This is a genomic window from Bradyrhizobium sp. UFLA06-24 (genome assembly GCF_054967145.1).
Genome location: NZ_JADFUE010000014.1, coordinates 56,337 through 149,818, shown reverse-complemented (window position 1 = coordinate 149,818; position 93,482 = coordinate 56,337). Strand labels below are relative to the sequence as shown.

The window sequence follows — 93,482 nt, the reverse complement described above, 5'->3', positions numbered from 1 at the left end:
AATGAACAGCAATTTTTGAAATCCGAGCTGCAATTACGCGCACTACCAGAAACTCCCGAATATTCCGCCGAAGATCGCAAGAGTACAGAGTGGACAATTTTGAAGGAAATCCAGCGCGATGAACGTGAGCAGTTCTTCGCGGACGGCAAAATCAAATTTAAAGAGTTGCGTTCATCGATTTATCGAGAAGTCCGCGAAGAATTTCGCGAACGCTGGGCCGATTATTATCAGGCCGACAAAAAGACAGTCGGCGAAGACCGCCGGTTTCTCGCCGGCGTCAAAGCCCAGATCCTCGCCGACCAGAAGGCAGCGCTTGAACCACGGCGCGATGCTGCCTGCGCCGACCTGCTCGACGCTCGAAAGCTTGAGTATCGCGGCATTCTCGATAGCCAGCGCGAGGCTAGGGCCGAATTCCGCTCGCGGCTAGAAGTCGGGATAGATAATTCCGACTTCTTCCACGAGCTAACGGCAAAGAGGCAGCGCCAGCACGAAGCCACTCTTGGCTTCCGCGATGCGGCTGCCGAACTGACGCGCAATGGGCAGGCCGAGCAGTCCCGGTCTTCAGAATGGGCGGAAGTCGAACATGGTCACGATCATGGTCATCTATCGCGCCGTGGCCTCGTTCAGGCCGCCGATTTAGGTCCGCAAAGGGCTATAGACACCCTTGGGGCTTTCGCGGACAGCATCTTCACCAGCCTCACAAACCTGGGCTCGGCCAGCCCAGAGCCTATTTCAGCTGAGGAGAGAGCTGATCAATTCCGGGAGGCCGCGGAAAACGTTCTTAAGCAGCAGCAACAGCAGGGCCGCGAGGAAGATGATGCTGCCTGGCGCATGCGCGACCGGGAGATTTCCCGAGAATGACCATGGGGCCGGTCCAGCCACGACCGAGCCCCCAGCGTCTTTGGCGAAAGAAGAGACGGAAAGTTTATCGATCAGCGAACCAGATGCGGAAAGCGATGCTTCGGAACTCGCCATCGAAATCGAATTCCGCCATAAGCTCGCGGCTGTTCGCTGGCTGCCACCCCGTGCACGACCAGGCGCGAGGCGAGAAATCTGCGACTGGCGAAGGACCGCCCTAAAGGCTTTGCGTGAACAAAAAGCTGCCGAGCGCCACGCGCGTTTTCATTCTGCGCGACGGCTTGCGCGATCAAGACATGACCGTTTGAGACTGAATTGTAATCGCTCGTAATGTTTCGGATTACACAAAGTTTACGAAAGCAATCGCATCGCAGCTGCGGCTTAATGGTGCCTGAAAGGGTACACGCAATGGCTCGCAAGCGCGATCATCAGACTCTTAGAACAAGGGCAGCAACTGCAAGCCGCGGTGCTGCCGGTCCGAGCCGCGACCTGATCGATGAGACCATTTCAATCTGGCAGAAGCATTCCAAGCGGCCGCTTACGCGCGAAGATGGTCGCGAAATCATCGAGAACATGACCGGTTTCTTTCGGGTGCTCAAAGAATGGAGCGACGCCGAACGAAAGCGAACGCCTAGGAATAACCCCTAGTTGGAATCTGATTGCATCCTCATTTTTATATTGCGCTCGGAATCTCACTTCGGCAGACTTTTGGTTAGCCTGTCATTTGACTGCAAGTGAGCGATACGAATGCGCAAGTCGAACAGCGATAATGCTCAGCATCCTTCAGGACCACCTCGTGCGGTCGCCTATGCGCGCGTCTCCTCCAAAGAGCAGGAAAAGGAAGGGTTCTCCATTCCCGCTCAGCAGAAAACATTGTCCGGCTATGCGGCAGCCAATCGCCTAACGATTGTTGAAGAATTTATCGACGTCGAGACCGCTAAACAAACGGGCCGAGCCAATTTCGAGAAAATGGTTCAATATCTTCGTACGCACAAAGGCGTCCGGATTGTCCTGGTTGAGAAAACGGATCGCCTTTACCGCAACCTCAAGGATTGGGTCACGCTCGACGAGTTGGATATTGAAATCCACATGGTCAAAGAAGGCGTGGTTCTATCTCGCGATTCCAAATCGTCTGAAAAATTCGTTCACGGCATCAAAGTTCTGATGGCGAAGAACTACATCGACAATTTGTCCGAAGAGGCTCGCAAGGGTCAGCTTGAGAAAGCTGAGCAGGGCATCTGGCCCACGAAGGCACCTCTCGGTTACCTCAACGTCACTGGTCCCAACGGCAAGAAGATCATTGAACCCGATGCGAAGCTGGCCGGCCCGATTGCTCAGCTGTTTGCCTGGTATGCAGCTGGCACGCTTTCTTTACGCGAGCTTGCTGACAAAGCCTTCGCTTCCGGCATCGTTCAGCGCCGCACAGGCGCACGACTTTCAGTAAGTAACTTGCATGGCATGCTACGTACCCGTCTTTACACGGGCGACTTTGATTGGAATGGCAAACGGTATGTCGGCAGTCACACGCCACTCGTAACTCGAGAGCTGTGGGCACGAGTCCAGGATGTGTTGGACGTTCGAAATGCCCGTAAGACACGCGCCACGAAGCGTGATTTTGCTTTTTCCGGTCTCATGAGCTGCGGTCACTGTGGCTGCGCCTTGGTCGGCGAGCTCAAGAAAGGCCGCTACGTTTATTACCATTGCACCGGCTACAAGGGTAAGTGTCCGGAGCCCTACGTCCGCGAAGAAGTCGTCAGCGAGCAATTCTCCCGTCTCCTCGGGCAGTTGTGCTTTGGGGACGAAGTCCTGGCGTGGCTATCGAAGGCTTTGCTTGAAAGCCACGACGACCAGCAGAAGGAGCACGAGGCCGCTGTGGGCCGTCTCCAGGCCGAGCACGATAGGACGCGCCGGCGGCTGCACACCATCTACCTCGACAAGGTGGACGGGCGCATTGACAGCGATTTCTACGCTCACATCTCACAGAACTGGAACGCAGATCTTCAAAGGCTCGAACGGGAAATTGCCCGTCATCAAGCTGCTGACCGGGCCTATCTGGAAGAGGGTGTCTCCCTGATCGAGCTGGCAAATGGTGCCCTCAAGCTGTTCGGCAGGCAGGAACCGAGCGAGCAGCGCCGCTTGCTGAATTTTGTACTGTCGAACTCGACCTGGATGAATGGCGAGCTTTCGGCAACCTTCCGGCAGCCCTTTGATCTAATTGCGGAAGTAACTGCCAAAGCTGGCGGCGGAAGCGGCAGCGGAGGCCTGCATCCGTCCGAGCATCCGGTTTGGCTGGGGAACCTGGATTCGAACCAAGACAAACAGAGTCAGAGTCTGTTGTGCTACCGTTACACCATTCCCCAACGGAATAGCCGAACAAATTCAATATCTTACTGATCTGTCCGACTTTGGCCGGAAGCGCGGTCGGCGCAAATCACGGCTCAGGCGTGCAGCCTTCTACCTGCTCGTCCCCACGCTGGCAAGCACTGCCGTGGATGGATCACAGCCTGGTCCAACTCGTTATTGGCGGCCTCGAAGATCTTCTTCCACCGCTCCGTTTCGGAGGCGATGTGGGGCGAGAAGAGAGGCCACGCGGTCTCCGATGCCGGCCTGCGCACGCTGGCGACGCCGCCCCTCCGTGATCGCGGGACTGAGCGACACCGTGGATGCGATGCGCATGGACACGCCGACCTTTCGCGATCACGCGCTGCCCAGGCTGATGCGGCTGACAGGCACGGTGCAAGAGCTCGCGATCAAATCGGCCTAGTGAGCTGAGCGCGCCTTCCGCCGGCACGCTGCGTCTATTCCGGAACGAGCGTCGCAAGCCCGGCCTCGATGATGGTGATTTCCCCGTTGACCTGCGCGATGGCCTGCTGCGGGTCTACACCTGTCACGACCACGAGCTGCCGCAACAGGTCCTGCCGATGCGCCAGAATGTCTTCCAGCGCATCGCGATCGTTCAGCTTCACATAGCCTTGGACGATCAATTCAACGGAACGAGACATAGTACTCTCAATACAGGGCTGACTGCTGATGTTGCGAAAATATCGCGCCGATGCACGGCTGCGGGAATGAAGTCGCGTCAACCTTGACAGGTAAGATTAACGGCTGTGCAACGCGCTGCCTAAACATCGATACGATCGAAGTCGGCGGCGATCCTGACGTGCGGGAATATCTTTGCCGCCTCAGCCAGGATCTCGTCGTCCTCGTAGCGGCCCGACAGATGCGTCAGCACGAGTTGGCGGACGTTATTCGCGGCCGCGAACCGGGCCGACTCAGCCGCGGTGAGATGGCCGTAATCGCGCGCGGTTGCGGCATCGCGATCCAGGAATGTCGCCTCGATCACCAGCAGATCGGAGTCCGCGACATGTTTGGAGAGACCGTCCGTCGTCTCTGTGTCGCCGATCACAACCAGCTTCTTGCCACCGCTCGGCGGACCCAGCACATCCTCCGGATTGATGGTCCGGCCGCCTTCAAGGGTAATGGTGCGCCCCCCGGCCAGCTCGCCGCGCATGGGTCCGTCAGGCACGCCAAGCGCGGACAGGCGATCAGACAAGAGATGGCGCCGCGCGGGACTCCGAAACGAGAATCCAAAACTGTCGGTGTCACGGTGGCGGACCGGAAAACAGTCGATGGTGAAGTCCCCGGTGTCGACCACCTGCCCCTCGGAGACCGGCGCGAACTGTACCGAGATCGGCGCCCATCCCGGTCCCCACAGGCCTGCAAGGATGCGGATGACGATGTCGAGCGTGCCAGGACCACCATGGATGGTCATCGCGTCGGAAGTCTGCCGCAGCCCCATGTCGAGAACAGGCCGGGGATGCCCAACACGTGATCGAGATGACCATGCGTCAGCAGGATGCGATCAAGCCGGCGAAAACCGGCGCCGCTCCGCAACAGCTGGCGCTGCGTGCCCTCGCCGCAATCGATCAGCATCCGCTGGCCGGCGACCTCCAGCAGCAACGCCGGATGGTTGCGCTCTGCGGAGGGGACGCTGGCCGAGGTTCCGAGAAATGTCAGGGCGAACATGGGTGTCACTTGTCCAGCGGGCAGGTCCGCCCCGAGCGCGTCTTACGCCCGCCTCGACTGCGCCTCGACCGCCTGCAGGGCGACGCTCGCCACCTGCCGCAGCGCTTCACGATCCGCGCCGGACGATGCCATCACGCCCATGCCGACGGCGACCGCCGAGACGTAGCGCGCGAGCGCGGCGGGATCGGCGCTTGCCTTGAGATCACCTTCCGCCTTGGCGCGGACAAAACGGTCGCGGAGCTGGTCTTCGTTCTGGGCGCGGCGCGCGGCGAGCTCGAAGGGGACATTTTCGGAGCCGGTGCCGCAGGCGATGCCGCCCTGCACCAGCAGGCAGCCCGGTGGATTGGCGGGGTCGGTCTGCTTTTCGGCGATGCCCATCAGCATGCGGTCGGCGACATCACGGGCGGTCGGCGCCGCCACCACTTCGTCCATCCACACACCGCGCAGCTTGGTGTAGCGGTCGAGGGCAGCCTTGAGCAGGCCTTCCTTGTTGCCGAAGCACGCATAAAGGCTCGGCGGGTTGATGCCCATCGCCTCGGTGAGCTGGGCAATCGTGGCGCCCTCATAGCCATGGCGCCAAAACACTTCCATCGCCCGGTCCAACGCCGTCTCGGCGTCGAATTCGCGGGGGCGTCCAATGCCCATGTGCCTGTCTCCTCGGATTCACGTTCCGCCTCAGGCTTAACGTCGAATCCTATCTATTTGTTCTAGCTTTATATTTCCGGGCTCTTCCAATTCTTGCGGTATGCGGCTACAATTTTCTTCGTGAATGGTACATAAGTATCTTGCGCTGCGGTATCCAGCTCCACATCTGTAGTGAACACTACATATCTGGAGCGCGCAAATGCACCCCTCCCAAGAAACTTCCCCCGCCGGCCGTTTCCGCCGCCTGCTTGGCGGCGTCGCCATCATTGGCGCCCTCGCCGCGGCCGGCTCGATCGCGACCGGGCACTACTTCCATGCAGCCCAGGCGACCGCAACTGGCGCGGCAGCCGAGCAGGCCGTCCCCGTAACCGTCGCGCTGATCGAACCAAAGCAGACGGTGCTGTGGGACGATTTCTCCGGCCGGCTCGAGGCCATCCAACGCGTCGAGCTTCGCCCGCGCGTCGCTGGCGCGATCCTGTCCACCAACTTCACCGAAGGCGCGCTGGTGAAGGCCGGTGACGTCCTGTTCAAGATAGATCCCGCTCCTTATGAGGCCGAAGTCGACAAGGCAGCCGCGCAGCTCGAGGCCGCGAAGGCACGCGTGGTCTTCACCAAGAGTGAGCTCGATCGCGGCGCACAGCTGGTCGGCAACGCCGTGGTCACCCGCCGCGACTACGATCAGCGCGACAATGCCAATCGCGAAGCCATTGCCAACGTGAAGGCCGCCGAGGCGACGCTCCAAACCGCAAAGCTCAATCTCGACTACACCGAGGTGCGCGCGCCGGTGGACGGCCGCGTCGGCAAGATCGAGATCACCATCGGCAATCTCGTCGCCGCCGGCACCGCCTCCCCGGTGCTGACGTCGCTGGTCTCGGTCAATCCGATCTACGCTTCGTTCGACGCGGACGAAGAGGTCGTTCTGCGCGCGCTGAACTCGATCGCGGATAGCACCGGCAGACGCGGCAATCTCGACCAGATCCCGGTCGAGATGACGACATCGGGCGGCCTCTCGGCCAAGGGCCACATCCAGCTCATCGACAACCAGGTCAACGGCCAGAGTGGCACCATCCGTGTGCGAGCCGTATTCCCCAACGACGACGGACGTCTCATTCCCGGCCAGTTCGCCCGCGTGCGCATGGGCCAGCCGAAGCAGCAGACACTGGTGATGATCGACGAGCGTGCGATCGGCACCGACCAGGACAAGAAGTTTGTGATGGCGGTCGGCGACGACAGCCGCGCAGTCTATCGGCCGATCACGCTCGGCGGCGCCGTCGACGGCCTGCGGATCGTCACCGCAGGCCTGAAGACCGGCGACCGCATCGTGGTCAACGGCCTTCAGCGCGTGCGTCCCGGCGCCCTCCTCAAGACCGAGGTCGCGGCGATGGGTGCGCGCGGCCAGCAGGCCTCCAACCACAGCGACCAGGACGTGGTGCAACGCTAGTTACCTCATTCCGGACGACGCGCGACACGCGTCCGGAATGATCCGGACATACCGACCAAGACATCGCATCTCGATTCCGGCCTTCGCAGGCACGACCTGCGTCCCGGAGTGCGGGAGAGCTGTCTCTCGCGCAGGGGCAAAGCCATGAATCTCTCAAAATTCTTCATTGACCGTCCGATCTTCGCCGGCGTGCTGTCGGTGCTGATTTTCCTCGCCGGCCTGATCTCGCTGTTCGCGATGCCGATCTCGGAATATCCCGATGTCGTGCCGCCCTCGGTGCTGGTGCGCGCGACCTATCCCGGCGCCAATCCCAAGGTGATCGCGGAGACGGTGGCGACCCCGATCGAGGAGCAGATCAACGGCGTCGAAGGCATGCTCTACATGTCGAGCCAGGCGACCACCGACGGCGCGATGACGCTGACGGTGACGTTCCGCCTCGGCACCGATCCCGACAAGGCGACGCAGCTGGTGCAGAACCGCGTGCAGCAGGCCGAGCCGCGCTTGCCCGCCGTGGTGCGCCAGCTCGGCATCATCACCAAGAAGTCCTCGCCCGACCTCACCATGGTCGTGCATCTGCTGTCGCCGAACGGCCGCTACGACATGACGTACTTGCGCAACTACGCAGTGCTCAACGTCAAGGACCGGCTGGCGCGGATCGATGGCGTCGGTGACGTCCAGCTCTATGGCGCGGGCGACTATTCCATGCGGGTCTGGGTCGATCCGCAGAAGGCGGCCGAGCACGGCCTGACCGCGAGCGACATCGTGAAGGCGATCCAGTCGCAGAACGTCGAGGCCGCCGCCGGCGTCGTCGGCTCGTCCCCGAACGTCAAGGGCATCGACCTGCAGCTCTCGGTCAATGCGGAAGGACGCCTCGCCAACGAGGAGCAGTTCGGCGATATCGTGGTCAAGACCGGCATGCGCGGCGAAGTGGTGCGGCTGCGCGACGTCGCGCGCATCGAGTTAGGGGCCTCCGAATACGGTCTGCGTTCGCTGCTCGACAACAAGCAGGCGGTGGCGATCCCGATTTTCCAGGCGCCCGGCTCCAATGCGCTCGAGATTTCCGATCACGTCCGCGCCACCATGGCCGAGATCAAGAAGAACATGCCGGACGGCGTGTCCTACCAGATCGTCTATGACCCCACCCAGTTCGTGCGCTCCTCGATCGAGGCCGTGATCCACACGCTGCTGGAGGCGATCGCCCTGGTGGTGCTGGTGGTGATCCTGTTCCTGCAGACCTGGCGCGCCTCGATCATCCCGCTCCTGGCCGTGCCGGTCTCCATCGTCGGCACGTTCGCGGTGATGCACGTGTTCGGCTTCTCCATCAACGCGCTCAGCCTGTTCGGTCTCGTGCTCGCCATCGGCATCGTCGTCGACGACGCCATCGTCGTGGTCGAGAATGTCGAGCGCAACATCGAAGGCGGCCTGTCGCCACGCGATGCCACCTACCAGGCGATGCGCGAGGTGTCGGGGCCGATCATCGCGATTGCGATGGTGCTGATCGCGGTGTTCGTGCCGCTCGCCTTCATCTCCGGCCTAACCGGACAGTTCTACAAGCAGTTCGCGCTGACCATCGCGATCTCGACCGTGATCTCGGCCGTCAACTCCCTGACGCTGTCGCCCGCTCTGTCGGCCCTGCTGCTCAAAGGGCATAACGAGCCAAAGGACCGGCTGACGCTTATCATGGAAAGCGGCTTCGGCTGGTTCTTCCGGCGTTTCAACCAGGCCTTCACTTTCTCCTCGAACAGCTACAGCGGCACCGTCACCAAGGTGATCTCGGGCAAGGCCGCCGTGATGGGCCTCTACGTGGTGCTGGTCGGCCTCACCGCCTTCCTGTTCCAGCAGGTGCCTGGTGGGTTCGTGCCGGGCCAGGACAAGCAATACCTGGTCGGCTTCGCCCGCCTGCCCGATGGCGCGACACTCGACCGCACCGAAGAGGTAATCCGCAAGATGAGCGACATCGCGCTGACCCAGCCCGGCGTCGAAAGCTCCGTGGCCTTTCCGGGCCTGTCGATCTCCGGCTTCACCAACTCCTCTAACGCCGGCATCGTGTTCTCCACGTTGAAGCCATTCGACGAGCGCAAGGATCCATCGCTCAGCGGGAACGCCATCGCAGCCGAGCTGAACAAGAAATATGCCGGCATCCAGGAAGCCTTCATCGCCATGTTCCCGCCCCCGCCCGTCAACGGCCTCGGCACCATCGGCGGCTTCAAGCTGCAGATCGAGGACCGCGCGGGCCTCGGCTATGAGGCGCTGAACGAGGCCACCAAGGCATTCATGGCGGCGATGCAGAAGGCGCCGGAGATCGCCGGCGTGTTCTCGAGCTTCCAGGTCAACGTGCCCCAGCTGTTCGCCGACATCGATCGCACCAAGGCGCTGCAGCTTGGCGTGCCGGTGACGGAGGTCTTCAACACGCTGCAGATCTACCTCGGCTCCTACTACGTCAACGACTTCAACAAGTTCGGCCGCACCTATTCAGTCTATGTCCAGGCCGATGCGCCATTCCGCGCGCGTGCGGACGACATCAGGCAGTTGAAGGTACGCTCATCATCCGGCGACATGGTGCCCTTGTCGGCGCTGCTGAAGATTCGCCAGAGCGCAGGACCTGAGCGTGCGATCCGTTACAACGGCTTTCTGTCGTCCGACATCAACGCGGCCGCGGCGCCCGGCTTCTCGTCGGGCCAGGCACAGGAAGCGGCGACCCGAATCGCGGCGGAAGTGCTGCCGCCCGGCTTCGCCTTCGAATGGACCGACCTGACTTATCAGGAGTTCATCGCCGGCAATTCCGGCCTCTGGGTGTTCCCGCTGGCGATCCTGCTGGTGTTCCTCGTGCTGGCGGCGCTCTATGAGAGCCTCACCCTGCCGCTCTCGATCATCATGATCGTACCGATGGGCCTGTTGGCTGCGATGTTCGGCGTCTGGCTCTCGAAGGGTGACAACAACGTCTTTACGCAGATCGGCCTGATCGTGCTCGTTGGCCTCTCCGCCAAGAACGCGATCCTGATCGTCGAATTCGCGCGCGAGCTCGAATTCGCAGGCCGCACGCCGATCCGGGCCGCGATCGAGGCGAGCCGCCTGCGGCTGCGCCCGATCCTGATGACGTCGATGGCCTTCATCATGGGCGTGCTGCCGCTGGTGCTCTCCACCGGCGCGGGTTCGGAGATGCGGCGCGCGATGGGCGTCGCGGTGTTCTCCGGTATGATCGGCGTCACCGTGTTCGGCCTGTTCCTGACGCCCGTGTTCTATGTGCTGCTGCGGACCGTTACCGGCATGAAGCCGCTGGTGCATCATGGCAGCGACATCAGCGCGGCACCGGTTCAAGGCGCCGGGCACTAAAGCAGAGAGATTCCCGACACCAGCAAGAGAACGAGCACGGTCTTTCGAAAGACCGTCTCGTTTACCCGGTGAAAGACGATAACGCCGAGCGCCGAGCCGGCAAACAAGGCCGGCAAGCTGACCGCGAGGTCGACGAAGACCTTTGACGACAGGTCCTGGTGCCCGACCAGTAGGACGATCGCAAACAGCTGCATCGCGGCGATGAACGGCTGCACCAGGCCGCGCTGCTCGCTCTTGGGCATGCCGCGCATGTCGCACCAGATCGTCGGGATCGCCCCGGGCATCGCGGTGAGCCCGCCGACAAGCCCTCCTCCGAAGCCGATCAGTGCGACCCAGGGGCGGCCGACGGCCTCGCCGGCGGTGACCAGCGTCGGCCTCAGCAGCATATAGCCGGCGTAGAGCGCAACGACGAGACCAAAGCCTCGCCGGAGCAGATGCGTGTCGGTGCTCTGCAACAGCGAGACGGCAATCGGGACGCCGATGAGTCCGCCGATGATCAGGAGCAGACTTCCTTCCCAGCGGATATTGCGCCGGAGCGCCCACAGATTGGTCGCCTGCACGCCGATGCTGCACGCCATCATCAACGGCACCGCCTCGAGCGGCTGAAACACGCGCAGCAGGACGGCGCCGGCAACCGCGGAGAAAGCGAAGCCCGAGAGCCCCGAGACGAAGGCCCCGGCGAATACGGCGAGGCTGAGCAACAGCAGTGTCGTGATGTCAGGCATAGTATACCCCCGCCTAGTCGTAGGGAATTGGCGATACCGATGCGGCGGCGCTGTCAGCGCAACTCGTCGCCTCGCGCGGAAACGACACCTGCATGGCATGCGCGTGCGACCGCTCCAGCATGACAAGACCAACGAGTTGAAGGGTAACGAGCGCTGCGGTGAGCGCCATGGCGACAATATTGAGGTTACGCGCGCTCGAGACTTGGACGCGGGGCTGAACGCTCGCGCGCAGCAGATTTGTGGGCATTTGCTGAAAATTCCTCTTCATTGCGGACGGAAATGCATTCGTTCAAAGGCGAGGATTCGCTCGGCGCGTGCAGCAAATGGTGGTAGCGCTGCAAGACGCGACGCGCTTCGATTGCACGTTGTTGGTGCAGCGCTGCGACCATGTAATCGACAACGCCATGGAACTTCTCGGCAAAGCTACGGGACGCTGTTCGCATGACGGTCTCCTCATCAACCTGCAAGCGAGATTGATGAAATTGACTTCCGCTCGCTGTGAGTTGCTTCACAGAATGCCCGAACGCGACGAACAAGAAATCGTGTCTGCTCTCGTAGGAGAGAACGCAGCAAATCGCGTCAGCCAAACGAATGATGCGCAATAACATTCTGATGAAGAGATTGCGGATTTGGTGCTGACGTCCTCGTCAGCGCACGATGCGTCAGTGAACGAGCGGGTTGGAAAACCCTGCCGCGAGCTTGACGAGGTCGACCTGGCGGCTCGTACCAGTCTTGGCAAACACGCGATGCAGATGCGTCTTCACGGTCGTCTCTGCGATTCCGAGCGCATCGGCCGTCTCCGGCACACCGCCGACCTCGACGATCGACTGCAGAACCCTGAGCTCCGCAGGCGTCAGTTCGAAAGTGCGGTCGATCGACCCGGCGCAGGCGCGAACATCGAGCTTCGCCATCCAGACGAACAGGGCGCCGATGGCGCCGCGGGTGCGCCCTGCATTCCCCTCTCGTAACAGCGAGGGCAGCGCGATCACTTGGGCGATGTAGTGGGATCCATCACGCGATGTCAGTTGAATCTTGCGGTCCGTTGCCACCGCAGCAGCCACCTCCGCCTCGCCGCGAAAGACGTCGCGCAGAGCTGCATTCGCTTCAGACGACCGCGCCAGCAGCCGGCCGTGAACGGATCGCAGGACATCTTCGGCATGCAGGATCGCATCGGCAGCCGGATTGCTGTGCACGATGTTGCAGGCGGAATCGAGCAGGATCACGCCGGCATTGAGACGATCGACGACATCGGCCAGCGCCATCGACTTCTGTCGCTTCTGCTCGATCGTCCGGTTGATCATGAAGGCGCGGCTTGCATGCGGGGCCACCAGCCGCATGCGCGCACGCATCTTCGCGTCCAGCATCTGCCTGCCCGGAATGACCGTCATCAGCATCGGACAGGACGAATTCGCCTGCTCCAGAACTACATTCGCGGCGTCGGCACATCCCTGGGGACGCAGCCATTCCTGATAAAAGCGACCGCGGCGGTATCATCGAAGTTTACAAGATCAGGAATGTTGCGCTGCCGCCGCTAGCCAGCGCCGAGATCGTTCCGCGATTGTCGATCGAGGCGTTGCCATCAGCGGTGATGCCGACGCCATTTGCGCCGGTTGCCTTTACGCCTCCAGCGTTGGCCATGGCGGCATCGGCCGTTACCGAAACGCCAAACCGGACACCGGCGATCGTGCCCGTGTTTGCCGTCACGTTCACCGTTGTTGCGTTAATTCCGATCGAGTTCGCACCAATGCCGATGATCGTTCCGGAACTGCTCACGGTGACGGCAATCGCATCAATGGCGTGCCCTTGCAGGCCACTTGCGATCGCTCCGGCATTGTCGAGATTGAGCGTCGATGCCGTGATGCCGTTGAACCCGGAGATCGTGGCGCCACTGGCGTTAGGCACCGACATCGCCTGCCGTGAGGCCGGCGCCGTTGGGTCCGTCGATGATGCCGAGATTTGTGAGAGTGCCACCGGAGCCGGTCCTGATGCCGAAGGAGGTCCCGTCGGCCTGCGCCCCCGCTTCGACTCGATAGCTATTATTGTTGTCATTGAAAGTCCCATATCCCGTAACGCCGCCTTGCTGCGTGTCGACGTTTCCCGAGCAGACAATGGTTGCGTTGCTCACCGGCGCGACCGGCGTGCAGGCGGCCTCGGCCCGATTGGCGACCAGCAACGGCGCCAGCAGGACCGCCGACACCGGGACCCGCAGCAGACCGCGGTTGACGGTCGCAAGAAGCTTTCGTTTCATCTTCATTCCCCAAGCGATGCCTTCCGCCCGAGGGGCATGCAGGCTTGTTGCGTCAGCATCCTCCGATCGAAGGAGGCTGACGCTGCGAACTGTGAATCGCTAACGCTAAGGTAGAAGGAGGCCATCGTCCGACTTGGACAGAAGCGACCGGGTTTCCGCTCAGAACGAATTGCCGCCCTTTCAACTGCCAGTGGTGCAAAGTTGCGACACTGCCGCTTCAGACCTGGTCCCAACCCGCCTTCTCTGCACTCTCAGCCCAGACCGCGGCACGATAGATCTCCTGTCCGCCAGCGTCCCTGACGCGGATCCAGGCATTGCGGTCGCGCAGATCATCGCGCCAGACGAACAGATGCCGCGCCATCTCGTCGGCGACCACGAACGTCGCCTTGGCATGCTCGAAGACCATTCCGCCCGGATCGATCTTCACGACGTTATCGACCAGCAGATCGAAGAAGAAGCGGCGCATTCAAAACTCCAACGAGCGGCGCCGCATGCAACGCATCCGGCACAGCCAATGACTGCAGGATCAAACATCCCATGAAAAATTCCCCGCTCGACTGAACGGATGACCCGGCCGCTTCACGGGGACGCGATCAGTCCGCCGTGCCGCTCCTGACGTCTGTCGGCGTGGCACCATAGGCGCGCCGGAAACAGCGATTGAAATAAGAGAGATCGCCGAAGCCGACGTCATAGGCGATCGAAGAGACCGGACGTTCGACGAATTCCGGTTCCCGCAACATGCGATAGGCGCGCTTCAGGCGCTGCTCGATGAGGAAGGAGGAGAACGTCTTGCCGTCGGCTTCGAACAGGCGCTGGAGATAGCGCGGCGTGACGCCGAGTTCCTGCGCGACACCGCCGACCGACAGGTCCTGCCGCCAGCAATTGTCGGCGATCAGGAACTTTGCCCTGCGCAGCCGAGCGGCTTTCGCACCGCGCCGGGCGGCAACTTCCTTGACGTCGTCGGTGGCGCCGAGCACGAGCGCGATGAGATCATGCAGGTGCTCGACGCCAAGCTGACGCAGAGCTGCCGTCGCAAGCGCATTCTCACGCACGAGCGACGTTGCGTAATCGACCAGCACTCTGATCTCGGTCTGGCGGTTCCCGATGAGGCGCATGACCGTATCGTCGACATCCATGAGCATCGGCACGAGAATGCGCCGGGGCACGCGCAGCGAAACGCACTCGCCGGTCGCAAAACGTTCGAAAGTCGACGCATCCTCGGCGCTGGCCAGCACAGCCTGTCCGGGGCCGACGAGCAGTTCGCGTCCCCGCGCCCTGATGCCGATGGTTCCGGATCGATTGCAGATCAGGGCAAGACTGTCGTCGCCGTCGACAACGAGCTGCTTGGTGCGGATGACCCGGGCGCCGAACAGCGTGCCCAGCATCAGCTGCACGTCTGGCAGCGAATGGGCCGTGAGGTTAGCCGCTAGGCGCTCACCGTCACGGATCTCGATATCGGCCTTCACCCCGCGACAGTAGAAATCGCGCAACGTCGCCGCGCGCTCGCTTTCAAGAATATCGTTTGTGGAAACGTTCACAATGAACAATTCATCATTGCCGCTCACTGCAATCCTCCAATGGACGAGGAAGCTCGGCCACGTTCCGCTTTTTCTCCGGCCTCATATCCGGTCGAGCGTATTGTGGTGGCGCGCATTGCCCCTCTCATTTCAAAGAGACGCCTATACGGAAGTATCAAATGACAAGCGTCATGCGTTCGGAGGACGAACGCAGCCTGGTCTTCACAATGGATTGAGATGGCGCACTCTCACCGCGCACGATGTGAATTGGATCACACGGGCTTGTCGGGACCGCTCGGCAGCGCAAACGGCGCAGCAAAGCCCCCCGCGATCTTCACCAAATCAGCTTGTCTGCCGGCGCCGGTCTTCTCGAACAGGCGACCGAGATGCGTCTTCACCGTCGTCTCGGCAATTCCGAGCTTTGCCGCAATGTCGGGAACTCCACCGAGCTCGACGATCGCCATCAGTACCCGCAGTTCAGATGGCGTCAGCTTGAAAGCCGCGCTCATCGCCGCCGTTGCGAACTGCGGGGCCATCAATACTTTCTGCAGGAAAAGCGCCGTCGCTACGCCGTCGCGTTGCAGGTTGCGGGCGTGTGTGGTCGGAAAGGCGTGAGCCAGATAGTGCTGACCGCTTGTCGAAGTCATGAGGTCGATGTTGCGGCGGTCGGCCCAGCCGGTTCCGCCAGCCGCGACATCGAAGAGAGTGCGGAGTATTTTGTCAGCCTGGGTGTTACGCGCCACCACGCGATCGCCGACGGTGGCGAGCAGATCGCCGTCGGCGAACATTTGGCGGCAGGCCGCATTGGCATGAACGACTCGCCCGTCTGCGTCGAACAGGCAGATGGCCGTGCTCAGCCGGTCGAGCACTTCCGCGAGGTCAGCCACGGTGTACGAGCGGGCTCTGATCTGCCTGCTCATGGCGCGGGAGCGCTGGATGTGCGGCGCGATCAATCGCATGCGTTCGCGCATTGCGTCGTCTACGGTCCCGCGTGATCGGCTGCGCATGACCTGCATGACCGTCATGCGCGCGTTCGATCGTTCGAGCGCGGCGGTCGCGAGGTCGACGGCGCCCTGCGGTTCCACCCATTCCCGATAGAACCTGGTAGCCACGAAGTCCGGATAGGGCATCACATCGGCCACGCCGATGGTCTGTTCGACGGCAAGGTCGAGGTGGCGATCGAGCAACGGATCGAGTTCGACGTAGCGATCCCGGTAGAGATCGCGGAAGCGGGAGTCCATTCCATGATGCTGGTGGATTTCGATCGAGAGCCGGGCTGCGTCCCGCAAGAGAATGGTGACAGCCGAACCGCCGACGAAACCCGCAACCTGCTCGAGGACGGCGCTTCGCCGCGCGGGATCGACGGCCGCGTCGTAGATCTCGCCGACCAGCAAGGAGAATCTTTGCGCCTCGACGATCGTCATCGGGCGGGCAATGCAGTCTGCAGGCCGGCAACGAGGAAACGCCAACCACCTGTGATCGTCGACGAAAAGACGTCGGAGAGAAATGCTGGAATAGCGAACATCGTCCTTGCGTAACGTCTACCGCAGGGTGCGGCTTGGACGTTTTCGCCAAAGACTAGGATAAATGCGAACAGCGAGCGGGCTATGTGCCACGCATCACGCACCGTCTCGCGATCGCTATTGCCTCTTGCTCAAGTCCTGTCTGCCAATATCCGAGACATCGGCCGTTTATTCAAAGCGCGAGCCGCTCTAGGCACGCCGCGGCACGATGGCGATCGGGGTGAAGGTGTAGACCTCCTCGCCGTTCTGATTGAACATCGTCCACTTCACCAGCGCGATGCCTTGCGGCTTCGACTTCGATGGGGTCTGGCTCATGACCTCGCCGACCAAATGCAGTCGGTCATTCGGCCGCACCGGGATGGTCCAGCGCAGCCCGTCGACGCCGGCGCCAATCAGCGGGTGCGGCCCGAACGGTCGGGTATGGATCGCGAGGTTCATGGCAATCGCCGCTGTGTGCCAGCCCGAGGCAGCCAGGCCCTTGAACAGGGTCTGCTTGGCAGCCTCGTGGTCGAGATGCATCGGCTGTGGGTCGAACTCGGCGGCAAACCGCTTGATGTCGGCCTCTGTAATTTCGATCTCGGGGGATTTGAAACGCATGCCGACGGAGAGATCGTCGAACCAGGCGATCTGAGCCATGATTTTGCCTCGAAATGGAACGTGCCGCCGGCGCATTGCGCACCGCTGGAAGGGATGGGTCGGTTACGAGATGTAGCGGCTTCTTCACCCGCAAACCAGCTCCGGTTCCCCGCGAAACCCCTTTCCGATCTCGACGAAACACGCCTGAAACAGAGGGCCGGTTAACTGGCCGTCAAAATCATACAGGGACGCGTGTCATGCAATTCATCCTCGACCTGATCTATGAATATGCCTGCTGCCAGCACCTCGTCGCCCAGCCTCTAGGGGAGGACGAACTATGATCGAGCTGGTGTCAGCCCTCCTCGCCCTTTGCAGCATCGGCGTTTTCGCGGCGCACGCGCTCGATGCCTATCGTGCGACGCACGACTAACCGGCGCCCGCGATCCTAGAACGGCCTCCGGTAAAAATGCTCCGAATGCGTTGCCGGCGGAAACCGGTTGGCGAGCGCCAAGGCCCCCTTTTCGTCCGTTTCGAGCGCGATCTTCTGCGCCAGCATCACGTCACCAGGCACGAGAAAGCCTGACGGCACGAAGCACCACCCCATCGTTGCGATTCCGGCCTCATCGATTTCGTGGACATTTGCGGCAGTGCCGTAATGAATGCGATAGCGCTTGCCGCTGTCACAACCGACGACGTCGAAATGCCGGTGCTGCTCGAACTGCGCGCGCTGCTCGGCCGATAGCCATTCAGACAATAACCGGCGTCCGCGCGCCTCGGGCGTATTCTCGCCGAAGAAGCGCCGATAGAGCTCGCGGAGCGCGTGCAGACGCGCTCGCGCGGGCGCGCGAAACCTGAAGACCGCGATCATCGGCCGTTCAGATCAGCCGCCGACCAGGCGGGGATAGAACAGCGTTTCCTGCGCGGTCGGATCGAACGATTTGATACGCGTGACTTCGCCGGGTCCGGTCCGGTACGCAGCGGTAAAGCCCGCGCCGGTCAATTCCCGAAAGCGCTGTTCGGCCTGCGCCAGCGCTTCGGCATTCTCGGGATCAAACTCGTGGCGCGTATCGCCCGTTTGGTCCATCACGATCTGGGTAGCCATGTTGAGTCTCCTCATGCCCAGCCCTGAACTCGATCAAAGCAAACGTCGTGCCGTCGGTTCCCGAAAGCAACAACTTTCTCGGCATGCGCGGTCACGCCTTGCGGAGCGCCTCAGCGCGCCGCCGCCCCGCCGCCCCCGTCGATCTGCCGACCCATCAGCGCGATGGCCTTCTGGTAGACACCAGCCGCATTCCACGCCTGGATGGCGGCGAAATTCGGCTCACCCGGCTGGTAACCGGCTCCCGCCCGCCAGCCATTGGCTTTCAGGAAGTTCGCCGTGGAGCTCAGCGCGTTGGCGGCGACATCGAGATTGCCGGTGCCGTAGGCCAGGATGTTCTTGGGCATGAACTGGGTCTGGCCGACCTCGCCATGCATGGAGCCGCGGGTCGAGCCCGACAGCACGCCCCGATCGACCAGCTTCAGCGCCGCATAGAGCTGCTCGGTGAAGAATTCGGGACGGCGGCAGTCATAGGCCAGTGTCGCGATCGACGAGAGCATGTTCTGATTGCCGCGCTGGCTGCCGAAACCGGTTTCCATGCCCCAGATTGCAATCAGCGGGCCCGGCGGCACGCCGTAGCGCTGCTCGATCGAGGCGAACATCGCCGCCTGCGACTGCTTCAGCGAGCGGCCGCGTGCCACGATGGTGGTGGCGCCGCGCTTGGCCAGGAACTGCTCGAGGGAGAGCGAAAAACTGTGCTGGCTGCGATCAGCATTGATGGTGGCACTGGCGTAATTGGTCTGCATCAGGGCCGCGATTGCGGTCTGACCGATGCCCTTGCCCTGCGCCTCCGCGCTGAACTCGCGTTTCCAGGCCTCAAAGCCGCCGGGCCCGTTGCCGCATTGCGCGGCATGGGCGGCGGGCATCAAGGCCAACAGGAACGCGGCCGCGCCGATCATCGCCGTCGCAACGGTCTTGCCCTCAGTCATTCCTGCGTTCCCTCCTCTTCATCGCGCTACAGGCGCGCGCCGGCATGATCCTACGTCAGCCCCGCGCACTCAAGCCAGTGCAATCAATGCAAGCAATGTGCTTGACATCAATCGAAGGCTTACCGCCCGCCGTCGGTCCCGAGCAGGAAATCCACCATGATGCTCTGGTGCTGCAGGTACATGTCGGTGCCGGTTGCGGTGATGCAACCGAGCTTACGGGCTTGTGCGATGAAAGGCGGAATTTCAGGCTTGGTGATGACGCAGCCGCAATAGGCCGCCGGCGTCAGCCGCGTGACGTCGACCGGCAGCGGATCGCCGTCCACCATCCCCGCGGGTGTGGCATTGGCGACAAAGTCGAAGCCTGCCGGATCGATCGTGCCGGCCCGCACCGGCACCTTGCCGAGACCGTTGAGGCGGTCGATCAGCGCGTCGCGGCGCTCGGACGCGCTGTCGTGAATCGCGAGTTCGCTCACACCGGCCTCGACCAAGGTAAGCGCGATGGCCGAGCCTGCCCCACCGGCGCCGACGAGAAGCGCCCGCCTGCCGCGGGGATCAATCCCCTTCGCCCGGGCCGCGCCCACGAAGCCGAGACCATCGACCATATCGCCATGCCACGATCCGTCAGAGCGTCGGCGCATCAAGTTGACCGTGCGCAGAAAGTGCGCGCGATCGGTCGCGCTGGTACATGCCTGGTAGCAGGCGAATTTGTGCGGGATGGTCACGACGATCCCGTCGAGATTCTTCAGCCGCACCGCTACGGAAAGAAAATTGGACAAATCGGCCGTCGCAACCTGCACCGGAACGAGAATGCCGTCATGACCTCGCGCAGCGAATTCCGCGGAAACGCCGGCGGGCGAACGCACTTGCGCGATGGGATCGCCGACGATGGCGTAGAGCCGCGTCGCCCCCGTGGGAGCCGGGATCATACCGCTCATGCCGGAACCGGGGAACCGCCGGCCTTCACGTCTGGTCCATAGGTCAATTCCAAACCATCCAGCCCGCCCTCCTTCCGCCACTTGGCAAGCAGTCGCAGGAACGCCATTGGTCCACGCCAATATTGGCTGTTTCGCGCTGCGACAGGATCGAACACGCCCTCATTGTTGTAGTAGCCGGGCGTGCACTCGGCGAGATAGGTCTGGCGGCCGACCGCGGCCTTGACGACCTCGTCGACCCAGGCGTTCTCGGCAGCGAGCGTCGGCTCCAAGGTCCTGGCGCCCCGCTTGCGCGCTTCTGCGATCACATAGGCGATGTGCTGCGACTGCTCGTCGATGATGTGCGGGAAGTTGGCACTCTGTCCGGCCTGCACCGTCACGATCAGGAAGCAGTTCGGAAAGCCGCGGCTGTAGAAGCCGTGCATTGTCTTGACACCATCGCGCCAGCGCTCGGACAGGCTGATGCCGTCACGGCCATAGACCTCAAATCCCATGCGGCGTGCATAGTCGGTTCCGACCTCGAAGCCGCTGGCGTAGATCAGGCCGTCAAGTTCGTAGTCCTTGCCGTCCACGACGACCGCACTCTCCGTGATGCGCTCGACGCCCCTGCCTTTAGTGTCGACGAGATGCACGTTGGACCGATTGAACGTGTCGAGATATTCGTCATGGAAGCACGGCCGCTTGCAGAAGGCCTTGTACCAGGGCTTCAGTGCCGCTGCTGTCGCCGCATCCTTGACCACGGTGTCGACCCGCGCGCGGATCTCCTCCATCTTGCGATAGTCGGCCTGCTCAATCACCCTCAGTGCCTCGTCCATCGACGTCACCGGCTGCGGCTGACGGCGCGGCGCCAGCAGGATCTCGCCAAGCAGGCCGGTCCAGCCGTCCTGCACCAGATCCTGCTCGAACGGCTCGCCCGAAATCACCGCGGTGAAATTGTCCATCCGCTCGCGTTGCCAGCCGGGCTTCAGGCTTTCCGCCCAGGCATGGTCCGTCGGACGGTCGTCCCGCACGCCGATCGCCGACGGCGTACGCTGGAATACGTAGAGCTCTTTCGCTGACCGGCCGAGATGCGGCACGCATTGCACCGCGGTCGCGCCCGTGCCGATGATGCCGACGCGCTTGTCGGCCAGACCCTCGAGACCCCCCTCCGCGCCGCCGCCGGTGTAGGCGTAGTCCCAGCGGCTGGTATGGAAGCTGTGGCCTTTGAAGGTCTCGATGCCGGGAATGCCCGGCAGCTTCGGCCGGCTGAGCGGTCCTCCAGCGAGGATCACGAAACGCGCGCGGATGCGATCTCCCCGATCGGTCTCGACCAGCCAGCGGCTCTCCTGCTCCTGCCAAGCCATGCGCGAGATGACGGTCTGAAAAAGCGCGCATTCGTACAGGCCGAAGTGACGGCCAATGCGGCGCGAATGCTCATAGATCTCCAGCGCGCGCGCATATTTGCGCACCGGCATGTACCCGGTCTCTTCCAGCAGCGGCAGGTAGATGTAGCTCTCCGTATCGCAGGCAGCGCCCGGATAACGATTCCAGTACCAGGTGCCGCCGAAATCGGCCGCCCTTTCCACGATGCGGAAATCGGTAATGCCAGCCGCGCGCAGGCGTGCGCCACACAGCAAACCGCCGAAGCCACCGCCGACAATGACGACCTCCGTCTCTTCGCTGACGGGCTCGCGTGCAAATCCGGCATTGGCCCAGGGATCGTCGAGATAGCGAGCAAAGCCGCCTGATACCTCGACATACTGCGCCTTGCCTTCCGCGCGCAGCCGCAAGTCGCGCTCGTCGCGATAGCGCGCACGCAAGGCGTCAACATCGATGCTAGGCGCGCCGGCTGCACCGGTCTTGTGTCTTTCCGCTGACATCGATCTCCTCCACGGCGGTGCGCCGCTTCGGCGGCAACCCGCGCCAGTTAGCCCTGAAAAAGCAACGCACGCAATCATATCGGGCGCTTTTTGCGTGGACGTGGCGCGGCTTTCCGCTACCTTCCACGCAAGCACGAACGCGGCATGCAACGACATGATAAGGCGCACGGCTTTTCGGAGGGGACGATGCAGGGATTGATGATGGACATGCCGCTCTTGATAAGCGGGCTGATCCAATATGCCGCCGACTATCACGGCGAAGCGCAGATCGTCGCGCGAGAGATTGAAGGCGACATCCATCGCTACACCTATGCCGAGGCCCATCAGCGCATCAAGCGCATGGCGCTGGCACTGAAGCGGCTCGGCATGACCCAGGGGGACCGCGTCGGTACGCTCGCCTGGAATACGCACCGCCATTTCGAGATGTTCTATGCAGCGCCAGGCATGGGTTATGTGCTGCACACCGTCAATCCACGGCTATTCCCCGAACAACTCGTCTACATCATCAATCACGCGGAAGACCGCATCCTCTTCGTCGACCGCGCCACACTGCCGATCGTCGAGGCGATCGCGCCGCAGCTGACGACGGTCGAGGCTTACGTGATCATGTCATCGCGCGAACGCATGCCGGAGACGAAGCTTGTCAACGTGCATTGCTACGATGAGCTGCTGGCTAGAGAGAGCGATGCGGGATTCGCTTGGCCGCAGTTCGACGAGAAATCCGCCTCCACCATCTGCTACACCTCGGGCACGACGGGCAATCCCAAGGGCGTGATCTATTCGCACCGCGCCGCGATCTTGCAGACCATGACCTGCTGCAGCGCCGACTTTATTCCCGGGCATCTCGAGGGGGTGCGCGAGGTGATGATGCCGATGGCGCCGCTGTTCCACGGCAACGGCTGGAATATGCCGTTCACCGCGCCATATACCGGCTCAAAGTTGGTGCTGCCCGGCCGCAATTACGAACCCGACAAGCTCTACGAACTGCTGGAGGGAGAGAAGGTGACGCTGTCGGCGGGCGTACCGAGCTTCTGGTTGATCCTACTCGACTGGCTCGGCCGCACCGGCAATAAGTTTTCACGGCTGCGTGCAACACTCTCGTCAGGTTCGGCACCGCCGCGCGCGATGGTCGAGAAGCTCAAGCGCGACTATGGCGTCGACTATATCCAGGCCTGGGGCATGACGGAGGCGCTGGGCTGCTCGATGCCAGGGCTGCGACCCGGCTCGGAGCATCTCAGCGAAACCGAGATCTTCGACCGCCGCCAGGTCTCGGGCCGTGCCTGCTTCGGCACGACGTTGCGCATCGTCGACGACAGCGGCAACGAGCTGCCGCGCGACGGCAAGACCGTCGGTCATTTGCGCGCCCGCGGGCCCTGGGTCGCCTCCGGCTACATGAAGCTCGACGAGGGACTCGACCGCGACGGTTGGCTGATCACCGGCGACATGGCCGTGATCGATCAGTACGGCCACGTGACGCTCACCGACCGCTCGAAGGACGTGATCAAATCGGGCGGTGAATGGATATCCTCGATCCAGCTCGAGGACATCGCGTTGTCCCATCCCGACGTACTGCAAGCCGCCGTGGTCGCCATTGCGCACGAGAAGTGGCAGGAACGCCCTCTTCTCCTCGTTGTCCGCAAGAAGGGCGCGACCATCGACGGCAAGACCCTGCTCGACCATATGCGTCCGAAGATCGCGAGCTGGTGGATGCCGGACGCGGTCGAGTTCCTCGACGAATTCCCGATGACCGGTACCGGAAAGGTGCTCAAATCGGCACTGCGCGAGAAGTTCAGGGAATATCGCGCCGGATAGGTTAGCCCTTCTCATTGCGCGATGATCTTCACCTTTTGGTAGATTCGCCGGCGATATATCCGAGACATCGCTACTCCTTCTCGAGGACATCATGGCGTTTTCCGGATTGGGCCTGCATCTCGGCAATCTCTCGCGCCTGTCGAACGCGCAGACGCGTTCGATCAGCCCCGAGAACTTCACAGGCGAAAAGGGCAAGGGCGGCATGGCCGTCGACGGTCCCGCGGCACGGCAGGCCCGTGACCTCGGCCAAGGCTGGAAGGTGTCGCCCTATGTCGTGATCGAGCCCGGCGCGACGTTCACACTCGCCGACATCACGGGCCAGGGCGCGATCCAGCAGATCTGGATGACGCTGGCGCGCGGCCGCCTGCGCCATTCGATCCTGCGCGTGTATTGGGACGATCAGGAGCATCCGAGCGTAGAATGTCCAGCCGGTGATTTCTTCGCCTGCGGATGGGAGGAGTTCGCGCAGGTGTCGTCGCTCGCGGTCTGCGTCAATCCGGGCCGCGCCTTCAACTGCTACTGGGAAATGCCCTTCCGCAAGCGCGCCCGCCTCACGATGGAGAACCGCAGCGAGGAAGCGCTCACGGTCTACTATCAGATCAACTACACCCTGACCGAGGTGCCCGAGGATTGCGCCTACTTCCATGCCCAATTCCGCCGCACCAATCCGCTTCCCTACAAGGAAGTCTACACCATCCTCGATGGCGTGAGCGGACGCGGCCACTATGTCGGCACCTACATGGCGTGGGGCGTCAACAACAACGGCTGGTGGGGCGAAGGCGAGATCAAGTTCTTCATCGACGGCGACGGCGAATTCCCGACCATCTGCGGCACCGGCACCGAGGATTATTTCTGCGGTGCCTACAATTTCGATCCCTGTGTCGCGCATGCGGGCCAGCTACAATCGCGCTATGTGGAGTTCACCACGCCCTACGCCGGTCTGCCGCAAGTGATCCGCCCTGACGGCGTCTACAAGTCGCAGCAACGCTTCGGCATGTATCGCTGGCACATCCCCGACCCCATCCGTTTCCAGAGCGACCTTCGCGTGACGATCCAGGCGCTGGGCTGGCTGCCCGGCGTCAAGGAAGCCAAATACCTGCCGCTGCAGGACGATATCGCCTCGGTCGCGTTCTGGTATCAAACGCTGCCGACCTCGCCGTTTCCAACGCTGCCTGGCCCGGACTATCTGGAAATTGGTTAGATCGCGGCCAGTCGTAACGGGACCTGAGACGCTCTACCCGATGTCGGCCCAAAATATTCGAATGCGTCAAACCGGCTAGTTCACGACCTCCACCGTCGCGGAACGCCCCGCGACCAGCGACATTCCTTCGGGCACCTTGTCCAGCGCGATGCGTACGGGCACGCGCTGGGCCAGCCGGACCCAGCTGAAGGTCGGGTTGACGTTCGCAAGCAGGCTTGCGCCCTCGGCGCGGTCGCGATCCTCGATGCCGGCGGCAATGCTTTCGACGTGGCCTGTGAGGGTACCCTTCTCACCCATCAGGCGAACCTGAGCCTTGTCGCCAATGCGGATGCGCGCGAGCTTCGTCTCCTCGAAATAACCCTCCACATGCAGCGTGTCGCTGTCGACCAGCGCCATCACGCCTTTCCCGGCGGTGACGTAAGCGCCGGGCCGCAGATCCATGTTGGTGATCACACCGTTCACGGAGGCCCGAACCTCGCTGCGATCGAGATTGAGCTGCGCGAGCGCGCGGTCGGCAACAGCCTGATCGAACGCAGCCTTGGCCTGAAGCTGGGTCGCAAGCACCTGCTCCTGCTTCTGCTGCGACACCGCATCCGTCGTCAGCGCGCTGTACCGCTTCAGATCGGCATTGGCCTGATCGAGCGTGGCCTGGTGCCCCGCGACCGACGCATCGGCCTGCCGCAGCGCCAGCGCGAACCGCTCGCGGTCGATCTTCAACAGCACCTCGCCGCGGCGGACGTTCTGATTGTCCCTGACCAGCACGTCGGTGACGAAGCCCGAGACATCGGGCGCAACCTGAACCACGTCGGCGCGGACACGGCCGTCGCGCGTCCACGGCGATTCCATGTAGTAGACCCACAGCTCGCGGCCGACGCCGATCGCGGCAATGACAGCGATGATGGTCACTGCAAGGCGGCCGAGCCAGGCAAAATACCCTTTCATGAGAGATACTCCGAGAGATAGACGACGCCGCCGAGCAAGCAGACGAAGACAGCAAAATCGAACAGCGCGCGGTGCCAAACCAGGCGGTAGAGATCGAAGCGCTGCATGACCAGGCGGAGAAGCGCGCTCAGCGCATAGGCGATGATGATCCAAAGCAGCAGCGCCGGCACGAGCACGCCGTAGATGTCGATCACATATCTCATGCCGCCAGACTCTCGCCTGCGCGCGGCCGGTAGGCCGGCGCGTCCGGGAACAAGCCCCGCCTGATGCCGACAAGGCCGATCAGAGCGTCTTCGCGCGCGCGGTCATTGGGATCCTTCACGGCTTGGGCCAGGGCGCGATCGACGCTGGTCAGAAGCTCTTGGGGCATGCCACCGCCCGCATAGTTGCGGCAGGCGGCGGCAAGCTGGTCGAGCATGTCGTCGATGACGGAGATGGTCGATACCGCAAGGCCGTAGCGCGCTCGGCGCAGATCAATGATGTTGATTCCGATGCGGAGCTGCACCAGGCTTTCGGCGTCGCGCCGGTCGCTCTCCGAGAGAAAGGCGATGCGCTGAACCAGAAGCCCGAGTCGGTGCAGCATGAGGCCCGCGAAATCCGCGCGGTCGTGCTTGCCCCGCCTCTCGGCGGCGATTGCGATCGTGATCCAACCCGACAACACCAGACGGTTGGCGATCCACTCGGCCCCCACTCCGCGCGCGATCCGCGTCACCAGTTCGGCGATCACGACGCCGACGAAAAAGGCGACGGCGGAATTGGCGTAGGACGCGAAATCCGCGCTGTAGGTGGATTGCAGCGCCAGCAGCGTTGCCGTGTTGGCCGCGAGCGCCATGCCGGTGCCCGCGGTCGCCGGCCGCGCGATCAGGAAACCATAGATCAGGAAAGCCGGCGCCAGCGCGAGGCCGAGCACTTCCAGGTGCGAGATTCCTGGCACCAGCGCGAACAGATAGATCGCGACCACCACGATGGACACGAGGGACCACAGGCCGAAACTGCGGATGAAGCGCGCAGGCTCGTCCTGCGCGGCAAAAAAGGAACAGGCCACCGCCGCCATCATCGGCGCCGAGGCGCCGTCAGGCCAGCCTGTGCCGATCCAGAACCCGCAGCAGATCAAGATGGCCGTTGCCGCGCCGGCGGCCGACCACAACGCGAGGCCGCGGTCCCGATGGCGTACAGGCGCGGCGCCAGCCTCGGAATGGAAGGTCAGGTCGAGGGTCGATACGCTTCGGCTCTCGGCAATCGCCTCGGTCAGTTCACGGCAATCGCCCGAGAGATCGACGAGCTCGCGCAACCGCAACAGCAGGCTCGTGATGATGATCCGCTCCCAGGACGTGCTGTCATCGAGCACGGCTTGCCGCTCGGCGATCATGTCGCGAATTCGTTCGGCCGGCTGCCGCGCGCCGACATCGCTGACGATCCACCGCGCCAGATCTTCCAGCAATCGCTTCAGTTCCGGTTGCCGGCGCAGCGCCTCGTCGCCGAGGGCAGCGAGCCGGTCTTCGAGCGAGGCGATCACAGGCAGCAACATCAGCATCCGCAGCCGGATCTCGCCGAGACCGCTCACCACGTTACGATCGGTCAGGCGATCGTAGGCCAGATGGGTCGAGAGCGTGTCGATCTCGACGATGTCGGTCGCGAGCTTGATACGCCTGCCGCGGCGGCTTTCACTTGTGCCCTCATGCAGCAGAACGACCTGGCTGAGGTGGCGTGCATCGGAGAGCCAGCTATCGACTCGGGCCGCAACAGCAGGCGCCACGCTGCGCGGAAGCACGATGGTCGAGACCAGGCTGGCGCAGATGATGCCGAGCGAGATTTCCTCGAGCCTCGCGACCGCTGTATCGAAGATCGCGCCGGGCTCGGACACCGATGGAAAGCCGATCAGCGCCACCGTGTAACCGGCCAGCATGAAGACATAGCTGCGCGGCGTGCCGTCGAGCAGCGACAGATAAAGGCAGAACCCGACCCAGAGCGCGATGGCGAGGCACAGCAATTCCGGCGCGTCGATCAGGTTCGGCACCAGCACCACCGTCATGATCGCCCCGACCAGCGTGCCCATGACGCGGAAAAGCGCCTTCGAGCTGGTGGCGCCGGCCAGCGGTTGCGAGGTGATGTAGACGGTCGCCATTGCCCAATAGGGCCGCGGCAGGTCCATGGCGAGCGCGACGACGAGCGCCAGCATCGACGCGGCAAACGTCTTCAAAGCAAAGATCAGGTCCGCGTGGCGGACCAGAAACGGTTCATCTGCGCGCATCGCTACTTCGCCTCGGGGCCGGCCTTGGCGTCCTGCAGCCGGGCGGCTCGCTGTTCGATGCGCTGAAGAGTCCTGAAGGTGATGGCAAGTTCCTCGGATCGGATATCCTTCAGGAGGCTGGCCCGCACGCGGCGCAGCACCCGGTTGGTCTCCTCGACCTTGGTTTCGCCCGCTTTGGTCAGATGGAGCGTTTTGGCGCGGCGATCGGTCGGGTCTTCCCGCCGCTCCACCAGGCCTTCGGCCTGAAGCAGATCGACCAGCCGGACCAGCGACGGTCCCTCGATGCCGAGTTCGTCGGCGAGCACGCCCTGCCGCACGTTCTCGCCCTGGTGCGACAGCACCAGAAGTGGAATTGCAGTCGCGTAGGACAGGCCGTGGTCGGACAGTGCCTGATCCGACTCGCGCCGCCAAAGGCGGGCGAGGCGCGCGACGAGCCGGCCGATTTCGCTGTGGATATGAGCCTGGGAGGGAACCACGCCAAATAGATAGGAGACTAACTATTAGCTCGCAATCCTAGAGCCGATCACGAAATGGCGACCGGCTCGCGGCATCTCGCATGGGGTTCCCGAGCGCCGCGCACCGGCTGGGTTTAAAGGCGGCGCCCCCGGCTCACTTCACCAGGTATACGTCCGGATCAGCGCTAGAGCTCGGGTTCTTGAAGGCGTTGCGCAAGGCGGCCGACATCGGGACGTTGTAGTTGAGGCCGTTCGGCGGCGTCGGCGATTCCAGCCACTTCCTGTAGAGCACCTCGATCTCCGGGCTCGCATAGAGTTCGGCCGTCGCGCGATCGGCCAGCGCCTTGAACGGCGCATCGTCCCGACGCAGCATGATGCCGTAGGGTTCAGGCTTGGAGAAGGTCTCCTCGCTGATCATGAACTGGCCCGGCTCCTTGGAGCGCGCGATGGCAACCGCGAGCTGCACGTCATCGAGCGCATAGGCCTGCGCGCGGTCGGTCTCCAGCAACAGGAACGCTTCAGCCTGATCCACGGCCGGCATGATCTTGATGCCGAGGTTGCGCTCGGAATTGACCTTGGCCAGCTGGTTCAGGTTGACCGAACCTCCCACCGCCGTGACCGCCTTGCCCTTGAGGTCGTCGATAGTGTTGATCTTGGCGGCCTTCTTCGCTGCAAATCGCGTCGCACTGAGGAAGTGTGTGTTGGTGAAGGCGACCTGCTTTTGGCGATCGGCGTTGTTGGTGGTCGCCGAGCAGTGCAGATCGAGCGTGCCGTTCACCATCAGCGGGATGCGGTTCGACGAGGTGACGGCGACATAGTCGACGGCGATGTCGGGCATGGCGAGCTGCTTCTTCACGGCATCGACGATCTTCAAACAGATGTCCATGGCAAAGCCGACCGGCTTCTGGTTGCCGTCGAGATAGCTGAAGGGCACGGAGGCTTCCTGATAGCCCAGGGTGATCTTCTTGGTCTCCTTGACCTTCTGAAGCGTCCCCGTGAGATCCTCGGCCGAGGCCGCGCCTGCAAGACATGTGACGGCCAGAACAACGGCGGGTAGACGCATCGGGGGGCTCCTGAATGGGCTGCGCCTCCATCTCGGGCGCAATCGAGATTCTGGTAGCCCAGGCGCGCGCCAATCACCAGATCAGCCCGCGTCTATCAGCTATCCCCGCCTTCGATAGGTGCGAGGACATCAGGGAGAACGCATATATTTTGATCAAATCCCGCGCTACATTGCTGCACGCCTGCCATCTCCCCGATTGCTATAAGTTCTCGATCAAGATTCCCTGCCATGATCACCCAGACAGCCTTCGACCTGATCTTCCGCAACGCTCGATTGCGCTCATCCCCGTTGCCCGTAGATATCGGCGTGAAAGTCGGGCGTATTGCCGCGATCGAACCCAGGCTGGCCTGCGAAGCCGTCGAAGTCGATCTCGAGGGCCGGCTGGCCCTGCCCGGCTTCGTCGACACCCACATCCATCTCGACAAGGCCTGCATCCTCGAGCGCTGCGGGCACATTCACGGCACGCTCGGCGATGCGATCCGTACCGTCTCGGCGATGAAGCGTGACTTCACCACCGACGACGTCTATGCGCGCGGCGCCAAAGTGCTCGAGCGCGCCATCGTGCACGGCACGACGCGGATGCGGACCCATGTCGAGATCGACCCGCGCATCGGCTTGCGGAGCTTCGAGGCAATCAAAGCGCTCAAGCGCGATTATGCCTGGGCGATAGATCTGTCGCTTTGCGTCTTCCCGCAGGAAGGCCTGACCAACGATCCCGGAGCCGACGAACTGCTGGTGGAGGCCTTGCGCGACGGCGCTGATGCGATCGGTGGTTGCCCGTATACGGACACCGACCCGAGCGCACATCTCGCACGCATTTTCGACCTCGCCCAGGAGTTCGACCTCCACGTCGACCTCCATCTCGATTTCGATCTCGATCCGTCCTGGTCGCATCTCGACGAGGTCATCAGGCAGACCGAGCGGCGCAACTACGGCGGCCGCGTCGCGATCGGGCATGCCACAAAACTATCCGCCATGCCGCCGGACCGGCTGAAGGCTACCACCGCGCAACTGGCGAAGGCCGGCGTTGCCGTCACGGTGCTGCCGGCGACCGATCTCTATTTGATGGGACGCGAGGCCACCCACAACGCGCCGCGCGGGCTGACGCTCGCGCACAAGCTCGCGGGCGACAGTGTCGTCTGCTCGGTCGCGACCAACAACGTGCTCAACCCGTTCACACCGTTCGGCGATGCCTCGCTGCTGCGGATGGCGAACTTCTACGCCAACACCGCCCACGCCTCTGTCAGCGATTTCGACACCTGCCTCGACCTTGTCACCGAGCTGCCGGCGCGGCTGATGAACCTCGGGGATTACGGGATCGCAGTCGGCAAGCTCGCCGATCTCGTCGTGCTCGACATCAAAGACAGCCGCTTCGCCGTGGCGGAGCTGCCGGATATCCTGATGGGCTTCAAGAATGGCCGACAGACCTTTGAGCGCGCGCCGGCCAAGCTGCTTCGTCCGCGAAACTGAGCGCGCGCGACATCAATCGATCAACGGAGCACCGGATGGCCTTCGACAAGATCTTCCTGAACGCCCGCTTCGACGACGGGACGCCGCATCACATCGCGGTCAAGGACGGTCGCATCGCCGCGCTCCTGCCGACTGATGCGCCCACAGACGGCGCCGCGACCATCGACCTCGGCAACGCGCTGGTCGTTCCAGGCTTCGTCGAAGGCCACATCCATCTCGACACCAGCTTCTATGGCGATGCCTGGCGTCCGCACAAGCCCTGCACCAACGGTTTCAACGTGCACGAACGCGTCGCCTTCCAGGCCCAGAACATGGCTGAGGCCGCACCGATGGACGTACGGGCGCGCAACCAGCTCGATCTCTGCATCGGTCACGGCACCACGCAAATGCGCAGCCACGTCATGGTCGACGGCTCGGTCGGCCTGAAGTCGCTGGAGACGATCTTGCGCGTGCGCGAGGACTATCGCGGCCTGATCGACATTCAGCTCGTCGCCTTTCCCCAGAGCGGCATCTTGACGAGCCCCGGCACACCGCAACTGCTCGACGAGGCCATCGGCCTCGGCGCAAACCTCGTCGGCGGGCTGGATCCCGCAAGCTTTGATCGCGATGTCGAGAAGCACCTCGACGTCGTGTTTGGCGTCGCCGACAAGCACGGCGTCGACGTCGACATTCACTTGCACGACATGGGTACGCTCGGCGCCTTCGAGATCGAGCAGATCGCGGCGCGGACGCGCGCGCTGGGCATGGAGGGCCACGTCGCCATCAGCCACGCTTATGGACTTGGCGACATCACGATGGACCAGCTCAAATCAGTCGCCGACACCCTCGCTCGTTCCGGCGTCGCGATCATGACGAATGCGCCGGGCACGCGGCCGTTCCCGCCAATTCTTGTCCTGCGCAATGCCGGCGTCACCGTATTCAGCGGCAATGACAACATCCGCGATTCCTGGTGGCCCTATGGCGACGGCGACATGCTGCGCCGGGCGACGACGCTCGGCTATCGCTCGGGCTTCAACACCGACGGGGAGTTGCGGGTCGCATTCGACCTGGTCACTGCGTCGGGCGCCAAGGCGCTGAGGCTCGAAGATTACGGCCTGCGGGTGGGTGCCAAAGCCGATTTCGTGACGTTGGACGCAGAGCATGTGCCGGAGGCCGTGGTCGCGGCGCCCCCGGGCCGCGCTGTCTACAAGGCAGGTATGCTTGTTGCGTCTAACGGTACGATTGTCGGGAGACAACGCTGATCATTGGGTCTTTTCGGCCCGATTTCTCGCGAATTCGCGGCCGAATCCCGAGTCCGGTAGAATCCCGGACCGTATCCCAACGCGTTGCGAGAAAGGTGGCACTAACCATAATACAACACGCGCCCTGACCGTCTGCGTTCTCTGAGGAAGTTATGGATCTGTTCAGCGCATTCAGCAGCATCGATTACCAGTCTATTCGGGCCAACACACCCGCCGAAATGGCCGTCAAGCGATTGAACGGCATCGGCGAAGCGCTCTCCAGCCTCGATATCTCGGCGATCCATTCGCGCGACGACATGGCCCGCGCGCTGTGGACGCTCGACACCGCCGACAAATGCATTCGCATGATCCTGACCGAATTCAGGAGCGTGCGCACCAAGGACGTCGTCCGCCAAGCCAAGAGCCTGATTGACTTGATCGAGGCCGCCCGCGACGAAGTCTCGACCTATCGTGGCATGGTCCTGAGCTGAACGTGGCGCTCGGCCTCAGCGTTTGATTTTCGCCAGGATCCGATCCGCCTCGGTGCGCCAGTCCGGACTGCGGGCAAACTCCTTCGTTCCCCTGGGTCCGAACAGACCCTCGTCAGCGAGATCGGCCACCCAGGCCTGACGTTCGGCCGTGCCCTGCGCCGACCACGGCGTCAGCCCCGCCTCTCGCACGGTCTCGGCGACCTCGCGCACCTCCTCGGCCCGGCGACGGCCGTGCTCGATGACGCGCTGGAAGAAATAGGCGCCCTGCTTCTCCCAATTGATCGCCGGAAAGGTCTCCGCGAGCGAGGCCAACACGGCATCTTCGACGCCATAGGCGCGCGCAGTGGTGAAGCTTTCGATCACCATGGCCTCGAGTCCCTTGATCATGATGCTGCGGCACATCTTCACGGCGGATGAGACGCCGAGCTTGTCGCTCGCGACCTTGGCCGCAAAGCCGATCGCGCTCAGCAGCGGTTCCAGCTCCTTCGCGCCGGTGCCACCGAGCAGGAGCGGCACCTTGATCCGGTAAGGCGGCACCGAGGTCATCACGGCGCCTTCGACATAGCGGCCCGCGGCACCGTCGATCAGCGCCGCGGCCCTTTGCTTGGCGCCCGGAGAGGCCGAGTTGAAATCGAGGAACCAGGTGCCCTGGTTGATTGCGGCCGCGCAGGCTCTTGCCACCGGCACGGCCTGACTAGCCGTCACCGCCGAAACGATGAAATCCGACTTCGCCGTCAGTTCGGCGTGAGAGGCCGCGAGCGTCACGCCGAATTTCGCCGCATGCTCCGTGAGCGGCGCGCCCTGCTCGCCGCCGAGCTTGATGTCGTAGGCCGCGACCTTGATATCCTGCTGGCGCAGATCCTCGGCCAGGATCCGGCCGACCTCGCCATAACCGACAAGCCCGATCTGCCACCGCTTCGGATCCACCATCAGTTCAACCCTCGTGTCGTTTCGTCGAACAGCTCTTCAACCGCGTAGCGGCGCGGGATCAGCCCCTGCTGGAATGCGTAGTCGACGATCAGCTCCAACGGCTTTCTGTTGGCCTCGATCCCGAACGGAACGACGTCGGGCGTCGCCGCCGGTCCCGCCTGCTCCTTGTTCCGCTTGAGCAGATCATAGACGCCCGCGACCACGTCGGGACGCGCTTTCGCGAGCTGCTCAGTCACGACCACGAGATGATTGACCGGCACGACGCCGCGCCGGTCATACCATTTCGCGGCTTCTGCGGCCGGATCGGGAAACAGCGGCTTCAGCTTGGGATCATCAGAGGTCTCGCCGAGCACGGCATCGAGCTCGCCGTCGAGCAGCATCTGCAGAACCTTCTTGTCCTTCGGCGCGCGCTCGGTCGTGTCGACATATTCGGCGACATGCGGATCCTCGAAGGTCACCCATTTGATCTTCCCGAGATCGACGCCGTAATCGTTGGCCAAAATGCCCCTGATCCAGGCGCCGGTCGTCGTCGTGAAGGAGCGGATGCCGACGCGCCTGCCTTCGAGGTCGGATGGTCCAACCGTCCCGTGCGCCGGATTGTACAGCGCATAGGCATGCTGGAAGCGGCCGAGCATGGTGGCCGGCAGCAGCACCAGCGGCTTGCCGTGGGCTTTCGCCATCAGATAGGTGACGATCGCCATCTCGCAGACGTCGAAGGCCTGCTCGCGCACCATCGGCTTGAACGCGGTGTTGGTGGGCGTGTACTCGATAAAGTCGAGCTCGAACAGATCGGAGCGGAGCTCGCCGCTCTTCACCGCCTTGACGTGAGGGTGATTGCCGAGCACGGCCTTCAGCTTGAGACGATCCATCCACCCGCTCCGCTTTTCGCGAGCATGATCCGGAAAAGTGTGCAGCGGTTTTCCGAAGAGATCATGCTCAAAACAATATTACACGTCCTCGGGATTATCGACATAGACGAGCCCGGCCTTCGCCAGCGCCTCGCGCATGCTGTACATGTCGAGGCCGAGTTCGCCCGAGGCCAGACGGGCGCGCTTGCCGCCCTCGTCGGCGTTGCGCTTCTTCGCCTTCCCGGCGACCTCAGCGACGTAACGCTTCGGCACCACGACGACGCCGTCATCATCGGCCACGATGATGTCTCCGGGATCGACGTTCACGCCGGCGCAGACCACGGGGATGTTGACCGAGCCGAGCGTTGCCTTGACCGTGCCCTTGGCCGAGACCGCGCGCGACCACACCGGAAACTTCATCTCGTGCAGCGCCTTGACGTCGCGGCAGCCCGCATCGATGATGAGGCCCTGCACGCCGCGCGCCTGCAGCGAGGTCGCCAGCAGTTCGCCGAACATCCCGTCGGTATTGTCGGTGGTGCAGCCGACGACGAGGATGTCGTCTTTCCTGCACTGCTCGACCGCGACATGAATCATCCAGTTGTCGCCGGGCTGCGCCAGCACGGTGACAGCGGGACCGGCGATCGATGCCCCGGCCCAGACCGGCCGCAAATACGGCTTCATCAAACCGAGGCGGCCATAGGCTTCGTGCACCGTCGAGACACCGTATTCGGCCATCCCGGCCGGATCGGCTCGCTTGATGTTACGGACGACGACCGGCTTCATGCCAATTCCTCCGCAACGGTCGGGAACAGGCGTTGATAGGCTTCGCCATAGGTCATGGGCACGCCGGTGTTGCGGCTGCCCTGGATGCCGCGGTTGAGCGCGACGCGCTCGTAATAGCCCCAGAGATGCTTTTGGGCGGCGAGGATCTGGAATGCCTCGTACTTCTCCTTCCAGACCTCGTCGATCTTGAGGATCATGTCCGGCTTGTAGTTGCACTGCTCGGGCTGGTGCGGCTCGAACAGGAACACCGGAGGCGCCGAATATTTGTACTGCGCACCGGGCTTGTGACCCATGGCTTGGGCGACCACACGGGTCTCCTGGGCGAAATGCGCCGCATTCGGATGATCGAAATTGTAGGGATCTTCCAGCGCATGCGTCAGCACGAAACTCGGGTTGAGTTCGCGGTAGATGTCGACCATGCGGTCGAAATGCGCTTCGGTCAGCTTGAGCGGATAATCGCCGCAGTCGAAGAACTCGATCTCGGCCCCGAGCAGCTTCGCCGCGCGCTCGGCCTCTTCCTTGCGGCCAGCCTTGACCGATTCCAGCGTCGCGCCCTTCTCCTTCCAGGCGAACTGGCTCTCCCCGCGCTCGCCAAACGACAGGCAGACGATCTTCATGCGGTAGCCCTTCTTCGCATGCAGCGCGATCGCGCCGCCGGCGCGCCAGACGAAATCGCCGGGATGGGCGGTGATCACGAGACCTGTTTTCATGGGAGAACTCCCCTCTTTCTTCGTCGACATCTTAAGCTGCCTACCTCATGCCGGCAGATTTCTAAACCGCAGCAGGCACGGGTTCCTCGCCGTCGAGCATGCGCTTCAGGCGCTCACCGTCGAGCGCGCCCTCCCATTTGGCAATCGCGATGGTCGCAACCGCGTTCCCGATCAGATTGGTCGGTGTCAATCCCTGCGACATCAGGCGATGAATGCCGAGCACCAGCGCCACGCTCGTCACCGGAATGGTGCCGGTGGCGGACAGCGTCGCCGCCAGCACGACGAAGGCAGCCCCCGCAATCCCCGCCGCGCCCTTTGACGTCACGAGCAGGATCAGCAGCAGCTCGATCTGTTCGGCGAGCCCCAACGGCGTGTTGGTCGCCTGCGCCAGGAATACCGAAGCGGCGGCAAGATAGAGACAGGTGCCGTCGAGATTGAATGAATAGCCGGTCGGGATCACCAGCCCGACCACACTCTTTTCGCAGCCGGCCTTCTCCAGCTTGGTCAGCATCCGCGGCAGCACCGTCTCCGACGAGGTGGTGGCGATGCAGATCAGCAGCTCTTCCCAAATGTAGCGGATCAGCTTGAGCAGCGAAAAGCCGCAGAGCCGCGCGACAGGGCCGAGAGCCACGATGATGAAGACCAAGCAGGTCAGGTAGAACCCGCCCAGCAGCTTGCCGAGCGAGGCCAGCGAACCCACCCCGAATTTACCGACCGTGAAGGCGATCGCGCCGAACGCGCCGATCGGCGCCGCCCACATCACCAAGCCCACGACGGCGAACACCATCTTCGCGGCAATGTCGATCAGATTGACCAGCGGCGCGGCGCGCTCGCCGAGCTGCACCAGTGCGAAGCCGCACAGCACGGCGATGAAGAGAACCTGCAGGATATTGCCCTCGGCAAAGGCGCCGATGAAGGTCACTGGGACGATGTTCATCAGGAACGGCACGAAGCCGATCACCGCGGTCTGCTTGACGTAAGGCTCGACCGCGCTGGCATTGATGCTCGCCGGGTCGATGTTCATCCCGGCGCCCGGCCTGAGCAGGTTCACCGCGACCAGACCGATGACCAGCGCAATCGTGGTCATTACCTCGAAATAGATGATGGCTTTCACCGCGACGCGCCCGACGCGGGCCATATCAGCCATATGGGCGATGCCGTGGACGACGGTGCAGAAGATGATCGGCGCGATCAGCATCCGGATCGCCTTGATGAAGGCATCCCCGAGCGGCTGCATCTTGGCCCCAGCCTCAGGGTTGACGATTCCAAGCGCGATGCCGGCCGCCATGGCGATGAGCACCTGGATCCAGAGCTCCTTCCACCAGGCGCGCCCGCGCGGCTTGTCGATCGCCATCGCGGTCATCGGTCGAACTCGAACAGGCGTGCGGGATTGTCGACCAGGATCTTGTGCTGAAATTCCGGCTCCGGCGCGAACAATGGAATGAGGTCGACGAGATCGCCATCGTTCGGCATCACCTTGACGTTGGGATGCGGCCAGTCGGTGCCCCAGATGACGCGGTCCGGCGCCGTCTCGACGATCTTTCGCGCGAACGGCACCGCATCCGTGAATGGCGGGCCGGCCGAGGAGACGCGTTCGGAACCACAGATCTTGACCCAGCACTTCTCGTCGCGTTGCATCAGCTCGATCAAAATCCTGAACGGAAGCTGGTCGAGGCCCTCGGAGGCCTTCACCCGTCCCATATGGTCGATCGTGTAGCTCAGCGGCAGCTTTGTCAGCATATCGGCATATTCAGGCAGGTCGATGGCATCGAAATGCAGATCGATGTGCCAGCCGAGCGGCGCGACCATGGCGATGATACGGTTGAACACGCCCTTGTCGGGAACGCCGCCGAGATGACGGACGAAGTTGAAACGGCAGCCGCGGAAGCCACCCTCGTGCAGCACGCGAAGCTGGCGCTCGGTGATGGTGTCGTCGATATTGGCGACGGCGCGATAGGCGCCATTGCTTTGCGCGATCGCGTCAAGCGCGACCGTGTTGTCGGTGCCGTGCACGCTGGCATTGACGATGACGGCGCGTTCCACACCGAGCTTGGCGTGCAAGGCCTTGAAATCATCGAGCGGCGCGTCCGGCGGCGTATAGGATCGGTCAGGTGCGTAAGGGTACTTCACCCCGGGCCCGAAGATGTGGCAGTGCGCATCGCAGGACAGCGATGGCAGCTTGAACTTTGGCGTGCGCGTGTTCGGATCGGGCGGCGGAATGGTCGGCGTGTACATCATCGCTATCAGCTGAACTTGAACAGGCGCGCGGGATTGTCGACCAGCAGTTTCTGCTGAATCGCCTTGTCAGGTGCGTAGAGGGGAATCAAATCAACGATCTCACCGTCGTTCGGCATGATCTTGACATTCGGATGCGGCCAGTCGGTGCCCCAGATGACGCGGTCGGACGCATTGTCGATCAGCGCCTTCGCGAACGGCACGGCGTCGTGAAACGGCTTGCCAGCAGCAGAAGCCCGCTCCAGGCCGGTAATCTTGACCCAGCACTTCTCATCTCTTTTCTGCAGATCGAGAAGCGCGGTGAAACCGGGATCATCCAATCCCTTTCCCGCCTGCACGGTTCCCATGTGGTCGATCACATAAGGCGTCGGCAGCGCGGTGAGAACCGGCGCGAACTCGGCAATCGTTCCGGGCTCGAAATAGACATCAATGTGCCAGCCGAGCTCGGCAACGCGGTGTACGATGCGCTGGAACTTGTTCATGTCGCCGACGCCACCGAGCCGCTTCAGAAACGCGAAGCGGCAACCGCAGATACCGGCCTTGTCGAGCGCGGCGAGCTCCTTCTCGGTCATCTCGTCGCTGACATTGGCGATGCCCCTGTAGACGCCCTCGCTCTGCGCGATCGCGTCGGTGACGACACGGTTGTCGGTGCCGTGTACGGTGGCGTTCACGATCACGCAACGTTCGACCCCGATTCTCTCGTGGACGCTGCGGAACGTCTCCAGCGGCGCATCGGCGGTGTTGTACGGGCGCTTCTCCGAAAACGGATAGCGAGACGCCGGCCCAAAAATATGCGTGTGGCCGTCACAGGATTTTGGCGGCAGCTTGAACGATGGTGTCTTGGGATTGGGGTCGGGCGGTGCGATCGTCGGGATGGACCTCTCGGTTCCTTCCGCCCGCGCTTCACTCGCGAGCGTAGCGCCGGCCAGTCCGGTCAAGAGATGCAAGCACTCTCGCCTGTTCATGTCCTCATCACTCCGTCACATGTCCGCTTGCGAGCGGAAGCGCTGCTATGCGCTCCCCCGGGCGATTTCTTTCAGGTCTTATTACTTGCAGGGGCTCGCCGCCGGGCCGGTGCGGGCTGGTCCAGAGCGGGCGCCTGGAACGCGGCGACGGTGGCCTGCACCAATTGCTCGATGGCGCTCGCGGCATCACTGCCATCGGCCTGGCCGCGCGACAGGCGCGAGACGCGATCCGGCGTCACCAGCGAGTAATAGAGCGCGCCCAGCAGGAAGTGACTGCGCCAGACGATGTCGGTGCGGGGAATGTGCGGCAGGCTCTCGTGGATCGCGTCGATGAAGGCATGGCTGGTGTCGTCGAACGTCTGCGCGATGATCTTTCGCGCGACCTCGTTCCCTTCCGCGGACATCACCGCGCGCAGGCGCGTGAACCGCGCGCCACCACCGGCGAGATCGCTGCCCGAGGTGAAGGCCGGTACCACATAGGCCCGCACGATCGCCTCCAGCCGGTCCTGCAGATCACGCACGCGCCTGGCGGCGGCGAGCAGCTCTGAGCGCCGCAGGTTCATCGGCCCGCAATGGCGCCGGTAGATCTCCAGCAGCAAGCCGTCCTTGGTCTTGAAATGATAGGTCACGCTGCCGGGATTGGCCCCGGCGGCCTGCGCGATGTCGCGCACCGAGACGGCATTGAAGCCGTTGGTGGCGAACAGCTCCTCGGCCGCGGCGAGGATTGCCTCGCGCATGTTCGGCTTGCGGGCCGTTTCCTTGCTGGTGGGCTTGCGTACCATGGAATTTGTACTATCGTACAAAAGATCAGGTCTCGTCAACAAAAACGATGCAGCATGGGTAGCAGCTCGGACGGCGAGCCGCACGGACGCGAGTGCCCTCCCGGAGCGATGAATAATGCTGGGTTTGAACAAGACAATCGGCGGTCTGATGCTGAGCGCCGGCCTACTGCTGGGCGGTGCCGCGCAGGCCGGCGACACCTATCCGAGCAAGCCGGTCCACATCCTCGTGCCCTATGCGGCCGGCGGCGCGGTTGACGTCCTCGCGCGTACGCTCGGCCAGGCACTCGCAAAGACCTGGGGCCAGCAGCCCGTGATCGACAACCGCCCCGGCGCCGGCGGCATCGTCGCGTCGCAGGCGCTGACGCAGGCAGCCCCCGACGGCTACACGCTGATCCTGGTCGCGAGCGGCCATCCGCTCAATCAGTTCATCTATCCGAGCGTACCTTATGACACGTTCAAGGACTTTACCGCGATCACTGAAGTAGCCTCCTCCCCGCTGGCGATCGTCGTCGCCAAGGACAGCCCTTACAAAACGCTCGGCGATCTCCTGGCCGCCGCCAAGAAGGAGCCGGACAAGCTATCCTACGGCATGTCGGGCAACGGCACCTCGGCGCATCTCGCCGGAGAGCTGTTGAAGTACATGTCCGGCACCAAGATCGTCGCGATCCCCTATAAGGGCGGCGCCCCGGCGCTGACGGCCGTGATATCGGGCGAAATCCCGCTCAGCATCAATCCGCTCGCGGAAGCCATCGGCCAGCTCGACGGCGGTCCGGTGCGCGCGCTCGCGGTGACCTCGGCCGAGCGGTCCAAGGCGCTTCCCGATGTCCCGACCGTCGCCGAATCCGGCGTTCCCGGCTACGACGTCTCGGTGTGGTGGGGCGTGCTCGGCCCGGCAAAGATGCCGCCGGAGATCGTGGCGAAGCTCGAGGCCGATCTCAAGGCCGCCCTGCAGGATCCCAGCGTGCTGTCGACGCTCGGCAAGATCGGGGCAGCTCCGGTCGGCTCCTCTGCCAAGGATTTCGACGCCTACATGCACGCGGAGGCGACCAAATGGGAGCCCGTGTTGAGAGCCGCCGACATTCGCGCGCAGTAACTCTTCCGAAGCGGCCGACGCGCGAGGCTGCGAACGATTGGCGATCGCAGTTTCGCGGCGTGACTGGCTGCATTTGCTGCAGATCAACGTAACAACATGGATAAAGCGTCATTTGTCTTCGGGGGCGCGCTGGGCGAGCAAAGCTTGGCATCGCCGGAGACCGAGAATGAACAAGCCTTTCCTGTTGAAACTGCATCGCTGGATCACGCTGGTCTTTGCGCTTCCCCTGTTCGCGATCATCGCCACCGGGCTGATCCTGTCCTTCGAGCCTATGGTGCAAGTGAGCGGCATCGGCGGCGCGCCGATCGAAGCCGCGCATATCGTCGAGCTGGTGAAGCGATATGATCCAGATGGCAAGGCCCGCGGGCTCTCGATCAATGCCGGCGCACAGCGGATGACATTGCAGGGCACGGCAGGTCCAGCGATCGACCTCGCAACGGGCGAGCCCGCCGCCACCGGGTCAGGTCTTTCCGATCTTTTCCGTTTGGCGCGCATCACGCATGAACGACTGCTGGGCCAGGCTTGGCTCGTGACGAGTTCGACGATCGCCATGGTGTGTCTGATGTCGCTCGGCATCCTGATGGGGCTGCCGAGGCTGCGCAACACCATGTCCGGATGGCACAAGGGCACCGCCTGGTTCACCTTGCCGTTGATCCTCTTGAGCCCGCTCACAGGCCTGTTCATGGCCTTCGGCCTGACGTTGCAGAGCGGGTCTGCTCCCGCCTCCACAGGACGCCCAATCGCCCTGCCCGATGCGGTGCGATTGATCGCGGCCTCCCATGATCTCTCGCATGTGATCTCGATCGGCGCACGGGGCGGCCGCGTGATGGCGCGGATCTATGAGAGCGACGAATTGTGCGCCTATGCCGTGGATTCATCCGGTGTCACTCCGCTGCCGCGCAACTGGCCTCGCCTGATTCATGAGGGAAACTGGTCCGCCGGGATCGCCGCGCCGCTCAATGTGGTGACGTCGATCGCTCTGCTGACACTGCTGTCGACCGGCCTCCTGATCTGGGCACGGCGGAAATTGCGCAAGCCACGCGCTCGGCGTGACCGGCAAGCCGACGCCGCCGTGGTCAGCGCCCGCTGATCGCGATGATCAGTTATGCGCGCTCGCGCGCATCTTCTCCGGCGCGACGCGTTGCGGGAATTCGTCAGCATCGCCGCCCGAGGGGATCAGGATCGCGCGTTCGCGCGGCAGGGCTTCCGGCATTTCGTCGCGGATGAAAGCAATGAGCTTTTCCCTGATCTCGCAGCGCAGGTCCCAGGATTGCGGCGCATTGCGGGCGCTGACCAGCGCCCGCAGCTCGATGGTGCGGGAATCCGCGTCGATCACCTGGAGATTGACCACCGCGCCATCCCAGAGCTTGGACTCCTTCACCGCTCCCTCGAGCCAGCGCCGGATGCGCGGCACGTCGGCACGGTAGTCGACGTGCAGCGCGATCACGCCGATCAGGGACGCGGTGTCGCGGGTCCAGTTCTGGAATGGCTTTTCGATGAAATAGGACAGCGGCACCACCATGCGGCGCCAATCCCAGAGCCGGATCACCACATAGGTCGCGGCGATATCCTCGACCCATCCCCACTCGTTCTCGATGATGACGGCATCCTCGATCCGGATCGGTTGGGTGATCGCGATCTGCAGACCCGCGATCAAATTGCTGAGCAGCGGCCGCGCGGCAAGGCCGACGATGATACCGGCGGCGCCCGCTGAAGCGAACAGGCTGACGCCATATTGCCTGACAGAATCGAACGTCATCAACGCAGCGGATACCGTGATGATCACGATGATGGTGTCGGTGACGCGTTTGAACACGCGGATCTGCGTCACGTGCTTGCGCGCGACGAAGTTCTCGGTGACATCGCGGAAGTTCTGCAGATAGCGCGCGGCGCTCATGTCGACGATGCGAATCGAGATCCACCCGATCAGCGCGATGAAGGCGACCACGAACAGGCGCGTCAGGGGCGTGCGGAACGCATCGTCCAAGGGCGCGAGCGGGAGGACCAGCGCAACGGCAGCCAGACACAGCGCCAGCTGGGCCGGACCGGAGGTGCGCTCGATGAACACGCCTAGCAGTGGAAGCCGGGTTCCGAAGGCGCGATTGAGCAGCCATACGGCGAATCGGTAGAACGGCAATGCGATCATCATCGCCCCGACGACCAGGCCGAGGCCGATGAACCATGATGGCACCCATTCGAACATCTTGTCGATGTCGGCCATGACAACCTGCCAATTCATTCACGTCCCCGGATTGCATTCGCTGCAGCGCCAACGCGTTCCAACGCGCTTCGCTCCCCCGCGCAGTGCAACGCAGCATTCCTCTGGTGCAACCGTGCCGAATTGCGCTAGTTTGGAGCGCACATGACCAGACGCACCGGCAGCGCCGATCTTCCTCTCCACACCGGACGGGTTCCGCCGTGGCTGGCAAGCCGCATGGCTTCGCTGGGCGCGATCGTCACGCAGGCGATCGTGCACCATTACGGCCGCGATGCGTTCATGCAACGGCTCTCGCACCCATTCTGGTTCCAGTCGTTCGGCGCCGTGATGGGAATGGACTGGCATTCCTCTGGTATCACGACCTCCGTGATCGGTGCGCTGAAGCGCGGGCTCGGACCGCTCCAGGACGAGCTTGGCATTTATGTCTGCGGCGGCCGCGGCCAGCATTCGCGCAAGACGCCGGATGAGCTGCTGCAGCTCGGGGAGCGCGTCGGCTTCGACAGCGCGAAACTCACGCGCGCGAGCCGCCTCGTGGCAAAGGTGGACAGTGCCGCCGTGCAGGACGGCTTCGATCTCTATCTGCACGGCTTCTTCGTTACCGCCGACGGCAAGTGGACTGTGGTGCAGCAGGGCATGAACGGCGACAAGCGCCAGGCGCGGCGCTATCACTGGCATTCGGAGGCACTGAAGAGCTTTGTCGATGCGCCGCACAGCGCGATCGACGGGCCGCAGCAGGGCGAGATCGTCAATCTGACCGACCATCGCGCCGGCGTCTCGCGCACCGCGCAGCTCGACCTGCTCAGCGATCTTGGTCCCGATCGCATCCTCGCCGAATTCGAGCGGCTTGCCGGCACCGCAGCCGAACCGGCGCAGGCCATGCTGCCGCATTTGATCATGCCTGATCATCACGATGTCAGGCCCAAGGATGTGTTCGCACGCCGCCTGCACGGCACACTCGCAGCCGCCGCCGAACGCGGGCCGGTCGACTTTCCAGACCTTTTGCTCACACCCGGTGTCGGCGCGCGCACCGTGCGCTCGCTCGCCATGGTCGCCGAAGTCGTGCACGGCGCGCCCTATCGTTTCAAGGACCCCGCCCGCTTCTCGCTCGCCCATGGCGGCAAGGATCGGCATCCTTATCCCGTTCCGATCAAGGTCTATGACGAGACCATCCGCGTGTTGAAGGGCGCGATCCAGGGCGCGAAGCTCGGGCGCGAGGAGGAGATGCAGGCGATCAAGCGCCTCGACGATCAGGCGCGGCGCCTTGAGCGCACGGTGAGTGGACCGTCGGTCGAGTCGTTCATTGCAGGTGAACGTACCGCATCACCGGACCTCGACGGCCGCTCCGTGTTCGGCTGGGAACGCGATCTGGCTTCCACAAAAAGGCGGACCGGCTGAACGCCAGTCCGCAAGTCAGGCGGGAGGACCGCCCTCTCAGGTCTCGTCGGTCTCATCGAGCCGGTTGGCCGAATGATCCTGATATTGCTCGGTCTGGATGGACTTGCCGTCCATGCCGCGAATGTCCGAGTGCTGCTTCTTGTCGCGGTTGGACAGCACCATGTTGTCGCCAATCATCTCCTTCGGTACGTCGGTCAATGCGCCGGTGCCGTCGCCCTTACCGTGCACGCCGGATCTGAAATGCGTCTTGCTGCCGTGACCACCTGGCATTGCTCTCTCCTCTTGCCGTGATCGCTTCTTGAAGGCTCAGTGCTTCTGTTGCGCCGGCACCTCTCGCTGTGCACGACGGCTGGTGTCGTCGGCATGGCGGTCCAAAGCCCAATCCAGCTCTCGCGCGTCCGGAACGTCCGGCTTGCGCTCGAGAATTCGTACCTGCTGCTCGTGAGTTTTTCTGCCTTGCATTGGGATCTCCGATCTTCACTTGCCTTTGCCTTTGCCGGCCGGATCGTGCGCGTGATGAGAGTCGTGCTCGCCTCCACCCCCCGAGACGCGGCTGTGGCTACGGCGTGAATCGTCCGCAGGCGGTTTGTTGACTTCAAGCCGCGCCCTCGCGTTCTCGTGCGAGGCGCCGGGTCCGCCCTGACGAATGCTGTTCGGAGTCTTGGTGGATGTCGACATGGATGTCGCCCTCCTCAGCGGTCTTGCTGATAGCCTTGATTGGTCGTGTTCTGCTTGATGTTGCCCTGCTGTCCCTGCTCGTTCGGGTTCTCCACCCGTTGCCGGCCGCGTGGTGCCTGGTTGGCCGACATCTGCTTGTCGTCACCAGTTCCCTTTCGGCTTTGATTGTCCGGAGGAACAGGTGGCATTTTGCTGGTCATGATGCTGCCTCCTGATGAATGTGAAGCCCTGCGGGCGGTTGGCGCGGAACTCGTAGGCCATCATCGCTGCAAGCTCTCGGTGACAACCGACGTCACCGAGCCTCGTTCCTGGCAGATCGCACACGGTGATAGTTTCGCAGAGGTGCGTCAGTTCACCTGAGCAAGGGAACGATCGATTGTCGCGAACGGCGCAGCCGCGTCAGATGTTCCGCCTGTCTCTGCCACCACGGGAAGTTTCGCGATCGCACGGATACCGGGCCTCTTGCGCCAGTGGATCTGCGACGGATCGACCGCAAGACCAAGCCGCGGCCAGCGCGTGAACAGCGCCTTGAGTGCGCACGCGCCTTCGATCCGCGCCAGCTGATGACCGAGGCAGAAATGGATTCCCGTGCCGAAAGAGATGTGGCGGTTCGGCTTGCGCTCGAGATCGAGCTGCCCGGGCCGGTCGTGCACCGACGGGTCCATGTTGGCGGCGGCGAGCATCACCATGACACGATCGCCCTTCTTCAGTTGCACCCCGTCGAGCTCGACATCCCGCCGCACATAGCGCGGTTTTGAAAATTGCACCGGCGAGACGAAACGCAGAAATTCCTCGACGGCGAGCCCGACGCGGTTCCAGTCTTCTTCCAGCCAGTCACGCAGACCCGGACTCCGGAGCAGTTCGTAAACCGACCCACTGATGAGATGCGTGGTGGTCTCCGAGCCCGCCGCAAGCAGCAGGAACACCATCGAGACCATTTCGTCCGGCCCGATTTCGCCGCCCTCGCGTTCGACCTGGACCAGTTCGGCAATCAGACCCTCGCCACCCCGCTCGCGCGCGATCTGCAGCTGCCCTGCCAGATAATTTCGCATCCTGCGGACCGCGAACAGCAGGCGGAAGAAGCTGACGACGTTCGTCAGCGAGGACATCGCATTGGCCCACGCGATGAAGCGCGGGCGATCGGCCATCGGCAGGCCGAGCAGCTCCGAAATCACCGACAGCGGCAGGATGCGCGCATAGCGCGCGACGAGATCGGCCGGGCTTCCGCTCGCGAACAACCCGGCGGCAAGATCGTCGGCAATGGCGTGGATGCGCGGCTCCATCGCGACGATGGCGCGGCGGCGGAAGGCTTCGTCGACGATGCTGCGCAGCCTGGTATGGTCAGGCTCGTCCATCGTCAGCATGTTGTTGGCGATGGTCCTGATCAGCCCCGGCATCCACCAGCGCAGGCCGGCCACGTCGCCATCTTCCTTGCGCAGCGTGAAGATCGTGCTGTCCTTCAGCACTTGCGCCGTCGCATCGTGGGTCGTGGTGATCCAGACATCGCCGACGAGCGGAAAGCGGGTCGCGACCACGGGTCCGGTCGCGCGCAGGGCCGCGATGGCCTTGGGCGGATCTCGAAAGAAGGTCTCGCTGGTGAAATCGAGGCGCGGTGCCATGGAATCACCGGGATGGTTGGTGGCGCCTCAACCAGATGGTGAGCGAGACCGCTGGCGCAAGGGCCGCAACCAGCCCTTCTCGCGCAGCGGAACTAACCGCGCCCCTGAGAGCGCGGACCGGCCTTGCGCTGCTGCTGATTGGTGTAGGCGTCCCAGTGACTCCAGCTGCCATTGCTCAGGCTTTGCAGATCTGTGCCGAGCGGCCGGCGCGTGCGCTTGTCGTGGTCGGCAATGGCGCGCTCGGACTGCGCGATCTTGCGCTTCAGTTCCGCGATCGCCTTCTGGGTTTGCCCGTCGCGCTTCGAGGACGCGATCTCGCCCATGGTGAAGCGCGCGGTCTCCAGCGCCTTCAACTCGGCGCGATTCTTCTTCAACTGAACCCGGTGCCAGGCGATGTTGCTGTCGCTGTCCGCAACCATGTGGGAACTCCGCTGATTCGGTCCCACAGTGTATCAAGCGCCGAATCGGCGGGGCAACGCCCGCCGGAAGGCGAAAATACGGTCTTCTTGGGCAGGAATTCTGGACTCAGCGCTCGGCGAAGGCCTTTTCGACCACGAACTGGGCCGGCTCGCCATGATTGCCCTCGGCGAAACCGCGCTCGCCCAAGAGCACGCGGGTGTCGGCGACCAGAGCCGGGCTGCCGCAGATCATGACGCGGTCGTGGGCAGCTTCCAGCACCGGAAGGCCGATGTCGGCGAACAGCTTGCCCGAGGTGATGAGATCGGTGATGCGGCCGCGGTTGCGGAATGGATCGCGTGTCACGGTGGGATAGTAGATCAACTGGTTCTGGATGTACTCGCCGAGCAGTTCGTCTTTCGGCAGGAGCTCGGTGATCATCTCGCCATAGGCGAGCTCCTTGACGTGACGGCAGCCGTGCAGCAGCACCACCTTCTCAAACCGCTCGTAGGTCTCGGGGTCCTTGATCACGCTCAGGAACGGGGCGAGGCCCGTGCCTGTGCCGATGAGGTAGAGGTTGCGCCCCTCCTCCAGATTGTCGATCACCAGCGTGCCGGTGGCCTTGCGGCTGACGATGATCTCGTCGCCTTCCTTCAAATGCTGGAGCCGCGAGGTCAGCGGTCCGTCCGGCACCTTGATCGAGAAGAATTCGAGGGTGTCCTCGTAATTGGCGCTGGCGACGCTGTAGGCGCGCAGCAGCGGCTTCTCGCCGACCTTGAGCCCGATCATGGTGAACTCGCCGTTGCGGAAGCGGAAGGTCGGGCTGCGGGTGGTCTTGAAGGAGAACAGCGTGTCGGTCCAGTGGTGGACGCTCAAAACGCTTTCCTGATTGAAATTGCTCATCTCACCTTCCCTGTCGCGTCATCTGCGGTCTTCGAGGCGGTCCAGCCATGCATCGTTTGTACACGATCATTCGTGTACTAATGAATAATCCTGCTTGATCCCGCGGTCAAGGCTGCCCAAGATCGCTAGCGTTGCAGTTAGGAATAAGGAGCCCCTTCCATGGCGCATGACGCACCCCAGGCCGCCGGACCCTCGAAGCTCGTGATCCGCAATATCGGCCTGATCCTCTCCGGCGCCCTGGAAAAGCCGATCCTGGACGGCGACACCATCGTCGCCGAGAACGGCAAGATCACCGCGATCGGCCGCTTCAAGGACTGCAACGTCGAAGGTGCCACGACCATCGTCGACGCCCACGGCACCACGGTCGCACCGGGCCTGATCGACAGTCACGTTCACCCCGTCGCCGGCGATTGGACGCCGCGGCAGAACCAGATCAACTGGATCGACAGCTACCTCCATGGCGGCGTCACCACCATGATCTCGGCGGGTGAAGTCCACATGCCCGGCCGCCCGCGCGACGTCGTCGGCCTCAAGGCGATGGCCGTGTTCGCCCAGCGCGCGTTCTGGACCTTGCGACCGGGCGGCGTGAAGGTTCACGCCGGCGCGCCCGTGATCGAATGCGAGATGGTCGAGGAAGACTTCAAGGAGATGGCCGCCAACGGCGTCAAGCTGCTCGGCGAAGTCGGCCTTGGCGGCGTCAAGGACGGTCCCACCGCACGCAAGATGGTCGGCTGGGCGCGCAAATACGGCATCCAGAGCACGATCCATACCGGCGGCCCCTCGATCCCCGGCTCCGGCCTGATCGACAAGGACGTGGTGCTGGAGGCCGATACCGACGTGGTCGGCCATATCAACGGCGGCCACACGGCGCTTCCCGACGATCAGATCCGTTGCATCTGCGAGGGCTGTAAACGCGGCCTCGAGCTGGTTCACAACGGCAACGAGCGCTCGGCCCTGTTCACGCTGCGCACCGCGCGCGAGATGGGCGACCTGCACCGCGTCATCCTCGGCACCGACGCGCCCGCCGGCTCAGGCGTGCAGCCGCTCGGCATCCTGCGCATGGTCTCGATGCTGTCCTCGCTCGGCGAGCTGCCGGCCGAGATCGCGTTCTGTCTGGCCACCGGCAATACCGCGCGGATGCGCGAGCTCGATTGCGGACTCATTGAAGTCGGCCGCTCCGCCGATTTCGTCATCATGGACAAGGCGCAGCACTCGCCCGGCAAGAACATTCTGGAGAGCGTCCAGCTCGGCGACCTCCCCGGCATCGGCATGACCATCATCGACGGCATCGTGCGGACTCAACGCAGCCGCAACACCCCGCCGGCCGGCAAGGTGCCGGAGGTGGTGGCGAAGTGAGCCAAAGCATAATGCGGTAGGGTGGGCAAAGCGAAGCGTGCCCACGTCTTTGCAAATGGACAAAGGAGGTGGGCACGGCGCGTTGCGCGTTTGCCCACCCTACAAGACCATCACCTTAGCTTATTCAGCAGCGCCATCAGCAACTCGCGCTCCTTGGCATCCAGCGGCGCCAGCGTCTCGCGGGTAATCGCAATGGCGTTCGGCGCCAGCTTTTCCGCAAGCTGCTGACCGGCGCGCGTCAGGCTCACCAGGAGCCGTCGCCCGTCCTCGGGATCCTGGCTGGTCTCGGTGAGACCGCGCGCCGTCAGGCGGTCGATGACGCCCTTGATGGTGGCGACATCCATCGCCGTCAGCCGGCCGAGCTGGTTCTGCGAGCACGGCCCGGTCTCGGCGAGCTTCGACAGCGCGGCCCACTGTGTCGGCGTCAGGTTGGTGCCGATATCGCGCGAGAAGATCGAGCTGTGGCGCTGCCAGACCTGGCGCAGGATGAAGCCGACCTGCTCGTCGAGCACGTAAGGCGGTTTTGCCGGTTTGACGTTCTTCTTCGCCGTGACGCTTCTCGCCATCCGTCCCCCGCCCTTACAACGACAGATGCGCGTCGCGGATATCCGGACGCGCGTCGAGCTCGGCCATGGTGCCGCCGAAGCAGATGCGGCCGCGCTCGATGATGTAGGCGCGATCAGAGATCAACCGCGCAAAGTGCAGATTCTGCTCGGAGACGACGATGCTGACGCCCTCCTTCTTCATGGTCAGGATGGCATCGACCATCTGCTCCACGATCTTTGGCGACAGGCCTTCCGACGGCTCATCCAACAGCACCAGCGACGGATTGCCCATCAGCGTGCGGGCGATGGTCAGCATCTGCTGCTCGCCGCCGCTCATCCGCCCGCCCGGGCGGTTCTTCATCTCGCCGAGATTGGGAAACAGCGTGAACAGCTTGTCGCGCGTCCAATAGGGAGCGTTCGGACGTTTCGGCTGGCGGCCGACTTCGAGGTTCTCTTCCACCGTGAGATCGGTGAAGATGCGGCGCTCTTCCGGCACATAGCCGAGCCCTTCGCGCACGATCTCGTGCGTCGGCTTTGCCGAGACGTCCTTGCCCTCGAAGGTGATCCGGCCGGTGCGCTGCGCGACGAGCCCGACGATCGAGCGGAACGTGGTCGACTTGCCGGCGCCGTTGCGGCCCAGCAACGCCACCACCTCGCCCTCGCCGACCTCGAATCCGATGTCGAACAGGATGTGCGCAGGGCCATAATGGCTGTTGAGGTCTTGCACCGAAAGCTTCATGCCGAGGCCCCCTCGCGATGCTGGGCATCGTAGAGAAGGCCCTCGCCGAGATAGATCGCCTGCACCTGCGGATTGCCGCGCACCTCGGAAGGCGAACCCTCGGCGATCAGCGTGCCGCGGTTGAGCACGATGATGCGATCGGCATGCTCGAACACCACGTCCATGTCGTGTTCGGTGAAGAGCACGCCGATCGACTTTTCCTTGGCAATTTGAGCCGTGAGCCGCATCAGCTCGACCCGCTCGCGCGGCGCCATACCGGCGGTGGGCTCGTCCATCAAGAGCAGCTTTGGATCGTTGGCGAGCGCGACCGCGAGCTCAAGCCGCTTGAGGTCACCATAGGCGAGCTCGCCGCAGGGGCGGTCCGCGTAGCCGCCCATGCCGACCAGTTCGAGCAGCCGGCCGGCCTCGGCGCGATCGATATCAGGCGCGGAGCCCCAGAGATTGTAGAGCTGTTTCCCATGCGAAATCAGCGCGACCTGAACGTTCTCGCGCACCGTCATGGTGGCGAAGGTCGCGGTGATCTGGAAGGTGCGGCCCACGCCCATGCGCCAGATGTCGCGCGGCTTCTTGCCGATAGTCTCTTCGCCAAGCAGTCGGACGTGTCCGGAGTCAGGCTGGTTCTGGCCGTTGAGCATGTCGAAGCAGGTGCTCTTGCCCGCGCCATTCGGGCCGATCAGCGCCAGTATCTCGCCTGATTGAAGCGAGAACGAGACGCCGCGCACGGCATGAATGCCGCCATAGGATTTGGTCAGGCCTTCGACCGCGAGAAGTGGGGGTGCGACGCTCATTCGGCGGACTCGATCGGCTTGGCAAGCAGGGACGATCCCGGCGGCGATGACTTGCGACGTCGTTGCGCCAAAATCTCCAGCATGCCAACGATACCCTTGGGGAAGACGACGACGATCAGCACGATGAAGCCGCCGAGCACCAGTTTCGACAGATCGGTCTGGCTCACCAGCCAGATGTTCAGAGCCTTGTAGACGATCGCGCCGATCACTCCGCCCGACACCGTTTCGACGCCGCCGAGCAGCACCATGACCAGCGCATCGACCGAGAGCGAGATGCCGAGATTGTCGGGGAAGACGCTGCCTTTCAGATACGCGAACAGTGCACCACCGATGCCCGCGGTGGTGCCCGCGATCACGAAGGCCGTCCACTGGATGCGCTTGGCGTTGATCCCGACCGCCTCGCTGCGCAGCACCGAGTCCCGCGTGGCGCGCAGGGCGTAACCGAACGGTGAGAACACCGCGATCCGCAGCGCAATGGTGACCAACGCGGCTATCCCAAGCGCGAGCCAGTAGAAGTGCGACGGGCTTGCCGCCCAGCTCGCAGGCCAGACACTGAGAATGCCGTTGTCTCCGCCGGTGACACTCACCCACTGGAACGCGATCGACCACACGATCTGCGCGAAGGCCAACGTCAGCATCGCAAAGTAGACGCCGGAGAGCTGCACGGCGAAGAAGCCGAACACCGCCGCCCCCAGGCAGCCGAGCAGCGGCCCGAGCAACAGGCAGACGATCATCGGCAGCCCCGCCATCTTGGCAAGGAACGCCACGCCATAGGCGCCCAAACCGAAATAGGCGGCGTGACCGAACGAGGCGAGCCCGCCGACCGACATCAGGAAATGCAGGCTGACGGCGAAGATCACGAAGATCGCGATCTCCGAGCCGACGGTCAGCGCGTAATTGCCGGCGAACAGCGGCAGCATCGCCGCGACGACAAGTGCGGCAAGCGCCGCCAACCGCTCGTTCGACGTCAGCGGCCGCCACGGATTGACTGACAGCCCCGGCGTCTTGCGCGCGGCGGCCTCGGGCTTGCCGAACAGGCCCCAGGGACGGACGATCAGCACCACCGCCATCACCAGGAAGACCAGGATGATCGAGATTTTCGGGAAGATCAGGATTCCGAAGGCGTTGAGCTCCGACACCAGCACCGCCGCGACGAAGGCGCCGACAATGCTGCCGAGCCCGCCGATCACGACGACGACGAAGACTTCGACGATGATGCGCAGATCCATCGCATGATGCACGGCGTCGCGCGGGATCTGGAGCGCGCCGCCGAGGGCTGCGAGGAAAACACCGACGGCGAACACCGAGGTGAACAGCCATTTCTGGTTCACGCCGAGCGCCGCGACCATGTCGCGGTCCTGCGTCGCCGCGCGCACCAAGACGCCCCAGCGCGTGCGCTGGAACAGCAGCCAGAGAACACCGAGCACGACGGGGCCGAGCACGATCAGGAACAGATCGTAGCTCGGGATGTTCTGGCCGAAGAAATCGATCGCGCCCCTGAAGCCGGGCGCCCGGCGGCCGACGAGATCGTCGGGCCCCCAGATCAGCACGACGAGATCCTCGACCATCAGCGTGAGGCCGAAGGTGCCGAGCAGCTGGAACAGTTCGGGGGCGTGATAGATGCGCCGGAGCAGCACCATCTCGACGAAGACGCCGATCAACGCCACGGCCAGCGCCGCGACGACCACGCCGCCCCAGAAGCCGAAAGCGCCGGAGAAGCGCTCGGTCAGCGTGAAGGCGATATAGGCGCCGATCATGTAGAAGGCGCCATGCGCGAAATTCACGATCCGCGTCACGCCAAAAATGATCGACAGGCCCGAGGCCACCAGAAACAGCGACGCTGCGCTGGCGAGACCGGTCAGAAACTGTACGACGTAAAAGGCCATCGGCGGTCCGGGTTGGTCTGAATTTCACCTCTCCCCGCTCTTGCGGGGAGAGGTCGGATCGCCCTTGCGATCCGGGTGAGGGGCTCTCTCCACGAGCGCGGAGCGTGGAGAGAGACCCTCACCCCAACCCTCTCCTCGCAAGAGCGGGGCGAGGGAGAAGTGAGGAAGCATCAGTCCTTCGGCCGCAGCTTCTCGACTTCAGCGTCACCAGGCAGATAATCCGCGCCCTTCTTGTAGGACGCATCCACCATCACGCCCTTGCCGTCCTTCTGCGCGGTCTTGCCGACGAAGGCGCCGAGCGTGGACTGATGATCGATCTTGCGGAACGTGATCTCGCCGAACGGCGACGGCATGGAAATGCCCTCGGCCGCCGCGATCATCTTGTCGGTGTCGGTCGAGCCGGCCTTCGCGATGATCGCAGCGGCCGCCTTGATGGTCTGGTAGCCGACGATCGAGCCGAGGCGCGGATAGTCGTTGTACTTGGCCTGATACGCCTTCAGGAACGCATCGTGCTCGGGCGTCTTGATCGAGTACCAGGGATAGCCGGTGACGATCCAGCCCTCGGGCGTCTCGTCCTTGAGCGGATCGAGATATTCGGGCTCGCCGGTCAGGAACGACACGACCTCGCGTCCCTTGAACAGGCCGCGGGTATTGCCCTCACGGACGAGCTTGACGAGGTCGGGGCCGAAGGTGACGTTGAGGATGGCTTCCGGGTTGGCCTGCGCCACGGCCTGCACCACCGGACCCGCGTCGATCTTGCCCTGCGGCGGCCACTGCTCGTCGACCCACTGGATGTCAGGACGCTTCTCCGACATCAGCTTCTTGAACACCGCGACGGCCGACTGGCCGTACTCATAGTTCGGCGCAATGGTCGCCCAGCGCTTGGCCGGCAGCTTGCTGGCAGCTTCCACCAGCATCGCAGCCTGCATGTAGTTCGAGGGACGCAGGCGGAAGGTGTACTTGTTGCCCTTGGCCCAGGTCACGGCGTCCGTCAGCGGCTCGGCCGCGAGGAAGAACACCTTCTTCTGGTTGGCGAAGTCGCTGACCGCGAGGCCAATGTTCGACAGGAACGTGCCCGTCAGCATCGCGACGCCCTCGCTGGAGACGAGCTCGTTGGCCGCGGTCTGCGCATCGGCCGGCTTGCCGCCGTCGTCCTTGGAGATCACGACGAGCTTCTTGCCGTTGATGCCGCCGGCTGCGTTGATCTCCTCGACCGCGAGCTGCCAGCCCTTGCGATAGGGCTCGGTGAAGGACGGCAACAGCGAATAGCTGTTGATCTCGCCGATCTTGATGTCCTCCGCCACAGCCGAATGGCCGATGCCCACAGCCAGAAGCGCGAAGGCCGCGCCGACAAAATAGTTTCGTGCTCGCATCCCTACCTCCAATTTTGAACTCTCTTGCGTCTTCTAACGCAAACCGTCTTCGCCCTTGATTTCGCCGATCGTCAATCCGCCGACGCGCGGCAGCGGACGGCCGCTGTCGGTGACGGCGACCGCGACCATGATCTCGTTGGCGCGCGGCGCGTCGTTGATCTGCACTTCCATGCCATCGAAATGGCTGCGCACGAAAGCCGCATCCTTGTGGCCGAGCGGAATATCCAGCGTCGTGCCGGGGCCGCTGCGCTTCTTCGACGACGGGATCAGCGCCGCACCCTTGCTCAGCACCTTCCGCACCGGCGCGCCCATCTTGGGATGGAGGATCGCCGCGGCATGCTCCAGCTCGCCGTTCTCGCCGACGGCTGCGGCCTTGCCGTAGCTCTGGACCTTCGCGCCGTCGATGCCGAGCGCGGCTACCGCGCGCTTCGCCAGGAGCTCACCGAGCTCCTCGCCGATCGCGATCAAGGGCGAAAGGTCCTCGACGTATTTCCCTGCGAAGGGATTTTCGATCACGGCGATCGCCGCGGCGCGCCGAGTCGGCGGCGAGACCTGGCGGCCCATCTCCATCTGCGTCTCTTCGACGACGGTGACGATCTTGCGGATGATCGCGCTCATGCTTCGCTTCCCTGCTCAGGCATCGACCGCGTTCTCCAGCGCAAGCGGGCGCGATCGCTGCTCTCTTATATCCTTGGTTCCGACGACAAGCATATCACCACAAAGCCTGAGCACGGCACCCTCGATCAATCCGCGATCGAATAATTGCCGTGCACATTCCGCGCCAGATTCCAGCGCTGCGGCGATATCCCTCTGTGACAAATGACCGACGTTGCAGGTAACGAGACGCGCACCGAGATCGCTGTCGGGCTGGAGCTCGTTGGCGGGTTGCCTGATAATGCCGGGATGGCCCGGCAGGTCGACCGCGTTGGCGATGATCGTCGCCGCCGCATCGGCCTGCGATGCGGTGGCGGCCAGTACCGTCACCGCATCGGCAATGCCCAGGGAAAAGCTGCGGCCATGGCGTCCGCTGGTTGCGATGCCGCGCACGGGATCGTCCGCATCGACCCTCATCGTGCGGATCACGCCGTCACTGTCAGGGCGGTCCATCAGACCGACCGCAAAATGCTCGCCCCGCCCGAGATGCAGCGCGATGTCGCCGCCGTTGTTGACATAGACGCGGTCGAGCGACGCGGCGTCCAGCATCGCGCCGAGAATCTCCTCGGCCACGCTTCCCGCCACCGCGGCCATCGGCGTGATGAAGCAATCGGAGGCGTAAGGCGCAACAGCCGCATGCATTCGGCGCGCGACCATGCCCCTGAGCGACGTCCGCTCCCCTGCGGCCGCCCGCAACTCCGGCAGCTCCGCACAGAGCTCGTCGAGCAGCCCGGTCAATCGGCGCGCCGCGGCCTCATAGGCCGCCTGCACCTCGTGCGCGGGCCCCCTCGCCTCGATGATCAGATCAATCGGTCCATCCTGCAAATGCAGCCGCCGGCCATCGGACAGCATTGCGATTTGCGGGAGCCTTGTCATGGCCGCGGTCCCGGGATCGGATTCTGCCAGGGCAGCTGGCGGACATCGTCACCGTTCTGCACCTCGGACAGCGGCTTCACATAGTCCATGTGCCCGCCGAGCGCGGCGTAGTCCGACAGCTTCATCGTGAACTCGATCGGCGCCACCAGCGCCGGCGTCGGCACATAGCCGAACGCACCTGACGGCATCTGCGTCACGTCCACCATGTAGGTGATGCCGCCGCCCGGCCAGACATAGACGGGCGCGCCGCCGCTGGTGACGCGCGTCAGCGCATCCTTCACCGAACGCGTCAGCCTCACCGGATTATCGGTGACACCCGCTCGCAACGAGCCGCCGGCACCGGCCATGAACAGCACCGTGCACAGCGCCGGCTCGCAATTCTCCTGGATGCGCTCGACCGAGAACTTCAGATCATCAGGCATCTCGGTCTCGACCGGCTTCAAGGCGTCATCGAGCACATAGTAAGAAGAATGCTCGCCCGTCGTCGAGACCATCAGCATGGTGAGGCCCGGCCTGGCCTCCTTGGCATCGAATGGACCGAGGATCGACAGCGGATCGGAGATATTGGTGCCGCCCCAGCCGGTGCCAGGATCGGCGACCTGGAAATAGCGGCCGGGCGTCGAGCGCCGGCCCTTCATCTTGATGCCGGTGTCGGCGATGTCGAGGAGCTTGCCAGCCTGGTGCTCGCTCAGCACGCCGGTGATGTGGTCGTCGACCACCACCACCTCGTCGACCTTGCCTTGCCATTGCTTGGCGAACATGCCGATGGTCGCCGAGCCGCAGCCGACGCGCATGCGCTCTTCTTTCTCGCCGTTGACAACAGGAGGCTGGCCGGCCTGCACCACCACCGTAGCGCCGCCGTCGATGGTGAGCTCGACCGCCCTGCAATTGGCAAGATCCATCAGCGTGTCGCAGGTGACGCGCCCCTCCTTCTTGGAGCCGCCGGTGAGATGATGCACGCCGCCGAGCGACAGCATCTGCGAGCCGTATTCGCTGGTGGTGACGTGACCGACCGCCTCGCCCTGAGCGCGAACCGTTGCGGTCTCCGGCCCAAGGTAGCGGTCGGTGTCGATCTTCACCTTGACGCCGCAATAGGAGAAGATGCCCTCGGTGACCACCGTCACCATGTCGACGCCATCGACTTCCGCGGAGACGATGAACGGCGCCGGCTTGTAATCGGGATAGGTCGTGCCCGCGCCGATCGCCGTCACGAAGGTCGAAGGCTCGTGGACGATCTTGCCGTCCCAGTCTTCCGTGCGGCTGAACGGCACGAGCTTGCCGCCGTGCGAGACGGTGCGCTCCAGGATCACATGGGGATCGACGCGGACGAGCTTGCCGCCGTGGTTGGCATAGCGGTCGCAGGCGCCTGCTGCGCCCGGCTTGATGTAGCACATCACCGGACAGGCATCGCAGCGGATCTTGTCGGTGGCAGCGCTTGTTGTTTCCATCACCATGTGAGAGCCGGCAGACACTGCGGTTATCATTCGTATACGAACGATGTTGCGCGCGGTCCTGAAAGCTGTCAAGCGGCGCCGCGCGCGAAAAGATGCGCCTGCCGCATAAAACTGCATTTGCCTCCCGGCCTTGTCCACAAAGCGGGCAATTGCGCTGCACTGCGGCATGGCCGCTTGCACGTTTGTGTACAAACGGTATCGTCGCAACATCGACTTTTCGCGACTGCAGGTTTGGGAACGAGGATGACGCAGGCACCGATCCGCCTCACCGTGAACGGCAGCATCCACGACGTCACGGCAGAAAACCAGACGCCGCTGCTCTATGTGCTGCGCAATGATCTCGGCCTCAACGGCCCGAAATACGGTTGCGGCCTGGGTGAATGCGGCACCTGCACTGTCCTGATCGACGGCGTCGCCGCACGCTCCTGCGTGATTCCGATCAGCGGCTGCGCCGGACGCGACATCGTGACGCTCGAGGGGCTCGGCACGCGCGACAAGCCTGACGTGGTGCAGCAGGCCTTCATCGACGAGCAGGCCGCGCAATGCGGCTATTGCCTCAACGGCATGATCATGACCACCAAGGCGCTCCTCGCGATCAACCCGCAGCCATCAGAACAGGAGGTGCTGGCCGCGCTGCGCTACAATCTCTGCCGCTGCGGCACCCACGTCGAAATCCTGCGCGCCGTGATGCGCGCTTCTGGCCAGCTCGCAGAGGCGGCTGATTGATGGCCTCCCCTGTTTCGAACGGAGCCGGGCGGGGCTCGCTCGTCGTCGTCCGCACCGTGGACGAGGTCACGTCCGAGACCTTCGTGCGGATTACAGCCGACGGCTCGGTCACGGCCTATAACGGCCACGTCGATCTCGGCACTGGCATCCGCACCGCCCTCGGCCAGATCGTCGCCGAAGAACTCGACGTGTCCTTTGCGCGCGTTGTCGTCGTGCTCGGCGACACTGCCGTCGTGCCGAACCAGGGCGCGACGATTGCGAGCGAAACCATCCAGATCACTGCCGTGCCGCTGCGCAAGGCCGCGGCCCAGGCGCGACACTTCCTGATCGCGCGCGCGGCCGAGCGGTTGGAGCTGCCGGCCGAAGACCTGAAGATCGAGGACGGCCTCGTCCGAGGCCGTAATCGCAGCGTCAGCTATGGCGAGTTGATCGGCGGCGAGACCATCCGCCTCGAGCTTGCCAACGACGTTGCCGTCAAGGACGTCGGCAATTACGCCATCGTCGGCCAGTCGATGCCGCGGGTCGACCTTCCTGCCAAAGCCACGGGCGAGCTGACTTTCGTGCATGACGTTCGCCTGCCCGGCATGCTGCACGGCCGCGTGGTGCGTCCGCCCTATGCCGGCGTCGATGCCGGCCCGTTCGTCGGCACCAGCCTCATCGCGATCGACGAATCTTCCGTGCGCGACATCCCCGGGCTCGTCGCCGTCGTGCGCATCGGCGATTTCGTCGGCGTCGTCGCCGAGCGCGAAGAGAACGCGATCTGCGCGGCCGAGCAGCTCAAGGTGAGCTGGAAGCCCACGCCGGCGCTGACCGACCTCGCCGACGTCGAGACTGCGCTGCGTGCCAATCCGTCAACGCCCCGCACACTGATCGACAAGGGCGACGTCGATGCCGCGATATCAGGCGCGGCCAAGCCGATGCAGCGGACCTATGTCTGGCCGTATCAGATGCACGCCTCGATCGGCCCGTCCTGCGCCGTCGCCGACTTCCAGGACGGCAACGTCCGCGTCTGGTCCGGCACGCAGAATCCGCACGTGCTGCGCAGCGACCTCGCCCTGCTCATCGAGCGTCCCGAAAGCGAGGTTGACGTCATCCGTCTCGAGGCCGCCGGCTGCTACGGCCGCAATTGCGCCGATGACGTCAGCGCGGATGCGCTGCTGTTGTCGCGTGCGGTCGGCCGACCGGTGCGAGTGCAGTTGACGCGCGAGCAGGAGCACGCCTGGGAGCCTAAGGGCACCGCGCAGCTCATCGACGTCAATGGCGGCCTCGACGCCAATGGCGGCATCGCGGGTTACGATCTCGCCACCCGCTATCCCTCGAACGCCGCGCCGACGCTGGCGCTGCTGCTCACGGGCCGCATTTCACCCGAGCCCGCCGTGCTGCAGATGGGCGATCGCACCGCGATCCCGCCTTACGATTACGAGCACATGCGCGTCGTCGCCCACGACATGGCGCCGATCGTGCGCGCCTCCTGGTTTCGCGGCGTCTCGGCGCTGCCGAACACGTTTGCTCACGAATCCTATATCGACGAGGCAGCGACCGAGGCGGGCGTCGATCCGGTCGAATATCGCCTGCGCTATCTGAAGGACCAGCGCGCCGTCGATCTCGTCAATGCGGTGGCTGAACGCGCGGGCTGGACGCCGCGGCCGGTGCGTGAAGACAAGGACGGCGACATCGTGCACGGGCGCGGCTTTGCCTATGCGCTGTATGTCCACAGCAAGTTTCCAGGTTATGGCGCGGCGTGGTCGGCCTGGGTCGCCGACGTCTCCGTTAACAAGACCACCGGCGATGTCAGCGTCACGCGGGTGGTCGCCGGGCAAGATTCCGGCTTGATGATCAATCCCGACGGCGTGCGCCACCAGATCCAGGGCAATGTCATCCAGTCCACCAGCCGCGCGCTGATGGAGGAGGTTTCGTTCGAGCGCGGCGCGGTCGCAGCGCGCGAATGGGGCGCCTATCCCATCATCCCCTTTCCCGACGTGCCCAAGATCGACGTCCTGATGCTGCCGCGGCAAGATAACCCGCCGCTCGGCGTCGGCGAGTCCGCCTCGGTGCCGTCAGCGGCGGCCATCGCGAATGCGATCTTCGATGCCACCGGCGTGCGCTTTCGCGAGCCGCCGTTCACGCCCGAGCGCATTCTGAAGGGATTGCGCGGTGAAACATCCCCCGTGCCGCAGGCCCTGCCGGCGCCAACCGCCCCGCAGCCATCGCGGATCTGGGAAAATCCCTTTGCCAGACGCGCCGGCGTTTTCGCTGCGATTGCGGCCGTCTGCACCGCGGCGATCGGCATCGCCGCTGCGCTTCTGCCGGGCCGCGCGATCCTACCGATCGCCCGGCCCGATGCATCGGTCTATTCCGCCGCGACCATCGCGCGCGGCGCGCAGCTCGCAGCGCTCGGCAATTGCGCGGAGTGCCACACCACGATCGACGGCATGCTCAACGCCGGCGGCCGCGCGCTGGAAACGCCGTTCGGCACGATCTATTCGACCAACATCACACCTGACGTCGAGACCGGCATCGGCGCCTGGTCGTATCCCGCCTTCGAGCGCGCGATGCGCGACGGCCTGCATCGCGACGGACGGCAGCTCTATCCCGCCTTTCCCTACCCGCATTTTGCCAGGACCAGCGATGCCGACATGCAGGCGCTCTATGCCTACCTGATGGCGCAGCCCGCCGTGCGCGCAACGGCGCCCGCAAACTCGCTCACCTTCCCCTTCAATCTGCGCCCGCTCCTTGCGGGCTGGAACGCGTTCTTCCACCGGACCCAAGAGTTCAAGCCCGATCCCGCCAAATCCGAGCAATGGAATCGCGGTGCATATCTCGTCGAAGCGCTCGGCCATTGCAGCGGCTGCCACTCGCCGCGCAACGCGCTCGGCGCCGAACAGCGCCAGGCCTATCTCGCCGGCGGATTTGCCGAAGGCTGGGAAGCGCCGCCGCTGACATCGCACTCGCACGCGCCGATCCCGTGGAACGAGGACGAGCTGTTCGCCTATTTACGCACCGGCCATTCGCGTTATCACGGCGTCGCCGCCGGCCCGATGGCGCCTGTTGTCCACGACCTCAAGGCCTTGCCCGACGAGGACATCCGCGCAATGGCGGTCTATCTCGGCTCGTTTAACGACGCCGCAAAGGATGGACCCGCATTGGCCGCGAAACTCGAGAGCGCAACGCAAGTCACCGTCGCCTCGTCCACCGGCGCGCGGCTTTACGAGGGCGCCTGCGCCGTCTGTCACGAAGTCGGCGGCCTGCCGCTGTTCGGGAGCCGCCCCTCGCTCGCGCTCAACAGCAATCTGCACAGCGCAACAGCAGACAATCTCGTGCAGGTGATCCTGCACGGCATCACTGAGCCCGCATCGAGCGATCTCGGCTACATGCCCGCCTTTGGGAATAGCATGAGCGACGCGCACGTCGAGCAGCTCGCCAACTTCCTGCGCGGACAATTCGCGCCGGACAAGCCCGCCTGGACCGGCGTCCGCGAGACGATCGCGCGGGTGCGCGCCTCAGCACACTAAGCGTGCTTCTTCATCTCCACCGGCGGGGTGCCGTGGGTGTGGAATGACTCGATCGTCTTCAGGCCCCAGGCCTGGCCTTTCTTGCGCTCCTCTTCCGTCCACACGATCGGCTTCCAGTCCGGCGCGAGGATGAGACGCGCGCCGGCATTGGCGACTTCGACGCGGTTGCCGCCGGGCTCGTAGACATAGAGGAAGAAGGTCTGCTGGATCGCATGCTTGTGCGGGCCGGTCTCGATGTGCACGCCATTTTCCAGGAAGATATCGGCGGCGCGCAGGATCTCCTCGCGGCTGTCGAGCGCGTAGGTGACGTGATGGAAGCGGCCCGGTACGCCGGAATGATCGAGCGAGTAGGCGAAGTCGTAGCTCTTGTTCGACATGGTCAGCCACATCGCCGCTTCCCGCCCGTCGTTGAGCACGATCTGCTCGGTAAGACGGCAGCCGAGGTAATTCTCGAAGAACTCGCGGTTGGCCTTGATGTCGACGGCAAGGCAATTGAGATGATCGAGTCGGCGGACATTGACCCCGCGCGCGGGAAAGCGCTGCGCCTGGTTCTTCAGCGCCGGCTTCAGCTCCTGCGGCGCCTGATACCATTCGGTCTCGTAGTAGAGCTCGACGATGTGTCCGTCGGGGTCGCGGCAGCGAAACGTCGGCCCCTGCCCCATGTCGCCGTCGATCCAGCCGATGTCGAAGCCCGAGCCCTTCAGCGCAGCAACGCGGCGCTCCAGCGCCTGCTGGCTCCGCGCGCGCAGCGCCATATGCTCCATGCCCGATGTCTTGGACGCCGTCAGCTTGAGCGAATAGCGCTCGTAATCGTCCCAGCCGCGCAAATAGACCGACTCGCCCTTTTGGCCGCTCACCGTCATGCCCATGACGTCGACGAAGAACTTCAGGCTCTCGTCCGGCTTCGGCGTCAGCAGCTCCATGTGGCCGAGATGGGCGAGATCGAGGATTGGTTCGGGCTGCATGGTCTTCTCCTGAAGCAATGATCGGGGAAGGCGCGATCAGGCGCGGAGCGCATGGTTCCTGAGCAGAGGCCTTAGATCTATTTGTACTAATGTACAAATGATTAGGTCCCGTCAACAAATCAACGCATCTCGGCCCGCCAAGAAGTCCGGGTCCGCAACACCAGCCTTCCCGCCGAATGCACCGCGGACTGCCCGGATGGTAAAATCTTCCTTAATGCGAATTTAGCGCCCGATGGCCTCAAAAATCAGCATTTTCAAGCTGTTTTCGCACCCAAGTATGCATTGGGAACAAAGCTCATAACCGAATTGTCGCACATTTAACAAAGCGGCCGCCTCTGCGGTTTAACCGTTTGTGCAGCCACGGCCGCGCATAGTTGGAGAAACAGTCTGACTTTTCAGGTTCATCCATCGTGACATCCTTTGGACGCGTGATTTCGGTACGCGGATCGCTGGCTCGGGTCGGGCTTCTGGCGGAAAGCCGGATGCCGATCTCGGAAGTGCGGGCGACCGTCGGCCGTTTCGTCAGCATCCGCTGCGCCAGCTCGGTCATCGTCGCTATGATCACCGAGGTGTCCTGCGAGAGTTTGTCGAGCAGCGACAACTACATAGCGATCGCCTCGGTCGACCTGCTCGGTGAGATCCTCAATGCCGCCGACAAGGCCAAATTCCAGCGCGGCGTCACCAATTATCCGACCATCGGCGACGCCGTGGACCTGATCACCAGCCAGGAGCTGCGCACGATCTACGCACCGACCGGGTCGGATCAGATCAATGTCGGCTTCCTCCAGCAGGACCGCTCCGTCGTCGCCTATGTCGACGTCGAGGAGATGCTGTCCAAGCATTTTGCCGTGCTCGGATCGACCGGCGTCGGTAAATCGACCGGCGTCTCGCTGCTGCTCAACGAGATCCTGAAAGCGCGGCCGAACCTGCGCATCTTCCTGCTCGACGTGCACAACGAATACGGTCGCTGCTTCGGCGACCGCGCGCTGGTGCTCAACCCGAGAAACCTCAAGCTGCCGTTCTGGCTGTTCAATTTCGAGGAAATCGTCGACGTGCTGTTCGGCGGCCGCGCCGGCGTGCCCGAGGAGCTCGACATCCTTGCGGAAGTCATCCCGCTCGCCAAGGGCGTCTACACCCAGTACCAGAACGCCGACCGCCTCGGCCTGAAGCGCATCGATCCCAAGCAGATCGGCTTCACCGTCGATACGCCGGTTCCGTATCGTCTGGTCGACCTGATCTCGCTCATCGACGAGCGCATGGGCAAGCTGGAAAACCGCTCCTCGCGCATCATCTATCATAAGCTGATGTCGCGCATCGAGGCCGTGAAGAACGATCCTCGATACGCCTTCATGTTCGACAATGCCAATGTCGGTGGCGACACCATGGCCGAGGTGATCAGCCATCTGTTCCGGCTGCCCGCCAACGGCAAGCCGATGACGGTGATGCAGCTCGCCGGCTTCCCGGCGGAAGTGATCGACTCCGTCGTCTCCGTGCTCTGCCGCATGGCCTTCGATTTCGGCCTGTGGAGCGACGGCGTCTCGCCGCTGCTGTTCGTCTGCGAAGAGGCGCACCGCTATGCCTCCGCCGACCGCAATATCGGCTTCGGCCCAACCCGCAAGGCGGTCTCGCGCATCGCCAAGGAGGGGCGCAAATACGGCGTCTATCTCGGCCTGATCACCCAGCGGCCGGCCGAGCTCGACGCCACCATCATCTCCCAGTGCAACACGCTGTTCACGATGCGTCTTGCCAACGACCGCGACCAGGCGCTGCTGCGCGCCGCGGTGTCGGATGCGGCCGCGAACTTGCTGTCCTTCGTGCCGTCGCTCGGCACCCGCGAGGTGCTGGCGTTCGGCGAAGGCGTCGCGCTGCCGACGCGCCTGCGCTTCAAGGAGGTGCCGCCACATCAATTGCCGCGCGGCGAAGCCACGATTTCGAGCGTGCCGTCAGTCAATGCCGGTCACGACATGCATTTCGTCAGCGCCGTGCTCGAGCGCTGGCGCGGCGCAACCTCGCAGCGCGACGTCCCTAACGACCCGGTGTTCTCCGCGCCTCCGGCGAAGACGCTTACCCCCGCCGAAACGCCGATGCTGCAGCCCTCGATGGGGCTCGATCCAGACCGTTTCTCGCTTTTGAAGAAGCCGCTGCGATAGCGGACGGAAGTTGCCTCCACAAATTCGCTGTCATGCCACGGCTTGACCGGGGCATCCAGTATGCTGCAGCGTCTCAATTCAATCACCTCGGCCTCTGGAATACTGGATCGCCCGATTAAATCGGGCGATGACACCGAGGGTGTGGCACACTCGCGAACTATCGCGGCACATTGAGACGCCTTGCCGCATCGACTATGGTTGCCGATCCCCGAAGCCGGAATCCATGCTCATGACAAAGCCCGCGCAACGCTTTCAAGCCCCTGCAATCGACGCCCTCCCTGAGGACATCCGCACGCGCCTCCTCGCCGTGCAGGAGAAGAGCGGCTTCGTCCCCAACGTATTTCTGACGCTGGCTTACCGGCCCGACGAGTTCCGCGCCTTCTTCGCCTATCACGACGCGCTGATGGAGAAGGACAGCGGGCTGACCAAGGCCGAGCGCGAGATGATCGTGGTGGCGACCTCGGCGGCGAACCAGTGCCAGTATTGCGTGATCGCCCATGGCGCGATCCTGCGCATCCGCGCCAAGAACCCTTTGATCGCCGACCAGATCGCGGCCAACTATCGCAAGGCCGACATCACGCCGCGGCAGAAGGCGATGCTCGATTTCGCGATGAAGATCTCGTCGGATGCGCAGCGCAGCTCGGAGGAGGATTTCGCAGCCCTCGGCCCCCACGGCTTCAGCGACGACGACATCTGGGACATCGCCGCGATCTCGGCCTTCTTCGGACTCTCGAACCGGCTGGCGAATTTCACCGGCATGCGTCCGAATGACGAATTCTATCTGATGGGACGACTGCCAAAAGCATGATGGATATCGACTGGTCCGAAATCCTGCTGCGCCTTGGCGTTGCGATGCTTGCCGGAAGCGCGATCGGGCTGAACCGCGACCTGAACGGCAAGCCGATCGGGCTGAAGACGCTTGGCATTGTCGGCCTTTCCACCGCGACCGTGGTGCTGCTCGGCCTGCAACTCTCCGAGCCCGGCAAGGTCGTCGATGCCACCAGCCGGATCATTCAGGGCATCCTCACCGGCATCGGCTTTCTCGGTGCCGGCGTCATCGTTCACGAAAGCGAGCGATTCCGCGTCCGTGGTCTGACCAGCGCGGCGTGCACTTTCCTTGCCGCCTGCCTCGGGATCGTCTGCGGTGCGGGCCAATGGAAGATCGTCGTCGTCGCGCTGGCATTGGCCTTCGTGCTGCTCACGATCGGCCGCCGGCTCGAGCGACACGTGCACCGGATGCTCGGTGGCAAGGACGAGCCGCACCAGGAGAATAGGCCGACCTAGCGGCCTTTGCTCAAATCTTCCGCTCGATTATTGACCCGAAACACCAATAATTGCCGCTCGTCGGTTGCCGGCGAGCCGATGACCGTTCGGACCCGAAAGACATGATGAACAGCAGCGCTGATGAACCGGCCGACGTGACGTTCGATTTCCGCGAGATGTCGGCGCGCGACAAATACAAGCTGCTGATCGGTACGGTCGTGCCGCGGCCGATCGCGCTGGTGACGACGGTCGATCCCGCCGGGCGGATCAACGCCGCGCCGTTCAGCTTCTTCAATTGCCTCTCGGCTGATCCGCCGATCCTGGCGCTCGGCGTCGAAAATCATCCGGACATGCGGTTCAAGGACACCGGCCTCAACATCCGCCTGACCGAGGTCTTCACCGTCAACATCGTCTCGCATGCGATCGCCGAAGCCATGCATGTCTGCGCCGTGCCGTTCTCACCGGAGCACGACGAATTACGGGCTGCTGGCCTGACCGCGATGCCGGGCAAGACGGTGGCCTCGCCCTGGATCAAGGAGGCTCCCGCCGCGTTCGAATGCCGCCGTCACGTGACGCTCGAGCTCGGCAAGTCGCGCCAGATCATCATGGGCGAGATCCTGTTCGCGCATTACCACGCCGATGTCGTCGATGCCGAACGCCTGCACATCGACCCTGCCAGGCTCGATGCCATCGCAAGGCTTGGCGGCAGGACCTGCTCGACCATTCGCGACCGTTTCGACATGGAGACGCCGACGCTCGACGATTATTGGAGCCAGCGGCAATCGTAGACGCTGCTCCATCCTTCAGACACTCAGGACGTATGCCCGTCGAAATCGCCCTCGGCAGGCGTTTTCTTGGCACGCTGCGGCGTCATTCTGGCCGCATCCGGCTGACCGGGAACACCGCGTGGCCCGAGCTGCTCGCGCTGGAGGTCGTCTTCGGAAAACGCCGGCTCAACTCCATTGGGTTCGGTCCGCCGCGTGGTGTGAATATCGTCTCGTCTGCTCATTGCGACCTCCTGTCGTTGTTGGCGATGCCCGAGTGCGGGTGGAGCGACTTCAGCTCCGCTGCGGCGGCCTTGGCACGCGGACGATCCCGGCATTGACGCATACGCGCCGGGACCGCCGCTGAAGGTGCGACCGGCAGCCGGGTGGTCGCCGGCCGCACAGGATCGACGCCGGCGCGATATCTACGTTCCTATATTTCGCCGGCGCTCGACCGTCGTCGTTAGAAGGCGCGTGCAACCGGATGGACGGCTATTCGGCGGCAAGGCCGCGAACGTTCGGCGGAAATTCGATCGTCACGACCACCGGACTCGCGGGCGCATGCGCAAGCTCCAGCCATTTGATCGCTTCATCGACCCAATAGTCGTGATTGAGGGGATCGGCCACCGCCTGTTCGCGGCAGACGGCGGCCTGAAGCAGGCACGCCGCTTTGCGATCCATGCTGTTTTCCCGGTTGTCCACCTCGCCGCCACCTCAAATTGTCTTGCGCGGGTGTCGCCACGCTGCGCTCGGATGGCCCGGATGTCGCTAACTTACGTTATCGGCCATGCCGAAATAATTTCGCGATTCATAGGAACAATCGCGCATCGTCGTCCGCGGCTTACGCGCGCGAAGTCGTTCTGATCATCCGTTGATCTTCTCGACCTCGAGCCTGATCGAGATCTTCAGGCAGGGCGCATGCTCGTCTTCGCGCACGTCGACCACGACATGACCGGCGCTGCCGGCCACGAACGCCTCGCGGGCGATGGAGGCTCCGGTCAGCATGGCCTCCTTGCGGGCCCCCTCCACATCCGCAAAGTTCTGTCCGTCCTCGTCGGTGATGAGGCGGGTGTCCTCGTGGATATCGAAATGGAATCGTGGCATCGGGCGCCTCAAAGGGTTGGCGACTGATGCAGGTAACGGCCGTCGAAATCCGCTAGTTCCTGAAATTTCCGCTCGTCGAGCACCGTGACACGGCCGCGGTTAAACTCGAGGATGCCTTCCTGCCGCACCTGCTTGATCACACGATTGGCGTGCACCGCGGTAATTCCCAGGGCTTCGCCGATCTGCTCCTGCGTCAGGGGCATCTCGAAGCTGTCGCTCTCCGCGCGGCCGATGAGCCTGAGGCGTTCGCGCAGCTCGATCATGACGTGGGCGAGCCGCGCCGGCGCAGGACGCTGACCGACATTGACGATCCATTCGCGGAACATCGCCGAGTCGATCAGCGTATCGCGCCAGAACATCTCGGCGACGCTGGGGCTGCGGCGGTGCAGCCTCCTCAGATTGTCGTGGCTGATGAAGCCCAGCGTCGCGGGAGTCAGCGTGGTGAGGTCATGGTCCATCACGTGCAGGAACAGGCTCATCAAATCAGGAATTTCGCCGGGGATCTGGAGTGAAAGGATCTGCCGCCTGCCGCTCGCGATGGTCCTGGAGCGCACACAGAAACCATCCACGATCAGGCAACACTCGCTCGCGCGCTCGCCATCGCGCACCACCGCCGTTTCGGCGGGGTACTGCCGCACGGAGATCGGAAGGGCTTCGATCTCCTTGACGTCCTCGTCCGCGATCGCGGACGAGACGCGCAGCCGCCTGATGAGCGCCGCACGGATGGGATCGCTGGGCACCTCGATGAGCTCCGATGGCGTGAAAATGAACCTGATGGAATTTCCTGACGCCACAGCGCCGTCACAATGAAACCCGCAATCGCCCTGCCCGGTTCCAACAAAAGTTAAGGACGGGGTTTGTCCGCACATGGTTGGCTTGGCGCCCGAAAGGCCACACCATGACCAAGAAGCGCAATCGCACGCGACCGGCCCTGTCCCTCCAGGAACGCCTGACCAGGTTCACGCAAGAGGCGCGCGCCGCCGCTCAAAACCTGCCGGCAGGCGCCGAGCGATACGCGCTGCTGCAAAAGGTCCGCGACGGCGAAGCCGCTGCGGACATGGAACGCTTGTTATCCGCGCCCGAGCCGCACGATCCAAAGTGATCTGCGCGCCCGGTTACGAGGTGCGAGATCGCTAGTGCTTGACCAGCAGCGGAAGCGCCGGGGCAAAGCGCTCGGCGAATGTCCGAGTCCTGGCCTGTTGAACCGCGGCAAACGAGGCCGAGATTCCGACCGAAGCGACCGCGAGCAAGGCAATGACGAAAACCAGACGGCGCATGTGAGCCTCCTGTGTGAGCTCGACGACCACGATTATGTGGGGTGGCTCTGTTTCAGGACGGTTTCGTCGGCGCAGAAAGTGATGTCGCTCAAGCGCCTGTGATCAGCTTGCGCGCGGGCGCGCCTCAATCGTCCGACGCCGGGCCGCACCAGCCGGGCAGATAGACCGCGTCCTTGCTCTTGGCCGCCGCCAAGGCCTTTTCCAGCGCCTTGTCGAAATTGGCGTCCACGGCCTTGCGCGTCAGCTTGCGGCGCAGAAAGTCGGCCCACAAAAATTCGGAGAACGGGGTGGTGTCCTTGGCGAAACCGCCCATGCGGCGAAGCTCGCCCGCGAGACTGCGGAAAGGATCGTCCTTGAGGTCGGCGACCGATTTCGGCAGGTCGCGGAACGAACGACGCTCGCCCTTGCTATCGTAAGGATAGACCCAGCGCTTGTTGTCCATCACGCCCCAGAACGCTTCGCGCTCGACCATCCGGAGATCGCCGACCACGGTGACCAGCACCTGCTTGATCCCCTCATCGTGCAGCGCACGGCCGAGATGGTGGTGGTCGATGACGTAATAGCGATCGTCCGGTCCGGCAACGACGGGAATCATATGGGTGCCGAGCATGTCGGACTGCTTCTTCTTGCCATGCTCCCGCCAGCGCTTGCGCTTCTCCTTGACCTCGCGCATGCCGACCGTCATTTGCGTCGGCCGGAGCGACAGGATCGACACCGGATGCACTCTCGGCTCGCGCGCGTTGGTGGTCATGATCGAACGGCCTTTCCTCTGGTGTTTGGGTCCGGGTTCCCGATTATGCCATGCACGTTGCGGCGGCAACATGGATGCGAGTTGGAAGTGCCTTGTCCGGTTGGTGTTGCAGCGCAACCCGCGCGCGCCCCGGCGTCGCAATCACAACCCGTTCCCAGAAGCATCCAGGGACGATGATGCGAACGCATAAGGAGAAGATTTTCTGCAACCGGTGTGTCGCTTATGCTATCTAAAAATCGCTGCTTCGGAGTAATCGCCGTCCCATGAAATCCCAGCGGCCCATAGCCTCTGATGACGAGCACCGGGTGCTCCAGTTCAGGCCGCGAACGACGCCCTCCCCCGTGATCCACCGGGGCGGCGGTATCGTACAGCCGCTGCGTGCCGCAGCGCCCGAGCCGCTCGATCTGTCGCGCTATGAACAGCCCCGCGACGAGCCGGACGACTTCCGCCATCGCATGCTCGCCAATATCGCCGCGCTCGCCTTCACCATCGCGCTGACCGCGATCGGGATCTGGCTCGCGGTCAGCATCGCCGATTTGCGCCGGACGCAGGATTGCGTGCTGATGGGCCGGCGGGACTGCGTCAAGATCACGACGCCGCACCTCTAGGCCAAGCGCGCCGCCGAGACCTCCTTGGGGGGCTGCTCTGCCCGGAGCCTTGGGCGGCATCCCTGTCCGGCTCCATTGAACTCAGGGCGGCGCTCCGATATACGGGCTTCCGACCCGTCCAGAGGGGGGTTTGAGGGCGTCATCCGGGACGCGACGCCCGCCCACCGTGCCACTCCTGGATATCTGACAAATACCTGCAATATATCAAAGGCTTAGTGATGTCCTCCACATTCGATCAGGTCGCTACGATCATCGCTGAAACCTGCGACATCCCGCGCGACACGATCACGCCGGATAGCCATGCCATCGATGACCTCGGCATCGACAGCCTCGATTTTCTGGACATCGCGTTTGCGATCGACAAACAGTTCGGTATCAAGCTGCCGCTGGAAAAGTGGACTCAGGAAGTCAACGACGGCAAGGCGACCACCGAGCAGTATTTCGTCCTGAAGAACCTGTGCGCGCGCATCGACGAGCTGGTTGCCGCCAAGGGCGCGAGCGCCTAATCGGGCGGTCATGCAACTCGAATACTTCCACATGATCGATCGCATCGTCGACCTCAAGGTCGACGAGAAGACGATCGTTGTCGAGGCCCAGGTCCCCCAGGAGAGCACCGTCTTCGAGGGGCACTTCCCGGGCTATCCGCTGATGCCTGGCGTGCTGCTGATCGAATCGATGGCGCAGGCCTCGGGCTTTCTCCTGCTTGGCGTCTTGAAGTTCGAGCGCATGCCCATTCTCGCCGCCGTGAAGGAAGCCAAGGTGCGCGGCTCGGTGTTTCCGGGTGACCTGATGACCCTCGAGGCAAGCGTGGCCCATGAGGGCTCGGGCTATGCGATGACCGAGGCCAAGATCCGCGTCGGCGGCAAGCTGCGTGCGAACTCGCAGCTCACTTTCACGCTGATCCCCTTCCCCAATTCAGATATGCGCGGATACATGGACGCGGTCGCACAACGCGTCGGCTTTCCGCAACAGGCCGTATCGCCATGACCGACACCGCTTCGAAGCCCGGCCAGACGGAAGTCTGGATCACCGGCATTGGTCTTGCCACTTCGCTCGGCGAAGGTCTCGACGCCAACTGGACCGCGCTTTCCGAGAAGCGCGTCAATGTCGACGAGAAAGGCTTTGCGCCTTACATCGTGCATCCGCTGCTGCCGGTGACTTTCGACAGCCAGATCCCGAAGAAGGGCGATCAGCGCCAGATGGAAGCCTGGCAGCGCATCGGCACCTATGCTGCGGGCCTGGCGCTCGACTCGGCCGGCATCAAGGGCAACAAGGACATCCTGTCGAAGATCGACATGGTCGTGGCCGCCGGTGGCGGCGAACGCGATCTCAACGTCGACACCGGCGTGCTCACCGCCGAAGCCAAGGGGGCCAACGCGCCCGGCTTCCTCAACGAGCGGCTGATGAGCGATCTGCGGCCCACCCTGTTCCTTGCCCAGCTCTCCAATCTGCTCGCCGGCAACATCGCCATCGTCCACGGCCTCGGCGGCACCTCGCGCACCTTCATGGGCGAAGAGGTCGCGGGCGCGGACGCGGCCCGCATTGCGCTTGCACGCATCGCTTCGGGCGAGAGCGATATTGCGCTGGTCGGCGGCTCGCATAATGGCGAGCGCAAGGACCTCATGGTCCTCTACGAATTCGGCGACTTCAACCTCAAGGACAAGTTCGCGCCCGTCTGGGCGCGCAAGGACCATTCCGGCTTCGCGCTCGGCTCGGCGGGCGCGTTCCTGGTGCTGGAATCGAAGGCGCATGCACAGGCGCGCGGTGCGAAGCCGTTTGCCAAGCTGTCGAGCGTGGTCGCCGACCTCGCCCGCCGCAAGCAGCCCGGCGACATGGCCGCGACGCTCGAGAAGCTCTGGGCCAAGCTCCCCAGGCGCGAAGGCAAGGGCGCGATCATCACGGGCGCGACCGGTGCCGAGCCCGCGACCAGCGAGGAGCGCGGCTTCCTGAAAAGCCACGCCGACTTCCCGGTGCGCGCGACCGGCACGATGTTCGGGCACACCATGGAAACGCAATTCCCGCTCGGCATTGCGCTGGCCGCATTGGCAATCTCGCGCGGCGCGCTGTTCCCGCCGAACGATTCCACGGGGACCGAGATTGAAATGCAGGGCGCACCCACCCAGATTGTGGTGGTGGGCGCCGGACACTGGCGCGGCGAAGGCATGGCGCTGGTGGAAGCCGTAAGCTGAAGCGCGTCGCGCTCTGGCGAGTGATGCTCTAGCTCTATCGGGGGACACATGACTGCACCACGCGACAAACTCGGGCGTCCCGTTGTCGTCGTCACCGGCATGGGCATCATGACCTCGCTCGGTGCCGGCAAGGCTGACAATTGGGCGAAGCTCGTTGCCGGCGAATCCGGCATTCGCACCATCACGCGCTTTCCGGTCGACGGCCTGAAGACGACGATGGCCGGCACGGTCGATTTCGTCAGCGTCGATCCGTTCTCGTCCACCGGTCTGTCGGAGCGGATGGCCGAGCTGGTCACACAGGAAGCCCTGGAGCAGGCCGGCATCGGCGCCAAGGCCGATTTCCCGGGCCCGCTCTTCCTCGCGGTGGCGCCGGTCGAAGTCGAATGGCCGCAGCGCCGCGAGCTCGGCCGCGCCGTCGGCAAGCCCGACTTCACTTATGACGATCTCCTGCGCATCTCCGGCGGCGGCAAGTACAGCGCCTATCACCACCGCTTCATGTTCGGCTCGGTCGCAGCCCATCTTGCCGAGACCTTCGGCACCAAGGGCTCGCCGATCTCGCTGTCGACGGCCTGCGCGTCCGGCGCGACCTCGATCCAGCTCGGCGTCGAGGCAATCCGCCGCGGCGAGACCGATGCCGCTCTGTGCGTCGCGACCGACGGCACCGTGAATCCGGAAGCCCTGGTGCGCTTCTCGCTGCTGTCGGCGCTGTCGACCCAGAACGATCCGCCGCAGGCGGCCTCCCGCCCCTTCTCCAAGAACCGCGACGGCTTCGTCATGGCCGAAGGCGCCGGCGCGCTGGTGCTGGAGAGCTATGAAGCCGCGACCGCGCGCGGCGCCAGGATCCTCGGCGTGATCGCCGGCTGCGGCGAGCTCACCGATTCCTTCCATCGCACCCGCTCCTCGCCCGACGGCAAGCCGATCATCGGCTGCATGAACAAGGCGCTGGCCGATGCCAGCATGACGCCGGACCAGATCGACCACATCAACGCGCACGGCACCTCGACGCCCGAAAACGACAAGATGGAGTACAATACGACATCGGCCGTGTTCGGCGATCTCGTCTCGAAGATCCCGGTCACCTCCAACAAGTCGATGGTCGGCCACACCATCTCGGCCGCCGGCGCGGTCGAGGCGATCTTCTCGTTGCTCACGCTCGAGCATCAGCGGATTCCACCGACGATCAACTACGACATTCCAGACCCCACGATCCTGTTCAACGTCGTCGGCAACAAGGCGCGCGATGCCCGTGTCACTGCAGTGATGTCGAACTCGTTCGGCTTCGGCGGCCAGAATGCCTCGCTGATCCTGACGCGCGAACCGGCCTGACCGAACGCAGCATGGCGCTGATTCCCATCAGCACGAAGATTCGTGCGCGGAATGCAGCCAAGGAGGCTGCAAAGTCGATCAGCGGGGGCCTGATCGGTGCCGCCACGGTGGGCATGCTGCGCACCACGCGCTATTTCGATCCGGTCAAGACCTCGGATTTTTTCGCGCGCGTCACCAAGACGATCGGTCCGCGCCTGCGCGAGCATCGCATCGGCCGCGCCAATCTCACTGCCGCTTTTCCAGAGAAATCGCCGGCAGAGATCGAAGAGATCCTGATGGGCGTATGGGACAATCTCGGTCGCGTCGGCGCCGAGTTCGCCCACATGGATCACGTCTGGGATTACGACCGCGCGCATCCGGAACGCAGCCGGATCGAACTGCCGAGGCGCAGCATCGAGCTGTTCGATCAGATCAGGGACGACGGCAAGCCGGCACTGATCTTTGCGTCCCATCTCGCCAATTGGGAATTGCCGGCGCTCGCCGCCGTCGCGCACGGGCTGGACGCGGCGATCCTCTATCGCCGCCCGAACATCGCCTCGGCCGACCGCATCATCCAGGAGATGCGCCAGGTCAACATGGGCACGCTGATCCCTGCCGGCCGCGACGCGCCGTTGCGGCTTGCGCAGGCGCTGAAGGACGGCAAGCACGTCGCCATGCTGATCGACCAATATCTGACCGGCGGCGTCGAGGTCACCTTCTTCGGCCGCAAGACCCGCGCCAATCCGATGCTGGCGCGCCTGCTCCGTCAGGTCGAATGCCCGATCCACGGCGTCCGCATCATCCGCCTGCCCGGCTTCCGCTTCCGCGCCGAACTGACCGAAGAGATCCCGCCGGTGCGCAATGCCGACGGCAAGATCGACATCCAGGGCACCACCCAGGCCGTCACCAATGTGGTGGAAGGCTGGGTGCGCGAGCATCCCGAGCAGTGGCTGTGGCTGCATCGGCGGTGGCGGTAGGGCTCACTGCTCCGGCAAGCCTGCCTCGATCTCGGCCTGAACGATGCGATCCCAGGCTGCGATACACACCGGGCTGGCATTCTTCATCGGCGGCGAGACAGTGAGCTTCGTCGTGCCGGGCCGCAGCCTCAGCCCTTCCTGCATCGCTACCCTCGCCTGCTCGGTGTGACCGAGTCTCTGGTAGGCGGCAGCGAGCAGCATCTGCGAGCGGCCGGTCGCCGGCGTGATGGCGATCGAACGCTGCAACCACGGCAGCGCCTCCTGGTCACGCCCCATCATAACATTCGCCAGGCCCGCGCCGAGCAGCCAGGTCCAGCGCGACGCCGCCGGCGTGTCGTAACGATCGGCTTGCCGGAATGTCGCGAGCGCATCGTCGAAGCGGCCGAGAAAAATCTGCCCGAGGCCGATCAGGTAGAGCGCAGACCCGTCCCACGGGTCGAAGCTCAAGGCCCTGGCGCAGGTGACGAGACTTTCCACGAAATGGTTGGTGGCGCTGAGGAAGCGGCAATGGGCCTCGAGCACCGGAATCGAATTGGGCTTCAGCCGCAGGGCCTGCTCGAGCGTCGCATTGGCGTTCGCTTCGACCGTCACAGCCTCCTCCGGGCTGAACCAGACCATCTGGATGCCGCGCAGCTGCAGCGAAGACAGCGCGACGGCGAGATCGACGTTGTCAGGGTCGTCGGTGATCGCCTTTCGAAGCATGGATTGCGCCACGCCGAAACGCTCGCGCGTCGTCTGGTTGATCGAGGCGAGCGCCTGCTCGACCGCTACCTTGTCGCCGCCAGCCGACGATTTGCGGCTGGGAACTGCCGAGGCGCTCGGCTCCAGGACTTCATTCAAGCGCCGCGCGAGCACATGGCCGACGCCGGCGGCGAGCCGGGACTGCGCAAGCTGCGCGTCTGCGTCGTCCGCGGCGAGGGACGCTGCGACGGACTGAACCTCGCCGGTGCCGGCCTTGATGAGGCGCGCCCGCAAGATCCAGGATTGATCGTTGAGCTGCAGCTCGCCGCGCAGTTCGTAATCGGATGCGGCAGCGGTCGCTGCGGCGCTCTCGTCGCCTGCGACCGTCAATCGTGGCGCAACCACGCTGACGTTCTGGATCTTGGCAAAGCCATCCAGGAGCCGGCCGGTGACCTCCGTCGCCATCGCCGCGCCGCGCGGATCATTGCTGGCGTCGACGATCGCCGCCACGGCGATGCGCGGCAGCGGTCGCCCGAACAGAAGGTCGGGCTTCAACGCCGGCGCGGCCACCGCAAGACCCACGACGATCACACCGAGCCCCGCGACAGCGGCGAGGATCGCACGCCGGCTGAAGCCAAACAGGGCGCGGTGCGGTCTTCCAGATACTGCGGCACGCTCGGCCAGCGACGGGGGTTCGGCCCTGCCGAGTGGCCCCGTCGCGTCTTGCATCCGGCTCGCGGTCGGCACGTCCACAACCTCCGCCGCCAACAGATAGCCGCCGCCGGAGGCGAGCTTGATCAGCTGCCGCCGCTCGTCGCCGAGCGCGGCGCGAAGCTCCCGGATGCACTGAAACAAGCTGTCCTCGCCGACATGGACGTTGGGCCAGACCGCCTCCATCAGCTCCTGCTTGCTCAGCACGCGGCCGCCGCTGGCGGCGAAAAGCCGGAGCATCTCGAAGGACTTGGGACGGAGCTTGATCGGCGTGCCATCGGCCCCGCGCAGCTCCGCGCGCGTCAGGTCCAGCTCGAAGCCGGCGAAACGAAGCAAGCTAACCCCCAACACGTCTCTCAAGGCGGCTCATATAGCCGAAGTCTGCCGGAAATGCCCGAAAATCGGGTCTGAAACGCAAATATCAGAAACTTTCAGAAACTCGCCAACCCCTTATCAGGACACCAATCCCGCCCGGTGCGAAGAATCCCCTCGAGGACTCGGGACCTGCGTGTTGGGGGAAGTGGTGAGGACGGGGAAACATTATTTCAGGGCGAACCGCCGCCTGCGGGCCGCGCTGCTGACGTCGTCGGCGCTGGCCCTGGCCTGGACCCTGCCGGCCGGGCCGGCGCGCGCCGCGTCGAACGGCACCTGGCTCACCTCTCCCGGCAGCAACGACTATGGCACCGGCTCCAACTGGGACGGTGGCTTCGTGCCGGTAGGCACCGCCTCGTTCGGCACCTCTTCGACCACCAGCCTGGCGATCTCGAGCGCCAGCGTCGGCGGCTGGACGTTCAACGCCGGCGCCTCGAACTACACGTTTGACGTCAGCAACCAGCTGGAGTTCACGGGTGCCGGAATCACCGTCAACGGCGGTAGCGCCACCATCAACAACTATAACATCCTGAGGTTCGACCAGGGCAGCACGGCCGGCAATGCCATCATCAACAATCACAATTTCTTATGGTTCTTCGATTCAAGCACCGCTGGCAGCGCCACCATCAACAACAATTCCGTCGTCCAATTCTTGCAAAACAGCACGGCCGGCAATGCCGCCATCAACAACAATAGCGGCGTGATCCAATTCTTGCAAAACAGCACAGCCGGCAATGCCGCCATCAACAACAACAATTATGGCGTGGTCGACTTCTCCTACACCACAGGATTAAACGGTGACAACAAGATCAGCGCCGGCTCGATCGCGGGCGCCGGCTCTTACAACCTCGGCGCCAATGAACTGACGGTCGGCTCTGACAATTCCTCGACCGAGGTGAGCGGCGTCATTTCGGGCGCCGGCGGCTCGCTGGTCAAGACCGGCACCGGCACGCTGACCCTGTCGGGCGCCAACACCTATACCGGCGGCACCACGATCAATGGCGGCACGTTACAGCTCGGCAGTCCCGGCGGCGTCGGCTCCATTGTGGGGACCGTCAACGTCGACAGCTCGGGCGCAGTCAATGTCTTCAACGCCGACACCAGCGGCATCACCACCATCACCAACGACGGCCTTCTGAACTTCAGGAACAGCAGCACGGCGGGCAGCGCCACCATCACCAACAACTACTATCTGTACCTCTGGGACACCAGCACAGCCGGCAGCGCCATCGTCACCAACAACCGGTACTTGGGGTTCCACAATCTCAGTTCGGCTGGCAGCGCCACCATCACCAACGGCAGCACGCTGAGTTTCTACGAAGCCAGCACGGCTGGCGGCGCAACCATCACCAACAACAGCGCCGGAGCCACTTCTTTTTACGACGCCAGTACTGCTGGCAGCGCGACCATCGTCAACAACAGCGGCGGCTCCACGACGTTTTACGGCACCAGCACCGCCGGTAACGCGACGATCAACAACGATGGCTCAGTCAATTTCAACCAAACGAGCACAGCGGGAAGCGCTGGCATCACCAACAACGGCACCTTGAGCTTCGATCATGCGAGCACGGCCGCACGCGCAACCATCACCAACAACCTTTCGATGGCGTTCGCCGGCTTCAGCACGGCTGGCAGCGCGACAATCACCAATACCTATAATCTCATTTTCAGAGACAACAGCACCGCCGGCAGCGCGACGATTACCAACAATGCCGGCGGCACGACCTTTTTCCGGGACAATGCGACCGCCGGCAATGCGCAGCTGATCAACAACGCGGCCAATGCCGTCTTCGATTTCTCCGGCAGCTCCCGCCCGAACGGCGACCATAAGCTCAGCGCCGGCTCGATCGCCGGCAACGGCACCTTCTTACTCGGTGCCAACGAGCTCACGGTCGGCGGCAACAATCTGTCGACCGCCGTCAGCGGCGTGATCGCCGATGGCGGCTCCTTCGGCGGCACCGGCGGTTCGCTGGTCAAGACCGGTACCGGCACGCTGACGCTGTCGGGTGCCAACACCTACACCGGCGGCACCACCTTCGCCGGCGGAACGGTCAGCGTCTCCTCGGACGCCAATCTCGGCGATGCGGCGGGCAGCCTGACCTTCAAGGGCGGCACCTTGCAAGTTACTGGCACGACATTTACCGCCACCGCGCGCACCATCAACTGGGGCGCAGCAGGCGGCACGTTCGACATTGCAGACGCCCCCAACAATTTCACCGTCGTCCAGACTCTCAGCGGCGGCGTGCTGACCAAATCCGGCGCCGGCACGCTGACCCTGACCGGCGCAGCAGGTTTTTCCGGCGCGACGGTGTCCGCCGGCACGCTGGCCTTCCTCAATAGCTCGGCCGGTAGCGCAGATATCACCAACAACGCGCAGTTGGCGTTCTACGGCCACTCTACGGCCGGCAGCGCGATCATCAATAACAGCGGCAACGTGCTGTTCGACGGCAATTCCACGGCCGGCAACGCGCAGCTCATCAACACCACCTCCAGCGCCGTCATCGACTTCAACACCCCCGGCCCGGGTAGCGACGGCAAGATCAGCGCCGGCTCGATCTCCGGCGGCGGCCACTTCAACCTCAACGGCGAAGAACTGACGGTCGGCGGCAACAATCTGTCGACCACCGTCACCGGCGTGCTCACCGGCAACGGAAGCGTGACCGGGACCTCGCTGGTCAAGGTCGGCACCGGCACGCTGACGCTGGCAGGCATCAACACCTACACCGGCGCGACGATCGTGAACGACGGCACGCTGGCGGTGAACGGCTCGATCGCGTCCTCCAGCAGCCTCACCGTGAACAGCGGCGGCACGCTCGGTGGCACCGGCACCGTCGGCAACACGACGATCGCGAGCGGCGGCACGCTGGCGCCGGGCAATTCCGTGGGCACCCTCAGCGTCAGCGGCAACCTCGCCTTCAGTGCCGGCAGCTTCTACCGGGTCGAGGTCTCCACCACCGCCGCCGACCGCACCAATGTCACGGGCGCCGCGACGCTCACCGGCGCCACCGTGCAGGCGGTGGCGATCCCCGGCAGCTTCCGCAGCCAGACCTACACCATCCTCAATGCGACCGGCGGCCTCGGCGGAACGCAGTTCGCCGGGCTGAGCGTGAGCGGCAGCTTCAGCCCCGCGCGCAATCCGCATCTCACCTACGACCTCAACAACGTCTACCTCGTGCTCGATCCCGGCACGATCGTGCTGCCGGCAGGCACCGGTGCCAACCAGAGCAACGTCGCCGGCGCCATTAACGGAGCCGTCGCAGGCGGCGGCACGCCGCCGGCCGGCTTCGATGCGCTGCTCAACATGGGCCAGCCTCAGCTCAACCACGGGCTCAGCCAGGTCTCGGGACAGCCAGGCGCCGCCGGCACGCAGGCTTCGTTCAACGCCATGCAGCAATTCGTCGGCATGCTTGATCCCTTCGGTGGCGGCTCGGACGGCGAGCGCGGCGGCACGGCCGGCGACGGCGGGACGCTGGGCTATGCGTCCACCGCACCAAACGACGCAAAAGTGCGCGGGGCTTACGCCGCGGTAACGCCGCGCGATGCCAGCGGCGAGGCCGTCGACCGCCGCTGGGGCATGTGGGCCTCCGGCTATGGCGGCGCCAGCACGCTGAGCGGCAACGCCGCGGCAGGTTCGACCACCACAAGCAGCCGCATCTACGGCACCGTCGTGGGCGCCGACTATCGCGTCTCCCCGAACACGCTGATCGGGTTTGCGCTCGGCGGCGCCGGCTACAATTTTGCGCTGTCGGATGGCCTCGGCGGCGGCCGCGCCGATCTGTTCCAGGCCGGCTTCTACGGGCGCCACAATTTCGGGCCCGCCTATCTCTCGGCAGCGTTCGCCTATGGCTGGCAGGACGTCACCACCGATCGCACCGTGACCGTCGCGGGCACCGACCGGCTTACCGCGAACTTCAAGGCGAGCACCTATGCAGGCCGCCTCGAAAGCGGTTGGCGCTTCGTGCCGATCCTGGCCTCCAGCTTCGGCGTCACGCCTTACGCAGCGCTGCAGGCCACCATGGTGCATCTGCCAAGTTACGGCGAGACCGTACTGGTCGGCAGCAACCAGTTCGCGCTGTCCTACACCGCGCAGGACACCACCAATGTCCGCACCGAGCTCGGCGCCCGCACCGATCAACGCTTCCTGGTGAACGATGGCCTGCTCACTCTGCGCGGCCGCCTCGCCTGGGCGCACGACAGCAACACCAATCGTTTCGTCAACGCCGCCTTCCAGACCCTGCCCGGCGCCGCCTTCGCCGTCAGCGGCGCACAACCCGCGGCCGATTCCGCGCTGGTCGGTGGCCGCGCCGAAATGAAATGGCGTAACGGCGTCTCGCTCGCCGGCACGGTCGACGGCGAGTTCTCACGCAGCACGCAGACTTACACGGGCAAGGGCACGGTGCGCTATGAGTGGTAGGCGACAGATCTGGTTCGCCGCGATTGTCTTGATGGCGGGTCTGCTGGGCACCCCGGCACGCGCCCAAAACGGCGGCACCGGCGGCGAAGGTGACTATCAGTCGACCGGACAATCCGGCGGCGCAGGTGGCGTAACGGGTGTCAACAGCGGGGTTGGCGGCGATGGTGGCGCACCGAGCCGGGCGTGCCAATGCACCGGCGGCGGTGGCGGTGGCGGCGCTGTGGGGGCGGCCGGCGGGGCCGGTGGCCCCGGTGGCGAAAGCGGCCCACTTCCCAGCGGCGGCAGTGGTGCAAGCGTGGGACAGGATGGAACCGATGGAACGGCGAGTGTCTCTTCGGCCAGTGGAGGTGGTGGCGGTGGCGGCGCCGCTGCTGGGCCGAGTGGCGGGAGCCTGAATAATTCCACCACGGCTATTGGTGGAAACGGCGGCAAGGGCGGCAACGGCGGCTTCAATGGCGACGTCGCAGGCGGCGGTGGCGGTGGCGGTGCAGGTAGCAACGCCTATACCATCACCGGCGCCGGGATCGCTTCAAACAGCGGCAGCATCACCGGCGGCAATGGCGGCGCCGGCGGCGCCGGCGATGTGGGCGGCAGTGGTGGCGACGGCGGCAATGGCATCGCCGTGGCCGCGACGGGCGTCACGATCAACAATTCGGGCACCATCTCCGGTGGCGCCGGCGGCGCTGGAGGCGCGCAAATCTCCGACACCAGTGCGAACTACGGCGATCCGGCTTACGGCGGCACACGAGGACGGGCCGGAGCGACAGGCTATGGCGGCGCCGGCATCATCGGCGCCGGACTCACTGTCAACAACAGCGGTACGATCGCCGGCGGCACCGGATACGGCGCCGGGGGCAATGCCATCAACTTCACCGGCGGGGCCAACACGCTGACATCGGTCGACGGCACACTGACCGGCAATCTCGGCCTTGCCAACGGTGTCGGCGCCAGCCTGACCCTCGCGCAGACAAGTGCCGCCGGCGCCTCCGGCGACGTGACCATCTCCGGCATCACTGGTCTCACCGGAGCCGCCACCGACGCCTCGGTTGCCATCAGGCTTGACGGCGGCCGCTCGCTCAGCATCACCGGCGCCAGCACCTATAGCGGCGGTACCTCGGTGAGCGACGGATCGACGCTCATCATTGGCAACAGCAATGCGTTTGGCAGCGGCACGCTGACCCTGGGCGAGACGCTGGCGGGCGTCACCAAGCTGGTGTTGAACGGCGATGGCCTCACGCTCGCCAACACCATCGTCATCAACAGCGATCCCATCATCACCGTTGCAGCCGGCAACACCAACACGATGTCCGGGCCGATCAGCGGTGCCGGCGATATCGTACTCAATGGCGGCGGCACGCTGGCGCTGTCCGGCGCCAACACCTACACGGGCGGCACCACGATCTGCGGGACCGCCTGCGATGCGGCCGGCGGCAGCAGCGTATTGAGGGTCGGGATCGACACGGTCGGCACGCCGGGCGCAATCACCTCGTCGGCGATCGGCACGGGGCCGCTGACTTTCGACGGCGGCACGCTGCAGGCCGGCGGCAACTACACCATCGCCAATGCCGCGCAGGTCAAATCCACCGGCGCGACGATCGATTCCAACGGATACACCTTCACCTATTCCGGCACCATCGCCGACGCTGCAGGTCCAACGGGCAGCCTGCTGCTGAAAAACACCAACGGCACCGTGATCCTGTCCGGCACCAACACCTATTCCGGCGGCACCACGGTGGCCGGCGGCACGGTACGTGCAATGAACAACAGCGCGCTCGGCACCGGCACGGTCACGCTGCAAGACGCCCGGTTGCAGGCCGGCGGCACAAGCAATCTGACCCTCACGAACGACTTCAAGATCGATCAGTCGACCAACGGCAGCATCTTAGACGCCAATGGCAAGACGCTGACGATCGCCGGCAATATCACCGACGGCAGCGGCTCCGGCAAGCTGGCGACGTCAGACAGTTCGTACGGCCTCGGCAAGGTCGTGTTGCTCGGTACCAACACCTACACCGGCGGCACGACAATCGGCTCCGTTCTGATGCTTGGCGATGCCAACCACACCGCGTCCATCATAGGCAACGTCGTCAACAACAGCCAGTTCTATATCCGGAATGCCGACACCTCGGCGATAACGAATCTGACCAACAACAACACCACGACGTTCTCGGGAACGACGACTGCGGCTGCGATGACGATTACCAACAATCATGCCAACGTCTACTTTCTCGACGCGAGCAGCGCCGGCAACTCTACGATCAACAACGATTCCTACACCGCCTACTACATCCCAGCCAACCTGCAGTTCGGCACGATGGGAGGTGCCGATACCAGCACCGCCGGTCATGCGACGATCAACAACAACGGGATCAGTTACTTTTACGCGGCGACCAATGCCGGGACCGCAACCATCATCAACCAAAGCCAGATAAACTTTCTGGATCAATCGTCGGCGGGCGGAGCGACGATTACGAACCGCAATGGTGGCACGACCTATTTCGGCGGGTCTGGCGCCAACGAGAACGTGACGGCCGGCAACGCCGTCATCACCAATAACGATCGCTCTGCTACCTATTTTTGGGGGACTGCGACCGCTGGCAGCGCCGTGATCACCACCAATTCCGGCGGCGTGACTGGATTAAGCGACAATTCAACCGGCGGCAACGCGCAATTCATCACCAACGGCACCGGCTACGTCGACTTCTCCTTCAGTCGCGGCACCAACGGCGACGGCCGCATTACGGCCGGCTCGATCGCCGGCTCAGGTTTCTACTCCATCGGCGGCGGCAACACGCTCGTGGTCGGCAGCAACAACCTCTCGACGACGGTCAGCGGCGTGATCTCCGATTTCAATACCGCCCCATGGTGCAGTTGCGGCACGACCGGTCCGGGCAATCTGGAGAAGGTCGGCACCGGCACGCTGGCCCTCTCGGGCACCAACACCTACACCGGCACCACCGTTGTCAACGGCGGCATGCTGCAAGTCGACGGCTCGATCGCATCCTCGAGCCTGACTACTGTGAATACGGGCGGCGCCCTTTCTGGCACCGGCACCGTCGGCAATACCGTGATCGCCAGCGGCGGAATCCTGCTGGCCGGCAACGGCTCGCCGGGCTCGCCCTTGACCGTCGCAGGCAACCTCGCCTTCCAGTCGGGCGCGCTGTATCTGGTGTCGGTCAATGCGAGCGCGGCCTCATCGGTCAACGTCACCGGCGCCGCCACACTCGGTGGCGGGATCGGCGTCAGCATCGCGCCCGGCAGCGCCGTCGCGAAGCAATACGCGCTGGTCTCCGCGGCCGGCGGCCGCAGCGGCACGTTCACCAGTTTCGCGATCACAGGCGTGCCGTCCGGCCTCGCTGCGAGCCTCGGCTATGATGCCAACCACGCCTACCTGAATTTCGCGCTCGATTACGGCACCCGAACCAACCTCAATACCAACCAGAAGACGGTCGCGGCCACGCTGCAGAACTTCTTCGACTCCAATGGCGGCATCAATGCCGGCTTTGTCGGGCGTTCCGGAAACGGCCTGACCCAGCTTTCGGGCGAGAGCGCGACCGGATCGCAACAGACGACGTTCGGCGCCATGAGCCAGTTCATGGGATTGCTGACCGATTCGTTCGCAGCCGGACGTGATGGCGCTACGGGCGGCGGCGCCAGCGCGATCCCGTTTGCCGAGGAAAGCGCTTCGCTCGCCGACATCGCGCGCAGCGGCGATGCACGCGACGCCCTGGCAAGCCTGCCGCGCAAGGCTCCGGAGCAGCTTGCCTTCGATCAGCGCTGGAACGTCTGGGCAGCGGCCTTTGGCGGCTCGCAGAGCACCGGTGGCAATGCAGTGCTGGGCTCGAACAACACGACGAGCAGCCTCTACGGCACCGCTGTCGGCGCCGACTACCGCATCTCGCCCCGCACGATCGCCGGCTTCGCGCTCGCCGGCGGCGGCACCAGCTTCAATGTGAGCGGGCTCGGCGGAGGACGCTCGGATCTGTTCCAGGCCGGCGCCTTCCTGCGCCATACCGTCGGCCCCGCCTACCTCACCGCGGCACTCGCCTACGGTTGGCAGGACGTCACCACCGATCGTACCGTGACGACCGCCGGCACCGATCGCCTGCGCGCCGAGTTCAACGCCAATGCGTGGAGCGGACGCATCGAAGGCGGCTATCGCGTCATTGCACCCTGGACCGGCGGCCTCGGGATTACGCCCTATGCTGCGGGCCAGTTCACGAGGTTCGACCTCCCCGCCTATGCGGAAACGGTCGTCTCCGGAAACAAGACGTTCGCCCTCGCCTACACGGCCAAGAGCGTGACCGACACCCGCAGTGAGCTCGGCTTGCGCACTGACAGATCCTTCGCCATGGCGGACGGTGTCCTCACGCTGCGCGGCCGCGCCGCCTGGGCGCACGATTTCAATCCGGATCGCACCGTCGCCGCGACGTTCCAGACATTGCCCGGCGCCAGCTTCGTCGTCAGCGGTGCACGACAGGCTGCCGATTCCACCCTCACCACCGCCTCGGCCGAGATGAAGTGGCTGAACGGCTGGTCGGCGGCGGCCAGCTTCGAGGGCGAGGTCTCCAACGTGACCCGCTCATACGCCGGCAAAGGCGTGGTGCGCTACGCGTGGTAGGAAGCGCCTGCTCCCGCGACACAGGTCGCGGCCCTACTGTGCATGGGGTTGTTTTGCGGATTTGAAATGCCGGGTCGGTCTCGCAACCGACCGAGGCTCCTCACCGCCCCGTCTTCACCCTGGTCCAGAGCCGGTTGATGATGCGCTGGGTCGCCGGCTCGCGCGCCGTGATGACGAACAGTCTTGAAAGCGTCGCCTCGTCCGGATAGATATTCTTGTCGTTCAGGATCTTCGGATCGACCAGCTTCTGGCTGGCGAGGTTGCCATTGGCATAGGACAGGAAGTCCGAGTTCTTGGCGGCGACCTCAGGGCGGTAGAGATAGTTGATCAGCTCGTAGGCTTCGCTGACGTTCTTGGCATCGGCGGGGATTGCGAGATTGTCGAAGAACATCTGCGCGCCCTCCTTCGGGATGGCGTAGCCGATCTCGATGCCGCTCTTCGCCTCGGCCGCACGGGCGCGCGCCTGCATGATGTCGCCGGACCAGCCGACCACGAAGCAGATCTCGCCGGTGGCGAGCGCGCTCAAATATTCGGACGAGTGGAACTTGCGCACGAAGGGACGGACCTTGGCGACAACGTCGGCGGCCTTCTCGAGGTCGGCCTGCTTGGTCGAGTTCGGATCGAGCCCGAGATAGTTCAGCGCCGCCGGGAAGATGTCGTCCGCGGAGTCCAGCATGTGCACGCCGCAGTCCTTGAACTTGGCGAGGTTCTCCGGCTTGAAGACGATGTCCCAGCTGTCGATCTTCGCGTCGGGTCCGAGGATCTGCTTCAGCTTGGCGACGTTGTAGCCGATGCCCGTCGTGCCCCACATGTAGTTCGCGGCATAAAGGTTGCCGGGATCGTAGGTGGCGAGATTCTTCGTTACCATCGGCCACGCATTGGCGAGGTTCGGCAGCTTCGACTTGTCGAGCTTCTGGAAGATATTGGCCTTGATCTGGCGCTGCAGGAAATAGGCCGTGGGCACCACGACGTCGTAGCCGGACTTGCCGGCCATCAGCCGCGTCTCCAGCGTCTCGTTGGCATCGAACGTGTCGTAGACCACCTTGATGCCGGTTTCCTTGGTGAAGGCCTCCAGGACGTCGGGCGCCATGTAGTTCGACCAGTTGTAGAAGTTGACGACCCGCTCCTCGGCCGAGGCGGGAGCGATGAACAACGTCAGCGCGGCGGCGACGAGATAGAGGCGGAACCCCGAGCGGCCGACGATCCTCATCCCTGTCTACCTCTTGCGTCCGCGTACCGCGTCCGACAACCGCTCCAGCGCAGTGTCGAGGGTCTCGTCCTTCTTGGCAAAGCAGAAGCGCACCACCGAGGTCACCGGGTCCTGCTCGTAGAACGCCGACACCGGGATCGCCGCGACCTTGTAGTCTTTCACGATCCGCCAGCAGAATTCGGTGTCGCTCTCGTTGAGCCCAAGTGGCGATAGGTCCACGGTGAGGAAGTAGGTGCCCTGCGACTTCAGCACCGGGAAGCCGAGGCTCTCGAGGCCCCTGGTCAGGCGATCCCTGCTCCGCGTCAGATCCTTGCGCATCGACAGGAAGTAGTCGTCGGACTTGCCGAGGCCGTAAGCGACGGCGGCCTGCAGGTTCGGTGCGGTGGTGAAGGTCAGGAACTGGTGCACCTTGGCGGCGACACGGAGCAATGGCGGCGCGGCGCAGACGAAGCCGATCTTCCAACCGGTCAGGGAGAAGATCTTGCCGGCCGAGCCGACCTTGATGGTGCGCTCGCGCATGCCGGGGATGGTGATCAGCGGGATGTGCTTGTGCTCGTCGAAGGTGACGTGCTCCCAGACCTCGTCGCAGATCGCGATGACGTCGAACTCCTGGCAGTAGCGCGCCAGTAGCTCGAGGTCCTCGCGTGGATAGACCACCGCGCTGGGATTCAAGGGGTTGTTGAACAGCACCGCCTTGGTCTTTGAATTGAAGACGCTTTTCAGCATGTCGTCATTCAGTCGCCAGTGCGGCGGCTCGAGCCGGACGAGGCGCGGTATGCCGCCGGCCTGGCGGATGATTGGCAGGTAGGAATCATAGACCGGCTGGAAGCAGACCACCTCGTCGCCGGGCTGGACCACCGCGAGGATCGCCGAGGTCAGCGCCTCGGTGCCGCCCGAGGTCACCATCACCTCGCTCATCGGATCGAGCTTGAGGCCGTGCCAGTGGCCGTAATGGGTCGCAATCGCCTGGCGCAATTCCGGCAGGCCCATCATCGAGGGGTACTGGTTGTAGCCGTTCAGCGAGGCCTCGGCCGCGGCGCGGCGGATGTCCTCGGGACCGGGATCGTCGGGAAAGCCCTGGCCGAGATTGATGGCGGCATTGTCGCGCGCGGCCTGCGACATCGCCTCGAAGATGGTGACGGGAAGGTCGGCGAAGACCTTGTTCAGGGACGAGCTTTTGGACATCGGGCCGATCAGCCGCCGATCTTGCTGGGAAGCCCCGCCGCCTTCCAACCGAGCATGCCGCCGGCCAGATGCTTGTCGTAAGGCAGGCCCGCGGCCTGGGCTGCGAGCGAGGCGGTCACCGAGCGCTTGCCGGAACGGCAGGCGAAAACGACTTCCTTGCCTTGGGGATCGGGGATCGCCTTGGGATCGAAGGTCGAGAGCGGCACGACGACGCCGTAAGGGTAAGCCTCGGCCTCGACCTCGTTCGGCTCACGGACGTCGACCAGCAGATAGCGCCCTTCCGCGACACCCTTGGAGACCTCGTCCGGGGTCAGATCCTGTACTTGATTTGCCACATCATCCTCCAACGTCGCGGGGCGCCTCCGGGCGATCCCGGCGGCCGGCAACCTCGCCTCTCAGCACGCGAAAATCAAGCGCGACAAAGGCTTGAGCTGCCGAGCGCAAGTTAAAGCTAAATCGCAGCGACTTGAAGTGCGGCTTTGGCTCGCCAGCCTAGATCGTGACTTGCGTGCCGACTTCGACCACGCGGCCGGAGGGGATCTGGAAATAGTCGGTGGCATCGTTGGCGGAGCGGCTGAGCGAGATGAACAGCCGGTCCTGCCAGCGCGGCATGCCGGAATGGGCGGCGGGCTTCAGCGCCCTGCGCGAGAGGAAGAACGAGGTCGACATGATGTCGAACTGCCAGCCGAGCTTGCGAGCGATGGCGAGCGCCTTCGGCACGTTGGGGGATTCCATGAAGCCGAACTTCAGCGTCACCTTGGAGAAGGTCGGGCTGACTTGTTCCAGCTTGACGCGCTCCGCCGGATCGATCCGCGGCGTCTGCGCGGTCTCGATGGTGAGAATAACATTCTTCTCGTGAAGCACTTTGTAGTGCTTCAGACTGTGCATCAGCGCGGTCGGCGCGCTGAGCGGATCCGAGGTCAGGAACACGGCCGTGCCGGGCACGCGCTGCGGCGGCCGCTTCTCCAGCATCGCCACGAGGTCGGCGAGCGGGAATTCGAGCTTGCGCGACTTCTCGAACAGGAGCCGGCTGCCGCGCCGCCACGTGTACATCATGATGATCATGAGCGAGCCGAGGGCAAGCGGCACCCAGCCGCCCTCGAACACCTTGAGCAGATTTGCGGCCAGGAAGGTCAAATCGAGGAACAGGAATGGCACGATCAGGGCTGCGGCGGCAACCGGCGACCACCGCCAGACCTTCCAGATCACGACAAAGCCCATCATCGCCGTGACCACCATGGTGCCGGTAACGGATATGCCGTAAGCGGAGGCCAGCGCGCTGGAGGAGCGGAACAACAGCACCAGCAACACCACCGCGACCAGCAACAGCTGATTGATGCGCGGGATGAAGATCTGGCCGGAATGGGCTTCCGACGTATGGCGAATTTCAAAGCGCGGCAGCAGCCCGAGCTGGATCGCCTGTCGCGTCAGCGAATAGGCGCCGGTGATGACGGCTTGGCTGGCGATTACAGTCGCCGCGGTCGCGAGCACGACCATGCCTCCGCGGATCCAGCCTTGCGGAAACAGCTGGAAGAACGGGCTCTCGATCGCGCGGGGATCGGCGAGCACGAGCGCTCCCTGCCCGAGATAGTTCAGCGCCAGCGACGGCAGCACGATGAACAGCCAGGCGGTCTGGATCGGCCGCTTGCCGAAATGGCCAAGGTCGGCATAGAGCGCCTCGGCCCCGGTGACCGCCAGGAACACCGCGCCCAAGGTCACGAAGCCGATAATGCCGTGGTGGAGCATGAACGACACGGCGTAGAGCGGGTTCAGCGCGAGCAGCACCTGCGGCTGCTGGATAATCGGATGGATCGCCGCCACTGCGAGGACGGCGAACCAGACGCACATGATCGGACCGAAGAAGGCCGCGACGCGGGCGGTGCCCCGCGACTGCACCGCGAACAGGCCGACCAGGATCACCACCGTCAGCGGCACGATGTAGGGCTCGAACGTCAGGGTGACGTCTTTCATGCCCTCGATGGCGGACAGCACGGAAAGCGCGGGGGTAATGACGGCGTCACCGTAGAACAGGGCTCCGGAAATGATGCCAAGAAGGACGATCGTCGCCCCTCTCGTACCGACGGCCCGCTGGGCCAGCGCCATCAGGGCGAGCGTGCCGCCTTCCCCGTTGTTGTCGGCGCGCAGCAGAATGACGACGTATTTCAGCGTCACCACGATGATGAGGGCCCACAGGATCAGGGAGAGCACGCCAAGAACGGCCGTCGGAGTCGCCACGCCCTCAACCCCCGAGGCCGCCATCACCGCCTCGCGGAACGCGTAGAGCGGACTGGTGCCGATGTCCCCATAGACCACGCCGATGCTGCCGAGCGTCAGCGCACCGAAACCGGCCGTGGTGTGGGCGTCGCCATGCCCATTGGCCGCCGCCGTTTCCGGGGCGGGAACTGCTACGTCGCTAGTCATGGGAGAGCCCAATGGCCTCTAAAAAAATGCTTCACTGCACAACGGCGGAAGAGCGCGGGCTTATAGTCCTGCGCTGGCGACATAGCCTAGCCCGATTCTGGGCCCTCACCATGCAAAATTCGCATAGGTTCGCCAATTGCGTTCAAATGGTGACTTGTGTGCCGACTTCAACTACCCGCCCGGTCGGAATCTGGAAATAGTCGGTGGCGTCGTTGGCCGAGCGGCTGAGCGCGATGAACAGATGGTCCTGCCAAAGCGGCATCCCCGACTGCGCCGATGCCTTCAGCGCGCGCCGGGACACGAAGAACGACGTCGACATGATGTCGAACTGCCAGCCCTGCTTGCGCGCGATCGCGAGCGCCTTGGGCACGTTCGGCTGCTCCATGAAGCCGAAGCGCAGGCGGACCTTGGAGAACTTGTCGCTGATCTTCTCCATTCGGAAGCGCTCGGACAGATCGACCCGCGGCGTGTGCGCGGTTTCGATGGTCAGGATCACGTTATGCTCGTGCAGCACCTTGTTGTGCTTGAGATTGTGCAGCAGCGCGGTGGGCACGAAGGCGGGATCGCTGGTCAAGAACACCGCTGTGCCCTTGACGACGTGCGGCGGCCGCTTCTCCAGGCTGCGGATCAGATCGTCCAGCGGCACCTCGATCCGGCGCGTCTTCTGGACCAGGATTCCCGAGCCGCGTCGCCAGGTCCAGATCGTCGCCGCCATGGTCGCGCCGAACAGCAGCGGCACCCAGGCGCCTTCCAGGAGCTTGAGCAGGTTGGCGCTGAAGAAGGTCATGTCGACCATGACGAAGGGCAGGATCACCACCGCCGCGGTCGCCGCGCGCCAATTCCACAATTTCCAGATCACCACGAAGCCCATGATGCCGTCGGCAACCATGGTTGTGGAGACCGCGATGCCATAGGCGGAAGCCAGGTTGCTGGGCGTATGGAACAGCAGCACCAGCAGCATCACGCCGATCAGGAGCAGCCGGTTGACGCGCGGCAGATAGATCTGGCCGGCGTGGGTCTCGGAGGTGTAGCGCACCTCGAAGCGCGGCAAGAGGCCGAGCTGCACGGCCTGATAGACCAGCGAATAGGCACCGGTGATGACGGCCTGGCTCGCGATCACGGTCGCGGCGGTCGCAAGCCCGACCAGCGGCAGCACCAGATGCTCGGGCACCATGCGATAGAACGAATGTTCGATCGCACCGGGATCGGACAGCACCAGCGCGCCTTGCCCGAAATAGTTGATCAGCAGCGAGGGCAGCACGAAGAACATCCAGGCCGACTGAATCGGCTTGCGGCCGAAATGGCCGAGATCGGCATAGAGCGCCTCGCCCCCCGTCACGGCCAGGAAGACGGCCCCTAACGTCACCAGGCCGATCGTGCCGTGCGACAGCAGGAATTGCAGCGCGTAATAGGGATTGATCGCAGCCAGCACCGAGGGGTCATCGGCGATGTGAATGACGCCCAACACGGCCAGACAGGTGAACCAGATCACCATCACCGGCCCGAAGGCCGAGGCCACCAGCGCGGTCCCCTTGCTCTGGACCGCAAACAGCAACACCAGGATCAGCACCGTGAGCGGCACGACATAGTGCTCGAACGCGGGCGTCGCCAGCTTGAGGCCGTCGACCGCCGACAGCACCGAGATCGCCGGCGTGATCATGGAATCGCCGATGAACATTGAGGCGCCGACCACGCCGAGCGCGAGCAGGAACCAGCTCCGGCGTCCCAGCGCGCGCTGGCCCAGCGCCATCAGAGAGAGCGTGCCTCCCTCCCCGTTGTTGTCGGCGCGCAAGAGCAGCAGGACGTACTTGGCAGTGACGACGATCAGCAGCGCCCACAGGATCAGCGACAGCACGCCGAGCACCATGATCCGCGTCACCGGCTCGCCGTGCGCTGCGCCTCTGACCGCCTCGTGGAATGCGTAAAGTGGCGAGGTGCCGATGTCGCCGAAGACGACGCCGATGCTCCCAAGCGTAAGGGACCAAAATCCCGAGGTGACCGGCCCTTCCTGGGTCTCGGCCTGTGTGATGCTCGCCGTCATGAGGGTGGAAAACGCTTCGTCCCTGGAATTGATCCGGCGCCTTGTGACGCTTCTGCCAAGCCTGTCAATCAGCCCGCCATCATAGCAGGCGCAGCGGCGGATGCTGTGACGGCCCGGCCACGTTCGTCGCCCTCGCGACTGATAGCCTCAGGTAAAATGGTAGCGCAAGAGATCTAGGGCTTCAAGTTCGGCGGCAGCGGCGGATCTTCCCGCATCAGGGTGATCGTGACGCGGCGGTTCGCGGCGAGCGAGGGATCATCCGGGAACAATGGCTGGGTGTCCGCCTTGCCGGAAATGGCAAAGATGTGCGACGGCGGAAGGCCCTCGCGCTCGAGGATCTGGCGGACTGCGTTGGCCCGGTCGGCCGAAAGATCGAAGGCGCCGTAATCACTG

88 protein-coding genes, 1 tRNA gene and 2 pseudogenes (1 of these 91 only partly in view) are annotated in these 93,482 nt (G+C 63.9%); 30 read left to right on the top strand and 61 right to left on the bottom strand.

Annotated elements, in window-relative coordinates; all coding sequences use genetic code 11:
* The 3 genes and pseudogenes from IF809_RS14670 to IF809_RS14660 all read left to right on the top strand — a co-directional run.
* A partial coding sequence (locus IF809_RS14670) for a hypothetical protein (RefSeq protein ID WP_462837927.1) occupies nt 1-861 on the top strand: 861 nt, incomplete at its 5' end.
* Between the two features lie 405 nt (nt 862-1,266).
* Nucleotides 1,267-1,506, top strand: a complete 240-nt coding sequence (locus tag IF809_RS14665) for a hypothetical protein (RefSeq protein WP_462837926.1) — start codon at nt 1,267-1,269, stop codon at nt 1,504-1,506.
* A 99-nt stretch (nt 1,507-1,605) separates the two neighbouring features.
* A pseudogene (locus tag IF809_RS14660) lies at nt 1,606-2,616 on the top strand (recombinase family protein); the annotation flags it as partial.
* 528 nt (nt 2,617-3,144) lie between these two features.
* Here IF809_RS14660 and IF809_RS14655 read toward each other — a convergent pair.
* A tRNA-Gln gene (locus IF809_RS14655) sits at nt 3,145-3,218 on the bottom strand.
* A gap of 239 nt (nt 3,219-3,457) precedes the next feature.
* Between IF809_RS14655 and IF809_RS14650 the strand changes: the two genes are divergently transcribed.
* Entirely contained in the window at nt 3,458-3,622 is a 165-nt protein-coding gene (locus IF809_RS14650; RefSeq protein ID WP_244659295.1) for a hypothetical protein, read from the top strand.
* Nucleotides 3,623-3,656: 34 nt separating this feature from the next.
* On the opposite strand, the gene IF809_RS14645 is transcribed toward IF809_RS14650, so the two are convergent.
* The 3 genes and pseudogenes from IF809_RS14645 to IF809_RS14635 form a co-directional block, all read right to left on the bottom strand.
* Complete coding sequence (locus tag IF809_RS14645; protein WP_128967008.1) at nt 3,657-3,860, bottom strand: hypothetical protein; 204 nt, start codon at nt 3,858-3,860, stop codon at nt 3,657-3,659.
* A gap of 119 nt (nt 3,861-3,979) precedes the next feature.
* A pseudogene (rnz, locus tag IF809_RS14640) lies at nt 3,980-4,884 on the bottom strand (ribonuclease Z).
* Between the two features lie 42 nt (nt 4,885-4,926).
* On the bottom strand, nt 4,927-5,529 hold the full coding sequence (locus IF809_RS14635; RefSeq protein WP_462837925.1) for a TetR/AcrR family transcriptional regulator: 603 nt from the start codon (nt 5,527-5,529) through the stop codon (nt 4,927-4,929).
* A 199-nt stretch (nt 5,530-5,728) separates the two neighbouring features.
* Between IF809_RS14635 and IF809_RS14630 the strand changes: the two genes are divergently transcribed.
* Both IF809_RS14630 and IF809_RS14625 read left to right on the top strand, forming a co-directional pair.
* On the top strand, nt 5,729-6,970 hold the full coding sequence (locus IF809_RS14630; protein ID WP_462837924.1) for an efflux RND transporter periplasmic adaptor subunit: 1,242 nt from the start codon (nt 5,729-5,731) through the stop codon (nt 6,968-6,970).
* A gap of 144 nt (nt 6,971-7,114) precedes the next feature.
* Nucleotides 7,115-10,303, top strand: coding sequence for an efflux RND transporter permease subunit (locus IF809_RS14625; RefSeq protein WP_462837923.1), 3,189 nt, complete (start codon nt 7,115-7,117; stop codon nt 10,301-10,303).
* Here IF809_RS14625 and IF809_RS14620 read toward each other — a convergent pair.
* The 14 genes from IF809_RS14620 to IF809_RS14555 form a co-directional block, all read right to left on the bottom strand.
* On the bottom strand, nt 10,300-11,028 hold the full coding sequence (locus tag IF809_RS14620; protein WP_462837922.1) for a sulfite exporter TauE/SafE family protein: 729 nt from the start codon (nt 11,026-11,028) through the stop codon (nt 10,300-10,302). The two genes, IF809_RS14625 and IF809_RS14620, sit on opposite strands and share 4 nt — an antisense overlap.
* A 185-nt stretch (nt 11,029-11,213) precedes the next feature.
* A complete protein-coding gene (locus tag IF809_RS14615; protein ID WP_462837921.1) occupies nt 11,214-11,630 on the bottom strand; it encodes a hypothetical protein in 417 nt (138 codons plus the stop codon).
* A gap of 60 nt (nt 11,631-11,690) precedes the next feature.
* Nucleotides 11,691-12,422: a helix-turn-helix transcriptional regulator gene (locus IF809_RS14610; protein WP_462837920.1), complete on the bottom strand. Its 732-nt coding sequence runs from the start codon at nt 12,420-12,422 to the stop codon at nt 11,691-11,693.
* A 106-nt stretch (nt 12,423-12,528) separates the two neighbouring features.
* Nucleotides 12,529-12,930, bottom strand: coding sequence for a hypothetical protein (locus IF809_RS14605; protein WP_462837919.1), 402 nt, complete (start codon nt 12,928-12,930; stop codon nt 12,529-12,531).
* A complete protein-coding gene (locus IF809_RS14600) occupies nt 12,923-13,276 on the bottom strand; it encodes a hypothetical protein (protein WP_462837918.1) in 354 nt (117 codons plus the stop codon). Before IF809_RS14600 ends, IF809_RS14605 begins: the two co-directional genes overlap by 8 nt.
* Nucleotides 13,277-13,493: 217 nt before the next feature.
* The gene (locus IF809_RS14595) at nt 13,494-13,742 is read right to left on the bottom strand and encodes a DUF6894 family protein (protein WP_128967017.1); all 249 of its coding nucleotides are present in this window, start codon (nt 13,740-13,742) and stop codon (nt 13,494-13,496) included.
* A gap of 127 nt (nt 13,743-13,869) precedes the next feature.
* Nucleotides 13,870-14,841, bottom strand: coding sequence for an AraC family transcriptional regulator (locus IF809_RS14590; protein WP_462837917.1), 972 nt, complete (start codon nt 14,839-14,841; stop codon nt 13,870-13,872).
* Nucleotides 14,842-15,065: 224 nt separating this feature from the next.
* Nucleotides 15,066-16,217, bottom strand: a complete 1,152-nt coding sequence (locus tag IF809_RS14585; protein ID WP_462837916.1) for a helix-turn-helix transcriptional regulator — start codon at nt 16,215-16,217, stop codon at nt 15,066-15,068.
* A 288-nt stretch (nt 16,218-16,505) separates the two neighbouring features.
* Complete coding sequence (locus tag IF809_RS14580) at nt 16,506-16,952, bottom strand: MaoC family dehydratase (RefSeq protein ID WP_462837915.1); 447 nt, start codon at nt 16,950-16,952, stop codon at nt 16,506-16,508.
* Nucleotides 16,953-17,337: 385 nt separating this feature from the next.
* Nucleotides 17,338-17,760, bottom strand: coding sequence for a hypothetical protein (locus IF809_RS14575; RefSeq protein WP_128967021.1), 423 nt, complete (start codon nt 17,758-17,760; stop codon nt 17,338-17,340).
* A 12-nt stretch (nt 17,761-17,772) separates the two neighbouring features.
* Nucleotides 17,773-17,994: a hypothetical protein gene (locus tag IF809_RS14570; protein WP_128967022.1), complete on the bottom strand. Its 222-nt coding sequence runs from the start codon at nt 17,992-17,994 to the stop codon at nt 17,773-17,775.
* A gap of 110 nt (nt 17,995-18,104) precedes the next feature.
* Nucleotides 18,105-18,920 (bottom strand): lytic murein transglycosylase, encoded by an 816-nt coding sequence (locus IF809_RS14565; RefSeq protein WP_128967023.1) that lies wholly within the window; start codon nt 18,918-18,920, stop codon nt 18,105-18,107.
* A gap of 119 nt (nt 18,921-19,039) precedes the next feature.
* Nucleotides 19,040-19,846 (bottom strand): shikimate dehydrogenase family protein, encoded by an 807-nt coding sequence (locus tag IF809_RS14560; protein WP_462837933.1) that lies wholly within the window; start codon nt 19,844-19,846, stop codon nt 19,040-19,042.
* A 5-nt stretch (nt 19,847-19,851) separates the two neighbouring features.
* A complete protein-coding gene (locus IF809_RS14555; protein WP_462837914.1) occupies nt 19,852-21,711 on the bottom strand; it encodes a flavin-containing monooxygenase in 1,860 nt (619 codons plus the stop codon).
* A 186-nt stretch (nt 21,712-21,897) separates the two neighbouring features.
* On the opposite strand from IF809_RS14555, the gene IF809_RS14550 reads away from it, so the two are divergent.
* Both IF809_RS14550 and IF809_RS14545 read left to right on the top strand, forming a co-directional pair.
* Nucleotides 21,898-23,523, top strand: coding sequence for a long-chain fatty acid--CoA ligase (locus IF809_RS14550; RefSeq protein WP_453979414.1), 1,626 nt, complete (start codon nt 21,898-21,900; stop codon nt 23,521-23,523).
* A 91-nt stretch (nt 23,524-23,614) separates the two neighbouring features.
* Entirely contained in the window at nt 23,615-24,724 is a 1,110-nt protein-coding gene (locus IF809_RS14545) for a glycoside hydrolase family 172 protein (RefSeq protein ID WP_462837913.1), read from the top strand.
* A 75-nt stretch (nt 24,725-24,799) separates the two neighbouring features.
* Here IF809_RS14545 and IF809_RS14540 read toward each other — a convergent pair whose 3' ends face one another.
* The 5 genes from IF809_RS14540 to IF809_RS14520 all read right to left on the bottom strand — a co-directional run bounded on the left by IF809_RS14540 (nt 24,800) and on the right by IF809_RS14520 (nt 29,435).
* The gene (locus IF809_RS14540) at nt 24,800-25,666 is read right to left on the bottom strand and encodes an efflux RND transporter periplasmic adaptor subunit (RefSeq protein WP_462837912.1); all 867 of its coding nucleotides are present in this window, start codon (nt 25,664-25,666) and stop codon (nt 24,800-24,802) included.
* On the bottom strand, nt 25,663-25,869 hold the full coding sequence (locus IF809_RS14535) for a DUF1656 domain-containing protein (protein WP_462837911.1): 207 nt from the start codon (nt 25,867-25,869) through the stop codon (nt 25,663-25,665). The genes IF809_RS14540 and IF809_RS14535 overlap by 4 nt, the downstream gene beginning before the upstream one ends.
* Nucleotides 25,866-27,917: an FUSC family protein gene (locus tag IF809_RS14530; RefSeq protein ID WP_462837910.1), complete on the bottom strand. Its 2,052-nt coding sequence runs from the start codon at nt 27,915-27,917 to the stop codon at nt 25,866-25,868. Before IF809_RS14530 ends, IF809_RS14535 begins: the two co-directional genes overlap by 4 nt.
* A 2-nt stretch (nt 27,918-27,919) precedes the next feature.
* The gene (locus IF809_RS14525; protein ID WP_462837909.1) at nt 27,920-28,393 is read right to left on the bottom strand and encodes a MarR family winged helix-turn-helix transcriptional regulator; all 474 of its coding nucleotides are present in this window, start codon (nt 28,391-28,393) and stop codon (nt 27,920-27,922) included.
* Nucleotides 28,394-28,526: 133 nt separating this feature from the next.
* Nucleotides 28,527-29,435, bottom strand: coding sequence for an amino acid ABC transporter substrate-binding protein (locus IF809_RS14520; protein WP_128967030.1), 909 nt, complete (start codon nt 29,433-29,435; stop codon nt 28,527-28,529).
* A 228-nt stretch (nt 29,436-29,663) separates the two neighbouring features.
* Between IF809_RS14520 and IF809_RS14515 the strand changes: the two genes are divergently transcribed.
* From IF809_RS14515 to IF809_RS14505, 3 genes are all read left to right on the top strand, one after another.
* Nucleotides 29,664-30,905 carry an amidohydrolase family protein gene (locus IF809_RS14515; protein ID WP_462837908.1) on the top strand — a complete coding sequence of 414 codons (1,242 nt, stop codon included), beginning with the start codon at nt 29,664-29,666 and terminating at the stop codon, nt 30,903-30,905.
* Nucleotides 30,906-30,940: 35 nt separating this feature from the next.
* Nucleotides 30,941-32,146 (top strand): amidohydrolase family protein, encoded by a 1,206-nt coding sequence (locus IF809_RS14510; protein ID WP_462837907.1) that lies wholly within the window; start codon nt 30,941-30,943, stop codon nt 32,144-32,146.
* Between the two features lie 158 nt (nt 32,147-32,304).
* Nucleotides 32,305-32,616: a hypothetical protein gene (locus IF809_RS14505; protein WP_453983685.1), complete on the top strand. Its 312-nt coding sequence runs from the start codon at nt 32,305-32,307 to the stop codon at nt 32,614-32,616.
* 15 nt (nt 32,617-32,631) lie between these two features.
* On the opposite strand, the gene IF809_RS14500 is transcribed toward IF809_RS14505, so the two are convergent.
* The 8 genes from IF809_RS14500 to IF809_RS14465 form a co-directional block, all read right to left on the bottom strand.
* Nucleotides 32,632-33,546: a DUF1932 domain-containing protein gene (locus tag IF809_RS14500; RefSeq protein WP_462837906.1), complete on the bottom strand. Its 915-nt coding sequence runs from the start codon at nt 33,544-33,546 to the stop codon at nt 32,632-32,634.
* Nucleotides 33,546-34,415, bottom strand: a complete 870-nt coding sequence (locus IF809_RS14495; RefSeq protein WP_462837905.1) for a substrate-binding domain-containing protein — start codon at nt 34,413-34,415, stop codon at nt 33,546-33,548. The genes IF809_RS14500 and IF809_RS14495 overlap by 1 nt, the downstream gene beginning before the upstream one ends.
* Before the next feature lie 78 nt (nt 34,416-34,493).
* The gene (locus tag IF809_RS14490; protein ID WP_462837904.1) at nt 34,494-35,177 is read right to left on the bottom strand and encodes a 4-carboxy-4-hydroxy-2-oxoadipate aldolase/oxaloacetate decarboxylase; all 684 of its coding nucleotides are present in this window, start codon (nt 35,175-35,177) and stop codon (nt 34,494-34,496) included.
* The gene (locus IF809_RS14485; protein WP_462837903.1) at nt 35,174-35,887 is read right to left on the bottom strand and encodes a PIG-L deacetylase family protein; all 714 of its coding nucleotides are present in this window, start codon (nt 35,885-35,887) and stop codon (nt 35,174-35,176) included. The genes IF809_RS14490 and IF809_RS14485 overlap by 4 nt, the downstream gene beginning before the upstream one ends.
* Before the next feature lie 61 nt (nt 35,888-35,948).
* Nucleotides 35,949-37,250 carry a C4-dicarboxylate transporter DctA gene (gene dctA, locus IF809_RS14480; protein WP_462837902.1) on the bottom strand — a complete coding sequence of 434 codons (1,302 nt, stop codon included), beginning with the start codon at nt 37,248-37,250 and terminating at the stop codon, nt 35,949-35,951.
* Nucleotides 37,247-38,131: an amidohydrolase family protein gene (locus tag IF809_RS14475; protein WP_462837932.1), complete on the bottom strand. Its 885-nt coding sequence runs from the start codon at nt 38,129-38,131 to the stop codon at nt 37,247-37,249. Before IF809_RS14475 ends, dctA begins: the two co-directional genes overlap by 4 nt.
* Nucleotides 38,131-39,087: an amidohydrolase family protein gene (locus IF809_RS14470; RefSeq protein ID WP_128967039.1), complete on the bottom strand. Its 957-nt coding sequence runs from the start codon at nt 39,085-39,087 to the stop codon at nt 38,131-38,133. Before IF809_RS14470 ends, IF809_RS14475 begins: the two co-directional genes overlap by 1 nt.
* Before the next feature lie 71 nt (nt 39,088-39,158).
* Nucleotides 39,159-39,869: a TetR/AcrR family transcriptional regulator gene (locus IF809_RS14465; RefSeq protein WP_128967040.1), complete on the bottom strand. Its 711-nt coding sequence runs from the start codon at nt 39,867-39,869 to the stop codon at nt 39,159-39,161.
* A 115-nt stretch (nt 39,870-39,984) separates the two neighbouring features.
* Between IF809_RS14465 and IF809_RS14460 the strand changes: the two genes are divergently transcribed.
* Both IF809_RS14460 and IF809_RS14455 read left to right on the top strand, forming a co-directional pair.
* Entirely contained in the window at nt 39,985-40,962 is a 978-nt protein-coding gene (locus tag IF809_RS14460) for a tripartite tricarboxylate transporter substrate binding protein (protein WP_128967041.1), read from the top strand.
* Between the two features lie 166 nt (nt 40,963-41,128).
* On the top strand, nt 41,129-42,052 hold the full coding sequence (locus tag IF809_RS14455) for a PepSY-associated TM helix domain-containing protein (protein WP_128967042.1): 924 nt from the start codon (nt 41,129-41,131) through the stop codon (nt 42,050-42,052).
* Between the two features lie 9 nt (nt 42,053-42,061).
* On the opposite strand, the gene IF809_RS14450 is transcribed toward IF809_RS14455, so the two are convergent.
* A complete protein-coding gene (locus IF809_RS14450) occupies nt 42,062-43,201 on the bottom strand; it encodes a mechanosensitive ion channel family protein (protein ID WP_462837901.1) in 1,140 nt (379 codons plus the stop codon).
* A 123-nt stretch (nt 43,202-43,324) separates the two neighbouring features.
* On the opposite strand from IF809_RS14450, the gene IF809_RS14445 reads away from it, so the two are divergent.
* On the top strand, nt 43,325-44,575 hold the full coding sequence (locus IF809_RS14445) for a DUF763 domain-containing protein (protein WP_128967044.1): 1,251 nt from the start codon (nt 43,325-43,327) through the stop codon (nt 44,573-44,575).
* 36 nt (nt 44,576-44,611) lie between these two features.
* Here the strand turns inward: IF809_RS14445 and IF809_RS14440 are convergent, their stop codons facing one another.
* The 7 genes from IF809_RS14440 to IF809_RS14410 all read right to left on the bottom strand — a co-directional run bounded on the left by IF809_RS14440 (nt 44,612) and on the right by IF809_RS14410 (nt 48,171).
* A complete protein-coding gene (locus tag IF809_RS14440) occupies nt 44,612-44,845 on the bottom strand; it encodes a hypothetical protein (RefSeq protein ID WP_128967045.1) in 234 nt (77 codons plus the stop codon).
* A gap of 36 nt (nt 44,846-44,881) precedes the next feature.
* Nucleotides 44,882-45,037, bottom strand: coding sequence for a hypothetical protein (locus IF809_RS14435; protein WP_164938341.1), 156 nt, complete (start codon nt 45,035-45,037; stop codon nt 44,882-44,884).
* Between the two features lie 15 nt (nt 45,038-45,052).
* The gene (locus IF809_RS14430) at nt 45,053-45,253 is read right to left on the bottom strand and encodes a hypothetical protein (RefSeq protein WP_128967046.1); all 201 of its coding nucleotides are present in this window, start codon (nt 45,251-45,253) and stop codon (nt 45,053-45,055) included.
* Nucleotides 45,254-45,267: 14 nt separating this feature from the next.
* Nucleotides 45,268-45,453 (bottom strand): hypothetical protein, encoded by a 186-nt coding sequence (locus tag IF809_RS14425; RefSeq protein ID WP_128967047.1) that lies wholly within the window; start codon nt 45,451-45,453, stop codon nt 45,268-45,270.
* 147 nt (nt 45,454-45,600) lie between these two features.
* On the bottom strand, nt 45,601-46,872 hold the full coding sequence (locus tag IF809_RS14420; protein ID WP_128967048.1) for a cytochrome P450: 1,272 nt from the start codon (nt 46,870-46,872) through the stop codon (nt 45,601-45,603).
* 92 nt (nt 46,873-46,964) lie between these two features.
* Complete coding sequence (locus IF809_RS14415) at nt 46,965-47,291, bottom strand: hypothetical protein (protein WP_128967049.1); 327 nt, start codon at nt 47,289-47,291, stop codon at nt 46,965-46,967.
* Nucleotides 47,292-47,397: 106 nt separating this feature from the next.
* Nucleotides 47,398-48,171: a ferredoxin--NADP reductase gene (locus IF809_RS14410; protein ID WP_128967050.1), complete on the bottom strand. Its 774-nt coding sequence runs from the start codon at nt 48,169-48,171 to the stop codon at nt 47,398-47,400.
* Nucleotides 48,172-48,330: 159 nt separating this feature from the next.
* On the opposite strand from IF809_RS14410, the gene IF809_RS14405 reads away from it, so the two are divergent.
* Complete coding sequence (locus tag IF809_RS14405) at nt 48,331-49,527, top strand: amidohydrolase family protein (protein WP_128967051.1); 1,197 nt, start codon at nt 48,331-48,333, stop codon at nt 49,525-49,527.
* 110 nt (nt 49,528-49,637) lie between these two features.
* Here IF809_RS14405 and IF809_RS14400 read toward each other — a convergent pair whose 3' ends face one another.
* From IF809_RS14400 to IF809_RS14365, 8 genes are all read right to left on the bottom strand, one after another.
* Complete coding sequence (locus IF809_RS14400) at nt 49,638-50,093, bottom strand: MarR family winged helix-turn-helix transcriptional regulator (RefSeq protein ID WP_128967052.1); 456 nt, start codon at nt 50,091-50,093, stop codon at nt 49,638-49,640.
* 13 nt (nt 50,094-50,106) lie between these two features.
* Nucleotides 50,107-50,811 carry an ABC transporter ATP-binding protein gene (locus IF809_RS14395; protein WP_128967053.1) on the bottom strand — a complete coding sequence of 235 codons (705 nt, stop codon included), beginning with the start codon at nt 50,809-50,811 and terminating at the stop codon, nt 50,107-50,109.
* The gene (locus tag IF809_RS14390) at nt 50,808-51,599 is read right to left on the bottom strand and encodes an ABC transporter ATP-binding protein (protein WP_462837900.1); all 792 of its coding nucleotides are present in this window, start codon (nt 51,597-51,599) and stop codon (nt 50,808-50,810) included. The genes IF809_RS14395 and IF809_RS14390 overlap by 4 nt, the downstream gene beginning before the upstream one ends.
* On the bottom strand, nt 51,596-53,485 hold the full coding sequence (locus IF809_RS14385) for an ABC transporter permease (RefSeq protein WP_128967055.1): 1,890 nt from the start codon (nt 53,483-53,485) through the stop codon (nt 51,596-51,598). The genes IF809_RS14390 and IF809_RS14385 overlap by 4 nt, the downstream gene beginning before the upstream one ends.
* A 170-nt stretch (nt 53,486-53,655) precedes the next feature.
* A complete protein-coding gene (locus IF809_RS14380; RefSeq protein ID WP_128967056.1) occupies nt 53,656-54,858 on the bottom strand; it encodes an ABC transporter substrate-binding protein in 1,203 nt (400 codons plus the stop codon).
* Between the two features lie 33 nt (nt 54,859-54,891).
* A complete protein-coding gene (locus tag IF809_RS14375; protein WP_462837899.1) occupies nt 54,892-55,476 on the bottom strand; it encodes an amino acid synthesis family protein in 585 nt (194 codons plus the stop codon).
* Nucleotides 55,477-55,491: 15 nt separating this feature from the next.
* A complete protein-coding gene (locus tag IF809_RS14370) occupies nt 55,492-56,388 on the bottom strand; it encodes a UPF0280 family protein (RefSeq protein WP_462837898.1) in 897 nt (298 codons plus the stop codon).
* Nucleotides 56,385-57,842 (bottom strand): 6-hydroxynicotinate reductase, encoded by a 1,458-nt coding sequence (locus tag IF809_RS14365; protein WP_188637370.1) that lies wholly within the window; start codon nt 57,840-57,842, stop codon nt 56,385-56,387. The genes IF809_RS14370 and IF809_RS14365 overlap by 4 nt, the downstream gene beginning before the upstream one ends.
* A 243-nt stretch (nt 57,843-58,085) precedes the next feature.
* Here IF809_RS14365 and IF809_RS14360 point away from each other — a divergent pair, with 243 nt between their 5' ends.
* A complete protein-coding gene (locus tag IF809_RS14360) occupies nt 58,086-58,568 on the top strand; it encodes a (2Fe-2S)-binding protein (protein WP_128967060.1) in 483 nt (160 codons plus the stop codon).
* Nucleotides 58,568-62,080 (top strand): molybdopterin cofactor-binding domain-containing protein, encoded by a 3,513-nt coding sequence (locus IF809_RS14355; protein ID WP_462837897.1) that lies wholly within the window; start codon nt 58,568-58,570, stop codon nt 62,078-62,080. Before IF809_RS14360 ends, IF809_RS14355 begins: the two co-directional genes overlap by 1 nt.
* On the opposite strand, the gene IF809_RS14350 is transcribed toward IF809_RS14355, so the two are convergent.
* Nucleotides 62,077-63,045, bottom strand: a complete 969-nt coding sequence (locus IF809_RS14350) for a catechol 2,3-dioxygenase (protein ID WP_128967062.1) — start codon at nt 63,043-63,045, stop codon at nt 62,077-62,079. The genes IF809_RS14355 and IF809_RS14350 overlap by 4 nt on opposite strands.
* A 410-nt stretch (nt 63,046-63,455) precedes the next feature.
* Here IF809_RS14350 and IF809_RS14345 point away from each other — a divergent pair, with 410 nt between their 5' ends.
* From IF809_RS14345 to IF809_RS14330, 4 genes are all read left to right on the top strand, one after another.
* A complete protein-coding gene (locus tag IF809_RS14345) occupies nt 63,456-65,195 on the top strand; it encodes an ATP-binding protein (RefSeq protein ID WP_462837896.1) in 1,740 nt (579 codons plus the stop codon).
* Between the two features lie 229 nt (nt 65,196-65,424).
* A complete protein-coding gene (locus tag IF809_RS14340) occupies nt 65,425-66,003 on the top strand; it encodes a peroxidase-related enzyme (protein ID WP_453991637.1) in 579 nt (192 codons plus the stop codon).
* Nucleotides 66,000-66,479 carry an MgtC/SapB family protein gene (locus IF809_RS14335; RefSeq protein WP_128967065.1) on the top strand — a complete coding sequence of 160 codons (480 nt, stop codon included), beginning with the start codon at nt 66,000-66,002 and terminating at the stop codon, nt 66,477-66,479. Before IF809_RS14340 ends, IF809_RS14335 begins: the two co-directional genes overlap by 4 nt.
* Before the next feature lie 104 nt (nt 66,480-66,583).
* A complete protein-coding gene (locus IF809_RS14330) occupies nt 66,584-67,246 on the top strand; it encodes a flavin reductase family protein (RefSeq protein ID WP_462837931.1) in 663 nt (220 codons plus the stop codon).
* 23 nt (nt 67,247-67,269) lie between these two features.
* Here IF809_RS14330 and IF809_RS14325 read toward each other — a convergent pair whose 3' ends face one another.
* The 4 genes from IF809_RS14325 to IF809_RS14310 form a co-directional block, all read right to left on the bottom strand.
* On the bottom strand, nt 67,270-67,467 hold the full coding sequence (locus tag IF809_RS14325) for a hypothetical protein (RefSeq protein WP_453991641.1): 198 nt from the start codon (nt 67,465-67,467) through the stop codon (nt 67,270-67,272).
* A 247-nt stretch (nt 67,468-67,714) separates the two neighbouring features.
* Nucleotides 67,715-67,903, bottom strand: a complete 189-nt coding sequence (locus IF809_RS14320) for a hypothetical protein (protein WP_462837895.1) — start codon at nt 67,901-67,903, stop codon at nt 67,715-67,717.
* A gap of 183 nt (nt 67,904-68,086) precedes the next feature.
* Nucleotides 68,087-68,326 carry a DUF6894 family protein gene (locus IF809_RS14315; protein WP_462837894.1) on the bottom strand — a complete coding sequence of 80 codons (240 nt, stop codon included), beginning with the start codon at nt 68,324-68,326 and terminating at the stop codon, nt 68,087-68,089.
* An 8-nt stretch (nt 68,327-68,334) separates the two neighbouring features.
* Nucleotides 68,335-69,066: a Crp/Fnr family transcriptional regulator gene (locus IF809_RS14310; RefSeq protein ID WP_462837893.1), complete on the bottom strand. Its 732-nt coding sequence runs from the start codon at nt 69,064-69,066 to the stop codon at nt 68,335-68,337.
* A gap of 158 nt (nt 69,067-69,224) precedes the next feature.
* Between IF809_RS14310 and IF809_RS14305 the strand changes: the two genes are divergently transcribed.
* A complete protein-coding gene (locus IF809_RS14305) occupies nt 69,225-69,428 on the top strand; it encodes a hypothetical protein (RefSeq protein ID WP_453991647.1) in 204 nt (67 codons plus the stop codon).
* A 31-nt stretch (nt 69,429-69,459) separates the two neighbouring features.
* Here IF809_RS14305 and IF809_RS14300 read toward each other — a convergent pair whose 3' ends face one another.
* On the bottom strand, nt 69,460-69,603 hold the full coding sequence (locus tag IF809_RS14300; RefSeq protein ID WP_462837892.1) for a hypothetical protein: 144 nt from the start codon (nt 69,601-69,603) through the stop codon (nt 69,460-69,462).
* A gap of 124 nt (nt 69,604-69,727) precedes the next feature.
* Complete coding sequence (locus IF809_RS14295; RefSeq protein ID WP_462837891.1) at nt 69,728-70,354, bottom strand: ParB-like protein; 627 nt, start codon at nt 70,352-70,354, stop codon at nt 69,728-69,730.
* A gap of 263 nt (nt 70,355-70,617) precedes the next feature.
* Between IF809_RS14295 and IF809_RS14290 the strand changes: the two genes are divergently transcribed.
* The 6 genes from IF809_RS14290 (at nt 70,618) to IF809_RS14265 (ending at nt 75,433) form a co-directional block, all read left to right on the top strand.
* A complete protein-coding gene (locus tag IF809_RS14290) occupies nt 70,618-70,962 on the top strand; it encodes a hypothetical protein (protein WP_128967071.1) in 345 nt (114 codons plus the stop codon).
* 218 nt (nt 70,963-71,180) lie between these two features.
* Nucleotides 71,181-71,468, top strand: a complete 288-nt coding sequence (locus IF809_RS14285; protein ID WP_007592476.1) for an acyl carrier protein — start codon at nt 71,181-71,183, stop codon at nt 71,466-71,468.
* Nucleotides 71,469-71,478: 10 nt separating this feature from the next.
* Complete coding sequence (locus tag IF809_RS14280; protein WP_128967072.1) at nt 71,479-71,949, top strand: 3-hydroxyacyl-ACP dehydratase FabZ family protein; 471 nt, start codon at nt 71,479-71,481, stop codon at nt 71,947-71,949.
* Nucleotides 71,946-73,151: a beta-ketoacyl-ACP synthase gene (locus IF809_RS14275; RefSeq protein ID WP_462837890.1), complete on the top strand. Its 1,206-nt coding sequence runs from the start codon at nt 71,946-71,948 to the stop codon at nt 73,149-73,151. The genes IF809_RS14280 and IF809_RS14275 overlap by 4 nt, the downstream gene beginning before the upstream one ends.
* A gap of 48 nt (nt 73,152-73,199) precedes the next feature.
* Nucleotides 73,200-74,477 carry a beta-ketoacyl-ACP synthase gene (locus tag IF809_RS14270; RefSeq protein ID WP_128967074.1) on the top strand — a complete coding sequence of 426 codons (1,278 nt, stop codon included), beginning with the start codon at nt 73,200-73,202 and terminating at the stop codon, nt 74,475-74,477.
* A gap of 11 nt (nt 74,478-74,488) precedes the next feature.
* Entirely contained in the window at nt 74,489-75,433 is a 945-nt protein-coding gene (locus tag IF809_RS14265; RefSeq protein WP_462837889.1) for a lipid A biosynthesis lauroyl acyltransferase, read from the top strand.
* A gap of 3 nt (nt 75,434-75,436) precedes the next feature.
* Here IF809_RS14265 and IF809_RS14260 read toward each other — a convergent pair whose 3' ends face one another.
* Nucleotides 75,437-77,161, bottom strand: coding sequence for a winged helix-turn-helix domain-containing protein (locus tag IF809_RS14260; protein WP_462837888.1), 1,725 nt, complete (start codon nt 77,159-77,161; stop codon nt 75,437-75,439).
* 187 nt (nt 77,162-77,348) lie between these two features.
* Between IF809_RS14260 and IF809_RS14255 the strand changes: the two genes are divergently transcribed.
* Together IF809_RS14255 and IF809_RS14250 are read left to right on the top strand one after the other, a co-directional pair.
* Complete coding sequence (locus IF809_RS14255; RefSeq protein WP_462837887.1) at nt 77,349-81,611, top strand: autotransporter outer membrane beta-barrel domain-containing protein; 4,263 nt, start codon at nt 77,349-77,351, stop codon at nt 81,609-81,611.
* Nucleotides 81,612-81,642: 31 nt separating this feature from the next.
* Nucleotides 81,643-86,232, top strand: coding sequence for an autotransporter domain-containing protein (locus IF809_RS14250; RefSeq protein WP_462837886.1), 4,590 nt, complete (start codon nt 81,643-81,645; stop codon nt 86,230-86,232).
* 100 nt (nt 86,233-86,332) lie between these two features.
* On the opposite strand, the gene IF809_RS14245 is transcribed toward IF809_RS14250, so the two are convergent.
* The 6 genes from IF809_RS14245 to IF809_RS14220 form a co-directional block, all read right to left on the bottom strand.
* The gene (locus IF809_RS14245) at nt 86,333-87,442 is read right to left on the bottom strand and encodes a polyamine ABC transporter substrate-binding protein (protein ID WP_462837885.1); all 1,110 of its coding nucleotides are present in this window, start codon (nt 87,440-87,442) and stop codon (nt 86,333-86,335) included.
* A gap of 6 nt (nt 87,443-87,448) precedes the next feature.
* Nucleotides 87,449-88,627, bottom strand: coding sequence for an aminotransferase (locus IF809_RS14240; RefSeq protein WP_462837884.1), 1,179 nt, complete (start codon nt 88,625-88,627; stop codon nt 87,449-87,451).
* Between the two features lie 8 nt (nt 88,628-88,635).
* Nucleotides 88,636-88,962: a rhodanese-like domain-containing protein gene (locus tag IF809_RS14235; protein WP_462837883.1), complete on the bottom strand. Its 327-nt coding sequence runs from the start codon at nt 88,960-88,962 to the stop codon at nt 88,636-88,638.
* 157 nt (nt 88,963-89,119) lie between these two features.
* Nucleotides 89,120-91,048 carry a potassium transporter Kup gene (locus IF809_RS14230; RefSeq protein ID WP_462837882.1) on the bottom strand — a complete coding sequence of 643 codons (1,929 nt, stop codon included), beginning with the start codon at nt 91,046-91,048 and terminating at the stop codon, nt 89,120-89,122.
* 142 nt (nt 91,049-91,190) lie between these two features.
* Nucleotides 91,191-93,089 carry a potassium transporter Kup gene (locus IF809_RS14225; protein ID WP_164938761.1) on the bottom strand — a complete coding sequence of 633 codons (1,899 nt, stop codon included), beginning with the start codon at nt 93,087-93,089 and terminating at the stop codon, nt 91,191-91,193.
* Between the two features lie 173 nt (nt 93,090-93,262).
* Nucleotides 93,263-93,482 carry the end of an OmpA/MotB family protein gene (locus IF809_RS14220; protein WP_128967084.1) on the bottom strand. Its footprint extends 611 nt past the window's final position, so 220 of the gene's 831 nt are visible here — the last part of the coding sequence; the start codon falls outside the window, past its right edge; its stop codon occupies nt 93,263-93,265.

Excerpts from the sequence above, each read along its gene's own strand:
- IF809_RS14665 (WP_462837926.1), top strand. The coding sequence starts at position 1,267 with ATGGCTCGCAAGCGCGATCATCAGACTCTTAGAACAAGGGCAGCAACT.
- IF809_RS14650 (WP_244659295.1), top strand. The coding sequence starts at position 3,458 with ATGCCGGCCTGCGCACGCTGGCGACGCCGCCCCTCCGTGATCGCGGGA.
- IF809_RS14645 (WP_128967008.1), bottom strand. The coding sequence starts at position 3,860 with ATGTCTCGTTCCGTTGAATTGATCGTCCAAGGCTATGTGAAGCTGAAC.
- IF809_RS14635 (WP_462837925.1), bottom strand. The coding sequence starts at position 5,529 with ATGGGCATTGGACGCCCCCGCGAATTCGACGCCGAGACGGCGTTGGAC.
- IF809_RS14630 (WP_462837924.1), top strand. The coding sequence starts at position 5,729 with ATGCACCCCTCCCAAGAAACTTCCCCCGCCGGCCGTTTCCGCCGCCTG.
- IF809_RS14625 (WP_462837923.1), top strand. The coding sequence starts at position 7,115 with ATGAATCTCTCAAAATTCTTCATTGACCGTCCGATCTTCGCCGGCGTG.
- IF809_RS14620 (WP_462837922.1), bottom strand. The coding sequence starts at position 11,028 with ATGCCTGACATCACGACACTGCTGTTGCTCAGCCTCGCCGTATTCGCC.
- IF809_RS14610 (WP_462837920.1), bottom strand. The coding sequence starts at position 12,422 with ATGCTGATGACGGTCATTCCGGGCAGGCAGATGCTGGACGCGAAGATG.
- IF809_RS14600 (WP_462837918.1), bottom strand. The coding sequence starts at position 13,276 with ATGAAACGAAAGCTTCTTGCGACCGTCAACCGCGGTCTGCTGCGGGTC.
- IF809_RS14595 (WP_128967017.1), bottom strand. The coding sequence starts at position 13,742 with ATGCGCCGCTTCTTCTTCGATCTGCTGGTCGATAACGTCGTGAAGATC.
- IF809_RS14585 (WP_462837916.1), bottom strand. The coding sequence starts at position 16,217 with ATGACGATCGTCGAGGCGCAAAGATTCTCCTTGCTGGTCGGCGAGATC.
- IF809_RS14580 (WP_462837915.1), bottom strand. The coding sequence starts at position 16,952 with ATGGCTCAGATCGCCTGGTTCGACGATCTCTCCGTCGGCATGCGTTTC.
- IF809_RS14575 (WP_128967021.1), bottom strand. The coding sequence starts at position 17,760 with ATGATCGCGGTCTTCAGGTTTCGCGCGCCCGCGCGAGCGCGTCTGCAC.
- IF809_RS14570 (WP_128967022.1), bottom strand. The coding sequence starts at position 17,994 with ATGGCTACCCAGATCGTGATGGACCAAACGGGCGATACGCGCCACGAG.
- IF809_RS14565 (WP_128967023.1), bottom strand. The coding sequence starts at position 18,920 with ATGACTGAGGGCAAGACCGTTGCGACGGCGATGATCGGCGCGGCCGCG.
- IF809_RS14560 (WP_462837933.1), bottom strand. The coding sequence starts at position 19,846 with ATGATCCCGGCTCCCACGGGGGCGACGCGGCTCTACGCCATCGTCGGC.
- IF809_RS14555 (WP_462837914.1), bottom strand. The coding sequence starts at position 21,711 with ATGTCAGCGGAAAGACACAAGACCGGTGCAGCCGGCGCGCCTAGCATC.
- IF809_RS14550 (WP_453979414.1), top strand. The coding sequence starts at position 21,898 with ATGCAGGGATTGATGATGGACATGCCGCTCTTGATAAGCGGGCTGATC.
- IF809_RS14545 (WP_462837913.1), top strand. The coding sequence starts at position 23,615 with ATGGCGTTTTCCGGATTGGGCCTGCATCTCGGCAATCTCTCGCGCCTG.
- IF809_RS14540 (WP_462837912.1), bottom strand. The coding sequence starts at position 25,666 with ATGAAAGGGTATTTTGCCTGGCTCGGCCGCCTTGCAGTGACCATCATC.
- IF809_RS14535 (WP_462837911.1), bottom strand. The coding sequence starts at position 25,869 with ATGAGATATGTGATCGACATCTACGGCGTGCTCGTGCCGGCGCTGCTG.
- IF809_RS14530 (WP_462837910.1), bottom strand. The coding sequence starts at position 27,917 with ATGCGCGCAGATGAACCGTTTCTGGTCCGCCACGCGGACCTGATCTTT.
- IF809_RS14520 (WP_128967030.1), bottom strand. The coding sequence starts at position 29,435 with ATGCGTCTACCCGCCGTTGTTCTGGCCGTCACATGTCTTGCAGGCGCG.
- IF809_RS14515 (WP_462837908.1), top strand. The coding sequence starts at position 29,664 with ATGATCACCCAGACAGCCTTCGACCTGATCTTCCGCAACGCTCGATTG.
- IF809_RS14510 (WP_462837907.1), top strand. The coding sequence starts at position 30,941 with ATGGCCTTCGACAAGATCTTCCTGAACGCCCGCTTCGACGACGGGACG.
- IF809_RS14500 (WP_462837906.1), bottom strand. The coding sequence starts at position 33,546 with ATGGTGGATCCGAAGCGGTGGCAGATCGGGCTTGTCGGTTATGGCGAG.
- IF809_RS14495 (WP_462837905.1), bottom strand. The coding sequence starts at position 34,415 with ATGGATCGTCTCAAGCTGAAGGCCGTGCTCGGCAATCACCCTCACGTC.
- IF809_RS14490 (WP_462837904.1), bottom strand. The coding sequence starts at position 35,177 with ATGAAGCCGGTCGTCGTCCGTAACATCAAGCGAGCCGATCCGGCCGGG.
- IF809_RS14485 (WP_462837903.1), bottom strand. The coding sequence starts at position 35,887 with ATGAAAACAGGTCTCGTGATCACCGCCCATCCCGGCGATTTCGTCTGG.
- dctA (WP_462837902.1), bottom strand. The coding sequence starts at position 37,250 with ATGACCGCGATGGCGATCGACAAGCCGCGCGGGCGCGCCTGGTGGAAG.
- IF809_RS14470 (WP_128967039.1), bottom strand. The coding sequence starts at position 39,087 with ATGAACAGGCGAGAGTGCTTGCATCTCTTGACCGGACTGGCCGGCGCT.
- IF809_RS14465 (WP_128967040.1), bottom strand. The coding sequence starts at position 39,869 with ATGGTACGCAAGCCCACCAGCAAGGAAACGGCCCGCAAGCCGAACATG.
- IF809_RS14460 (WP_128967041.1), top strand. The coding sequence starts at position 39,985 with ATGCTGGGTTTGAACAAGACAATCGGCGGTCTGATGCTGAGCGCCGGC.
- IF809_RS14455 (WP_128967042.1), top strand. The coding sequence starts at position 41,129 with ATGAACAAGCCTTTCCTGTTGAAACTGCATCGCTGGATCACGCTGGTC.
- IF809_RS14450 (WP_462837901.1), bottom strand. The coding sequence starts at position 43,201 with ATGAATTGGCAGGTTGTCATGGCCGACATCGACAAGATGTTCGAATGG.
- IF809_RS14445 (WP_128967044.1), top strand. The coding sequence starts at position 43,325 with ATGACCAGACGCACCGGCAGCGCCGATCTTCCTCTCCACACCGGACGG.
- IF809_RS14440 (WP_128967045.1), bottom strand. The coding sequence starts at position 44,845 with ATGCCAGGTGGTCACGGCAGCAAGACGCATTTCAGATCCGGCGTGCAC.
- IF809_RS14435 (WP_164938341.1), bottom strand. The coding sequence starts at position 45,037 with ATGCAAGGCAGAAAAACTCACGAGCAGCAGGTACGAATTCTCGAGCGC.
- IF809_RS14430 (WP_128967046.1), bottom strand. The coding sequence starts at position 45,253 with ATGTCGACATCCACCAAGACTCCGAACAGCATTCGTCAGGGCGGACCC.
- IF809_RS14425 (WP_128967047.1), bottom strand. The coding sequence starts at position 45,453 with ATGACCAGCAAAATGCCACCTGTTCCTCCGGACAATCAAAGCCGAAAG.
- IF809_RS14420 (WP_128967048.1), bottom strand. The coding sequence starts at position 46,872 with ATGGCACCGCGCCTCGATTTCACCAGCGAGACCTTCTTTCGAGATCCG.
- IF809_RS14415 (WP_128967049.1), bottom strand. The coding sequence starts at position 47,291 with ATGGTTGCGGACAGCGACAGCAACATCGCCTGGCACCGGGTTCAGTTG.
- IF809_RS14410 (WP_128967050.1), bottom strand. The coding sequence starts at position 48,171 with ATGAGCAATTTCAATCAGGAAAGCGTTTTGAGCGTCCACCACTGGACC.
- IF809_RS14405 (WP_128967051.1), top strand. The coding sequence starts at position 48,331 with ATGGCGCATGACGCACCCCAGGCCGCCGGACCCTCGAAGCTCGTGATC.
- IF809_RS14400 (WP_128967052.1), bottom strand. The coding sequence starts at position 50,093 with ATGGCGAGAAGCGTCACGGCGAAGAAGAACGTCAAACCGGCAAAACCG.
- IF809_RS14395 (WP_128967053.1), bottom strand. The coding sequence starts at position 50,811 with ATGAAGCTTTCGGTGCAAGACCTCAACAGCCATTATGGCCCTGCGCAC.
- IF809_RS14390 (WP_462837900.1), bottom strand. The coding sequence starts at position 51,599 with ATGAGCGTCGCACCCCCACTTCTCGCGGTCGAAGGCCTGACCAAATCC.
- IF809_RS14385 (WP_128967055.1), bottom strand. The coding sequence starts at position 53,485 with ATGGCCTTTTACGTCGTACAGTTTCTGACCGGTCTCGCCAGCGCAGCG.
- IF809_RS14380 (WP_128967056.1), bottom strand. The coding sequence starts at position 54,858 with ATGCGAGCACGAAACTATTTTGTCGGCGCGGCCTTCGCGCTTCTGGCT.
- IF809_RS14375 (WP_462837899.1), bottom strand. The coding sequence starts at position 55,476 with ATGAGCGCGATCATCCGCAAGATCGTCACCGTCGTCGAAGAGACGCAG.
- IF809_RS14370 (WP_462837898.1), bottom strand. The coding sequence starts at position 56,388 with ATGACAAGGCTCCCGCAAATCGCAATGCTGTCCGATGGCCGGCGGCTG.
- IF809_RS14365 (WP_188637370.1), bottom strand. The coding sequence starts at position 57,842 with ATGGTGATGGAAACAACAAGCGCTGCCACCGACAAGATCCGCTGCGAT.
- IF809_RS14360 (WP_128967060.1), top strand. The coding sequence starts at position 58,086 with ATGACGCAGGCACCGATCCGCCTCACCGTGAACGGCAGCATCCACGAC.
- IF809_RS14355 (WP_462837897.1), top strand. The coding sequence starts at position 58,568 with ATGGCCTCCCCTGTTTCGAACGGAGCCGGGCGGGGCTCGCTCGTCGTC.
- IF809_RS14350 (WP_128967062.1), bottom strand. The coding sequence starts at position 63,045 with ATGCAGCCCGAACCAATCCTCGATCTCGCCCATCTCGGCCACATGGAG.
- IF809_RS14340 (WP_453991637.1), top strand. The coding sequence starts at position 65,425 with ATGACAAAGCCCGCGCAACGCTTTCAAGCCCCTGCAATCGACGCCCTC.
- IF809_RS14335 (WP_128967065.1), top strand. The coding sequence starts at position 66,000 with ATGATGGATATCGACTGGTCCGAAATCCTGCTGCGCCTTGGCGTTGCG.
- IF809_RS14330 (WP_462837931.1), top strand. The coding sequence starts at position 66,584 with ATGAACAGCAGCGCTGATGAACCGGCCGACGTGACGTTCGATTTCCGC.
- IF809_RS14325 (WP_453991641.1), bottom strand. The coding sequence starts at position 67,467 with ATGAGCAGACGAGACGATATTCACACCACGCGGCGGACCGAACCCAAT.
- IF809_RS14320 (WP_462837895.1), bottom strand. The coding sequence starts at position 67,903 with ATGGATCGCAAAGCGGCGTGCCTGCTTCAGGCCGCCGTCTGCCGCGAA.
- IF809_RS14315 (WP_462837894.1), bottom strand. The coding sequence starts at position 68,326 with ATGCCACGATTCCATTTCGATATCCACGAGGACACCCGCCTCATCACC.
- IF809_RS14305 (WP_453991647.1), top strand. The coding sequence starts at position 69,225 with ATGACCAAGAAGCGCAATCGCACGCGACCGGCCCTGTCCCTCCAGGAA.
- IF809_RS14300 (WP_462837892.1), bottom strand. The coding sequence starts at position 69,603 with ATGCGCCGTCTGGTTTTCGTCATTGCCTTGCTCGCGGTCGCTTCGGTC.
- IF809_RS14295 (WP_462837891.1), bottom strand. The coding sequence starts at position 70,354 with ATGACCACCAACGCGCGCGAGCCGAGAGTGCATCCGGTGTCGATCCTG.
- IF809_RS14290 (WP_128967071.1), top strand. The coding sequence starts at position 70,618 with ATGAAATCCCAGCGGCCCATAGCCTCTGATGACGAGCACCGGGTGCTC.
- IF809_RS14285 (WP_007592476.1), top strand. The coding sequence starts at position 71,181 with ATGTCCTCCACATTCGATCAGGTCGCTACGATCATCGCTGAAACCTGC.
- IF809_RS14280 (WP_128967072.1), top strand. The coding sequence starts at position 71,479 with ATGCAACTCGAATACTTCCACATGATCGATCGCATCGTCGACCTCAAG.
- IF809_RS14275 (WP_462837890.1), top strand. The coding sequence starts at position 71,946 with ATGACCGACACCGCTTCGAAGCCCGGCCAGACGGAAGTCTGGATCACC.
- IF809_RS14270 (WP_128967074.1), top strand. The coding sequence starts at position 73,200 with ATGACTGCACCACGCGACAAACTCGGGCGTCCCGTTGTCGTCGTCACC.
- IF809_RS14265 (WP_462837889.1), top strand. The coding sequence starts at position 74,489 with ATGGCGCTGATTCCCATCAGCACGAAGATTCGTGCGCGGAATGCAGCC.
- IF809_RS14250 (WP_462837886.1), top strand. The coding sequence starts at position 81,643 with ATGGCGGGTCTGCTGGGCACCCCGGCACGCGCCCAAAACGGCGGCACC.
- IF809_RS14245 (WP_462837885.1), bottom strand. The coding sequence starts at position 87,442 with ATGAGGATCGTCGGCCGCTCGGGGTTCCGCCTCTATCTCGTCGCCGCC.
- IF809_RS14240 (WP_462837884.1), bottom strand. The coding sequence starts at position 88,627 with ATGTCCAAAAGCTCGTCCCTGAACAAGGTCTTCGCCGACCTTCCCGTC.
- IF809_RS14230 (WP_462837882.1), bottom strand. The coding sequence starts at position 91,048 with ATGACTAGCGACGTAGCAGTTCCCGCCCCGGAAACGGCGGCGGCCAAT.
- IF809_RS14225 (WP_164938761.1), bottom strand. The coding sequence starts at position 93,089 with ATGACGGCGAGCATCACACAGGCCGAGACCCAGGAAGGGCCGGTCACC.